Raw genomic sequence first — 115,343 nt, forward strand, 5'->3', positions numbered from 1 at the left:
TGCGGCTGGCCAGCCATTGCAGCATTAGTGGGGTTGCTGGGCATGTTGGTCTGTATTCCGCCAGACAAGCGGTTAATCACTTGTTAGCCCGTTATGCTGGCTTGATTTCACCCTGAATGCGTACCGACAATCAGCGGAACCCCGCCTCCGGGTGGAGGAAAAACACCTTAAGGAACATCCTCGTGCACGTGTGAGGATTATCAGAGGATAACAGCATGATGCTGTCTCATCGTATTGTCATTGTTGATGATGAACGCTCAGTGCGTAGCGGACTGAGCAATTTACTGCATTCTGATGGGTATACCACCCGGGCGTATGCGTCTGGCGAAGAGCTGCTCTGCGATGACACTGCGCTTGATGACGTCGACATGCTGATCCTCGATATCCGCTTAAAAGGAATGAGTGGTTTTGAACTTTTTGCAGAGTTGAAGAAAAAATCGGCTTTGCCCCCGGTGATCTTCATCTCGGCCGATCAAGAAGAAAACATGCAGTGGTATGCCATCGCGCTCGGCGCATTAACCTTTTTGCGCAAACCGATTGATGTTGATACGCTCCTGACACTGATTCGTAGCGAGTTATCTCAACGGGAAGCACGCTGATGAGTATCATTTCTGTCATTCCATCCGAGAACGACGATGAGGGCATTACGCTCTCAGACGATGCCAAACTCACTTTGCTGACGCAAGATGGTTGCATTGCCTGGTATATTGGCACGCCTTCTGTCGGAGAGATGTTTATCCTGGCGACAGCTGCCAGCGATGAGGTGGCATTTCAGAGCACGCAGTTGTTAAAAAATGAGTTCGCTCTTTCTACCCAACTTTCCTCACTATGGGCGGTAAAACCCTCTAGCCACTCACGCTATCATGGCCGCTATTCGCTGATTTATCCGGTTTTTCCCTTCAGAACGTTGGCACAAATCATAGGTACGCCCACCGAAAAAATCAGTGATTACCTGCGAAAAGCCATCCAGCTTTGCCTTCCTTTGAGTGAATTGCACCATCAGGGCATCGTGCATGGCGATATTAAACCCGGCAATCTGTTCCTCAATGATCAAGGCTCTTACCGAATTGGTGGATTTGGCCTGGCCTCCACGGCGGCTCACTCACTGTTGAAGAATACCTTTCGTGCCTCTGGCGGTACGCTAGCCTACATGTCGCCGGAACATACCGGACGCACGCCCAATCCGGTAAATAGCCTCAGCGATCTCTACAGCCTTGGCATTGTGTTGTATGAAATGCTGACCGGCAAGTTGCCCTTCGGCTCTCCCGATGCAGGGCAGGCGGAATGGATTCACCATCATATTGCGACGGCACCGCGCCCACCGGAGTGTGTCAGAGCCGATGTGCCACCGATGTTGTCCGCTATTTTGCTGCGGCTGATGACGAAATCACCGGCGAACGGTTATCAAACTATTGACGGGCTTATCGCGGATCTTCGCCGCTGCCAGGCGACGTTAACGGCCGAAAATGAGATTGCGCTGTTTACGCCTGGCTTACAGGAGCGTTTCACGACGAATTTTCGTGCTGAAACGCTCTTTACCAGCCATCCGCAAGCGCGACTATTGATTCATGCGTTGGAGGATGTGCATCGCAGTTCGACGCAAACGTTGGTGATGATCAGCGGTGCACCGGGCTCAGGAAAGTCTTCGCTTATCGCGACCGCACTCAAAAAATTGCAGGACAAACACATCCTGTTGACGGTAAGCAAAGCCGATCAGCATTCACCGGTTGTGCCTTACTCGGTGTTAGCGTCGGCATTTCGTAGGGTGACGTTATATCTGCTTGGTTTATCCGCAGCGGATGTTAAAGCGTGGCAAGCGCGGCTTTTACATTACCTTGATGATTACGTTGCTTTGGCGGTAGAGCTGGTGCCTGAATTAAAACAACTGCTCAATATCAGTGCGCCGGTTGTTTTAGAGATGGACACGCTGGATGCGCGTGAACGCTTTAATCAAATGGCTTGTCGCCTACTCAACGCATTTGCCACGCCCGGCAGGCCGCTAGTGATGTTGATCGATGATATTCACTGGGCAGATCATGCCAGCTTGCAGTTGCTGGAAACGTTGATTGTGCGCAACGAAAATCTTCCTTTCATGCTGGTTGTTACACACAGAGATGCAGAATCGATGCCTTGCCCGTTGATTGCAGGCTTTCTTACCCGCATACGAGCATCAGCCGCGCGCGTCATGGACATTACGCCTGAACCCCTTTCTGTGAAAGCGGTGTCGCGCTGGCTCGCTGGCGCACTGCATACCCGAGCGAGTAGCACCTTTGAGCTGGCTCAACTTATCCATGAAAAAACGCACGGCAATCCGCTGTTTATTCGGGAGTTTTTCAGGCAGGCGGTAGAGGATGGGCTGGTTTTTTACAGTAAAGACCCACTGAAATGGCACTATGATCAAACAGCCCTGAAAGCTCGCCAGTACACAGATAATGTCGCGAGTATTGTGGTAAAGCAGCTCGAAAGGATGCCGGAGTCGGCGCGCCAGCTTTTAGGATGCCTTGCCTGTTTAGGCAGTAACGGCGATCTCGCTTTGATCAGTCAAATTCTTGGCATAAGTGTGCTAAAGGTTCAGGAACGGCTTGCGCCTGCCGTTACCGCAAAATTTATCACGCTCACCTTCGATGAATATGCTTTTAGCCACAATCGCGTTCACGATGCCGCATTTTCACTGATTAGCTTTAAACAAAAGCTTCGCCTACATCAACAAGCTGCCTGCCTGTTAGCGGAGTCTGCCAGGCGGGCTGAAGGCAACGAGACCTTGTTCCGTGCCGTGCATCACATTACGTTGATGTGTGACGTTCCGCTGACGTCAATGCAGAGTAAAAATTATTATCAACTTAGCTTTATGGCGGCTCAACAAGCAAAGCGAGCAGGGGATTACACCTCGGCATTACGTTATTTGCAGACGGCACACACACTGAATGGCCAACTTACTCAACGCAATGATTTTGCCATAAGCCTGGAGCAGGCAGATTGCAAATTCCTGCAAGGGAATCTCAGCGAGGCTCAGCAGCTTTGCACGCAGTTGTTAAGTATGCCGGGCAATCTGACCGAAAAATCTGCCGCTGCCTGCTTGTCAGCTGAGATTCATATGCGCCAGTCAGACAACTATTTAGCCTTAGAAACGGCGCTTGCCTGGCTCGCGGTATTTGGTTTGCATTTCAATCGTTATCCTGATGATGCTGAATGTCACACGGCCTGGCATTCGCTTAAAACCCGGTTAGGTGACGACCCCGAAGCGATATTAGGTTCGCTGCCTTTGATCACGGATCGTGAGAAAGAGTCGGTATTGAATTTGATGGCCAGCACCATCTTTGCCTCTTCCTATGATTGTCCGCAGCTGCACCTGTTGTTGGTGTGTAAGATGCTGGAAATGACGCTGGACCATGGATTAACGGGCGCTTCAGCATTTGGATTGGCATGGTTTAGCGTGCTGATTTCGGATCGCTACAAAGCGTATCACTTTGGTTATCAATGCGGTCTACTGGCTACACAACTGGCGGAACAGCATGATTTTACCCGCTATAAAGCCCGGACGCTGTTACCCCTCGATCAAGTGGGGATTTGGACGCAACCTTTGTCGTTCGCTATTGATTGCGCAAAGCAAAGTTTTAATGTGGCTGTTGCGCATGGCGATCGTTCCTTTGCCTGCCTCGCGTTGCGCCATCAGATCATGAATTATCTGACGCGCGGCGATCATCTGGAATCCGTCCTGACCTCAATTGAACGTGGTCTGGCCTTTACCCAAAAATCCTATTATCCAGATGTTGAAAACGTTCTGTTAATGCAGAAGTACTTTGTGATGCATTTACGCAACGGAACGGGGCACACATTCACCGGTTTTGATTGGTATCCTGAAACGTTAATTGGCAGTGAGCCGGGGCTCATGTCCGGGCCGAAAGCGATGGTGCAATTTTGGTCCTGGATCTATCGCGGGATGACCCATTTTTATGCCAGTGAATATTCAGACGCTTTGCGCTATTTCGATCTCGCAACACAGCTCATCAGTGCGGTGCCGGGATATATTTATCTGATGGATCTGCATTTCTACAGTGCGCTTTCTCATACCTTGTCAATGCGTCACGAATCAAACAATCCTTCAAGTTACCGTGCAGCGAAAAGCCATCTTAACGTCATTTCTGAATGGGTAGCGCTCAACCCGGCGCTGTTTGCAGATAAAGAAGCGTTAATCAAAGCGGAACTGGCAAGGCTTGCCGGCGAATTAGGGCCTGCTCTGGCGCAGTATGAATCGGCGATTGCGCTTTCTCGCCAAGCTGGTTTTACCCACATTAATGCGTTGGCCAATGAGTTGGCAGGTCACTGCGCCCGAAGTTTTAAATTAGATATCGCCGCAGATGCCTATTTTAAAGGTGCGATGAGCGGTTGGGAAAACTGGGGAGCGATTGCCAAAGTTCGTCTGCTTGAGCAGAGCCATCCGCATCTGACCACGCAGGGGCAAAGTAGTGCATTTGCGACCATTCCTTTTGCTCAGGATGAATCGATCCAGGATCTTGAAAGTGTGGTTACGGCGGTTCGGGCTTTAACCGAAGAGATTAATCTGGATCGGTTGATTCATATTCTACTGAGGATATTGCTTGAACGTTCAGGTGCGCAACGCTGCCATTTAATTCGCGTGCTGGATGGCAATATTCCGCAAACAGAAGCGTGGGCAGAAGCGACAGCGGATGGCGTTCGAGTAAAAATAGCGAGAGAAAGACCCGCAGCGACAGATTTACCGCTTTCAGTGCTCTCTGCTGTGATTCGAACAGGGCAGGAGATTCGCACGGGCAAGCCTGAAGATTTCAGCCCGTTTAGTCAGGATCCGTATCTTGTTGCCTCCGGCGCGGCTGTTTTGTGTGTGCCCATGTTTAAACAGGCCAATATGGTTGGGGTGCTCTATCTGGAAAATCGCCTGATGCCCGATGTCTTTACCGCAGAGCATTCACACATTGTAAAAACCCTCAGCGCGCAGGCTGCTGTTTCATTGGAAACTGCACGGTTGTATGCCGAACTGCTGGAAGAAAACATTCACAGACGTCGCGTTGAGAAACAGCTGCGAGATAGTCAGACTTCATTGATGTTGGGAGAAAAAATCAGCCATACCGGCACATGGAGCTGGGAAATTGAACAGGACATGATGATCGTATCGAATGAATATGGCCGAATTCTTGGCCTACCTGAAAATCAGGATCGATTGTCTATGGCCGATTTCCTGACCCGTGTTCACGCTGATGATTTTGAATGTATCAATGAACTCGTCAATGTCAGCGTTCGAAAAGGGATCACTATGCAGGCGGAGTTTCGCGTAATAAGACCTGATGGTGAATGTCGCTATATCAAGGGGATAGGGCAACCGGTGGATAACTGGCCGGAGGTTAAAGAATACTTTGGCACCATTGCAGACATTACGCTTCAGCGCAGAGCGGAAGATGCGGTGCGCATCGCACAAGCTGATTTGGCCCGCGTTTCTCGTGCCACAACGGTAGGCCAGCTAACATCCTCAATTGCCCACGAAATTAATCAGCCGTTGATGTCAATTGTGGCAAATGCAGGCGCAAGTCTCCGTTGGTTGAAGCGTGAACCGCTGAATCTGGAAAATGCCTGCCTGAGTCTGGATGAGATTATCGATGAAGGTAAACGTGCGGGTGAAATTATTCGTGGTTTGCAGTCGTTGACGCGGAACCACGATTCCGCCTATGCACCGGCTAATTTGCATCTTATCGCGAAAGATATTTTGTCGCTGTCACGCATGGAACTTGAAAGCAAAAGGGTTTCGCTGGAGTTGCAGCTAAGGGCAAACCAGGCGGAGATATTTTGCGATCGGATTCAAATTCAGCAGGTCTTACTGAATTTAGTCATCAACGCTATCGAGGCCATGTCGTCAGTAGACGATCGGACCCGAACACTGACACTTTCAACCTTTAATCCTACACCTGAGACGATTCGCTTCGAGGTGCTTGATAACGGAACCGGTCTGACACAAGAGGTTCATAAGCGTATTTTTGATTCGTTTTATACGACTAAAAAAGAGGGGATGGGAATGGGGTTGACCATCAGCAAAAGCATTATCAAAAAGCATTGTGGCGAGCTGGAAGCTGAAAATCGTCCTCTCTTCGGCAGCGTCTTCTGGTTTACGTTACCCACCGAGCAGTGAAGATCGTGTGCCCGCCAGGGCACAGTTTTGCGTTACGAGCCCTACGCCACCTAAAATTACGAAGGCGTCGGCTCCTTTATCGACGCCGGTTATTCAGGATATTGAGTCGTTCTGCTGTTCTGACTAAATCAGAGAGAGAACGCGCATTCATTTTATCCATCACTCGACGTTTATGAACCTTTGCCGTGATCTCACTAATGCCCATCTCTGCGGCGATCTGTTTGTTAAGAAGCCCGCTTATCGCGAGCATCATGACCTCGCTTTCACGTGGCGTCAGCGTCTGATGCCGTGATGTCATCTCTAACTTCTCCTGAGATGAGGTCATATTTTCCTCAGAAATACGCAGCGCTTCCGCCACGGCTTCAAGGATGCGATCGGGATCAACAGGTTTAGTCAAAAATTCATACGCGCCCGTTTTCATCGCTTTTACCGTCACAGGAATGGTACCAAAACCCGTCAGGAATATGGTAGGAATGGAATAGCCCCGCGCATTTAAGGTTTTGACCACATCAAAACCGTCAGCGCCAGGCATATTAATATCCAAAACCAGGCAACAGGGCGTGGGATTAATGTTATAGGCCAAAAATTCCTGCGGTGAGGAAAAAGGAATAACGTCATAATTCACTGAGCTAAGCAGATTATTGAGCGCAGAGATTACGGATGGGTCATCATCAACTACATACACTATGTGATTCATAATTGGTCTCATTTAAAACCTGAAATTCACTGATGTTTAAAGTAGTGCGTAGATTTAATATACCGTTAAAAGGATGTTTTTCCACACGTGGTGTCTACAAGCCGCCAGCATTTCCACGATATTATCATAATAGTAATCATTATCATCCTTTAATGCATGACTTAACGATAAATATCTAACCTATTGAGTTGGCTGTATTAATTACATACAGCGCATGTGGTGAGAACATGAGCAAGTGTTGAAATAAGCATCATAAATAGCCATTAATTACATAACATGTGCGTTTATGCTCTTTTTCATTGAATAAGGGTGAGCGTTTCTCGAAAGATAAAAATGTTTAAATTTATTCGCGCATGTTTTTCATTGCCAAATTTACTATTGAGCAGATAAGGGCATGACAGAATGCGTTAACTTAAAAGACAATATTCTTTATGAAATGTAATAATCATTATTATATCCTGCCGTTACAGGTAACTTATTACAACAAATCATCAAAATTAGAGGTTAATCGCTATTCTTTAACACCGTGCGCTTTTAATTTAAACAGTTTAGCAGGGTGATTTTCTAAGCTGATGTGGTTATTTCTCAACACTATTTCAATATAGCGCGCCAATTTGATGCAACGATTGACGCTATTTCGCACTATTTGGTGAGATGACCTCCATGAGTCTACTCTTTAGTGCTGACCTTCTCACATCATCCCTCGAAAGCCAGCGGGCTTCAGCAAAAGCGGGCAATAAACTCGTTTTGCTGCAAATTTTATGCGCCATACACATTGAGAGAATCGTAAATCTGACGGCGTAAAAATTTTCGCCGCAGATTTGAGGAATTAACATGCATAGCGAAAATGAAAACAGTCAGGCAAGAAAAGTGCTCATCATCGGTGGAAGCCGGGGTATCGGTGAAGCGATAGTTCGCCGCTTCGCTGAACAGGGCGATCGCGTTACTTTTACCTATGCCAGTTCCGAAGAGAAGGCACAGACGATAGCTCAGCAAACGCAAAGTCAGGCAATCAAGCTTGATGTATCTGATCGTGATGCGCTGATAGAGACTGTAGCCGAAGCAGGCGCGCTGGATGTTCTTGTGTTTAATGCAGGCTTATTAAGTGCTGGCGATCCGCTTGAGACGGCTGCTGATGAGATTGAAAAATTATTCATCGTTAATATACACGCTCCCTATTTTGCCGCCGTCGAAGCGGCGAGAGAGATGAATAAAGGTGGCCGAATTATCATTATCGGTTCTGTTAATGCCGATCGGATACCGATGAAAGGGCTCACAGCTTACGGCACCAGCAAGGCTGCATTACAAGGTGTAGCCAAAGGGCTGGCAAGAGATTTTGGCGATCGCGAAATAACGGTCAATGTGATCCAACCCGGCCCAACTGATACTGATATGAATCCGGCCGAAGGGCCAATGAATGAAACGATGCACAGCTTTATGGCGATCAAAAGACATGCTCATGCCAGCGAAGTTGCAGGCATGGTGTATTGGGTTGCCGGACCGGAAGCGAGCATGGTGACAGGAGCTGCACTGACCATTGACGGGGGCTTTGGTGCATAAAGATTTAACCAGCGGCATCTAAATTTTGTCACATGTGATTTAGATGCTTGCTTAACCCATTTGCCAATTATTTTTTTCTCAACCACAGTAGATTTTCAGCATCACATCTCCGCTTCACACTTGCCCACATTCTCGGCGACACATGTCACATTATCCTTGATGTAATCCAACACAACATAGAAATTTTATGCGATGCCTAAGGCTACCAGGTCCAAAAAGCCCACTCCGTTACCCTGTAGCAATATAGGTGCGCATAATCAACATTATGTTAAATAGAATAACGAGGAACCTCGCCAACCTTGGGTTTACACGCGCACTATTCCCTTCAGATTAATTCTTCTGGCTGGCTTACACGCCATAACGGTAAACCAGCGCTATGTCAGTATTTTTCTCTATCACTTCACGTCACCGAGCGGCAGTTTCAGGCCGCATCAAAAATGACATACAGTTTACGCATCTGTGTTTCGATAACCCACGTGCCTTGGGTATTTTCTTCAAAGAAAAAAGAATCTCCTGGTTTGAACGTCAAGGTAGCTTCGCCGTCTGGCGTAAATGAGCCCTCGCCGCTCAGGAAGTGCATGATTTCTGCTTGCTTGACTGAGCGTCGATAGCTTCCGGCTGTACATTCAAAAATACCGGTATCAACATTCTCTTTGCCGGGAATGATTTTTTGCAGCCCGGATAGCTGAATAGTCGGTGTATCAGGCAAGCCCTCAACGTTTCCCCAGGGTTCTAACTTTTCAATGGACGCAGGCTGATCGATCTTTTGCACTTTCATTTTTTTGCTTCCTTAAACGCAGGCTTTATTATTGTGACGTTTTGCTAAAAATTGGCCAATTTTCAGCGTGTTGCCTTATTTTAAGGATGAGATAAAACAGCTTGATGGCGTTTTCAGTCGGCAATTACTATTTTTGCGCACAAAACATCGAGTATTTAACAGAAACTTTTGTGAGCAGGAATTATCAATTAAGCGATGGCGTATCACCCCTGAGAATCTAGCGGGCATGCTCATCAGGTTTAGCGTTGATATCATCCGTTCTTCGCTGTAAATTCGTTCAATCCATATCAAAGAGGCTTTGTTCAGGATTTGTTATTCCCGGACATCCCAATCTGGCTTATACCCTTATTTTTTGTGTTTTTGATGGTTATTTTATCGATTTATGAAATTGTAAAGTCCAAACGTTAGCATTATCTAAATCAAGCGCGTTCATTCATGGGCTTATAACCCAGCGCAGTGAAATAATCAGTTATGGCAGAAACTCTTCCTTGTTGATCAACCATTGCTATCCAGGTGTCTGGACGAATCAGATAAACGGCATTTTCAGCGAAACCTTTGTCCGCATATTCCTGTTTCCAGACCATGTTATGCAGCGGAATCGCATGATCCTCACACCAACCGACAAGTTCTTTTGTCGCTGTGCCTAAAATATGTATCTGCCAGGTCATTTCTCTGAGCGGCACATAATTGTCATATCCTTCAGGCGCGAGCCACGGCAGTCGATCACCTCCCCTGATTTTGCCTGCATCTCCCTTACTCAGTGGGCTGTGGTGATACTCCAGCATGGTTTGTGAAATGATTCTGAAAAGCGCGCTTCGGGTGCTACCAAAGCTGTAAATCAGGCTGGCAAACAGAGGAAGAACATGCATTTTAAATTGTGTGGCAAAGCTCCCTTCTTTGGTCATCAGCGTAAACATACGATCAGTAGTAGAGACAAGTTTGCGAGCAAACGAGAGACGTTCCAGTGCATAACTCTCTAGCAGGCTTTCAGGCGCGTGAGTTCGTATAACCGCAGCCAGTTTCCAGGCAAGATTTATCGCATCCAGGATGCCGGTATTCATTCCCTGCCCGCCCGCTGGACTGTGCACATGGGCTGCATCGCCCAATAAAAAAACATGGCCTTTACTGAATTGTTCTGCCACCCGGTGGTGAACCCGGTACGTTGAAAACCAATTTACGCTTTTTACAGTGGCTTTAAGATTGTGCAACGCATGATGACTAACATCCTCAAACGTGAGCGGTTTGTTATCCATGATTTTGTCCGCGCGCACTGTCCCAATTAATCGACGCTTACCCGACTTGCCGTAAGCCAGCACAGCAACAAAATCATCGCTGTCCAGCGCAACATGTACCTCATTTGCGGGTTCTAGCCCGGTTAACTCAACATCTGCAACATAGAATATTTTATTATAGGTTCCGCCCGGAAACCCAATACCTAACTGATGACGAACGGTTGATCCCGCACCGTCACAGCCGGCCAAAAATTGTGTTTCACACATTTCCTCTCTGCCATCTGGCAACTTTAACCAAGCGGTAATTTTTTCCCCATCGTCATCCATTTTTACGAGTTCAGTTTCTCGTTCAACGTCTATTCCAAGCGCGGTAAGTTGATCAATGAGCAATCTTTCATGCTCATCCTGCGGATAAACAAGAATGAACGGGTAAGGTGTAACATCTCTGCCTGCATCGCCGAATGAGAGGCATGCCCTTCTCACTCCTTTTGCCCACAAATTGATAGAAGGATTCTGATGACCGGCGTTAACGACCTTTTCGCTTAAACCTGCTTGCTCATAAAGCTCGAGCGTCCGGGCCTGAACGGCCATGGCACGAGATGAATCTCCGGGGCCCGCGCTTTTATCAATAATACGTACTTTAACCTTCTGTTTAGTCAACCAGATGGCCAGCACTAAGCCAGTAGGCCCGGCCCCGATAATGAGTACCTCGCACATAATTAGCCTCGATGATAATGAATGACTCACAAATCATTCACGGTGACCCACGTTATCCTGTCAAGGTTGAAGCACTACTCCTGATATTCGGCATCACGAAATTATTCTCGTCTAGATAGAGAGATGTATTAGAGAGCGGGTTTTCGAGCAGCGAGAGTACTGTTTTAGCGTTGCGATGATTGTTCTGAATAGCGTGGACAGGAATATTCTTCAACGAGTGAGTTTATTGAATAAGGCACCCTATTTTTTAAAATAGTCATATTGAATGATGTAACTAAGTAAAGTAACAGATTGCATTATGCCTGGTTTAATGGCTCCCTTAGGTTAAGTCTTGACCAATCATCATCCTGTGACCATCCGGTGTCGCTACGGTAAATTCCCGCATCCCATGTGATTTGTTTTCTGGGGCCGCTACCAGAATCGCGCCATGACGTAGAAATTCTTCATAAAGCGCATCGGCATCATCCACATAGAGATAGGCAAAATAGTTATGATCGCCGGTATCAGCGGGTGAAAGAGCATTGGGTGAATGGCCCAACATGATACGGACACTTCCCCTACTCGCCTGTTGCCATCCCAATCCTTCTGGCCACGTTAAATGAAATCCCAGAACGTCGCGGAAATACGCTGCGCTTTTAGTCAGATCAGGCACTGCAAGCACAAATGCGCTCGAATGTAGATGGGCAATAATATCAGTCACGCTGGCATCCTTATTGAAAAATTAACGCATCGTATTAACCCAAGACCTGCTGCCCTGCACTTTTTTCCAGCCGGTACACATCAATCATGGAAAAAAGAACCAAGACAGAAATACCTATGAATGCCAGATTAATATCAACGTGAGCAGGTGTGTGATGGTTATTCCACACCATTGATATACGCAGAAACAGTGCTGAAAGTGCAATACCCGCACTCATACTAAACTGGAAAAAAATACTGAAAATAACGGATGCATCACTCATTTTGTCCTGTGGCACATCGGCAAATCCCAGACTGTTATAGCAACTGAACTGCAATGAACGCGTCAGTCCGCCGATAAATAGAATAACGGCAATAGCGTAATAGCTCAGTGATGGGCTTAATAACAGGCAACTTAAAATAGCCAGCAGGCTGATCACCCCATTCCACATCAGAATGCGTCTGAAACCCCATCGTTTCATTAACCAGGTCGTAGCGGGTTTCATTGCTAAATTGCCAGCGAATACCCACAACACCATAGAGCCAGCCTGAACCGCGCTCCAGCCAAAACTGAGTTGGAACAGCAGCGGTAACAAAAATGGAATGGCATTAATGGAGGCGCGAAAGAGTGAGCCTCCTACTACTGCACTTCTGAAGGTCTGAATCGTCAGTGTTGAAAAAGGCAGCAGCGGACGGGGATGAACGAAGCTATGGCGAAACGTTAAAATACTGAAAATGAGACCGCCCGCAATAAGCATACATCCACTGTCGATTTCACCATGCCCCATCAGCTCCAGACCGGTAATCATCATTACAAATGCGGACGCGGTAAAAATGAAGCCTTTAATATCGAAGGCTCTGATCACCTTTTCTCGGGTTTGCGGAACCAAGAAAAATGAGGCGATCAGCGCCAGAACACCCAGCGGAATATTGAGCCAAAAAATCCACGACCAATGGCTGTAGGTGACGATTACGCCGCCCAACGGCGGCCCTAACACCGGCGCGATCAAGCCAGGCCAGGAGATAAAGGCGATCGTTTTAACCATATCTTTTTTTGCCGTCATCCCTAACACCACCATACGCCCTACAGGCACCATCAATGCGCCGCCAATCCCCTGTAATATGCGGCTGAAAGCAAACATCGGCAGGCTCTTACTCATGCCGCACATCACAGAGGCGAGAGTAAAAATCAGAATGGCGCCCACGAAGACACTTCGCGCGCCGATTCGACCGGCCAACCACCCACTTATCGGAATAAAGATCGCTACCGCAAGCAGATACGCGCTAATACCGATATTCAGTTCTACGGGACTAACAACAAACTCTCTCGCCATCTGCGGAATTGCTGTCGCGATAACCGTCGCATCCAGGTTCTCCATAAAAAAAGTAACAGCCACTAAAAGTGCCAGCCAGAGCGTGCTTTTTGAGAGCGAGTTGCTGTGCGGATGACTGTGACTCATAAAGATAAATTCCTTATAAAATTAAAGCATTAAGCAATTTTATTCTGGCTATTGATAGCAAGCGATTCGTTATCGCGCGAGAAACATAGCGTAGCTATCCATAACCTCAGTAATCCCCGTTTTAGAAGGAACCTTTTAATCTTCTCTCAGTAGCTGGAAGTTTTGAAGCAAATCACAATAATCATGGAGATTCCTAATAAAAGGCATATTGATGAGGTGGATTACTCAGGCACCTTGTCCCGATGTGGGTCGCCGCATTAAAAACAAACTGCCGTTGAAATCGCATTCCGCTGAATTTAAAGGGATAAGTGATAAAAACTGCCATCTGCTGCATGAGTAACTTTTAGCACTAAATCTTTGCGAAATTAAACCGATAACAGCTGCATCATGTGCCCTTCCTCAGGATATCGAGATGTCGCTTAAAAAATCCTCATTACTTGTTTTACTCACTCTTTTTATAGTGTTTTTTACCAGCATGAGCGCCAATTTCTGGCTGCTCAACCGAAGTAACCAATCACTTGATGCCGTTAATAAAGAGATTCGCGTCGTACTTTCAATTATTGATCCAATAAACCACAGCCGTACGTTGCGTGTACGGCTGATGGAATATATGAAAACATTGGAAACCAGCCAAAATCTGCAATCAAAAGATACGTTGGATGCTGCGAAAAGCGTCATAGCTAAAGCGGATATGGCTTTTCAAGCTTATTTAAATGCGCCTAAACTTCCCGGCGAAAATGCGGTGGCTGATGCTTACCGTAAAACCTATTTGGCTTACCGTGAACAAGGTATCCAACCCCTGCTTGACGCCGCTGAAGCGAATAATCAACAACGCTTTAACGAGCAAATTGCCACTGTTGCCCGTCTGGATCGGCAATATGAAATTGAACTCGATCAGGTGCTGGCGCAGCATGAAGCCTATGCGAAAGCGCTCAACCAAGATGCGCAAAGCCATTTCAGCTTTGGCATGGGCGCAATTATCGCCTTTGGCTTGCTGTTCCTGGTGGTGATTATCGCTGTACTGTTTTTTATAAAGCACTATGTTTTGAACCCTTTGAACAACGCAAAAGCACATTGTGGACAGATAGCCGAAGGGATTTTAAACACGCCAGTACCGGTAAAAGTGGGCTCACGCAGTGAGATTCAGGATTTGATGACGACCATGGAACAGATGCGTCTTTCATTAACAGACATTATCAGCCGGGTTCGTCACTCGACTCAGACTGTTTCTCATGCGTCACAAGAGATTGCCGCTGGGAATATCGATCTGGCCTCGCGTACCGAACAACAGGCCGCAGCGCTGACGCAAACAGCCGCGAGTATGGAAGAACTGGGCGCAACGGTAAAACAGAATACTGAAAACGTTCAGGAAGCGAGCCGTCTGACCAGTGAAGCAGTGAAAAATGCGAGAACCGGCGAGAAAGTGTCGCAAGAAGTGATCGTCACCATGGGAATGATCAACAGCAGCTCGAAAAAGATCGAAGACATTATTGGCGTGATAAACAGCATCGCTTTCCAGACTAATATTCTCGCGCTCAACGCAGCAGTAGAAGCGGCGCGAGCCGGAGAACAAGGTCGAGGCTTTGCTGTCGTTGCGGGTGAAGTGCGTAATCTTGCCCAACGCAGTGCGGTGGCCGCTAAAGAAATCGAAACGCTCATTGCGGAATCCGTGGTAAATATCAAAGCAGGCTCGAATCAAGTTTCACGTACCGGTGAAGCGATCAGCGCCATTATCGCCTCAGTCAATCAGGTTGATGTTTTGATGGATCATATTTCCACTGCTTCTGATGAACAGAGTCGGGGCATTAATCAGATCGAACAGGCCGTTATTGAAATGGAAAGTGTGACCCAGCAGAACTCAGCCTTGGTGCATGAATCCGCAGCCGCTTCTTCTTCTCTCGAAGAGCAAGTGCATTATCTGACACATTCTGTGTCGGCTTTCAGGCTCTCTGCTGACTAAAGCAGAGAAAAAGCACCAGAACCCCAAGCCGTTTAACGCTTGGGGTGACTTACTTTATTTTAAGCTCATACACGACACACGGCTGATCGTAGTGTTCTTCAATACCCACATATGTCATTCCCAACCGTTGCATCACCTTGTGTGAAGCCAGATTTTCTGGATGGGCGACGGCGACCAGATGCGCTGCGTTAAAACGTTCCACAGCAAAGTGGATAATCGCTTTGGCTGCTTCTGTTGCATAGCCTTTACCCTGTTGCTCTTTTCTTAAACGCCAGCCAAGTTCCAGAGGTGCGCCATCCAAATTGGCAAGGTGTTGCAGGCAAGCAGCCCCGATAACCTCTGCGGTTTCCTTTTCAATGATTGCCCACCATGAATATCCACGTTGCCGCCAGCGCAATTGTACGCGCTCGATAGATGCAACGGTTTGCTCATGTGTTTTGATGGTGCCATCGCCGATGTAGCGCATGATCTCGACATCGCTGTCCATGGCCCGCAGCCCATCAATATGTTTTAACTCATAGGGTTCTAAACGTAATCTTGCTGACTCAATAGTGAGGTTCATATTCACTCATGGTTATAAGTAGAAAGTCGCGCCAGAGATTTTGTATAACACAGCACAGAATTAAGCGCATAAGTTCATGCCTGTGGCTGTTATGTTAATGCGAGGAAGCAGTTCAGCTATGTGATTAAAAACAGGATGACCGCGACGTAACGACGGAGGGAATAGCGGTTCTGTTGTCATTGTACCGGTGGCCCCATTGAGGATCGTTTAAAAGCGCGACGCTAAATGCCTAACCTATTGACTTAAATTCAGATGATAAGAGAATGTTTCTTTTAGAACGACTACCAGAAAAAACTGGAGTTTATTATCGTCTGTTCTCGCCGTTATTCCCTTGTAACTCACATCAAAAAGCGAAGTGCGTTGGTCGCCTTTGCCCTTTTAGTTGTCAGTTGCTCCTCGGAGCCGCCTAAATCATTGGTCACTCCGCTGACTCCAGTGACAAAACAGCCACTGCCGAGCCAGCCTGAGCAGCAACACCAACCGGTACGCGGTGTTTGGCTCGCCACCGTTTCCCGTCTGGACTGGCCGCCGGTTTCATCCGTTAATCTAAGCAATGCAGAAAATCGCGTTAAACAGCAGCAGAATGCGCTGACACAAAAGCTGGATAAACTAAAAAGTCTGGGCATCAATACGGTATTTTTTCAGGTAAAACCCGATGGCACGGCCCTGTGGTCATCAAGGATTTTGCCTTGGTCAGATATGCTGACAGGCAAAATTGGTGAAGATCCGGGCTACGATCCGCTGCAGTTTATGCTGGATGAAGCGCACAAGCGCGGGATGAAAGTACATGCCTGGTTTAATCCCTACCGCGTCTCCGTGAACACCAAGCCTTCTACTGTTACCGAATTAAACCGGACATTGACGCTGCATCCTGCCAGCGTCTTCGTACTTCATCGCGACTGGATCCGTACAGCCAGCGATCGCTTTGTGCTCGATCCCGGCATTCCAGAGGCGCGAGATTGGATCACCAGCATTGTGGCTGAAGTGGTCGCGCGTTATCCGGTCGACGGTGTGCAGTTCGATGATTACTTCTATGCCGAAACCCCGGGTTCCACTCTCAATGACAGCCAGACCTATAAACGATATGGTCAGGGATTCGCGTCCAAAGCAGACTGGCGGCGGCACAATACACAGACTCTGATTGAGCAGGTTTCTCATACCATTAAGCAGCTTAATCCCAATGTTGAATTTGGCGTCAGCCCCGCTGGCGTGTGGCGTAATCTTTCACACGATCCTGCCGGTTCCGACACGCGTGGCGCAGCAGCTTATGATGAAGCCTACGCCGATACCCGCCGCTGGGTACAGCAAGGTTTGCTGGACTACATTGCTCCGCAGTTGTATTGGCCCTTTTCACGTCAGGCGGCCCGTTATGATGTGCTGGCCAAATGGTGGGCAGAAGTGGTGAAACCCACCAACACCCGCCTCTATATTGGTATCGCACTCTATAAAGTGGGGGAACCCTCAAAAAATGAACCTGACTGGACGATAAAAGGCGGCGTGCCGGAGCTTAAAAATCAGATCGATTTGAATGAGTCTGTGCCGCAAATCAATGGCACCATTCTGTTCAGAGAAAATTATCTCAACCAACCTCAGACCCAGGATGCGGTGCACTACCTTAAAAACCGTTGGGGAAGCTGAGCTGAACCGCCATAAGTGCCATAGACCGTTTCGGTCAGTAAAAAGGCCGCAACAGATAACGTTGCGGCCTTTTGAAGGGGAAAACCGTCAAGCAATAAAGCCTCACCGGCTTTTTTAGAAAGTGGCGTTTACGCCCACATTCCATGTCACCTGGTGATAATCGCTGTTGCCGCCCACCGTTGAAACGCCAGCAAATGCATTCACTTTTTCACCGAGCGGCACGTTCGCGCCCACCGCGACATCCAGCCAGTTCTTGTCACGTGCCTCCACCGTCCGTGCAAATGAGGTGCTGGTCGATTGCAATCCTGCTGTTACCGTAGAATCGGTGTCACCAAATTGGTGGTTGTAACTGACCTGCGCCCATGGATTTATCAGCCACTCTTTACTGTCGATGCGCCAGCCGAGTGATCCAATCTGTGAATGGGTAGTTTGATCGGAATAACGCATAGACGTGCTGTTATTGCTCTGCTCACGATAACCGCCCACGCGACCATAATCCAACGCGTAACTGGCGACAGGACCGGTGGTGATGTGTGTACCCAGCGGCAGATCCCAACCGGTTTGCACACGCATACCCAACAATTTTCCGCCTGTGTTACCTTGCTCGGTTCGGCTAGCAGGACCGATTTTGATATCACGCTCTATGTCATCAAAATCGAGATCGGCATAATGAAGATCCGCGTTGATCCAGCCTTGTTCAAGCAAGGTCAATTGACTGTATAGCGCCACCAAATTGCCGCGTAAGCGATAATCAAAGTTAGACGAAGGTTCCTGTCGCTGGTTGGTATTGGAGAACAGCACACCTGTTTGCCAGTTGTCGGTGAGCTGATAACCAATACCCAGCGTCAGGTTAGCGGTATTGGCATCACCATCCGACCAGGCATCACCTTGATAATCGACATGTTGCCCGGCGTAACCGCCGAATACGGTAAATTCCCCGGCATCTGCAGGTTTATGGCGCTGCTGCTGTAAATGCCCATCAAGCGTGTTGTGCATGTCACGCGCCATCATCAGCGGTGACTGGGACAGCGCAGCGACTTGGGCTGGCGCATCAAGAATCGACTGAATGTAGTCGGCGATCATGGCATGCACTGCGGGGCTGGGATGAAGACGATCAGCGAACAGATAATCCTGAGCAGATGAGAAGCCTGGTGTAGAGGATGCACATTCATCTGCCGACGTGCCTACCGGACACGCCATGCCGATGGTGTTAGTCAATCCATATTGACCGGGACTGGCGATAACTTCATTGAGCAAGCCGGCAATATCAACCCGTACGATATTGCCCTTGATTGCAGCAAGGCCACTCTCTTCCTGCTGATTAAATTGCGTTGATAATGTGGTAGCCAACTCACTCAGCTCCTGCCAGGCATTGTAAAGTTGCTCCGCCAATGCATCACGCACCGCTGGCACGTCAGACACTTGCGCCGCAGCCTGAGTAAAAGCATTTTGCACCGCCTGATTACGTGATGCGGTGTCGGTAGTAGAGACGCTGTCCAGCGACTGGAATGCAGCAACCATTGCCGCATCAGAGACCGGGCCGAGCACTCTGAGCACCGTCTGAATCATAAAGGGCGTTTCACCCAGCTGCGGCGTGGTGGGCACAATCACCGCACCCGCACCGGCATCCAGCAAAGTCTTCACCTGCGAAGCGGCTGCGGCTGCACTGGTATCAATGGTTTCGATCGCTGTTAACGGATTAGTCACCGCAGCCGCTATGTCGTTGGCACCCACCCAATGAATATAAAGCCCGTTGCTGTCAGCCCTGCCGCCGGTTGATCGCAGATACGCGGCCAACTGATCTTGGGTATTTAACGCGGGATCAAGGGCTGGGATTGCCACCGCGCCGCCCTGCGCATAGTTACTGCCGCCCAATGTCGAACGCTGCAAATTTTGTCCCAATCGCTCGGCTAAAACTTCGTCATAAATAGGATATTGCCCCCCATCGTAAGTGAAGCGGCCAATGTTACCGCCGTCACTGAGACTGTCGCCAAAAACGGTGAGATTATCCCACGCCATGGCGGGAAATGACGCTAGCGAGGCGCTTAACGTGGCGAGGGCAGCAAAAGAAAGCGCGAATCTATTGTTTTTCATCATCAGCTCCGGATGAAGTGCCAGACAAAACCCGACTGGCGGCAAGAGTGTTCGTCTTGCGCGTATAAAAGCAGCAACGCAAGTCAGAGGTAAACGCCACATCAGAGATGTGCGCCAAATCAAAGAAATAACAAGGACGATAAAAACGTAGTCAGGAAAAATCCGCTTTACCAGTTTGGCAAGGGAATTTGACTTAAAAACAGTTTAGAAGAAGGGATGAATAACAAGGAATGCGGATGTGATTACATTGATCTGTGCAGCAAAGTAAACTCACCTTTGCTCAGTAAAACTTGGATTTGTCAGGGATTAACCCACTGAGAGTCCACAAGTGCGCCGCTGTTGTCATAAGTAAAAAACGCTCTCTGATTCTGTTCTTTGTGTAGCTGATACCAATCCAACGAGCTGGCGCGCACGATTAACACGCCAAAATTCGCCTTTCCTTCGGCTTCCTCAGCAGCGCTGATCGCTTTAATGTCATCACATGTTCGCTCGCCTCCGGGAGGCCCACCCGCGTAGGTTTTCTGTGTATGGGCGGGCAATCTGCTCCATGTCGCTTGAGCCACATCGCTTTCAGCATCATAGGGCTCTACCTTTCCCTGAAGGCGCAGTTGCAGTCGCATTTGAGCGCAATATCCCAATACCGTGACGTGCGGATTGGCTGCAATCTCCTGCCATTTCAGACTCCGCGTATCGGTATGAAATTCCATAACCCGCATCAGTTTGTCAGCACGTCGCAAGACTATCGTTCGTGCCTGCGGTTTGCCTTGTTCATCGACTGAACAAAAAGTAAGGTAGCGAAAAGCGGATTCCGGCTCGCTCACGGCTTGTTCAAGCTCTGCCCAGGCAGCAGCATCAATCTCGTTGAGTATTATTGGCATCATCATGCTCCTGTTAGTCGTACAGGCCGGCTGAAGCCCGAATTATAGACGCCAAAAGGAATAAAGGTGGGCGACGCCCCTTACGCAGCGGGTTTCAACCTTAGCGCTATCACAATCAACACCATGACGCCCGCGCTCATGATTAACCAGGCGCTAGAGAGTGAAGCGACACTGTCACGTATGAGTCCGGCGATTAAGGGCATCAGGGCGGCAATCAAATAGCCACCTCCTTGCACCCGTGACAATAATTTCCCCGCCTCAGTCGGCGTTCGAGCATGATCAAGCGTCACAATCAGCGAGAGTGGAAACAGTGCGCCAATGCCCACACCCAGCAGCAGCGTTGATGCAATCGGCATGGTACCAGGGGAAAAGACCAGACACAGCAACCCCACCAGCAACAGGAGCAGAACGACGATCAGCGGAGCACGGCGATCGGGAAAACGATGAATCAGCGCAGAGACGGCAAAACCCGCCGCGACTTCGGTTAACGTTAGCCAGGCCAGCATGTAACCGCTGCTGCGTGCGCTCCACCCCGCCTGAATATAGAATGGCGGCAACCAAGCCAAGACCAGCGTATACGCGCCTGTTCCAATGCCGAAGAACAGCATTAACAATGCAGTTCGGGATGACGATAAGGCAACATCTGCATGCGATGTTTTTTCCAATGGGCGATGTTTAATTTGGGTCAGCCAAATAACCAAAGCGAGAAGCGCCAGAAAACCGGCCATGGCAAGCGTAGGCTGTAGCCCCAATCGCGAAAAAACCGGCTCGGCGCTGGCAGCAGACAGCGCGGCACCCGCCATAATACCGGTGGTAAACAGCGACATTAAGGTACCCGCTGATTGCGCATACTCTTTTTTAATTAGTGCGGGCATTAAAGCCTGTATCACACCCACGCCGGCTCCACCCGCTAACGCAGTACACATCAATGTTGTCACAGATGAATCCCATCCCCGCAGCGAACAGGCGATAGTCAAAACCGTCAATCCAGCAGCGATACCCCGCACAGCGCCCACTTTAATTAATAGCCAGGGTCCACTCAGCGCTGCCAGCCCCATCATTGCAACCGGCAAGGTAGTAAGCAGACTAAATCCAGTGGCTGATAAGCCTGTTTCGCGCTGCAACACCGGAAACAACGGACCGATGGAGGCGAGAATAGGACGAAGATTCAACCCGACAAGAAAAGCGATAAATGCGAATATTATGGGCAATGGTACGACATGTTTCACAATGGACTCCTTTAGAACGGTTTTTGCTTTAGCAAATAAGCGCCACCAACATTTATCTTAACGTTAAGATAAATAATCATCTTGTGTAAGATGCACCGCACAACGCGACAAAATAGCCACACTGTTTAGGGGCGAATAATGCACGACCATATCGACTTCGTTATCGGCCAATGGGATAACGCCATGCCGGAACTGGATGTCTCTTCGATGAAAGTTTTTGGCAGAATGCTGCGGCTTATGAAACATGTAGGAAAAGCGCGGGCTCAAGCGCTGGAGCCGTTTGGGTTTCGTGAGGGTGAATTTGATGTGCTTGCCACTTTGCGCCGTGCCGGTGCGCCTTATTGCCTCTCGCCAACGCAGCTGTATAAATCGCTGCTGGTCACTTCAGGCGCAATGACGCATCGCCTGAGCCGGCTGGAGCAGGAGGGATTGATTGAGCGCATTGAGGATCCGCAGGATAAACGCAGCACATTGGTGGGACTGACCACGCAAGGCCAACAGCGGATTGAGCAAGCGCTGGTCGTTCACACCGCCACGCAAGCGGCGATATTGGCAACCTTATCTGCAGCTCAGCGAGAAGCGCTGGAAACGCAGTTAAGAGCGCTACTGCTTACCTTTCCCGGCGAATCTGTAGAGTAATTGACGTAGAGGGCTGCCAGGCAGATTCGCTATCGTCACAGAAAACAATCTGTAATAAGCTGGCTTTTTAGCGACTCAACTATAAGAAAATTATGGCAGCACCCTCAACAGAACAAGACATGCGTAGCCGGATTATTCAGGCTGCTCAGGATGTCATCATTGATCATGGTGTTGTGGGAGCGACCGCCCGTAAAATTTCATCACATGCCGGGATATCACCTGGTACGTTGACCTACCATTTTCAAACAGTGGATGAAATTCTTGAGGCCGCTTTCACGCGCCTGGCTGAGCACGTTTCCGTAAATTTCCGACAGCGGCTTGAATCGGCAGCTGATGTAAGCGAAGCAATAGAGGCCGTTTTGGACCTTATCTGTGGTGAAATCGTGGCTGCACCACGCAATATGCTGCTGAGTTTCGAACTCTATGCCTACGCGTCACGTAATCATAAAATTCGTCAGATATGCCGTAACTGGCTACGCAGAAGCAGAGACGCATTATCTTTGCATTTCGATATTCAAATCGCCATGACGATCGACGCGCTGATTGAAGGTTTTACCGCCCATCGGCACTTGGGCGAAGAGATGCTAAGTCGCGATGAATTGCGAAGTATCCTGCAAAAGTTAACCTCTGACTGACTTCTTTAAAAGAAACCCTCGACATTCAGGGAACAGTGTCGTGTATATTATCTGCTCTCGTACAGTTGTACGACAACCAGAAAATTCAATCCTTGCCGATCAGCATCATCGTGTAAGGCAGAAAACAGGTAAGCGAGGAACGATGAAAGCAAATGTGATTAACCCTGTTACGCAGGTTGAAGATGGTCTGCTTTATGACGCAAACCATGACGCTGAGATCATCTTGAAAAGAAAAAAAGCCAAGGAAGCCTGTTTCAATTTCAATAACTTAAATCCGGTAAAAGAAACTGAAAAACGTCAAATTCTGACGGAATTATTGGGCAGTCATGGCAAAAGCCTCACGATAGAATCCCCTTTCCATTGCGATTACGGGAGCAATATTTATCTGGGGGAAAACTTTTATGCTAATCATAATTTGGTGATTCTTGATGGCGCAGAGGTGATCATTGGGGACAATGTTTTTATCGCTCCAAATGTCGGTATTTATACTGCGGGACATCCCCTCGATCCAAAGAGGCGAGCTGAAGGTCTGGAATTTGTACTACCGATAAAGATTGGCAATAACGTTTGGATTGGTGGCGGTGTGACGATTACGCCAGGCGTGACAATCGGAGATAACACCGTGATTGGTGCGGGAAGCATGGTTAACCGTGATATTCCGTCAGATGTTATCGCCGTGGGTAATCCATGCAAAGTGATTCGCACGCGTTCAGAGGAAGATAGCCAGCGTGAAGATTTTCATCGCCGATAAGCTTCATCCAGTGAATCAAAGGGCAACGGGATTGCCCTTTTTTATGCGTTAAAGATTGAGTCAAGGCGCAAAGAGAGCAAAGAAAGATGTAGTGCTCTGAAGGCCCAAATCGATTACCCACGCGTTTAGATAGGTGCCTTACTTTTTGTCCAGCGACCACGTCGCGCTACTGACATCGACTTTCACCGGCAACAAACCGATTTGGGTAAATTTATCTGCCAGCGCCTGCTGTTCTTTGAACACTTCTGGCGTCATACGTTGCGCGCCATACGGCATTCTGGCTAACGCTTTCTGCCAAATAGGCTGAGGAAGTCCGGTTGATGTTGAAAGAATTTTCGCCGCTTCTTCCTGATGACTGTTTGCCCAGTGACTCAAGGAGCCTAACTCATCAATTACTTGCTTTGCCGTCTCTGGATAGGTATCCGCAAATTTGCGGCTAGCCAGATAGAATGTGTAGTGCGGAACCAATCCTTCGGCATTTTTCACCAAACGGGCTTTAGCGTTGCTTTCGACTTCCGCATAGTAAGGATCCCAAATCACCCAGGCATCCACAGCACCGCGTTGAAAGGCGGCGCGTGCATCTGCAGGTGGCAAATAGACCGGCGTAATATCTTTATAGCTCAGCCCAGCATTTTCTAGCGCAGTGACCAGAAGGTAGTTAACGTCAGAACCTTTATTCAGCGCCACGCGTTTGCCTTTCAGATCAGCAACCGTTTTGATGGCGGAATCAGCAGGAACCACAATCGCCTCGGTTTTAGGGTTAGCCGGTGAATGCGCAAGGTAAACAAGATCGGCTTTCGCTGCCTGTGCAAAGGTTGGTGGCGCATCGCCAGTTGCGGCCAGATCAATGCTGCCAATATTTAATCCTTCCAACATTTGCGGCCCGGCTGGAAATTCAACCCAGCGCACACCAATCCCCTGTTTCTTAAATTCACTTTCCAGCGTGCCACGGTATTTCAGCAGGGCAAAAATATTCGCTTTTTGAAAGCCAATATTAACGGTTTTTGGTTTCTCTTCTGCCTGTGCGTTACAAGCCATTCCCGCTTGTGCGGCAATAATCAGCGCGCTAAGTAATAGTTTTTTCATGTCTCTTTCCTGAGTGGTGTTGTAATCAGCGCAACATAACAAACGCAAGGTGAACGGCTTAGCGACTAAAAATTCTATGCTTAGTTAAAAAACGTCATTGCTGCCAAACGGCATCGCGCACCTTAATGGCATGATTAAGCAGTCCTAACGCATAAAAGCGATCCGCAATCCGCTGTTGCTCGCGAATCATGGCAAGATTCATGTGCTGCGTCTGATGACTGCGGCGTGCCAGGGCATGCGTCAGCGAATCAGTGCAAATACCTAACTCAGTAGAGAGCAACGCAGCGGCCTCCGGTCTGTGCGCGTCTATATAGCGCCCGGTCTGCTCCAGGGCAGACATGAGTGTCTGAAGCAGATCGCGGGAATGCGCTGCAAATTCACGACCCGCAAGATAAAACTGATAGTTATTAACCCGCCCTACGCCGTCAGCGATCACGCGCAAGTGCCCCTCTTTCTCCGCATCGCTAAGCAAGGGATCCCACATCATCCAGGCATCAATGGCATGACTGTCACTGGGTGTCAGAGGATACTTTGGCGGCGCATAAACAATACGCACATCGTCCTGCGCTAAACCGGCTTCATCAAGCAGTTGCAGTAACAGAAAATGGACGTTTGAGCCTTTAGTCACGGCAATACGTTTGCCTTTAAGATCCGCTATATGCTGGATCGGACTCTGCTTTGCTACCAGCAACGCTACGCTTTGCGGCGCAGCAGGTTCCCAGGCAACGTAAACCATTGCATCGTTATTCGCCTGAGCAAACAGAGGCGGCACCTCGCCGGTGGTACAAAAATCAATTTCTTTGTTACCCAGTGCGTGTAACAGCTGGGGTCCAGCAGGAAATTCGCTCCATAACACGCTCACGCCCTGATCGACGAGTTGCGCTTCCAGTGACTGACGCGCTTTGAGAAAACCGAGATTACCGAATTTCTGATAACCGATACGCAATTCTCTTTCTCGTTGTGGCCGTGAAGAATGGGCTGGGCTAGCGTGCCGGCCCAGGCTGCGACGCGGTTTAATCAGCCCAAGATGCCCAAGATGGGTACGCAAAGTATTACGTGAGATCCCCAGCAGCGTGGCCGCCTGTAGTTGATTTCCCTGGCTCAGCTCAACAGCATTTCTCACCAGAGATTCAATAACGCGGGGATAAAGCGGGCTAAGGCTTTCCAGCAGTTGCGTACGTAGGAAACGGTCAAGATCGCCGTCATCCTCGGGTTGATCGTGAACCGTGATAGCGCCCAGCCGCAGTTGCTGCGAGGTAATTAACGCTTCTTTACTGAGTAACACCGCATTGTGCAGCGTATTTTCCAGCTCACGAATATTGCCGGGCCACGGATAAGCCTTGAGGGTTGCCATGGCCTCATCGCTTAGCCGACATTGAGGACGGCCCAGACGGCGGGCATAAAGCTGCAAAAAATGCCCGGCCAGCAGGGGAATATCTTCACACCGCTGACGCAGCGGCGGCAACGTCACGCTGGCGACATTGAGCCGGTAATAGAGATCCTCACGAAACCGGCGTTCGCGTATCGCCACGGCTAAATCTCTATTGGTTGCCGCAATCACTCTGACATTAACCTTCACTGCGCGGGAAGAACCTACGCGCGTAATCTCTCGCTCCTGTAAAACACGGAGCAGCTTGACCTGTAACGGCAAGCTTAATTCACCGATCTCATCAAGCAAAAGCGTGCCACCGTCAGCCGCTTCAAACCAGCCTTGATGTCGATCCATTGCGCCGGTAAACGCCCCTTTTTCATGGCCAAAGAGTTCTGATTCCGCCAGGCTCTCGGTCAGCGCTCCGCAATTAACCGCTAAAAACGGATGCTGGCATCGCTGACTATGATGATGGAGGTAGCGCGCCATGACTTCTTTACCCGTTCCGGTTTCCCCAATGATCAATACGGTTGCGTCAGTGGGAGCCAACTGGTCGAGCACGCTTTTGACAGCCAATGAGGCAGGATCGATCAAATCAGGGCTGGGGAGCTGCATGGAATGTTCCCGAAAAAGATGAAGAACTTGAAGATATCGTGAGTCGAGCGCTGAAACGAGAGGCCGAATAGCCGCGAAAGTTGCAAATGCAACAGCGTACACACCACTGCTGTTGCATTTGCAACACATAAGATTTTGAATCGAAAAATTTACTTACTGAATTTTAAAGAAAAAATAGCGCACCTACCTTGGCATGTTTCCTGCAATCGCTTTTATAACCAAATGTTCAGTCTCTTTGTATTAAATTTAGATAACGTTATAAAGGAATCAGCTAATGAGCGAAGCGAATCAGGAAAACATTAAACTCTTTTGGTTTTTACCCACTCATGGCGATGGTCGCTATCTGGGTACCACACAAGGTGGCAGAGCCGTTGATCTCCCTTATTTACAACAAGTTGCGTTAGCCGCCGATAACCTGGGTTATTATGGTGTGCTGATCCCTACCGGTAAAAGCTGCGAGGATTCCTGGCTGGTGGCATCTGCGCTGGCCCCCATTACCAAAAAACTGCGCTATCTGGTGGCGGTACGTCCCGGTTTACAACCGCCCAGCCTTGCCGCCCGAATGGCTGCCACGCTGGACCGCCTTTCCGAAGGTCGCCTGCTGATCAACGTTGTCACCGGCGGCGATCCGGTAGAAAACAAAGGAGACGGTATTTTCCTCAATCACGAGCAGCGTTATCACGTTACCAAAGAGTTTCTGGAGGTCTATTCACGCTTATTGCAAGGTGAGAAAGTCGATTTCAACGGTGAGCACATCCGCGTTGAAGGCGCTGAAATCTTATTCCCGCCGGTACAGGAAAATGGCCCACCGCTCTATTTTGGCGGCTCCTCTGAAGAAGCCATTGACGTCGCGGCTAATCAGATCGATACCTACCTTACCTGGGGCGAGCCGGTTGCACAGGTGGCAGAAAAACTGGCAGTGGTTCGCAAACGGGCAGAGGAAAAAGGCCGCACGCTCTCTTATGGCATTCGCCTTCACGTTATTGTGCGTGAAACAGAAGAGGAAGCCTGGGCAGCAGCCAATCGGCTGATTGCACATCTGGATGAAGAAACCATTGCAGCTGCCCAGAAAATTTTTGCGCGCATGGATTCCACCGGGCAAGCACGGATGAGCGCACTTCACAGCGGCTCACGTGAGGGATTAGTGATTGGTCCGAACTTGTGGGCTGGTGTGGGCCTGGTGCGCGGTGGTGCTGGAACGGCGCTGGTGGGCAGCCCGCAGCAGGTCGCCGACCGCATTCGTGAATATCAGGCGCTGGGTATCGAAAACTTTATATTCTCCGGTTATCCGCATTTGGAAGAAGCACACCGTTTTGCCGAACTGGTGATGCCATTATTGCCGCTGGCCGCTAACGCCGAGAAAAAGCAGCGTACTGTTAATACCGGACCTTTCGGCGAAACGATTGGTGGCGATCGCCGTCCGAGTAAGTAAGTCAGCTAATCAACAAGAGAGCCCGCGTATGTCTGAAAAGCACATTGTCATCATTGGTGGCGGATTTAGCGGCACGGCGCTGGCTATTCACCTGGCGCGTTACGGTCAGGCAGGTTTAAAGGTCTCGGTAATTGAGCCGCGACCTCAGCTGGCACAGGGTGTGGCTTACAGCACAGAAGATCCTGCACACCGTATTAATGTGCCCGCCTCGCGGATGCAACTTGCCGGCGATGAAGAAGGCGCTTTTGATCGCTGGTTCCGCTCATCACCTGACTTTCAGGTCGATACCGATGCCTTGTGGCATGATGGCACTGTCTATCCGCAGCGCGGGCAGTTTGCCCGCTGGGTAAATGAACAGTTCCGGCAGCAGAAGCAGTATTCCGCGGTAGAACTGACCCATATTCATGACCGTGCGGTTTCATTCCATGCTGGCGTAGTGAGCACAGCTTCTGGCGCTAAGGTACAAGCCGATGTTGTAGTGCTGGCAATCAGTCATCCGCCGCCTGCCTTACCTGCAATACTCACGTCGTTACGCGGTCACGTCGGGCTGATTGCCGATCCGTGGCAGCCTAATGCCTTGGCAAAAGTGGGCGCTGATGATCAGGTCGCGATCATCGGTTCAGGCTTAACCATGTCAGATATGGTCGCTTCGCTGCATCGCAAGGGACATCGCGGAAAAATCACCGTGTTTTCCCGTCGTGGTCAATTACCTCGCCCTAACCTAAGCGGCAACTATGAGAACCGCGAGTTAAATTACCTTCAACCACAACAGGCTACTGCTCGGGGCTGGCTGCGACGCATTCGTCAAGAAGTCACAGACGCTGCCGCTGAAAATCTGCCCTGGCAAGGGGTGCTGGATGATATTCGCCGTCATGGTCAGCAAATCTGGCAAACACTGTCGTTAACGGAGCAGCGTCGCTTTTTGCGGCATCTGCGCCCGTGGTGGGATGTTCATCGTTACCGAATTGCGCCACAAGTGAGTACCGTGTTGTCTCAACTGCAGGCCAGCGGTCAGCTAACGGTTATGGCTGCTCGCCTGCTTGCGGCAGACGCAGCCGAAGACAGCCTCCAGCTGACGCTTCAGCCGCGAGGTTCATCACCTGAGCTCTACCGGGTCGATAGAGTCATTGTGACCACCGGGCCCGCACATGGCGCCCTGCTTAACAGCGACGCGTTATTACACCAGCTTGCTACAGAAGGCGTAATCCAGGCCGATCCGCTGGCGCTGGGTATCAATGTCAATGCGCTGTCACAAACCCTGAATGCACAAGGTCTGGCTAATCCCCATCTTTATGTCGTCGGGCCAGCCGCCCGCGGCCGTTTTGGTGAATTGATGGGCTTGCCGCAAGTTGCTGAACATGCTGAGTCGGTGGCGAGACAGTTACTGAGCATCGCACCCTCCTCTTCTACGCATGCGAGCTCACACGAGCGCATTGACTAGAAATTGCTGGAAAGGGATCACGGCTGAACGGGTAGAGTGAACAGCCCTGATTTTTTAACGATGATTAAGGCGGCGCGATAGCCTATCGCCACAAAATTGCAGCAGCGTCACTAACGCCACCAGCACCACAATCACCGTGACCATCACCTGCATATCGAAGCGTTGATAACCATAACGATAAGCCAAATCCCCCAATCCTCCCGCACCGATTGCCCCCGCCATGGCCGATGCATTGATCATAGTAACCAAAGTAATGGTGAAGCCACTTACAATGCCAGGCCGCGCTTCCGGTAGCAAGACATGCCAGATGATATGCCAGCGATGGAAACCCATCGCCTGGGCCGCTTCGGTCAATCCTTTGTCCACTTCACGCAGGCTGACCTCAGCGATTCGCGCAAAAAATGGCGTCGAAGCCAGGGTTAACGGCACCACCGCCGCCCATACGCCGTAGGTCGTGCCCACGACCCAGCGCGTAAAGGGAATCAGCGCCACCATTAAAATCAGAAACGGAATGGAGCGGAATAGATTAACGACCCAACCCAAGATCCTGTTCACCATCGGGCTGGGAAACAAATCGCCGCGTCCGCTGACCACCAGAATCACCGCCATTGGCAAGCCCAATAACAGCGCCATCAACGAGGAAACTCCGACCATTAATAACGTGTCCAGCAAACCATTCCACAGACGATCAATAGCCAGTGACATAACCTAATACCTCCAGCCGATCGGCAAGGTTTGCCAGTTGCAACGCTGCCGACTTCGCCTCATGTTGTGCATCCAACAGTAGCAGCATTTGCCCAGTTGGTTTGTTTTCTACCCATTCAATGGCGCTGTAAATCAGCGTGATTTCACCCGTTGCCTGCGCACCTAAAGCCCCCAGATTAGGCTGCGCACCTTCTCCGGTATAGCGCAAACGCAGTAGCAAACGGGAGTCGGCACCTTGCCGCTGCGCATTCAGCAGCGGCACAATATTTTCTGGTAGCGCCTGATGATTAGGGTTGAGTAATTGCCGAGTAGTTTCTTGCTGCGGATCGCTGTAAACCTGCCAAACCGGCCCACGTTCAATAATTTCACCTTTATCGATGACCGCCACTTTGTGGCAGAGATCATGTACGACATCCATTTCATGGGTGATCAACACGATGGTGATATGACGCTGTTGATTGATCTTTTTTAGCAGTGCCAAAATGGCGCGCGTGGTTTCTGGATCAAGGGCTGACGTCGCTTCATCACAAAGCAGGAGTTCGGGATCGTGTACCAGCGCCCGCGCAATACCAACGCGCTGTTTTTGTCCGCCTGAAAGCTGGGATGGCCACGCATGCTGCCGTTCTTCCAGCCCGACCAGCGCCAGCAGTTCATCTACTTTGCGCTCGCGTTCTGCTGCGGGGATACCCGCCACCTTCATCGGCAGTGAAATGTTCTGACGCACCGTTTTTGCTGAGAGCAAATTGAAATGCTGAAAAATCATGCCGGTGCGACGTCGCCACTCCACTAGCTGTCGCTCGCTGAGCGCGCTGATGTCGATACCATCAATCACCACCTGGCCTGCAGTCAGATTTTCCAGCCGGTTCAGACAGCGGATCAGGGTCGATTTGCCTGCACCGCTGCGGCCAATGATGCCAAAAATCTCACCACGCTGGACCTTCAAGCTGATGTTATGCAGTGCATCACTTTGCTGGCCCGCATATCGTTTGCTTAAAGCCTCAATATGGACGTGAACCTTGCCGTTGGCTTCCCCCCTTGGCACATGCAGCGCATCGCGCTCACCGGGCAATGTCAGGCTAACCATAATTACTGGCTCCAACCCGGCTGGTAGAGTTTGCCATAGAAGCTATCGAGTTTGGCCCGTACTACTGGAGAGTGCTGATAGATATCGACAAATTTTTTCAGACGCGGATCGTCCTGATGACCGTCACGAACAACGAACTGAATGACATATTCGGGGTGTTCAAGGCCATCAAACAGCAGCGCTTTTTCCGGGTCGATGGTTTTCGCCAGGCGTAAATAGTGCGGATAGCCTTGGGCTAAATCCACTTCATCCAGCGAACGTGAAAGCTGTACTGCTTCAACTTCGATGATCTTCAGATCTTTGGGATTACTGGCGATATCCTCCACGGTCGACTTCAGTCCAGCGCCCGGTTTCAAGGTTATCAGACCCGCTTTTTGTAACAACAACAGCCCACGCGCGCCGTTGATCGGGTCATTGGCGATAGCGACGGTTCCACCTTGTGGGATCTGATCAATAGCTGTGTGCTTTTTGGAATAAAGCCCAACGTTGTTGATGATGGCGGGTGCGTAAGGCACCAGATGGAATCCACCTTCCTGGTTGGCATTTTCCAGGAATGGCTTGTGCTGAAACAGGTTAACGTCAATATCCCCGTTTTCCACGCTGACGTTAGGCGCAGTCCAGTCGGTAAACTCCACCAACTCCACATTTAGTCCCTGTTTTTTCGCTTCCTCAACGGTGGTTTCCAATGGCGGTGCGAACGCAGCTGTGGTGCCCACTTTCAGCGGCCCGGAATAGTCAGCCGCTGATGCCGCGGCGCAGAGTGTTAACAGCGTCACGCCAAGCGCTGCCGCCAATTTTTGAGAATATTTCATCGCCTTTCCTTGAGGTTAATTGAATCAATTAAAATGGGCTGCTTGTCGCCAGCGTGCCGCCGGATGACGGTCAGGCAAACGGTCCTGTTGCTGAAAGATTTTTTTGCGTAATGAACCGGGTTGATAGGCAGTTTTGTAGCGACCGCGCTGCTGAAGTTCCGGCACCACCAGATCGATAAAATCGCTGTAACTCTGCGGATTGAGAATGTGAGTCAGGTTGAAGCCGTCAATATCGCCTTCATCTATCCATTGCAACAGCGCGTCGGCCACCTGAGCCGGATCGCCAATGATTAAGGGATAGCGGCTGCCCATCGCATGCTGCTCCAACAACCGACGTCGCGTCCAGCCGCTGTAAGCTTTGCTCACCGACTCAATCGCGCGGGTATCACCGGTTTCAATCGGTGCATCTAAATCGAACGCGGCTAGATCGACGCCGATCGAGCTAGAGAAATGGGCAATACCCGCTTCCGGGCTGGCATATTCGAGATAACTGCGATATTTCTCCTGCGCTTCGCGTTCCGTCGGTGCCACAATCACGCCGACGCCCATAAAAATACGCAAATCATCAGCGTGACGCCCCGCGTCCATCGCAGCCTGACGCAGCCGTTGCGTCTGCTGACGCATGGCGTCAGGTGAACGGGCATTGACGAAAGTACATTCAGCATGGCGAGCAGCAAACTGGATGCCGCGTGCAGAGGTTCCGGCCTGAAACAGCAATGGCGTGCGCTGCGGTGACGGGCTGCTGAGGTGATAACCCTCAACCTGATAGAATTCACCCTGATGGTTAATTAGATGAATTTTGTCGGCATCGGCATACAGCCGGCGCTGGCGATCGACCACCAACGCATCATCGTGCCAGCTGCCTTCCCATAACTGATAAGTGACATCCAGAAACTCGTCAGCCTGATCGTAGCGTCGATCATGGGCCAACTGTTGTTTGTTGCCCATTGCACGGGCGGCGCTGTCCAGATAACCCGTGACGATATTCCAGCCAATACGCCCTTGGGTCAGATGATCCAGCGTCGACAGGCGACGCGCGAACGGATACGGTGCTTCGTAACTGAGATTGGCGGTAACGCCAAAACCGAGATGCTGCGTTACGCCAGCCATTGCCGACACCAGCATCAGCGGATCGTTAACCGGTAACTGAATCGACTCGCGCGCGGTGAGATCGATGCCCTGCTGATAAACGTCATACACGCCAAGAATGTCAGCGATAAAAATCCCGTCAAACAGCCCGCGTTCCAGCAGACGTGCCAAATCGGCCCAGTAACTCAGAGAATTAAATTCCACTGAACGATCCTGGGGATGCGTCCACATACCGTGATGAATATGGCCGACACAGTTCATCGTGAAAGCATTAAGTAAAATCTGCTTTTGACTCATATCGTGCCTCGGCGCGGCGGCAATACGCCATTAAGCAGATGATTGCCAATCGCCGGATATTTCCAGCGCACCGGATCGTGCAACGTATGGGTGCGGGCGTTGCGCCAGTGGCGGTCGAAGTTGTATTCACGCAGGCTGGAGCGAGAACCGGAAAGCTCAAACAATAAATTGCTCGCCTCCAGTGAAACCTCCGTGGTCCAGGCACGGGCTTTCGCCACCTCGACAGATGCCCAGGCGACCGTTTCCGCATTAGGCTGTTGTTGTGCGACATCTATGGCGACGCCTGCCTCTTCGATTAACGCGTCGCCTGCAGCGAGTCGTGCCGCCAGCCGACCGGTGCGGTCAAGGGTAAGCGGGTCTTCGCTCGCGTGATCAACCCCGCTGTCTGGCCAGGGTCGGGCGCGATGACGCAGGAAATCGAGCATGTCCCTGAACGCCGCACGTGCAATGCCCTGATCGATAGCCGCATGCAGGATTTGTGCAAGTGGCCCAACGGTGGTGGGCCGTTCGAATGCGCTCTGAAACGGCACCACATCCTCAGCGGCAACGGAGACATTCTCAAATAGGACGCTGCCGCTGCCGGTCGTGCGCTGGCCAAAGCCGCTCCAGTCATCAATCACCGTGATGCCAGGCTGATGCCGTGGCACAAAGACCAGTTGCTCTTTTCCCTCTGCGTCTTTTGCCGCTGTAGGAATGCGATCGGCAAACAGCGCACCGGTGGCGTAGAACTTGCTGCCGTTAAGGCGAAGATCGAGAATCTGCGTGCTACGCTGATGCGCTGCGGGTGAACTGAACTCTGCCAACGCATTGCCCAGATGCACACCCGCCAGCACTTCGGCGTAAAGTCGTTGTTGCTGCGCCTGGCTGCCGTTAATGCGTAACACTTCCAACGCGTAAAAATGGTTTTGCGGTACCTGACCTATCGCCGCATCGGCTTCGCTGATTATTGCAATAACCGCAGCCAGCGTAGCGGTGGAAACAGCAATGCCGCCGTATTGCTTCGGCACGGTGATCGCGCCTAATCCTGATGCGAAAAGCTGCTGTAATTCTTTATGAGGTAACAGACGTTCGCGGTCACGCTCTGAGGCTCCGCTGCGAAACTGCTGTGCCAGCTGGTGCGCCACATCCAACGCCTGTTGCGCATTTTTGATGTGGGTCGCGGGCTGTTTTGGCTGAACCTGTGTCATCGCTGTTCCTTAAATCCAGGCGTGGCGCGTTGGGTAGACCGCGTTGAGGTAATAGTGACCAATAGCATGTGTTTTCCAACGCACCGGATCGTGCAAGGTGTGGGTGCGCGCATTGCGCCAATGGCGATCCAATCCATGACGTAGCAACGTGGCGCGGCTGCCGCCCCACTCCAGCAATTTTTCACTGGCGCGTAGGGCGACGTCGGTGGTCAAGACTTTGGCCTCGGCGACCGCAATGGAGGCACGCGCACTGTTTTCAACACTGAGCGCCAGCGGATCGATGTTATCGAGTACGTTAGCCGCACGCTTAAGTAACGCATTGGCGGCACTCAGCTCGGTGCTAATGCGTCCGATATCGGCAAGAAGGTAAGGATCATCCGCATTGCGTTCGACATTGGCATCCACCCAAGGACGTGAACTACTGCGCACAAATTCCAGCGCATCATCCAGTGCGCCTTGCGCGATGCCTGCATCGATGGCTGCCTGAATTAGCTGAGATACCGCACCGCGCAGCGTCGGTTTTTCCGCTGATGGCAAAGGGATGATCAACGCGGGATCGACCGCAACCTGCTCCAGCCGCACCGTACCGCTGGCGGTGGTGCGCTGACCGATGCCAGACCAGTCATCGATGATCTGTACCCCTTCGGCGGGCAATGGAATAAAAGCCATTGTCGGCAGGCCGTTATCCTGGAGCGCGGTGGTGACCAGAATGTCGGCGAACAGTGCGCCGGTTGAATAGAATTTCTCGCCGGTTAACCGCAAACCTTGTTCGGTGCTCAGCAGTCGAGCCTGAACATCGCGGGTATGTCGGGTGTTCTTTTCCGGGCCGCCGTTGCCGAGCCGTTTGCCACTCACCACCGCTTGCAACAGTTTCTGCTGCTGCGCTGCGCTGCCTTCACCCAGAATGAACTGAATTAACCCAAAGTGGTTTTGCGGAATCTGTCCAAGCGACGGATCGCTGGCAGAAATCAGGCGAAACACCTCAGCCAGGGTTTGATAACTCAGCCCGCCGCCGCCAAAAGCGCGCGGTACGCTGATACTACCTAAACCAATCTGGGTGAACTGATCGAGCAGTTCACGTGGATAAATCCGTTGCTGATCGCGCGCTACTGCACCGACTTTCGCCTTTTCGGCCAAAGAACGTGCTGCCTGAATCGCCTTGTCATCCTCGGTCAGCACAGCCGCCTGGATTGCTTCGGGGAAATCGAAAGGGTTTGTCATGGTTTTTCCAGTTAATAAACGGAAAGTCAGGGGCGGACCGCTCTTAATCCAGCGTGTTAGTTGAAATAATTAAGTGACAGGGATAATAGTCAGTTCATTTAAGGCAAGTAAATAGCGCGGGTTGTTACAAATATGGGAAACGTAATTCACTTTTTAGCTATAGCGTGAGCGCACTGAATCAATGTAAACCCTGACAAGGCATCATCAATGATTTATAAGATAAATTGCAGCGCGCGTTAATTCTTAATTTAATAGAATGAATAGTTTTTCTTTTTACGTTACGCACGGCCATTGCTTTAGCATTTAATACCACTAAAAACAGTAAGCGCTGCATTATTTATAACTGCACAGGCAAGGCTATTATATTAATTGAATTTCTCAGCGTGCAGAAACGCCTATTGATCGCAGAGAGAATTATCCGGTGTCACATGAAGCGACATATTATTCCCGAATAGGGATTAAAGGAGGATGTAACAGCAAGGCGCAGAGTGATATTCCCTTAAGCGTGATGAGTAAAACCCTGTAAAGCACACTCCATTGCGAAAATTGCCGGATGATTCAGGCGAAAAAACTTAAGGCTATTACGGATCCTTTTACTCAAAAAAACGCCTTAACCCATTGAGTGAAGGGAATATTTATTCCGTCATGATAAAAAGAGATTTACAATGAGGACATAATACGGCTTGCCCACGATCTCGTTTAGTTGAAGACTGCTTAGAAAATTTCTTACACACCGGGCACTGAGAATTAACTTCATGCTGCTGTAAGTTATCAAATATTCGATTTAGCCATGTCATGATAAATTCCTCTTTGAGGTTTATTTAGCCTAACACAATCGAATTTAGTTAACTTTTATATTTACGTCCTTTCCAATTAAACTCGCTAACATCAACAGAATGTTCACTATTTACTTTTGAACACCCGCCGCTCATTCATGACCGGCAGGCAGATTGATAGAGAATGTGGAATCAAATATTAGTACTCAGATTCCTCGCCTGGCAGAGGAATCGAGAGTTCCATACCTTCGGCACCTGCATAAAATATAATAAGATCAGTGGGTTCATTGGTTGTATAGCCGCGATGAGCAATATCGATGGACTCATTAAAGGCTTCTCCTGCACTGAAGGTTTTTGTCTCACCGGTGAATTTATCCTCAACGGTAAGCGAACCCGAAACGACGAAGGCGGTATTAGGGATAGGGTGCGTATGCCACGGCAACTCAGAATGAGCCGGAATGGTCATTTTCATTAGTGTAATCTCAGGTTTTCCCGTCGGGTAGTTTTCAATCCCCTGTCCGTTCCACGCTTTACCGCTATTTAATAACGTTTCGCTTGTCACCGTTTTTCCTGAATCACTGCTCATATCACTATTACCCCTTAAAATTAATCCGCTGACAAACCAGCTATTCATAATGAATTTAAGTAGCTAATTATAGACGCAAATTTTTAAAATATTTTACAACATATTAATAAGGTTGGTTTTTCGTTTAGAGCAAGGGATTGCCAACCCTATTAACGAGGGTTATGACGAAAGGGCCAGCCAATAAATCACCGCGCAGTTTCACTCAAGATCTCACTGGCATCACAGTAAACCGGAGACATCTCAATTTATCTATAACGATAACATCCGCTATTAAAACCAGGTATGTTAAATCCAGTTGGCAGCGTAATGCCTCATTCAAAATCACTTTCTTTCAACAATGTTATGAGATTACTTTTACAGGGAGAGTCCATGGCTAATTATTGTTGTTTTAAAAAACAGGGCAAGCTTATTGCTCTTGAAGCAAATAAATGCAGCCATGAAAAAGCTGAGCGAGATTGTTGTGATCAACCTTGTAATGATATTGAAGCCCGCGATGCTGCTGAGGCCCTGCTGAAATTTTCAATCTTACTTCATGTAAATGAAGCGGTTAAGCCTGCATATGCTAAAGAGACAGTTTTTCATTCAGCGTTGAAGTTATTTTTTAAACGGCAAAACCTCAATAAACCCTTCTGAGCAGGCCAAATGGTATTTCAGCATGCCATCATCAATTTACTGTGGAACGAATTTCACCTTGCGCATGAGTGAAATGAGAAAGGATGACGCGAAAAATCATTTCAGCCCAAAAGAAAGCGTCAACTGCACTTGCGTTGATTAAAGAGTATTCGTAGAGATTGAAGGCAACACTGTCACTGCCTTAATAGTTGAAAGTATTGAGTAGTGAAAATCAGAGGCAAGCGTAGCGTTAATCAGGCTCTTTTTTGACGCTAAAAAGAGCCTGTCAAAGTTTATGCGTGATCCAGTGAATCACGATGCTGCTGGCACTTAACCAGAATATGATTTTGAAAAGTGGTTGGCATACGATTTCGCACCACCGAAGAGGACCCAATATTGTTCTCAGACTCGTAATCATCACGGGTGATTTTGAGTGTGGCACTGTTTGTAAAGGATCCCGAAGGAGAGGCACTCCGCTGTTGCACATCGAACACGTTAACCACAAAGGTGTCATCATCGATTCTGATCACATCATAACGAACCAAGCGGCTATCTGTGTTGCTGTTTATATAGTGTGTTTCAACTTCAGAGAAAATCATCATCACATCCTTCGTGTTTTACAGCGGGTAATGCTGAAGCATGGATAATATGGAAACGGGCAAGCGATGTCATTGCCCGTTGTGCGATTATTGTTTATCCAGCATGAGGAGATGAGCTAAAAGAAGGCGTGCTTAAATGAGGTCGCGAGAGGGATCATCGCCTATCCTGAACCATTTCCAGACGGCGCAAACGACGCTCGCAAAGCAGTGAATAAATACCGCCGACTGCGACCAGAAAAGCGCCCGCAATCGTCGCTTCCTCTGGCAAATTACCCAGAAACAAGAACCCAATAATCACTGACCAAAGCAACGTGGTGTAATCGAAAGGCGCCAGCAAAGAAGCATCTGCATAGCGAAGGCTTAATGTCAGTAATATTTGGGTGATACCGCCAAACAGCCCGCAGCCGACCAGTAATAAAATTTCACGTCCTTCTGGTATTTTCCAGCCTGCAATCACTGTGACAAGTGAAGTTAATCCCGTCATGACGGTAAACCAAAAGGCGATCGCGCCGGCCTTTTCTGACCGATTCAACGAGCGGATTTGAATCAAAGCCCCGGCGGTAAAGAGGGCCGCCAGCAGCGCCAGAAACACGCCGGTAGAAGAACCGACATTCAAGGCGTTATCTGTCAGTGAAAGGTGCCCGGAAAGCATGATAACGATACCGCTAAATCCCGCCACCACTGCCAGCCAGCGGTGAGCGCGCACCTTTTCTCGTAATATTAGTGCTGCAAGCAGAACCGTAAACAGCGGGGCCGCGTAATTGATTGCGGTGGCATCGGTAAGCGAAATGTAGAGCAGCGCTAAATAGCTTAAATACATGCTGCAGGTTCCGGCAAGTCCGCGGATAAAGTGTCCCCGCACATTGGCGGTTTTAATCCCTTCTCGCACGCTGCCCTGCACCTTCAGCCAGAGTATTAATGGCAGCATCGCAAAGCAGGAGCGAAAAAATATCACCTCGCCTACCGGGATCGTTCCATCCAGCGCTTTTACACAGGCAAGCATCAGCGTTGAACTGAGCGCAGCCATAATTTTCATTGATATACCGGTTGCAGCACTCATTCAGCATGGGATCCAAAGCGGGTTTAAAGCAGATTTACACTGCCTTTTGTCATCAAAAGCCTATCAGAATCTGTCAGTCACCCTGCGCTGAAGTTGAAGGGTTAATCAGCAGATAGTTTTGTTTCAAACCGATGGCCATTCGCGCCGCGCCATTGATAACCCTCTCTAAGCGCAATAAAAAAGGCACCAAACGGTGCCTTTGATATTTTAACGGCTCAAAATGACCAGCGAACACCGGCGTTATAACGCCAGCCTTTAGCGCCATTTCCGTCAATCTCTTTACGGTAATCCGCCTCGGCATAGAACGACACATCACGCTTCAACGATGCCGAGCCGCCAATGCCTACATCCCACATCTGCCCGAACTTTCCGCTGTCAAAGTTTTGATTGATGTCGCTGCCGGTTGAACCGATGTTCACTTTCGCCGTTCCGCCCCAGCCGTGAAAATAGTTCGCGCGAAGGTACGGCGTATAGAGACGCTGGCTGTCGTCCTGCCAGGTGCGAGCGAGACGTGCGCCCAGTCGGCCAATGGTTTGATCATAATCATCATAGGAAACGCGGGTGCGATCGCTGTCGGTAAAGTTTTCCATGTTTAAACGCAGCCAGGTTAGCTGAGCCTGCGGTTCGAATCGTACACCGTGAGCAAACTCAAACGGATAGCCCGATTCCAGCGACGCGGCCCAACCCTTGCCTTTTGGCGACGCCACCTCTTTATGCCGCGCGATATCCGTTTCGCCGCGATACCAGCTCCATGCCAGCGAACCATCAACATAGAAACCGCTGTCACGTTGCCAGGTTCCATATAAAGCCAGGCTGTCGCTGTCGAAAGAGGTTGAGCTATAGCCATCAGCAGCATGTGGACGAATACGTGTGTTACCGCGCGTATAGGCGATGCCGCCGCGCAGGCTATCTTGTGCGCCATCTAACCTCAACAGGTTGCCGCCGAGCTGCACGGCACTGTAATCGAGGTCAAAATCATAACCGTAATCACTGAATCCACGGTTGCTTTGGTATTCCAGGTTTGAGCCGATATAGCGGATAAACATTTCACCGCCCAGTGCATCCGGATTGTTTTGCTGATAGCGCAGCTCCCCAAGCCGTTTATGCAGATCGTCGGTTATAGCGAGTGTGTAATACGCCAAACCAACCGGGGCTGAGATGTAAGAAGGCACCTGCGGCGTGACAGCCGGACGCGCTGCCACCTTACCACTACCCGCTTGTGGCTGGCAGAGCGAGCCATCTTCACAGACAAAAGTATTGGCGAGGCGATAATCCCAGAACGCGTTACCGCTGCCGCTGACTTCTCGCTGGCTGGCGTCGCTGCTGCCCGGCGCGAAACTATACACACTGTATTGCCACGGTCCCGATGCGACATAGCCCTGCTTTAAGGCAAAACTCGTGCGACTGGCGCTACCTGAAACCTGTGCCAGTGAAATACCCTCCGTTGCAGTGATTGTGCTGTCGCCGTTGGTATCCGCCACCGTGCCGCCAATAAGCGTATCGTCGATAAACGTGGTGCCGCTGACGTTACCATTAACACGCAACGCATCACTTTGCGTGTTAAACGAGTTGAGCCGCAGGCTACCGCCGTTTGAGACTAATTCGCCATCAAGGGTCAAAGTGTTATTGGCGACGTTAGCGCCGTTGGTTAAATCCAGCGTACCGGCGTTATTCACCACCAAAGAATCATCGGTTGCGCCCTGCAACAGTGGATTAACCCCGTCACCTACAAACAGCGTTGAGCCGCTGTCGATATTGATGGTGCTGTGTGCCAGCTTAATGTTGTCTGTTAACGTCCATTGCGTGTTGTAGAAATTTAAGGTGCTCCAACCTGCACCAAGATTGGTGCCTTTGCTCAGGTCGTCATTGGAGAACGAACCACCGCGCGCAGTAATCTCACTTAAATTAAGCGTGCTGCCCGCGCCGCCCTGAGTCGTGATATGGCGTGTGTCTGCCAGGCTGACCTTTTCTATAGTGGCGGAATTATTCGTGCCGTTGCCCATCGTCAAGCTGCCGTTGATCGTGCCGCCGGTCAGGATCAGGGAATCACGCCCATTACCCGTATCCACATCGCCCAGTACCTTACCGTCCAGAAGTGCAATGAGATCATCCGTCGCGCCGCCGGCGATGACCACGGTTTCGGGATTGGGTGCAGTGATGATGCCTTCATTGATGAATACCGTTTCACCTCCACGCAGGTCGATGATCGGAGAACGCAAACTCAAAGAGGAGATTGAGCCCTGATTGATCACTTCGCTGGCAGTACGGGTGACAATCGCCGAGCCGCCATTAGCGGCCTGAATGTCAATCGAGCCTTGTGTCACCACCCTGCCGCTGGTGTTAGCCTGCACGCCGGTTCCCTCGCCGGGAACAACGATGGAATAGCCTTGCCCAATCAGCAAATCATTGCTGGTGGTGGAACCGTCCTCATTAGCAAACAGATAACCGGTGCCGCCGCTGCCTACGTTAATTAACGCGCTGCCGTCAGGATCGAAGGAGGTTGCCGAGCGAATAGCGGCACCGCGTCCACTTTCCAGCCGAACGTTTTGCAGAAAAATCGAGGCGGTTTCCGCGCGGTTGTTAATCGCACTTCCGCTGCCGTAGGCTCCAAGGATAATGTCATTGGCTTCAAATCGCTGCGCGCCGCTGTCAAGCAACAAACCGTCAGCGCTGCCGTTGGCGCTCAGCGTGCTGCTGCCTTGCCCATCGCCGTAGATTTTTAACTCTGCGCCACTGCCAACCCGCAGCGCAGCGATGCCGTCATCAACCCGTAATTCGCTGTCTATGGGCACGTATTGACCATAACCGCTGCTGACATCAACGCCGATACCTGAAGCCACATGCACGCTGCCGCGGTTGATAAAGTTACCGCCATCGTGAACCCGAGCGCCGGTGCTGTCAGGCCCGGTCAAATTGACCCGTCCTTGATACTGGTTGAATAATCTTGCAGCGTTGCTGACCTCAAAAGCGGTGATAGTTTCACCGCCTCCCACAATGTCAGAGGCCGCATAAACGGTTGATTCATTGCCGACGCTCACCACAGCAGTGCTGTTGCGGCCATTAAGCGTGATGGGATTAGTGACAACGCCTTCCGCGTTATCGCTAACGCGCACGGCCGTTGCACCATTGCCGGTCACAGTAAACACGTCGGTGCCAAAGATGTTTGTGCCTAAGCCGGAAGCGACGATCCCCATGCTATTGGCTCCGCTTAACGTGACATTCGCGGCGCTGAAGGTTGAGAAGAAGGCCCCCGCGCTGATGCGATAAAGCGTGGATCCTTCAGTACTGACGTCCGTTGTGCCGCCGCCGCTGAACAACCTGGAACCGATATCCATGGCTTGATACGCAGTTTGGTTGGGACTGTGGAATACCACACGACTGTCGGGTCCAAGGTTGAGCGTTGCACCTAACACAGCTTCAGCCCCTATCACATCATCACCGTACAGGTTAATGATCCCGTTCTGATTAATGCGTGATAGTGGGTAATACGCTACTGCGCCGTAGGTTGGCGACACCAGGATGCTCTCTCCCGCACTCACGTTTAGCGTTCCGCTGTTATTGATCACAGAGGGCGTAACGCCGTCACCGTCTAACGGATAGTTATAGGCATAAAGCCCGGTACCACCGCGCGTGACACTGATGTCGCCGCTGTTCGTCACGGTTGCGCCAGAGTACGCTTCAATACCGTAGGTTCCCTGACCAGCAAAAGTGATGTTACCGGTATTGACCAGTTGTGCCTGGTTCCATGCCTGTAGGCCGGTTTGCCAGTCAGCGCTACCCTGTATATCGGCATGGTTCACCAGCAAGGTATTAGCAACCGGCGGTGCATCGGGATCGCTGTATTCGCCGAGCAGATTACGTGTTTTGCCGTCTACTGCTGCCGCTCTTGCTGTTTCCCCCACCATATTAAATGTGGTGTTCGCGTCAATAGTGCCTTGAGCGCCGCCTTCTACCAGCACGCCAGTTGCGATCTGACCAATATTGAATGTCGCGCCGTTAGTGTTAATTGTCGTGCCTTTGCCGCTGCCCATTACGCCAATTGCCGAAAAGTCGTCGGGCGTGAGTGTCAGGCTGTGACCATCAAAATCTGCGCCATCCTGGTAGCGGAAAAGAACGGAAGACCAGCCAGGCGTAGTAAAGCTGCTGTTGGCGGGCAAATTGATTTTGGCGTCTGGACCGAGGGCATAGAAGGTGATCTGATATTGACCGCTGCTCTGTTGAGGCAAAGCGTTTGACGTTACGTTGACGGTGGCATCGCCTTCGGCGCGAATGCCAATGACCGAGTCGCCATTAAGGTTGATCGGCCCGCTAAGATCCGCTTTAGCCTGGCCGCCCGGTTCCCCTTTTACCCAAACGGCGGTATCGAAAGTGCCGTCATAGACATTAACGTGGGCGTTGACGTTTATCGTGCCGGTAGAGAACGCGCTGGCGCGGTTGCCCTCGCTGGCAATGACTTTAATTGCTGTGGTGCTGTCACCGTTGACGTTGATGGTGCCGGTATTACCCACCCGCCCGCTGCTGCCGGAATCGACCACCAGCATGCCGACGTTCTCGGCTGGCTGAGACTCTGCGCGCCCGTTGAGGTCAATCACACCATTATTGAGCGCCAGCGCGTCAGGCCCGAATCTAACGCGCATGCCGACGGCATTCTGTACCTTAGAACCCACCACGATACGACCATTATTGATAGCGCTGGCATTCAGAATTTGATCAATGCCGATCACACCGTCGTTCAGATACACCTCGACATCTTGTGTTGCGTCTGTTTTACGGTTCTGCGGGGTGCGGCCAATATACAGGGTGCCATCCTCTGCATTGATAAAACTCCCTTCACCGCTGAAACTCACCCCTGTCGCACTGCTGCCGTTACCAACATTAGCCACGCCAACATTGATATTACCGTGGTTAATGGCATGGCCGTTGCCGAGCCAAATCGCCGAACTGCCTCCCGATACGGGCGCATCACTAAGGGCAAAGTTGATTACGCCATTATTGGTAAACTGGCTGCCATAAGAGGACGCGACAACTTTTCCGATATAGCCCAGCGTGCGGTTATCCACCCCTTCGCCGTTGGCATTATTGAAGAAGCCACCGTTGATCACCCCATTATTAACCCCTGTGCTGCCGTTGATCAGCTCCAGCGCCTTGCTTTCTGACTGTACCGGTCCGCTGCTGGCAAGTTTTCCATTAATTATCGCGCGCGCCCCGTTGCTGGCGCGCATCACTGCGGTGCTGTTGTTTTTGACTTCAAGGGTTTTACCGCGATTGATTTTCACACTGGCATTCGGGCCATCGGCGCTCAGCACCACCTGATCACCTAAAGGCTGTGCGACTTCATCATCAAGGTTATTGGTGCTCATGCGGTAAACCACGCTGCCTTCGCGCAGTGCATAGGCTTTACTGAATTCGGGATTGTAATCTTCCGCCCTGAGATTGGCGCTTCTGAGTTGCAAAACCAGCCAGTCATTATAATTTCTTAGTTCGGTGCTGTTAGTGACATTGAAGGCATTCACCGCGCCATCTTTGGTGGTTACGGTAAAAGCACCGCCATAATCCACCACGTTACCCACGTTATAAGCGAGCCGATCGCCACTGTAAGGCGGGGTTGCCGCGGTAAACGTGATGCGGTTATTTGCGTCCCAGTTCAGGTGTCCCCGCTTCTTAGCGGTAAAGAGTTCGCTCTGCTTAGCCGCCATCGACCAACGATTGGTGCTGGCGCTGCTCGCGGCGCCTTGCTTGCCAATAGCGATATTAAGTGTGCCATTGCTTACGGCGGCGACCCGCGCATTAATATATTGGCCATCTTTCACATCGTAATAATCAGGGACCTGCGCAGCGCCACTCACGCTAAGCAGATCGTTAAACGCAAACGTATCGTACACATCATAATATGTTGAGGTATGCGCTTCGAAATCGGGGATGCGGACAGTGAAATTTTGCAGTCCCAAATCGAGCCGTTTTTCACCGATCAGATTGTCGTTAATAATGCGGCCCGTGTTTTGCAATTCACCCAGCGTGATGCGAGTTGCACCACTTACGCCCGGCGTAAACTGCGGTAAACCGCTTAGGGTTTGTGTCGTGCCGTTACACAGGCAATAGACACCAGCCTTATTATCGTTAAATTCAGGGGTATAAGGTTTGAGTAATGCAGCAGAAGCATTGAGTATCGGAAATAACAGACCTTGCGCAGCAACAAGGCTCAAAAACAGAGGATTTAATTTAAACACAATGTTTTCCTCATCAGAGAAAAGACAAAGCCTGCTTAACGTTAGGCGTTATATTTCAGGCGGAGTTTATGAATAAATTGTTTTGGAAATGATAACGTTTGAAATAGGATGAAATGAATCACAGCACTTTGTTGCACTAACGTCCAGCAGGACTTAACAATCGGCAGGCTGTAGAAAAATGATTTAGAAAAATAGTTAAAAAAATAAATAGGGTTTATTGGACCTAATTGAACCGATTTAGCCAAGGTAATTCAAACGGATGATTTTGAATTAACGGCCTGTGATAATTAAAAATATCGCATGAAAATTCACGCAAGGATTATTAAGGTTATAAAAGCGTTTTTTGTAAAGAAGAATAAGTCTAAGGACAATTTTTCTACTGAGGAAAATTTTATATCCACTAAGCGCATTTATATTGTCCTTAATAGGAACTATCGCAATTCCAACTTATAAAAATACCCCTCTTTTTATTAATTGTTGCCTTTTTACGGATTGTGTTTACCTGATAGAGATAACATCCATTAAAGCCGATTGATGGAAAGTTGTTCATCGCCCTAATCCACTTCAAGCGATGAACCTGTGTTGCGTTTTAGTCAGAGTATTTTCACAAGCCCAATGGCCTTCTCAATCACCATCAAAATAGCCACGGCGACCACAATGAAAATCACTGAAATAGCGTTGACCGTAGGATCAAAGGTTTGATCGACATAGTTAAACACCCGCACCGGTATTGTGATGGTATCCGGCGCGCTCAGAAACAGACTTACCGACACTTCGCCAAATGATGTCACGCCCGCAAATACCGCGCCGGCAACCATACCAGGCTTAATCAGCGGCAAGGTGACGTGCTGAAAGGTATACCAGCGTCCTGCGCCGAGACTCATCGAGACCGCTTCCAGCCGCCTATCCATTGCGGCCAGACTGACGCTAACGGTACGCACCACATAAGGCAGCGCAACCACGATATGCCCGATCACTAAGCCACTGATCATACCCGCGATACCGGCAGCTGTAAGGACATACAGTAAGGCGATACCCAACACCACTTGCGGGATCATCAAGGGTGACAAAATGAAAGCCTGTAACGCTTCGCGATAGCGAAATTCAAGACGCGCCAGTGCCCACGCGGCAAAAGTTCCAAGCATGACCGTTATCGGTGTGACCACCACCAATAAGATCACGCTAATGATCAGCGAGTCGCGCCAGCTCTCATCGTCCAGCAAGGCATAAAACCAGCGCAGCGAGATGCCCTGCGGCGGAAACTGCGGATAGGCTTCAGGGCTAAAGGCTGAAAGCACAATCACCAGCACCGGCAACGCTAAAAAGAGATACACCAGAATGCCCGCAAACGAAGCCAGAATTTGGCTCAGCCGTAACATCAGGTTGCGATCACGGCCCATAATTTTTCTTCTCCCAGCGCTTCAAAAACAGGCCCGTAACACCTGCCACCGCCAGCGTCATAACCAGCAACGTCAGCGACAAAGCGGCCGCCAAGGGTAAGTTGGCAATCTGCATTGCCTGCTGATAGATGGCGATTGGCAACAGCGGTTGCAGACGTCCTCCGATTAACAACGGCGTGATATAACTACCGGCAGCGAGCGAAAACACAATGATAAAACCGGTTAACATTCCGGGCAGCGTTAAAGGCAAAATTACCCGCCGAAATGTTTGAGCCGGTGTAGCGCCCAGGCTCATGGCGGCCAACCGCAGTGACGGCGCTATGTCGCTTAACGACGTAATTAAAGGCAATACGGCAAAAGGCAGCATCACTTGCACGTAGGCGATCACCACTGCATTCATATTCCACAACAAACTCAGCGGTTGGGGTATTAAGCCAGTAAACAGTAAAAAGCCGTTAATCAGCCCATTTTGTGCGAGCAACACAATCCAGGCGAACGTGCGGATCACCACGCTGGTTAATAGGGGGGAAATCAAAATCACATACAACACTGTTCGCAATCCGCGCTGCTTGAGTGAAACCAACAGCCAGGCCGCAGGCCATGCCAGCAGCACGGTAATCACGGCCGTGAGTAACGACACCCATAACGTTGTCCAAAGCGCGTAGCGATATTGCGGTTCGCTAAATACGATCAGGTACTGCGCAAAGCTGTATCCTGGCAACGGATTAAGCAGGCTGTCGACATTGGTCAGGCTTTGATCGAACAGCAGCAGCAGCGGTACCAGCAAAAACAGCAGTAGAAACACCAGGCACGGCGTCAGCATGAGCCACGGGAAAGCATTAAGCTTCAGGGTTTCTTTTAGGTTGCTCATGGCTGTATCGCTTGGTCAGGCAGCACAATTACATCTTCCTCACGCCAGTGAAGATGCAGTGTATCCCCCACCGCAGGCAGGTTTTTAAAACCCGCTTCAGCAGGCTGCACGCTGAGTACACCGCCGCCAGGAAGCTCGCACAGCAGACGTAATGTTGAACCGGCGAAGCGAGCTTCTTTGATGATCGCACGCGAGCTGTTAACGGCCGATTCACCCGGCGACGAGGAAAGGCGTATACGTTCCGGCCTGACGATCAATAACGACGTATGTGGATGAAAAAGCGCAGCCGACAGTTGCAGCGGCTCAGCGTTTGCGCGGAAATGCGCCAGGGCAATATAGCGACCTGTAACAGGGTCGGGCGTAACGTGAAACAGGTTAGCCTGACCCACAAACTCAGCGACAAACCGGTTCTTCGGCAAGCGATAAAGCTCCGGCGGCGTGCCAACCTGCTGTAGCTGCCCTTGCCCCAAAATGCCGATGCGATCGGACAAGGTTAGCGCCTCTTCCTGATCATGGGTGACTAAAACCGTGGTGATGCCGACGCGTTTTTGCAGGGCGCGCAACTCGTCCTGCATCGCCTTGCGCAAGCGGGCATCGAGGTTTGATAAAGGTTCATCGAGCAGTAACACCTGCGGTTTTATCGCCAGCGCACGGGCAATAGCGACGCGCTGCTGTTGACCACCCGATAACTGATGCGGCCTGCGTGTTCCTAACCCTTCAAGCCGAACCTGCTTCAATGCGTCATCCACCCGCTGGCGCTGCTCGGCGCGCGGCACTTTACGCACCTTGAGTCCGAACGCGACATTCTCCTCAACGCTAAGATGAGGAAACAGCGCGTAGTTCTGAAACACCATGCCAATGTTGCGTCGATAAGGCGGTAGACCGGTCACGTCCTGACCGCCAATGAATACTCTGCCTTTATTGGGTGCTAAGAATCCAGCGATGATATTCAACAGCGTTGTTTTGCCACAGCCGCTAGGGCCCAGCAGAGAAAAGAATTCACCCTGTTCAATATTGATACTCACCCCGTCCAGCGCGCGGTGTTGCTCAAACTGACGCTCGACCGCTTCGATGATCACTGAACTCATTTTGCCGCTCCCAGCGACTGGCTCCAGCGGCGCGTCCAGTCAGCCAACTGCGGTGTAGCGCTGCGATAGTCGATCCAGATCAGCTTGCTATAAGCCTCTTCGCCCACTTTCACCTGACTTTTCAGTACATCACTGTACTGCACCTCTTTATTGGTCATACCGTAAAGCGATTTGTCTGAGAACGCTTTTTGCACCTCAGCGCTGGACAACGCGTTTACCACTTTATAAGCATTAGCCAGATTCGGTGCGCCTTTTGGGATCACCCAGTTTGCCGCACCAACCACTGGACCATCGGAAGGATAAACGAAGTCAACTTTCATGCCCTGCTGTTTCAGCGCGAATACGCGGCCATCCCAATAGGGCACAATCCACACGTCACCTCGCTCCAATAGCGTTTGAATTGCGCCTGGGCTATCCGGGAAAGCGACAGCGTTACCGCGTAACGTTGCTAACTTAGCAAACGCGTTGTCTACATCTGCTGGTTTAGCCAGTTCTCCGCCTAACGCATGCACCAGCCCGGCAAAAAATTGCAGGCCCGCTGCGTAAGTGGGTGAAGAGATCGCAACGTGCCCTTTGTATTCTGGGTTCCACAAATCCAGCCAGCTTTTCGGCGGGGTTTTCACCAGATCAGTCCGATACGCCAGTCCTAACTGACCCAGACTGAATGCTGCCGCGTAGGTTTTATTGTCGGTGACAAAACGTGACTGTACGGTTTGATAAAGCTTACCCAAGTTAGGAATATCTGCTGCCTCAAGAGGCTGCAATAAACCTGCTGCTTGTGCACGCTGCACCGTATCAGGCTGAAAAACCACAATATCATAAGGTGAGCGGCGACCTTTCGCAGCCCGTAATTTAGCGAACCACTCGGCATCTGCACCGGGCACCACGGTGAGTTTGATATGGTTATCTTTAGCAAACTGCTCCAGCCCAGACGCACGGATGTTCTTTTCCCAGTCGCCGCCATACACGCCTACTACCACCGAATCAGTGGCTTCTGGCGTAGCTGCTGCCTGCGCAGTGGAACTGATGGCGAGGCCGATTAAAGCGGAAAGCACGATCTTTTTAATTTTTATGGCAGACATGAGCCATCTCCTGGCGGTTAAGGGTTAAGGGGTGAAAGTTGCTGTTCCAGCGCGGCGACGGCGTGGACAAAACAGTGCCGCGCAATTGCGATGTTGTTATTGGTTTCAAGCGGAAAACAAGGGGGTAAATGAGCCAGTGCCTCAGCAAAAGCAGAGTGTCGATAACGCTGCCGCTCGGCAGGTGAGCGGGAATAGAGCAAGTGATTTAATCGACTGAGCACCGCCGGTTCGAACACCGTTAGCCAGTTATCACGCGCCACACCACGCGAGGATGGCGTAGCGCGTTCAGCCTGACGTAATGCCGCTGTCGCCGCCTCGTCAAGGCCTTCGGGGGTAATCGCCACGCCATATTGCTCAGCTGCTGCAGCCACCGTCAGCAACGCATTCTCCACATCCTGTTTCACAGCCACAGGATCGCGTTGAAAAGGATCACCCCAACCGCCTCCGCCCGGCGTTTGCAGCAACACTTCGTCGCCTTTCTTGACGCTTAACAGGTCTATTTTTCCCAGTATCTGACCGCCGTTAAGGTGCGGATCGAGCGTTAGCCGCGTGGGTTTGCCTGGCATTCCACCGTTCACGCCCCAAGGCTGAAAAAGCATTCGCTCCATGCCGCGCGCCAGCAGCGTAGTGTCATCCTGCAAAATACGCACGTGAATCTGCTGCCCCATGCCGCCGCGCCATTGACCTGCGCCTGCGGAATCTTCGCGTAAGGCATATTGCAGAATCTGGATCTGCGTTTCGGCCTCCACCATTTCGACCGGATTGTTTGCCAGGTTAGAAATACTGTTATCGCGGCCATCAATGCCATCCCGGCCATAGCGTCCGCCACCGCCGCCAACCATCGGCTCCATCACCTGCACGTTCAGCTCTTTGCCGTTGCCTCCACTTTCAGCCACCACAAACGGAATAATAGTGCCGCCGCTGGCGGCTGGCATGACTTGCGGTAAAGCCTGTCCTAACAGGCCATTCAGCAGATCGTTGACGCGCACTGCCGTGGCGTGTCTGACACCCACCGCAGCGGGATAAAGCGGATTTACCAGCGAACCAACGGGTGCGTAGAGCGAAATCGGTTCGAGCAGCCCGGCATTAAGCGGAATGGTTTTGTCCAGGGTGCAGATCAAGGCCAGAATACGCAGCGTGAGCCAGGCGTGCGGTTCACCGTGGCTGGGAATGTTCAGGGCGACAGCCACCTGCGCATCACTGCCGGAGAAGTCCAGATGCACGTGACCATCATCAAAGGTTGCGCTCAGCGCCAGCCGCACCGGCAAGCCACTGCCCGCCGCATCATCCAGAAAATCTTCAAACTGGTAGCAACCATCCGGGATGCGGCGCAGCACCTGACGCGCCCTTGCTGCCGCATACGTCTGCAAATCTCGCTGTGCCTGGACCACCGTTGGCGTGCCATGTTGAGCAACAATTTTTTCCAGCCGCTGGCGTCCCGCGCTCAGCGCCGCAAGCATGGCCTGAATATCGCCAGCGTTGGCTTCCGGTGTGCGGCTGTTGGCAGCCAGAATATTCACCACATCCTGATTCAGCTTGCCTGCACGCACCAGTTTCACCGGCGGGATTTGCAGTCCTTCCTGAAAAATATCGCTGTTAGTGGGCGATATACTGCTGGGTACTCTGCCGCCGACGTCTGAGGCGTGTAAAAAAGCCCAGCCCCAGGCGACGATTTCACCCTCAACAAACCAGGGTTCCAGCACTTGCAGATCGGGCAAATGCGTTGCTAAACCGCGTGATCGCCACGGATCGTTGGTGAGGATCACATCGCCCGGCTCTGGCTCAGTTATTGCCTGAAGAGTGGTGAGCGCATTTAACCCGACAAAGCCAGAAACGCCGATGCCTCGCGGATAGGCGAAAAATTTACCCTGTGGATCAGCGACCGCACAGCAGAAATCAGCGGTCTCTTTAACGTACAGTGTGCGGCCCGTTCGCTGCAGGATGTGACACATCTCTTCGGTCAGCGCCGTGAGTTTCTGATTCAAAATCTCAAGCGTAATCGCATCCAACTTCATCGTGTTTCCCCTTGCGGCTGACGGCTGATGATCAAATTACCCGCCTTATCCAGTTGCCCTGACCAGCCGGGTAAAATCAACGTAGTGGTATCGTCTTGTTCAACAATTGCCGGCCCTGCAAGAACGTGGTCGAACTGAATCTGTGACCGTGACCACACCTCAGCGGAGAGCCAGTTTTGATGGAGAAACAGTGGGCGCTGAAGGCGTGATTCACTCGCGGGTGCAGGAACAAACGCATTCTCTGACGGGCGCGGCAATGAAGCCGTTAATGAAAGACGCAGCGTGGTTAATTCAATCCCGACGGCCGCATTATTAAAGCCGTAACGTTGTTGATGAAGCTGTTGGAAAGCCTGTATCAAACCTTCCAGCTGGATATTTTCTGGCTCCGCCAGGCTAACGCTGAGTTCATAAGCCTGACCGCTGTAGCGCATATCTGCTTCTACCATGCAGCGCGATGTATGACTCAGCGTTGCGGCTTGCTCCTGGAACCATTGCTGGGCCAGCTGATTGAGTTCGGCAATCGTACTGCTTAAGGTGCTAAAGGTTTCTTGATTAACAAACACACGCAGGCTGCGAACAAAATCTCTGCGAATATCCGCCGTAATAGCGCCTTGTGCGCAAAATGTCCCTGGACGCAGCGGAACGACAAGGCGATCAATACCGGCTTCACTGGCGAAGAAATTAGCGTGTGTGGGGCCTGCACCACCAAACGGAATAAGTGTTAACGCATCCGCTGAAACGCCACGATGCGCCAACGCTTTATTCAACGACGTCGCCATTTGCGTGGTCGCTACCGCCAACGCGCCGCTGGCAACGCGCTCTGCAGCATGGTCACCTTCAAGCCCCAACTGCCCGGCTAGGTTTGCCAGCGCCTGATGCGCCGCCGCAAAATCCAGCGGAAGAGTGCCAGCCAGCAGGGCGTCTGGCGCTAAAATGCCGCACACCAGATAGCAATCGGTAAGGGTGGGAACATTGCCACCGCGATTGTAAGCAACCGGCCCGGGATCAGCGCCTGCGCTCTCTGGGCCGACTTTCAAAATGCCATAATCGTCCACGTGAATAATCGATCCGCCCCCTGCGCCTAGCGCGGAGACACCCACCACCGGCAATATCAGTGGCATGCCGCCAATATCAGTACGATTGACGCGCTCTACTTCGCCGTCGGCCGAAACGGAGATATCGCTGCTGGTGCCGCCCATGTCAAATGTGACAAAGCCGCCGCTTTCGGTGCTTTTTGCTAAATACGCTGCGGCGATAACGCCTGACGCGGGACCGGATAATAAGGTATCAACCGGACGTTCACGGGCCGCATCCAGTGGCAAAACGCCGCCATTTGATGCGGTGATCAATAGCGGAGCATCTATCGTTTGCCGTTCAAGCAAATTGCTTAAACGGCTAAAGTAGCGCTGCATCAAGGGTTGGATATAGGCGTTCAGCCCAGCCACCAGGGTGCGTTCGTACTCGCGGATCTCAGGCCACAATTGTGCAGATGAAAGCACCGGAATAGCAGCGAAGTAGCGACTCAGTTGTTCGGCAAGTTCGCCTTCAGCTCGTGGATTGGTATAACCATTGATAGTGACCAGCGCGACGGCACTGACGTTTAAAGCATGAATGCGCTGCGCCAGCGCGTTCAATTCACTTTCTTCAGGCCACTGCAATACCTTGCCCTGTGGACTGAAACGCGCCGAGATTTCCAGTATGCGCTGACGAGGCAAAAATGGCGGTTCTCGATCGGCATGAAAATCAAAAGAAGAAGGCATGCGGGCGCGAGCTATCTCCAGCACATCGCGAAAGCCTTGGCTGATCACCAGCGCGACGCGGGCACCGCGACGCTGAATGATGGCGTTCAGACCCAGCGTAGTGCCATGCAGCACTAAAGTGAGCGCGCTGGCCGGCAATCCACTTTTTGCCAGTAAAGCCATTAACCCCTCACTGACCGCCAAAGCAGGATCTGAAGGTGTACTGGGCTCCTTGTGGAAGAGCGTGTTCTGACGCTGAGGATCAAATAAGACAAAATCGGTAAATGTCCCGCCTACATCTATTCCCACGGTTACCCCGGCATCGGGCCTGTTATTCACCTTATGACTCCTGAATCACTGGCAACTTACTAAAATCGCAGACGAAAAGTGCTGCTAATTTCCTTTGCTTTCAGCCATAAGACGAGTAACAAAAATCACTATCCTTTGCCGTAATTCGCATTAAGCCTTGCGCGCTATTGGCGCTAAATGGCTATAGATGGGAAAAATCGGTCTAACTCTTCGCATCGTGATGCTTTATTTTGGCTTTAACGCAAAGGAGAAATGAGATGTCGACATCGCTAAGCCCAGAGGAAAATGCCCTACTGCCTGCTATTGAGGCGTGGATCTCGTCCCATCGTGAACAGCTGATCGCTGAGTTGGCAGAATGGATTGCCGTGCCCAGCATTAGCCGAGCTGACCTGGCTGTACCGGGCGCGCCGTTTGGTCCGGCATGTGCCGAAATACTGGAAAAAGTGTTATCGCAGGCCACTGCGGCGGGGTTCCACACTGAAAATCATCAAGGCTATGCGGGATCAGTGGTTTATGGCGAGTACCCGCAGGACATTGGCGTAATCAGCCACTTGGATGTCGTACCGCCCGGTGATAACTGGACTTATCCTCCCTTCACGCTGTCCCGCCATCACGACTTTTTAATTGGACGTGGCGTCGCAGATAACAAAGGCCCGGCAATTCTGGACCTTTATCTGCTTAAGCTGATACGTGATTTGGCGATTCCGCTGCATCACAACCTACGCATCGTTTACGGCTTAGCAGAAGAGACCACTATGGCGGATCTGGCCTGGTTCGCGCAGAACGGTCCGGTTCCTGACGTCTCGATTGTGACCGATGGTAAGTTTCCGGTGAACAATGCACAAAAGGGTCAGCTAACGCTGAGTCTCCATGTTCCCGATGCCGGTTTACTTGCCGCTATACAGGCTGGAACGGCCAGCAACAGCGTGCCGGAATTCGCCCAGATCCTACTTCCTTCGGCAAAAGTAGTGAATACCGATCAGCTTACTGGCTTAGCGGCTGGCAATGTGACAGGGGTCGAGACAGAGAAGGGGCTTGTACTGCAGGCGCGCGGAAATGGTGGGCACGCCGCGTTTCCTGATGGCACGCTTAATGCCGTACGTGTCTTGCTGGCCGCGTTGCTACAGCTGGATCTGCTGAGTGACACTGAGACGGTGTTGGCAAACCAGCTAGACCGACTGTTTGGTTCACCTTATGGTGAATCCGCAGGTATTGGGTTGGAGGATAATCATTCCGGCAAACTCACGCTCAACGCGGGTATCTGGACAAATGCGGCGCCCAATGTGCTGAGCATAACCTGCGATATACGTTATCCCGTTTCCTTTCGCGGCGAGCAGATTCTGGAAAGATTTAAACAGCATCTTAGCGCTTCGGATGTGCAACTTAATCCTCAATGGCGTGATGTGCCGCCTTTCTTTTTACCCGAAGAGAACGAGATTATTCAGCTGCTGCAACAGAGCTGGAACGACATCACCAGACGTGAGGATCGGCCCTATTCCATGGGCGGCGTCACACATTCCAAGGTGTTGCCCAATGCGATTACCTTTGGGCCCGGCTACATTCGCACCGCAGAAAATACCCCTGACTTTCTACCACAAGGACACGGCCTGCCGCACGGTGCTGATGAGGCTACGCATCTGCCCTCGCTGCTGGCAGCGTTACCACATTATGTTATTGCTCTGATTCGGCTGGATCAGCATTTATATCAAAAGCGGACTAACCGCTGATAACAACGCTGGTGTGGCGTTGATAACAAGCCAGAAAAAAATAGATGGGGTGCTGGAAAGATTTCAGTAAGCCCCCGTCACCCTTTTACCGCCTCGGGAAAAACCTCCACCAGCCAGGCGATAAACACCCGTAGACGATGTGTCACATGGCGGTTTTGCGGATAAACAACGTGGAAAGGATAAACCGGAGGCCGCCATTCATGCAGTATTTCCACCAGCGATCCCTGTTTCAGCTCCTGCTTTATTGAATAAGTGAAGGTTTGAATAATGCCCATTCCGGCAATCGCCGCCGCCAAATGCGCATTGCTTTCATTCACGCCAATGCGATGATCGGGTTTAATTTCTTTTTTCTCGCCGTCCCTTTGAAATCTAAAAGGAAAGGCTCTGCCCGTTAACGGAGAAAGGTAGCTGATCAGCTTATGGCCATTGCTGAGTTCTTCGGGATAGGCGGGGATACCGAACATTTTTAAGTATTCCGGCGTGGTGCAGGTAATCAGGCTTGCATTACCAATATGCCGCGCAATCAGCGATGAATCGTCGAGGGGGCCACCACGAATCACACAATCGATATTGCCACTGATCAAATCCACGGGGCGATCGGCAACGCCCAAATCAAGGCGAATATCAGGATAGCGTGAAAGGAAGTCCGGCAGCGCCGGAATCAACACGTCGCGAGCCGTTGATCCCCCCACATGAATATGTAAGTGCCCGTGCGGTTTGTTGCGAGACACGATAAATGACGTATCGATATCTTCCAGATCGATAAGAATACGCGAGGCTTTCTCGTAATATTCACGCCCTTCCGGCGTGGTCATGACGCGTCGGGTAGTGCGCTGCAACAGACGAACACCCAGATGCGCCTCAAGAGACTTCACTAATTTGCTTAAGGTGGCATTCGGCATGTTGAGTGAATCTGCCGCGCGCGTGAAGTTTCCGGTTTCTACTACCCGCGTAAAAGCCCGAATGGCCATCAACTGATCCAACTGCCGCTCTCCTCAATTCGCCAGAATGATTATCCACCGCTGTGAATAGTCATTTTCATTTTTGCTAATTTTTCCGCAATGTCTTCGACGCTACATTACTTACAGGGCCTGTTTAGCAAACCATTTAATAAGTAAATGGCTTCAAAAACAGGCAGGTAAATCAACTTATCGGAAGGAGTATGTAATGAGCAAGCAATTGTCTGGAAAGATCGCGCTGATTACCGGCGGTACGTCTGGGATTGGACTGGCAGCCGCCCAAGAGCTGGCTGCACAGGGTGCGCAGGTTTATATCACTGGACGCCGTCAACAAGAACTGGATGCGGCGGTTGCCACACTCGGCTCCACTGCTGTGGGCGTTCGTGCCGATGCGTCATCGTTGACGGAGCTGGATGCGGTTTACGCGTTAATCGCTAAACAATCTGGACGACTGGATATCTTGTTTGCTAACGCAGGCGGTGGCGACATGATGCCGCTGGGCGCGATTACCGAAGAACATTTTGACCGCATTTTTGCAACCAATGTGCGAGGCGTTTTATTTACCGTGCAGAAAGCCCTGCCGCTGCTGGTTGATGGTGCCTCTGTGATTCTGACTGGCTCCACCGTCTCCATTAAGGGGACAGAAAACTTCAGTGTCTACAGCGCCAGCAAAGCCGCCGTAAGGAATTTTGCGCGATCATGGTCGCTGGATTTGAAAAATCGTGGGATACGCGTCAACGTGGTCAGCCCTGGGCCAGTACGCACGAACGGCTTGGGTGGATTGGTTCCCGAAGAACACCGTCAGGGACTTTTTGACAGCCTGGCAGCACAGGTTCCATTGGGCCGGCTGGGTGAACCTGAGGAGATCGCTAAAGTGGTCGCGTTCCTGGCATCCGATGCGGCAAGCTTTGTGAATGGCATTGAGTTGTTTGTTGATGGGGGAATGGCTCAGGTTTAAGGGAGTGGTTTATTGACTCTTGAGTTGATCGATAGGATAAAACGTCACCCTCTTTGGCGTTTTATCCTTTATTTGTCCTGTGCGATCTTTACCCCATAACCCCCCCGAGAATCCCCCTGCATTGACACAATCAAACGCGTTCGCACGCCGTCGCGAATAAGGTTTAGCCGCCGTAACGTATCTTACCCGTGAAGTGTTGAATGGCAGGAAATATTAACTACCGCAACACGTGGAACGATCGCGCCTGATAACGGCAGGCCTTAGAATGCGAAGACAAAAAAGGCCGCCCATTGGGCAGCCCGTTTTGGCACGTCCTTGTACGACCATGTTTATTTGATTAGCTCAGCCGAAACATAGGCACCGTTATCAACGCGCGCGCCGGTGATTTTGTATGACGCGCCTGCTTTATGTGCCTGAGCCGCAATTTTGGCTTCAGCACTGTCCAGAGTGGAAGCTGAAGCGGTAACACTTTGTGCGAAGCTGCCGAAAGAAACCAGTATCAGAGCGGTAACTGCAACAGTAGTTTTGATGGATTTCATGGTCATTTCCTCAGTGAAGTTTGTTTGTTTGAGGCGTCCTGCCTCGATGTGAACAATCATAGAGCTGAGGAGAGCGGATTAAAAGCTGAGCTATTTGCTCAAATAAATCAAAAATATTGAATATGTTTCGAGGCCTCCGAAAAGGCTGTTTTACAAGAACAGATTGATACGTTGCACAGCCTTAGCCAAAAGCGTGTTTAAAACTTAATGTCAGAAACCGTTTGGCCATCAGCAAGTTGCCTTCAAGCCGGTGTCAAGACGCTCCCCTTTCTAGCTTCGCGGCTAAAGCTGCCAGTGGAAATGCCGATAAATCGTACTCATCCAACCACTGTATCAAGCGACTATGTTAACGATAAATCATAACCAAACCGCTGCATTGTCGAACAAAGGACGTTTGAGCACCGGCTCTGTGCTGGAAAGAACCATTGAAAGATTGTCATCAGGGTTGCGAATAAACAGCGCAAAAGATGATGCTGCAGGACAAGCCATCTCCAACCGCATGACGGCAAACATCAACGCTGATAGCGCCGTAGCGCGAGGTCTTAATGACGCGATTAGCTACTCACAAACCGCTGAAGGCAGCCTGAGTACCATCGGTGACTTGCTGATTCGGGCTAAAACGCTGTCGATTCAGGCTGCCAACGGCACGTTGTCTGATGCTGACCGCATAAGTGTAAATAATGAATATCAGCAAATTCTTGCCGGTATAAATGACATCGCCGATCAGACGGAAATTTTTGGTCAGTATCCCTTAGCCACTAATAACCCGGAATTGCCGCCGGCTCTGCTGGGTGATGTAGCACCTATCAAAACCCAATTTCCCGTATCGGGTAAAAGCTATTCGTTTACTTCCGGCATTATCTCGCTGGCGTATATCCCTGCGGGATCGACAAATATAAAAATCAGCATCGATTCGCTGGGTCAGGACGATGATCTCCAGTTATTTACGCGAGACGGCAAGCATCTGGTTGGCACGCCGATCAACGGCAGCGATCCCGATTTTACCTGGGTAAGTAAGGGAATAACGGATGACGCAACCGCGACATCACGTCTGCTTACCAGCAGCAACGGCTTCGCCAGCGGGGCAACCTACGACGATTCGCAGCTGACTGAAGGTGGTGCAACGTGGGCATTGGCGGGCAGCAATTCGCTTAGCTATAACGGAATGACCATTAGCTACAGCGGTGATGGCGATCGTTATGAAGATGCAACCACCGGCAATTTCAACGATGGCGTCAATGGCAGTAACCGTCAGGAACGCATCAGCATTAATACCGTCACGGAAGATCTGATTGTGGTGGTAGTCGGCAATGGTTCTTTTAACAGCAATCTTACCTGGGGATTACTGCCAGAACCCACATCGACGCCCGCCGTTGCGCCAAAGCAGAGCCGGCCTTTAGACGTCGTGACCAGCGCAAACTTTGGTCAGCCGGTGCAGTCAGACAGGATTGCGGCTACGCCATCGGATACGAAAACCTTGGGACTGAACAACACCACGTTGCTGAGCGAAGGTGACATTTCCATTACCATGACAGCATTAGATGCAGCGCTAGAAAAAGTCAGCCAATACCGTTCAAGCTATGGCGCTAAGATCAATCGCTACGAATCGAATAAATCCGTGCTGACACAACAAGGGATCGACACAGAATCAGCCCGGAGCCGAATTCAGGACGCAGACTATGCCCAAGAAGCGAGTCTTTTAGCGCGAACGCAAATATTGCAGCAGGGACAAAATGCTGTCTCGAAAATAGCGAACAAAACGTCCGAACTCGTTCTTGATCTGTTGCGCGATCAATAACGGCTTTAGGTTCAACGTCCCCGGTTTTCATCTCCGCTTTAGCGCAACCACGCTTGATTATTCGCAGGTTATTTCACTCGGGGCCATGGAGGGCCACTGCCATAAAAGGCCAAACACGACAGCCTTTAAATACGCCTTTTTATGAACATTGACGCGCCATAATAATCTCCATACCAATTTGCTGGCCGTAAGAGAGTTCAAGCGTATTTCCATCCGGGTCATTAAAAAATGCCCAGTAGCCTACTGGCGGCAATGATTGCTGAGCTGCCCGCCGCAAAATCCCTTCCTGTTCAGCCAGTTTGACTTTGGCATCAATCTCTTCCTGGCTGCGACACGCCACACCAATATGACCAAATGGCCCGAGCGGCGTATCCACGCTGACCTGAGACTGAACCAAGACCAACGCAAACGGACGCGTTAAGTCTGAAAGCCAGGCGACTTTCTGTGCCTCAGCTATGCCTGGCTCGCGCTGATGAATCACCTGCATATCGGCATAGCGCTGGTAAAAATCGATACTTTTTTGCAGATCTCTCACCTGTAATGCCACATGGCTAAATCCGATATCGTTCGCTGACATATCCCTGCTCCTTGAAATCGCTGGAAGCTGAGGATGTCACAAGCAGTAATTAACAGTTGATCGCAGGTGCTTAACTGCTGCGCGGTTATGTCATGACGAAGCACACTGTGAGTTTGCTCACCCTTTTGACCCCTTTGCGCAAATAAAAGGTAAAGGCTATCAAATCCGTAGATCAATACAGGTAGGAGTTATCAATCTGCCGCTATATCTTGTTACGAAACCGAAACGGAGAATAACAATGAGTTCGACAGAAGATACACACAACACGTTAGCTGCAGGTAAATGCCCCTTCCATCAAAGTACGCCAGATCAAAGCGCGGGCGCGGGCACGGCGAGCCGTGACTGGTGGCCAAAGCAGCTGCGGGTAGACCTGTTAAATCAACACTCCAATCTCTCTAATCCATTGGGCGAAACATTCAATTATCGTGAAGCGTTCAGCCAACTCGACTATTTCGCCCTGAAAGGCGATATCAAGGCATTATTGACCGACTCACAGCCCTGGTGGCCTGCGGATTGGGGCAGCTATATTGGCCTTTTCATCCGCATGGCATGGCACAGTGCAGGTACTTATCGCGCCGTTGATGGTCGTGGCGGTTCCGGTCGCGGTCAGCAGCGCTTTGCACCCTTAAACTCCTGGCCAGATAACGTCAGCCTGGATAAAGCGCGTCGCCTGTTGTGGCCAGTTAAGCAGAAATATGGTCAGAAAATTTCCTGGGCTGACCTCTATATTCTGGCGGGCAACGTGGCGCTGGAAAACGCCGATTTCCGCACCTTTGGCTTTGGTGCCGGACGTGAAGATGTCTGGGAACCGGATCAGGATGTGAACTGGGGTGATGAAAAAACCTGGCTCGAACATCGTCATCCTGAATCTCTGGCGCAGGCTCCGTTAGGTGCGACCGAGATGGGCTTGATTTACGTTAACCCGGAAGGCCCAAATAACAGCGGCAATCCCGCTTCGGCAGCGCCAGCGATTCGCGCCACTTTCGGTAACATGGGTATGAACGACGAAGAGATCGTTGCGCTGATCGCGGGTGGCCACACGCTGGGTAAAACCCATGGTGCAGCCGCAGCCAGCCATGTTGGTGACGATCCTGAAGCCGCGCCGATTGAAGCTCAAGGCTTGGGTTGGGTCAATAGCCATGGCAGCGGTGTAGGTGCAGATGCTATTACATCGGGTCTGGAAGTTGCGTGGACGCAAACGCCAACGCAATGGAGCAACTACTTCTTTGAGAACCTGTTCAAGTATGAGTGGGTACAGACACGCAGCCCAGCTGGCGCTATTCAGTTTGAAGCCGTGGATGCCGATGAAATCATTCCTGATCCTTTCAATTCAGAGAAGAAACGCAAGCCAACCATGCTGGTAACAGACCTGACGCTGCGCTTCGATCCTGAGTTTGAAAAGATTTCGCGTCGTTTCCTGAACGATCCGCAGGCGTTTAATGAGTCGTTTGCGCGTGCCTGGTACAAGCTGACCCACAGAGATATGGGGCCAAAAGCGCGTTACATCGGGCCGGAAGTGCCAAAAGAAGATCTGATTTGGCAGGATCCGCTGCCGCAGGCAGTTCATACGCCAAACGCTGAAGATATTGCGCGTTTGAAAACAGACATTGCTAATGCGGGCCTTTCGGTCGGTGAACTGGTCTCTGTTGCCTGGGCCTCTGCTTCAACCTTCCGTGGCGGCGACAAGCGCGGCGGTGCGAATGGTGCCCGCCTGGCGCTGGCTCCACAAAGAGAATGGGAAGTGAATGCGCACGTTGCACATGCCCTTTCGGTGTTGGAATCAATCCAGCAAGCTTCAGGCAAAGCATCACTGGCTGACGTCATTGTGCTGGCCGGTGTTGTGGGTGTTGAGCAGGCTGCGGCAGCCGCTGATGTTAATATCAGCGTGCCTTTCACGGCCGGTCGTGTTGATGCTCGTCAGGATCAAACAGATGTAGATTCATTTAATCTGATGAAGCCGGCTGCTGATGGTTTCCGTAACTATCGTGGTGTATTGAATGGCACCTCAACTGAGGCGCTGTTGATTGATAAAGCGCAGCAGTTGACGCTGACAACCACGGAATTGACGGCGCTGGTGGGCGGTCTGCGTGCTATCGGCACCAATTTTGATGGCAGCCAGCATGGCGTGTTTACTGGCCGTTCCGGCGTGCTCAGCAATGACTTCTTTGTCAATCTGCTGGATATGCGTACCGAGTGGAAAGCGACCGACGTCACTTCGGAACTGTTTACGGGACGCGATCGTGTTAGCGGCGAAGAGAAATTCACCGCAACGCGTGCTGACCTGGTATTCGGTTCCAATGCCATCCTGCGCTCAGTGGCAGAAGTCTATGCCAGCAGCGATGCTAAAGAGAAGTTCGTTAAAGACTTCGTCGCCGCCTGGACGAAAGTGATGAATCTGGATCGCTTCGACCTGCTTTAAGAATCAAGCCCGGGAAAGGAAATCTCTCTTTCCCGGGCTTTTTCTTTAATAGCAATGTGATAAGGCCGCTTTACCACTGCGCTATATTCTAAAAATCATCCTGTTAAAGGGAATGACTTATGCTGATTAACCTACAAAATCACGTTAACGCAACTACACAGAATAAAAATAAAACGTGCCACAAGCGTGATACAACAACCAGAGTGTTGTGCTCAAACAGTCAGGCACATATCCAGGTAATGAACCTCAAAAAAATGGGGCTTTCACTTCAGGCTATTGCGGCTATTACTGGCTTCTCGGAAAAAGAGATCATTCATTTTCGCTAAAATACCTGATGGTGTTGAGTGAAAATATCTCTCTCGTTGTCGATTATTTACTGACTGACATTTCGAACGCTAACACAATAATAGCGTTTTACACCGTTGGCACTTTACTCCTGTAAAGGATGACGTGCGCACTTTTATTCAAACAACAGCTTAGATAATGGGCAGCAGATATACCACGAAAAAGCCTCTGTTTATACAATAAAAAAGGCGAGACACGCTTTCTGTCTCGCCTTTTTAATCACGGTTAATCAAAGAGTAAATGCCTTATTGATTAACTGCTTCGTGCCTCTTTCTGCACGGCATTGGGCTTACGATGCGCCAGTGGATAAAGCATGCTGGTAATCACTAAACCAATAATCCATGAAATATTGGCGCCGGGAACCAACTTCGCATAAGGACCGGAGAAAAAGGCATTCTCTACAAAAGGCACCTGCACAATAATCCCGCAAAAATAAACCACCAATGCTTGCGTATTCACTAAGCCGTAGCGTCCACCATCAGCACGAAAAATAGACGGAATATGATAATGCTGCTTATTAACATAATAGAAGTCGATCAGGTTAATTACGCTCCACGGAATTAATACTGAAATCAGCGCCAGAATAACGTTAATAAAGAGTGCCACGAAGTTATCTGAAGCACCCAACGCCACCAGCACACCGCCAATTAACAGCGAGGCAGAAAAGATCATGCGCACGGATGCGCCGGGGGACCATTTGGGGCGAAAGGTTTGCACTGCAGTTATCAGCGAAAGCACCGCGCCATATAAATTCATGGAGTTGTGGCAGATGATATTAATCAGAAACAGCACCATTAAAACCGGCCCTAACCAGCCAGTAGCATGGCGTACAGACATCATGGCATCGCTGGTTGGCGCAATATTCACCGCCATCATGCCAAACACAAACGCCAGAATAGTCCCGCCGCACGCGCCTAAGTAGGTGGCGATGAAGGGCTTCGCAATGCCAACATTGGCTGGCAGGTAACGTGAGTAATCTGAGGTATAGGGTGAAAAGCTAATCTGCCAAACCGCACCAATACAGAAGGTGCCGAACCAGCCCGCCGCACTGATACTGCCGCGTTCCCAGAAATCAGCTGGCAAGGGTTGCAACATCATCAATATCAGACCGACAATCAGCGCCGCGCCCATTACCCAGGCACCAATTTTGTTTATCTTATGAATAAAATGGTATCCCACCATGCCGATAAAGGTTGCCAAAATGGCACCAATAATTGTCGCGAGAGTAACCGGAATCGTCGGAATGACGTTATTAATCACCTTGCCAGAGAGTGATATATTTGAGATGAAAAAACCCAAATATATCACTGTCGTGAAACATATCATTAACAGCGAGCCGTAACGTCCAAACTGCGCCCGGCTTTGTACCATCTGGGGAATGCCGACTTTCGGGCCCTGAGCGGATGTCAGCGCCAGAAACAAACCGCCGAACATATGACCCGCGATAATCGCCGTTAATGCTGCAATAACATTAAGATGAAACGTTTCTGTTGCAATAGCACCACTGACAATCGCCAGGGGCGCGATGTTAGTACAAAACCAAAGCGTAAACAGGCTACGGGGTTTACCATGACGTTCCGATTCAGGTACATAATCTACTGATTTATCCTCAATAAGATTATTTTGGAGTGATTGAGTATTCACCGTATCCTCGAACTATAAAAATGAATTAGCGCGTAAAATAACAAAAAACGCACTCAAAAAAAACGCGCAGTTATTCTGACAGAATTATTTGTCTTTTTTATCCTGCAAAGCCTTGTGATATATCCGCTTAAAAAAAGCACTATTACGGCTTTTATTTTCTGCCGCTTGCGCTTAATAACAGACGTAAAATCAGCTTTATATAGAAATAATCCTTAGAAGCAGGATTGTTTAATCGGTGAATAACTGACCGCATTATTACACCGATTGGCAAGAAGGAGATTCGCCTTATATCGCCGGCACAAAATCGTCTCAGTCAGGCTAAACGTAGCCCATCATCCTCAACAGCGACTGCGCACGGTTCATCGCCTCAGCGCGATGCGTGACCCCCAGTTTCTGATACAAATTACGAATATGGGTTTTGATCGTTGTCGCCGCCACCGCCAGTTCTCCGGCAATCTGATCGTTGCTATAACCCGAATAAATCAGCCCCAATACCTGCCATTCACGCTGGGTTAAGGGGCTGGTGCGAATCAATTCAGGCACGTCAGGATGATTGAGCAAACGGCTGATAAAGCTTTCATCAAAATGGGCGAATTTGTGACGATGATATTTATTAATTTCCAGCAGGATCCGACGGGCACGATGACTATCAAGCTCATTGAGGGTGTTTAGCTGAATCAGCTGACGCAGCTGCTGCGCCATCATTTCCCCTTCAATGACAAAATGGCTGATAAAACCGGTGCTGCGCGCGAGCTGAAGCGCCTCAATCAGCGTACGCTGAGCTTCAACTTTTCGATCGGTTTGCCAATAGATCTGGTTCATCAACAGCAGGTTGCGGTTCATGTCACTCATCAGCCGCAGCGCACGTGCGTTGTCATTCAGCTCTTCAAGCACCACTTCGGCCTGGTTCATATCCCCCAGCAGAATCTGCGCACGCGCAATATTGCGCCACTGTCCTTGCAAGAAATGGTTGTTGGCAAAGGCGGGCTTTGGCGTTTGCCGCATCCAGCTAGCGGCGCTTTGTTCATCGCCCGTCATCTGCCAGTAGATCACGCGTACTTTGTCAGCGTTAGCGATCCAGTCGCTGTGCCAGCTGCCGTTGTTAAGCAAATTCTCAAGTCGATTAAGGTAGCTGCGTGCATTATCCAGATTACCGCGCGCTAAAGAGCATTGAACCAACAGGCCAAGGCATTGGATTTGCTGCTGCGGCTGATAACCGGTTAACACCTTGATGCCTTCGCGCGCGGCGTGCTCCGCCTCATCAAGCCGTCCCCACGCCCAGAGCAATTGTGCACGAATGCGCAGCAAAAATTCATGTAACGGGAACTGAGCCAGATGCTGTTCGCTCACCAGTACAAAGGCCCTTTCCTGGGTTTCATAAGCCGCTTGCAAAAATCCTTGAGCAAAGAGGATTTCGCTTTGCTGGATTAGACTCCAAAGCGCGTAATGCCAGGCTTCATCGCGGCGCGCCATCTGTTCCGTTTGGCGCATCAGCTTAAGTGAATTCACCAGATCGCCTTTGCAGTGCATCACTTCACCGTGCACAGATGTCGCCACAATGCGACTGTAGTGGCGCGTAGCCGGCAGGGTTTCAAGCGCCACTCTCGCCAGGCGCTCGGCTTCATCCGTATCGCCATCATTGATTGCAACCTGCGCGCGCAGCGCGTTAAATTCGCCGCGCAGCGCTTCATCAATTTCGCAGCTGGAGGCGTGTTCGAAGCGTGCCAGCAAGCTGTTTACTTCAGAAAAACGGTGCTGGCTCTGCATCAACCAGGCTTGCAGCAGCAGCAGCTTCGGGTTCTCTAGCGTCATCTCCCACGGCAGCGCCTTGAGTGAGGTTTCAAGTAGCGCCAGTTCGCTCTGATTGAACAACGTCCAGGCGTGTTCCAATAACACGTCGCGCAGCATGCTGGCATCGCCAGAAGCCAGCGCATGATGAATCGCTTCACCGGGAAAGCCTTGCGCCATCCAGCTTTCCGCCGCCGCACGATGTATCGCAGGCAGTTCGGCAGCCAGTTCCCATTCGCAACGCTGACGCAGAAAACTGCCGAACAGCGGATGATAGCTAAACCAACTGCCGGAATCGTCCATCCGTTGTAAAAACAGCCCCTGACGCTCAATCTCTTCCAGCCGCATCTGGCCATTCTCTTCGCGAGTCACACACGCGATAAGCACATCGTTCATTGAACGCAGCAAGGCGCTTTTTAACAAGAAGTTACGTGTAGGCAGATCGACATTATCCAGCACCTCTTCAACCAGATAATCGGCGAGATGGCTGGCATTAATTCCTGAAAGACGGCGCGCCGAGTGCTGCGCTGAACTCGCGCCCTGGCGGGCAGATAGTGCAATAAGCTGTAAAGCTGTGGCCCAGCCCGCGACGTCATCGCACAAGCGACCGCTCTCTTCGGTTTCCAGCGGTGAGGGCAACCGACAATCAAAAAACTGTTTCGCTTCCTGATGGGTAAACGCCAACTGCTGGCTGCCCAATTCAATTAACTGCTCGCGCACGCGCAGATTGGCAATGCCAAGCTGTGGCAGATTACGTGACAGCAAAATTAACGTGAGATTTTCTGGCTGATGACGCAAGAAGAAACGCATCGCGTCATGGATCGCACTGTTCGTGATGAGATGGTAATCATCGACGATCAGCCACAGCGGCTGTTGCCACTCCGCCAGCTCAATAAACAGCTGCGAAAACAACGCATTGAGATTGACATACTGCCGCTTCTGAGCAAGGGCCTCGCTGCGTGGACAGCCGCCATTGCTTGCCTGCTGTAAAGCGGCAATCAAATAATCGGCAAAGCGTTCTGCCTGATTATCGCCCTCGTCCAGTGAATACCAGCCGAGATGCGTTTTGCCGGCTGCCCATTGTGATACGAGTGTCGTTTTACCATAGCCTGCCGGGCTGGTGACTAACACCAGACGATAGTTACCGGCTGCCGTGAGTTTTTGTAGTAGGCGTTCACGTATCACGGTGCTTTCGAGGCGCACGGGCCGACTCAGTTTTGAGGGTATTAACATTGGCGTATACAACTCCAGGAAGGATTAACGCATCATTTTTTTACGCTTCGTAATTAATCCTCACACGTTCAAACATTCGAGTACTGAATGCAAGCAGACCGATTAACTGATCTTTACAAAAGTGGGGTTAATCACACTCCTGCGCCGGTTTCAGATTAGCCTTAGCTTTCTCCACCCTGCTCATCCTCCCTGCGTAATTCTGAGGAGGAGGAGGATGGGTACAAGCTGGACGGGCAAACTGGTACGCATTCTGACCTACCGCTCTGACAGGACAACCTAGCCATGACACAGCATCAATTTGATCCCTCCAGCTTCACGAATGCCCTGACACGTCAGTGGCAACGCTTTGGTTTACGCGATGCCCGCGAAATGACGCGCACGCAATGGTGGCAAGCCCTTAGCGGCGCGCTCGCAGAGAGTGTGGCGGAACAACCTGCCGTAACAGCGCCAACGTCTGCCCCGCAGCGCCACGTAAATTACCTTTCGATGGAGTTTCTGATTGGGCGTTTGACCGGCAATAATCTGCTGAACCTCGGCTGGTATAACGGGGTGAATGACGTCCTTTCCACTTTTGATGTCACGCTCAGCGATATTCTGGAACGTGAAACCGATCCCGCCTTGGGTAACGGCGGCCTGGGCCGACTTGCCGCCTGTTTCCTCGACTCAATGGCAACCGTAGGCCAACCCGCCATCGGCTATGGGCTTAACTATCAATACGGCCTGTTTCGCCAACGCTTTGTTGACGGCGCACAGCATGAATCACCCGATGACTGGCAGCGCGATCGCTACCCTTGGTTCAACCACAACGCTGCGCTGAATGTTCAGGTGGGTTTGGGTGGCAAGATCATCAAGGAGAATGGCGAATCACGCTGGCAACCTGCGTATCAACTGTTAGGTGAAGCCTGGGATCTGCCGGTTGTTGGCTATCAAAACGGTGTCACCCAGCCGCTGCGTCTTTGGCAGGCAAAACATGCTCAGCCTTTTGACCTTAGCCGTTTCAACGACGGCGATTTTCTGCGGGCCGAACAGCAAGGCATTGATGCAGAGAAACTGACCAAGGTGCTTTACCCTAATGACAATCATCAGGCCGGCAAGAAATTGCGTCTGATGCAGCAATATTTTCAGTGCGCCTGTACGTTGGTGGATATTTTGCGCCGCCACCATCAGGCAGGACGCACCATTGAAACGCTACCCGACTATGAAGTGATTCAACTCAATGACACACATCCAACTTTAGCGATTCCTGAACTGCTGCGCCTGCTGCTTGATGAACATCAACTGAGCTGGGATCAAGCGTTGAAAATCACCCAGCGCACCTTCGCCTATACCAATCATACCTTAATGCCAGAAGCGCTAGAGTGCTGGGATGTACGCATGGTGCGCAGCCTGTTGCCGCGCCACATGATGATCATCAATACGCTCAATGCGCAGTTAAAACAGCAAGTTGACGCTCAATGGCCAGGCGATGAGGCAAAATGGGCCAAGCTGGCGCTGGTACATAACAACCAGTTGCGTATGGCGAATCTTTGCGTCACCGGCGGTTTTGCGGTGAATGGCGTAGCTGCGTTGCACTCTAAACTGGTGGTACAGGATCTCTTCCCGGAATACCACCAGCTTTGGCCACAGAAGTTTCACAACGTCACCAATGGCATTACGCCGCGTCGTTGGATCAATCAGTGCAATCCTGCGCTCTCGGCGCTTATCGACAAAACGCTGCAGAAACCGTGGATCAACGATCTTGATGCGCTGAAAGCGCTGGAGAATTACGCCGACGATGCGGCGTTCCGCGCTGAATACCGCGCGATTAAGCAGCAAAATAAAGAAGAACTGGCGCGTTGGATAGCCGCACGTACCAGCATTCATGTTGATCCCAATGCCATGTTCGATGTCCAGATCAAACGCCTGCATGAATACAAGCGCCAGCATCTGACACTGCTGCATATTATTGCGCTGTGGCAAACCATCGTCAGCGATCCGCAGGCTAACCGGGTTCCTCGCGTGGTGTTGTTTGGTGCGAAAGCGGCACCGGGCTACTATCTGGCTAAAAATATCATCTATGCCATCAATAAAGTGGCGGAGACGGTTAACAACGATCCACGCGTTGGCGACCGCCTGAAAGTGGTATTTATCCCCGATTACAACGTTTCGGTGGCTGAGCGACTGATCCCTGCCGCCGATCTTTCCGAGCAAATTTCAACGGCCGGTAAAGAAGCGTCAGGCACCGGCAATATGAAGCTGGCCTTAAACGGCGCCTTGACTATCGGTACGCTGGACGGCGCAAACGTTGAGATTGCCGAACAGGTCGGCAGCGACAATATCTTTATCTTTGGTCACACCGTAGAACAAGTCAGTGCGCTGAAGGCAGCGGGCTATGCACCGCAGACGTGGCGCAAAAAAGACAAACAGCTTGATCAGGTGCTAAAGGCGCTAGAGAACGGCACCTTCAGCAACGGCGATACCGAAGCGTTTGAGTCGCTGTTGCACAGCATCGGCCCCAAAGGCGGCGATCCTTATCTGGTACTGGCTGATTTCCGTGCGTATCTGGAGGCACAAGCCCAGGCAGAAGCGCTCTGGAGCGATCAAGATGCCTGGACGCGTGCGGCGATTCTTAACACCGCACGCTGTGGCATGTTCAGTTCCGATCGCGCTATCCGCGATTATCAGCATCGTATCTGGCAGGCATCACGCTGAGGATCGCTATGAAACCGAAAAACCATCTTGATGGCTTTGCTGAGGCCGTTATTGCGAGCGAGTTCATTAATGCACATGGCCAGCCGCAGGCGATCCCACTGGTGACCCGCCAGCGTTTGCTGGCGATGATGCAGCCGCCAACAGCGCCAGCGACCTCGCTTCCTCCGGTCACGATTTTCCGCGACGGTGAGCCGCTGATTCTGCACCCGATCATCGATTCAGAGGCGCAGTGGCAATTAGTGAGCGAAGCAGGCGAGCATTGGTCTGGTCGTTGTCATGGGAATCAGCCGCTCCGTTTGCCCGCGCTGTCCATGGGATATCACGAATTTACCTTGATACAAAAAGATGAGACCCGACGCTGCCGTATTATTGTGACACCGTCACGCTGTTATGAGCCGCCCGCGCTGGTGGCTGGCAAGTCGTTGTGGGGCGCTTGCGTTCAGCTCTACACGCTGCGCTCAGATGATAACTGGGGCATTGGCGACTTTGGTGATCTGCAACGGATGTTGCAAGAATTGGCCCCGCGCGGTGGGGCCTTTATCGGCCTCAACCCAATTCACGCTCTTTTTCCGGCAGATCCTGAAAGCGCCAGCCCTTATAGCCCTTCGTCGCGACGCTGGCTCAACTTGCTCTATATCGACGTGGCAGCATTGCCCGATTTCCAACAATCACCGCAAGCGCAAGCGTGGTGGTTGTCAGCGGCTACGCAGCAGGCACTCACCGCAGCGCGTGAATGTCAGGACGTCGACTATACCGCTGTGACACAGTTGAAACTGGCTGCGTTGCGTTTGGCGTGGCAGCAATTCAAACTGCGCGCGCTTAACGACGATAACGTGAAAGCCTTTGCGGCATTCATCGACGAAGGCGGTGAAAGCCTGCGGCATCAAGCCTTGTTTGATGCGTTGCACGCCAAACAACGTGCAGAAAATCCTGCAAGCGGAGACTGGCCAACCTGGCCTGAGGCGTTACAGCATCCCGATAATCCCGCGGTACGCGCTTACGCGCAACAGCACGCCGACGAGGTGCGCTTTTATCTCTGGCTACAGTGGCTGGCGGCTCAGCAATTCGCGGCGTGCTGGCAGGTTTGTCAGCAGCAGGCGATGCCGATCGGGCTTTACCGTGATTTAGCGGTTGGCGTCGCGCAAGGCGGAGCAGAAACATGGAGCGAACGTGATCTCTACTGCCTTCAGGCGAGCGTTGGCGCACCACCTGACATTCTCGGACCGCTGGGTCAGAATTGGGGTTTACCCCCGATGGATCCGCAGATCATGCGGGCACGCGCCTTTGACCCTTGGATTGCGCTGCTGCGCGCTAATATGCGCGACTGTGGAGCGTTGCGTATCGATCATGTGATGGCGCTGCTGCGATTGTGGTGGATCCCCGTAGGACAAAGCGCTGCGCATGGCGCTTACGTCAATTACCCCATCGACGATTTGCTGGCTATCCTTGCGCTGGAAAGCCAACGCCATCAATGCATGGTGATTGGTGAAGATCTCGGCACGGTGCCCGAAGCCATCGTCGAAAAGCTGCGTGATGGTGGTGTGTACTCCTACAAGGTGCTCTATTTTGAGCAGGCGAATGAGCAAAGTTTTCGTGCGCCAGCAAACTGGCCACGCCAGGCAATGGCTGTCGCCACCACACACGATCTGCCCACACTGCGCGGTTGGTGGCAAAGCGACGATTTAACCTTAGGTAATCAACTGGGGCTTTATCCCGATAAACTGATCCTGGCGGGGCTTTATCAGCAACGGCTGGCCGCTAAGCAGGCGTTATTACACAGCCTGCATCGCACCGGGAGCCTGCCAAAACGCGCCGGGCGTCAGGCGCAGCGCACCTTAATGGGTAAATCCCTGAATCGTGCTATGCAGCGTTATCTGGCTGACAGCAACAGCGCATTGCTGGGATTGCAGCCCGAAGACTGGCTGGATATGGCCGCACCGGTCAACGTTCCCGGCACGTGTAACGAATATCCTAACTGGCGGCGCAAGCTAAGCGCATCGCTGGAACAGATATTCAGTGATCCAGAGATCACCACGTTGCTGCGCGATCTCGATGGTCGCCGACGTCAAAAATAAAACACAAAAAAACCTCACTGCTTAGCGGTGAGGTTTTTTCAATGCAGTGAAATAGGTTTTAAAAAGGGTGCGCCGAAGCGCACCAGATGGAGCAAATTCAGCCTTGTCGGGGTAACTTCACCCCTTGCCTTTTACACTGCTGATAAAAACTTTGCGCGCAGAGGTTGAACCTAAACGTTCCGCCTCATCCAGCAGCTTCAGCGCTTTATCAATGTTGCCGCTGTCGACGGCCTGTTTAATACTCTGATTAAAATAACCTTCAGTATCATTCATGATCGGTTCACGCTTAGCCGCAGGTGTTGGCGCGGGCGCAGCGGTATACGCCGCAGGCGCGACCGCTGGCGAGTTGCCGACCGTTACCGGTCCCGGACCCGATGAGCCAAACAGCGGCCCAACCAAAATGGATGAACCTGCACTGGTTTTCACTTTGAGCTTGAGCGTCCCTTCGCGGCTATGGTGAGCAATCGGATCGGGAATATCAGGCACCGCATTTCCCGTTCCTTTCGCGTAGGCTTTAGCGGGATCGATCATCGTAGTGGTTTGGGTTAGATCTTTTTCGGTAGTGAAAACCAGCAAATAGATTTTTTGCTGACCCAGCGCAGGCGTCAGCTTCATCACGCCTTCCAGTCGATCGGCGGACATGACGCCCGGCTGCTGATAGGTAAAGAAGCGGCTGGGAAACCACGCAGCGGGCCGCATGTTCTCATCCAGTACCAACACGTTAGGCGCAAAGACCTGATTCTTCTCTACTTCACTTGTCAACGTCAGGGTCAGTTCGCCGATATTGGCGGGCAGGCTGTATGCCGCAACCGGGCCGGCCAACTCCGCGTCATTCAAGCGCTGGCCGCTGTTCGCAAGCGTTGTGATTTGCGTGCGTGAAGGATCAACAGGTTGCCAGGTCAGTGACTGGATACTTTGAGCAGAGAGCGTGGGTGCAGCAGAGAGATCCTGCGGCACCAGATTGATATCAGCGTGAGCCGTGAAGCTTTGTCCCGCCAGGAGCGCAGCGCTCAGGCAGAACGCGACCAGCGTTTTTGTCATTTTCATTATGGTTACCTCAAAAAGACTGTCAGGCAGCGGCGTTAGCCAGGCAATAGCGTGCCGCGACCAAATTGACATAGCAGAGGCGAAAAGCGGCGCTTATCGCTGCCTTTCGCCTCTTTTTAGCGTGAAATCTCTTACCACCAAATTTCCATCTGCGCGCCGAATGACCACTCATCGTTGTCGCCACGGCTGCTGGTCAGCAAACCGTTACCGGTGCTGTCAGCCGAGGCAAATGAGGTCAGATCGCCTGCAGAGTCTTTGCTGTAGCCCCACTTCTCATCCCATTTTGCGTAGGTTGCAAACAGGCGCAGTGCAGGACGTGACCAAATGCTGTCACCCGCCTGCCACTGTTGAGCCAGCGTGACTTTGTATTGGCCGTTGCGTTCGCTGACTTCCTGCGACTTCACATTGTCGTAGCCCAGTTCCAGCAAGGTGCTCATGATTGGCGTCCATTTGTACATTGGGCGCACACCCACGGTGTACCACTCGGTTCCGCGATTGTTGTCGAGATCGGTGTTCTGATACATGGCGACGTACATCAGATCCCAGCGGTCAGCCAGGGTGATCGCCCCGTGATCGAGGATGCGATACATGTTGCCGTTGTTGTTGATGTTAGTGCCCTGCGGCAAGCCTTTGCCTTGAGAGGTCAGCGCATCCGTAGCGTACTGCAGCACGAATTTGTTATAGCCCTTCATCATGCTTTGGGTATGTTCAGCCGTGAACATCCAACCATCTTTCGACGCACCGTCTTCCAGTCGATAACCGTCACGGGCGTTTGCGCGACCGTAATCAACACCTAACTCAAGCACGCCATCTGGGTTGGTTTCCAGTCCGGCCAGACGCATATCAAACACGTCATTCGCGGTGCTGGTGGCATAATCACGAATCTGATCGTTAGAGAATGTATAGGAACCGCCCGCTTCGGATGAACGCGTAGCAGCAAACGAGAGCTTACCGAAGCCTAAATCAACATCTTCCAGGCCGGCACCGGGACCTGAAATATCCCAGTAGTAGAAGTCGATCATGTGAACGTCATGACGCTGATAGAAACGCTTACCGGCCCAGATGGTTGAACCCGGCAACGCTTCGATCAGGTTTTTACCCTTCACATTAGCTTCACGGAAGGCGGGAGACGTCGCTTCCCAGTCGTTTTGCTGAGAAACGGAATAGGCAACGTTGGTATCGAAGTAGAAGCTTTTATCGCCCTCTTTCCATACTTCTTGCCCCAGTTTCAGTTCAGCATAGGTTTCACACTCGTTGCCCAGACGATATTTACTTTGTGCACCGGTCGCCTGAAAACATTGTTGTTCACCACCGCTGCCCGTCCAGCCGATGCCGGAACGCGCGTAGCCGGTAAAATCTACCGCCATCGTTGGTGCAGAGAGCGTACCCACCGCGACGGCAACAGCGATGGGAAGTTTGCGCAGAGTTAACATTTTCTATCTCCTGAGGTCATTGCTTTTCTTGTTTTGGGGGTTACACACCAAGCTCTTGATGCAGCCTGCGACAGGCGCTTCCATCTTCACGGAACAAGTGGCAGCGCTCCGGCGGCAGGCCGATACCTAATGTGGCGCCCTCTTCTACCAGCACGACGTCCTCCTGGCGGTAAACCAGGTTTTGACGAATGGCGGGAATTTGGATGTGGATTTGCGTTTCATGCCCCAGTTGCTCGACCACCTGAACTTCACCTTCAAGGGTGACGTCAGCGATATCGCTGGGAAGCAGATGTTCTGGACGTATGCCTAACGACATGTTGCTGCCAACCTGCACGCCTGCGCTGTCAACCGGCAGCCAGACCAACTGCTGATTGGGCAACCTGACCTGCACCTGATCAATCGCGGTGGCGGTGACTTTGACGGGCAAGAAATTCATTTTTGGCGAGCCGATAAAACCGGCCACAAAGCGGTTGGCGGGATAGTGATACAGCTCAAGGGGCTTGCCGATTTGCGCCACTACGCCGGCGTCCAGTACCACGATCTTGTCAGCCAGCGTCATCGCTTCGGTCTGATCGTGTGTGACGTAAATCATGGTGCGCTTCAGGCGCTTATGCAGACGTGATATCTCAATGCGCATTTGCACACGCAGCGCTGCATCGAGGTTGGAAAGAGGTTCATCCAGCAGAAACACGCGCGGTTCAGCCACCAGCGTTCGGCCAATGGCGACGCGCTGACGTTGCCCGCCGGAAAGGGCTTTAGGGCGGCGATCCAGCAGATGTGCCAATTGCAGCACTTCCGCCACCTGATTAACGCGCTGGTGAATCTCAGCTTTCTTCATACCCGCCAGCTTCAAGCCGAATGACATGTTCTCCTCCACCGAAAGGTGGGGATAAAGCGCATAAGATTGAAACACCATGCCAATGCCGCGCTCTGCTGGCGGCACCTCATTCATTCGTTTATTACCGATCAGCAGCTCACCGCTGGTGATGGTTTCCAGCCCTGCAATCATGCGCAGCAGCGTTGATTTTCCACAGCCAGAAGGACCGACAAAAACCACGAACTCTCCTTCGCGAATATCGAGATCAATATTCTTCGATACCACCGTCTCGCCCCAGGCTTTGGTGACATTGCGTAACGCGACGCTCGCCATGATGCTTTTCCTCTCAGCTTGCTTATCCTTGCCCACCCACTTGGCAGACAGACCCCGGCGACCACTATGGGCAAGGAAACAACCGGCAACATCCTCCATAACAGGTGTGAAGACTGGGGGAGGAGTCGGGAGGAGGAGAAAGCGGGCACGTCACCGTTGTTCAAGGGAATGAAGCCATTTTTGTGATCACAGCCGCAGACCGAAGGTGAGTTTTTTGTGCGCCTGACCGGTATAACGGGTTCGTTTTGCTAAGCCGATCACAGCTTGGTTGGCGAAGGCGTAGAGCGTAGGAGGATGAGAAGTCTAAGCAGATAAACACAATGTAGCGGGTAGAGCATTTACCGCTTCCGCTAAAAGGATAGAGTTATGATGATGAAAACCGGCACCCGAATCCTGGCACTTTCAGCCCTTACGGCCGCACTCTTCTCGGCTTCCGCCGCGGCAAAAATAGAAGAGGGAAAATTGGTTATCTGGATCAATGGCGACAAAGGTTATAACGGACTCGCCGAGGTCGGCAAAAAGTTTGAAAAAGAGACCGGTATTCAGGTGACGGTTGAACATCCTGACAAGATGGAAGAGAAGTATTCGCAGGTTGCCGCCACGGGTGATGGCCCAGACATCATTTTTTGGGCGCACGACCGCTTTGGTGGCTATGCACAATCTGGCCTGCTGGCAGACGTTTCTCCCGATAGCGCTTTTCAGGAGAAGATTTTCCCCTTCACCTGGGATGCCGTTCGCTTTAACGGCAAACTGATTGGCTATCCGATCTCCGTAGAAGCGCTGTCGCTTATCTACAACAAAGACCTGTTGCCAACGCCGCCAAAAACCTGGGAAGAGATTGCGGGCATCGACAAGAAAATGCGTGAAAAAGGCAAAAGCGCCATCATGTTTAACCTGCAAGAGCCCTACTTTACCTGGCCGCTGCTGGCTGCAGGCGGCGCTTACGCCTACAAACCCACTGATGGCGGTTATAACGTGAAAGATATCGGTGTTGATAATGCCGGTGCCAAAGCGGGTATGCAGTTCCTGGTTGATCAGGTGAAGGCAAAAACGTTGAATGCGGATACCGATTACTCTATTGCTGAAGCAGCCTTTAACAAGGGCGAAACCGCGATGACCATTAACGGTCCGTGGGCGTGGAGCAACATTGATAAAAGCGGCATCAATTATGGCGTGACGCTGCTGCCATCGTTAAAAGGCAAACCATCAAAAACATTCGTCGGCGTGCTGAGTGCCGGTATCAATGCTGCGAGTCCTAACAAAGAGTTGGCGAAAGAGTTTCTTGAAAACTATTTGCTGACCGATACGGGTCTCGAAACCGTCAATAAAGATAAGCCGCTGGGCGCAGTCGCGCTGAAGTCCTATCAGGAAAAACTGGAGAAAGATCCTCGCATCGCCGCCACCATGAACAACGCGCGCAGCGGTGACATCATGCCAAACATTCCCCAAATGGCCGCCTTCTGGTACGCCATGCGCACCGCCACACTTAATGCGTTCAGCGGCAGGCAAACCGTTGATGCAGCGCTAAAAGATGCCCAAGCGCGTCTGAACAAGTAATCCTCTCCTGGAGCCGGAATTGTCCGGCTCATTACCGCTGTTAAGGAAAACCGAATCATGTCAGGAAAACCGAAAGCGAGGCGGCACAGCGCAGTGCTGAAGGGCTTACTCGTCGGGATCTGCTGTCTGCTGGTCGGCTATCTGCTGATTTTAATGTATGCCCAAGGCGAATATCTGTTTGCGCTGCTTACGCTGATTGTCAGTGGACTCGGCATCTGGATTTTTTCCAATCGCCGCGCCTATGCATGGCGCTATGTTTATCCGGGCATTGCCGGGATGGCGCTGTTTGTGCTTTTTCCCTTGGCGTGTACCGTCGCTATCGCATTTACCAACTACAGCAGCACCAACCAGCTTACTTTTGAGCGCGCGCAGCAGGTGCTGTTGAGTCGTCAGTATCAGGCCGGTAACGCGGTAAATTTTTCACTGTTCCCTTCCGGGGATCGCTGGCTACTGGTGCTGACAGACGGCGAAAATGGTCAAACGTTTGTTTCTCCACCTTTCACTTTTGGTGAAAAGCAGCAGTTAAAAATGACCATCGCGACGCCGCCTACGGGTGAACGCGCAACGCTGCGTACCATTACCGGTAATCGACAAGCGTTGAGCCAGATCAGCGCTGAACTGCCCGATGGTCGGCAGCTCGTCATGAGTTCGCTGCGCCAATTCTCAGGCACGCGACCGCTGTATGTAGAAAGCAGTAACGGCGATTTAAAAAACCAGCAGAGCGGCACTGTTTATCGCCCTAACGCTGAGAGCGGCTTTTATCAGGTGTTAAATGCCGATGGCAGCTGGGGCAGTGAGAAATTGAGTCCCGGTTATACCATCAACACCGGCTGGCAAAATTTTCTGCGCGTCTTCACTGACGAAGGCATTCAAAAACCCTTCCTCGCCATATTCGCCTGGACGCTGATCTTCTCGTTGCTGACAGTGGTTCTCACCGTCGCGGTTGGCATGGTTCTGGCTTGCGTGGTGCAATGGGAGGCGTTGAAAGGCAAAGCTATCTATCGCGTCATGCTGATTTTGCCTTACGCCGTGCCGGCGTTTATCTCCATCTTGATTTTCAAAGGCTTATTCAACCAAAGCTTCGGTGAAATCAACGTGATGCTCGACGCCCTGTTTGGCTTCAAACCGGCCTGGTTCAGCGATCCTACGCTGGCACGCGCCATGCTGATTTTGGTGAATACCTGGCTCGGCTATCCCTACATGATGATTTTGTGTATGGGACTGTTAAAAGCGATCCCGGACGATCTGTATGAAGCTTCCGCGATGGACGGAGCGGGACCGATGCAAAACTTCTTTCTTATTACCTTACCGTTGCTGATTAAACCGCTGACACCGCTGATCATCGCCAGCTTCGCGTTTAATTTTAATAACTTTGTGCTGGTGCAGTTGTTGACCAACGGCAGCCCCGATCGCCTCGGCACCACCACACCAGCGGGCTATACCGATTTGCTGGTGAACTACACCTGGCGTATCGCCTTTGAAGGCGGCGGCGGGCAGGACTTTGGTTTGGCTGCCGCTATCGCGACGCTGATCTTCCTGCTGGTGGGTGCGCTTGCGGTGATAAACCTGAAAGCAGCACGCTTAAAATTTGATTAAGGAGCAGTTATGGCAATGGTTCAACCTAAATCGCAGCTGCTGCGTCTGCTGCTAACGCATCTGCTGCTGCTGACCTTCATCGCCGCGATTCTGTTTCCGCTGATGATGGTGATTGCGATCTCGTTGCGTGCCGGTAATTTTGCGACAGGCAGCCTGATCCCGGATCAAATCTCGTGGGAACACTGGAAGCTGGCATTGGGCTTTAGCGTGGAGCACGCTGATGGACGCGTCACACCGCCGCCCTTTCCGGTGCTGCTCTGGCTTTGGAATTCAATAAAAATTGCTGCTATTAGCGCAATTGGCATTGTGGCTCTTTCGACCACCTGCGCTTACGCCTTTGCTCGAATGCGTTTTACCGGCCGCGCCAGCTTGTTAAAAGGGATGCTGATTTTTCAGATGTTCCCCGCCGTACTGTCGCTGGTGGCTATTTATGCACTGTTTGATCGCTTAGGACAGTATCTGCCCTTTATCGGTTTAAACACCCATGGCGGGGTGATCTTCGCCTACCTTGGCGGCATCGCTCTGCATGTCTGGACCATCAAAGGCTATTTTGAAACCATTGATGGATCGCTTGAAGAAGCGGCCGCCTTAGACGGTGCCACGCCGTGGCAGGCGTTCCGTTTGGTATTGCTGCCGCTTTCCGTGCCGATTTTAGCGGTGGTGTTTATTCTGGCGTTTATTGCCGCCGTGACTGAAGTGCCGGTTGCCTCGCTATTGCTGCGCGACGTCAACAGCTACACCCTGGCGGTGGGGATGCAACAATATCTCAACCCGCAAAACTATTTATGGGGCGACTTTGCCGCAGCTGCGGTGCTCTCCGCCATTCCGATCACACTGGTTTTCTTGCTGGCTCAACGCTGGCTGGTAAGCGGCCTCACTGCAGGCGGTGTGAAAGGCTAACGATCATCATTGTGTTATTGCCACTGCTTCCTCAATGCTCTCTGTGATTGAGGTCTTCGGCGGCCTTCGGGCCGCCTCTTTTTTTCAACCCTTCGGCTTTTATTCCCACATAAATCACGTCGCGCGCTCTGCTGCCAGCTGCGTCAGCCAGGATATCATCGCTTCGCTGCCAGGTTGATTCAGTGTTCGTTGCGGCCAGGCGAGCATATAAGGTTTGCTGAGCGGCAGGCTCATCTCGTCAATGATCACCAGATCCCCTCGCGATAGCTCAGCTGAAATTAATCGCCGCTGTCCTAATAAAACGCCCGCACCCGCGACTGCCGCATCAATGGCCAGCGACGTCAGGTTAAAGCTGAAAGCGGGCTGCGGCGAAGGTTCAGGCACGCCTCTGGCCTGAAACCAGCTGCGCCAGTCAGGCAAGAATCGTCCTTCGTTTCCCCAATCGAGGTGAATTAAAGGGGCTTGCTTGAGTAAAACCGCCTGCGGATAGCGCGTTAATAACAGCGGGCTGGCAACAGGAATGACCTCATCAGTAAACAGCCATTGCCTGTCCAGTTGCGGATAGCGATCCTCGCCAAAGCAGATAACAAAATCAGCAGGCGTGGCGGTGAAATCCACTGGTGCATGGGTGCCATGCAGACAAAGGTCAACCGTTGGGCAATGTTCACGCCACTGAGATAACTGCGGCATGATCCACTTTGACGCCAAGGCAGGCAGCGCATAGAGCGTAAGTTTCGGCGTGGCGGCTGCATGTCGAATGTTCTGCTGTCCAAGGTGCAAAATATCAAAGGCTTCGGTGACGTAGCGCAGATATTCTTTACCGGTTTCAGTGAGCATGACGCCGCTTTGCGTCCGTACAAACAGCGTGCTGCCGAGTTGCTCCTCAAGCTGTCGAATTTGCTGGCTAACGGCTGCGGGCGTCAGCGCCAGTTGTGCCGCTGCTTTTGCCAAACTTCCTAGCTCGGCGGCCACTTTAAAGGCGTGAATAACACTAATTTTGGGTAAACGCGATGTGTGCATAGGCATTAAGTTATCCTTATCAAAGCGTTAAATTTTTATCGTTATTCGGCATTGGCTTAGCGGGCTACAGTAAGTTGAAACCTGCCAACCAAGAGAATTGCACCCATGCCTGGATCACTTGTACGTTTGGACCTGCATCCTTTGGATGACATCGAATGGCGTCGTTCCTGCCGCGAGCAGCTCAACACGCAAGGTGCGCTGGTACTGCGCAACTTTTTGCAGCCTGAGGTGCTGGCGGCAATCAAGGCGGAAGGCGATGCACAGCGCCATCTGGCTTACCATACTGCCAGCAAACATAACGTTTTTCTGATGCAACCCGATGCCGATTTCAGCGCCGACCATCCTCGAAATCGTGACGTGATCAGCACCAAAGGGTGTATCACTGATGATGTCATCGCGGCCGATTCACCGTTACGTCAGCTCTATAACAATGACACGTTTAAGGCTTTCCTCTGCGATGTGCTGGGTGAAGCTGCGCTTTATCCTTACGCCGATCCTTTATCATCCATCAATCTTCATTACGCCCCGCACGGCCAGGAATTGGGGTGGCACTTTGATAATTCATCGTTTGCCATCACGCTGCTGGTACAAAAACCCCGTGGAGGCGGCATTTTTCAATACGTGAAGGATCTTCGAAATGCCGACGCGGGTGAGATGAATTTTAACGGCGTTGCGGCGGTACTGGATGAACGCCAGGCCGTTGATGACCTGGCGATTGAAGCGGGTGATTTGGTGCTGTTTCGTGGCCGTAATTCGCTGCATCGCGTAACACCAACTGAAGGCGACATCACCCGCATGCTTGCCGTCCTGGCTTATAACACGCAACCTGACATTGCCCTGTCAGAAACCGCTCGTATGACCTTTTACGGGCGACTTTAAGCGGTGGGTGCGCCGGTTAAGGCACGCCAACCTCGACGGAAAATTTGCTGCGTACGAAACGCCACTAATGCCTGCCAGTCATCATCGGCAGGCCAAAATCCTTCAACCAGATCGCGCTTAATGTCACGGCCTTGCGGGCTGTCTGGGTTTCCATACAGATGCAGCCAGTGATCCTCACGTACCCGCCGATGCATATCCTCGCCTGAATACGTACCGCATTCAATAACCAGTGGAAGCATTCGCGTTTGCGGCAGCGATGTCAGCAAATATTGTGACAGGTAGCCTGTCGCGGTAGCCGTAACGCCAGTGACACTGTCACTATCCTTGCCGGTGAGCAGCAGCGTCAGCCATTCTCCATAGATCTCTGCCCCCCAGCTGTGCGCAGCAACGCGCTGTTCGGCAATTGAAAGCAGCATCGGGTGTCCCCAAGCGCCCGCCCCGGTGTGAAGATCAAAGCTGAGGAGGGTTTTGGCTTCGCTAAGGTGCGTTGCAATAATCTTTTGCATCGTCAAACAGGACCAACTTGGCCGTTCGCCGCCATAAAAGAACCCGGTCGGTTCGCTGTATTGTCCCGCCTCTACCACCGGTTTCACGGCAGACCAGCCAACGGTTTCCAGCGCGGCTGCCAGTTGCCGGTCAGCACTGGCTCGCTCGCCGTGATAAATGCTGTGCCATTGCCCATATTGGGCATTTACAGGTGCGGGTTGACTGAAGTCGATAAAGTTTCGGTTCAAATCAATATTGTCTTCATTTACCCGCCGCAAATGCGCTGCACCCCACGGATTCAGCAGATGAATAAATACCAGCGCGGTATCAGCTTGCAGGGTCGCAACATCCAGTGCATCAAGCCAGCCGATTTGGCTGTCTGAACCGTAATAACCTTCAACACCGTGTGTACCAGAAATGATCAACATCACGCGGCTGGCCTGTGCACTGCCAATTAGCGCAACATCAGTATAGAGCGTTTCATTGTTGGGGCCAGAAAGTGGATGTGGATACGAAGTAAGCGTGCCACTTTTACGTTCTACCGCAGCGATAAAACGCGCCCGCTGCACACTGTATTGAGGTAATTCACGTTGTGCCATCGTCGTTAATCCAGTGGGTAGACATCAAAATTGAAGTATTTTTTTGCTAACTGATCGTAGGTTCCGTTTTTATGCAGCTCCGCCAACGCCTGATTGATCAATTGCTGATTTGCGGTGTCACCTTTGCGTAATGCAATGCCGACACCATCACCAAAGATCTTGTTATCAATGATGGTGGCTTTAATGGCGTAATCTTTACCTTCCGCTTTGCTCAAAAAACCCTGCTCAGCCGATACCGCATTGGTCAGGCTTCCATCAAGACGTCCTGCAATCAGGTCGGGATAGACCTCCATCTGATTAGCATAAGAGACCACTTTTACGCCTTCAGGTGCCCACTTGGTTAACGCGTAGGTTTCCTGGATCGTACCTTGAGCGACACCAATGCTTTTGCCGCGTAAGGTGCTGATATCGACAGTGAGTTTGCTGGCTGAAGGTGCAAGTAATGCGCTTGGCGTGTTGTAGAGCATGTCGGTGAACAGGACCTGCTGGCGGCGTTTGTCCGTCATCGACATCGCCGAGAGAATGGCATCAAACTTTTTCGCCTGCAGTGCCGGGATGGTGCCGTCAAAGCCCATTTGAACCCATTCGCACTTCACCTTGGCCTGCTTACACAGGGCATTACCCAGATCGATATCGAAACCTTGCAATGAGCCATCGGATGCTTTTGATTCAAACGGCGGAAACGTGGGATCTACGCCAAAGCGTAAGGTTTGCTGTGCAGATGCCGCACAGCTGAACGCAGCAAGTGAAAGCATTAACAGGGCGGACAGGCTCTTGTTCATCATTAACTCCGGGCAGGTGAAGTTGGAAAAAGCACAACGAGTTAATAGCATGGTGCTGTGCACTCCACCAGAGAATATGAGGCTTAAGGTCAGAGTAAATTATTATGAAAGAGAAGGAGTTAAGTAAATTTAACGGTGGGATGAAGCTGCGGTTGATGCTAAATGTCCTGTTTTGATTTTTGATTCTATGCTGAACATATTCATTACCTTGTCATTTCGGTGTAAACGACACAAAGGCGGAGATAGATATGAAGTTTGATCACTTACGTATTGCCAGACCGGTCAGCGAATTAGAGAGAAGTTCTGGCATGTATTGCAGAGGGCTTGGCCTAAAAAAAGTGGGCGAATTCAGCGATCATGACGGTTTCAGCGGATGCATGTTGGGCCGCGATGATTTGTCCTGGCATCTGGAATTTACGGTATGTCATAGCCACCCTATTCTTCCTTCACCTTCACAGGAGGATCTACTGGTACTTTATATCCCCGATAAAATCGACTGGCACAACGCTTGCGCCAGAATGGACGATGCGGGCTTTTCCCGATTGGGATCGTTCAATCCTTACTGGAACAATAACGGCGTGACCTTTGTGGACATTGATGGTTATCGCGTTGTGCTGCATAACGCAGCATGGGGTTCGCCTTAAGCGGTTTTAAGGCATGATTAACATGGCTTAACCTACTTAATAGTTTTTTCTCACTTTTCTGCCCTACTGCTTATGTCAAAGGCATTAGCAGTCAGCCGAGCCGTCGGGCCGATTAACACTGAGCATCGGGCTATACGAAGCACAACGGCCCGGTCTGGCAGGACGCCAGCAACGTTAACTCTCTGCCGGCGTCTTCGGTGCGCCTGGGCACGCTGAACAGTAATCCGGCATTCTGAGAGCAATACACGTCGTTGTCAGGCGTTTTTACCCGCTGGTTTATGATCTTCAAGATAGAAAATAAGATAGATTCCCGGTGAGTTTTCGACTTCTAACGAGGTATAGGTGTAACGAGAAATACTGCCTTTATCATCAATGATCGCTTTATTACCGGCACCAATGCGGCTTACATCGTGGAAATCCCACATTTCACGAAATTCATCACTTTTCTCAATCAGCTCTGTGATTATCGACTCGAAGTTTTCCGTAAAGCGCTCTGCGACTTGATAGGCTCTGAAAGCCGCAATGGTGTGTCTGGCGGCCTTTTCCCATTCAAAAATCTTTTTACGGTACGCATCGCTAAGGAACATCAGTTTCAGTGAATTTCTCTCGGCAGGCGCAATTAAAGACCAGTCAAAAATCTGGGTTGCCGCTGCGCGGTTCCAGTAAAGGATATCCATGTTCGCACGCCGGACAAAGGCAGGGTGCGGATGAAGGGCATCCACCATAGCGATCACTTCAGGTGAAAGTTCAGCGTTATCCTCATTAGATGCCCCGCCACCGAAGACAATGGCATTGAGGTATTGCTGTTCAATCATCGTCAGTTGAAGCACTTTACCAATACGCTTGAGAGCCGCAGGCGAAATGCTGATATCTCTTCCCTGTTCAAGCCATGTATACCAACTGACGCTCACTGCCGCCAGCTGTGCGACTTCCTCTCTTCGCAACCCGTCAACACGTCGATTCTGCGCGCTGAACCCGAAATCAGCCGGATTCAATTTCGCCCGGTGTCTGACGAGAAAATTTTTGATATCTGCGTTTCTTGACATGCTCACTCCTGGGTATGACCTGAAGTCATAGGATAACCCGCCCTCTTTTTCGCCAGGCATACAGCTTTTATGATGCCGCAAACTTTGCTGATAAGTCCCGTTTTCAACACGCTAAATTCGTTTTTTATCAATGCCGTTAGACAATCTACTGGAAAATAAAATGAGTACGAGCAGCACCAGCAGTATTAAAACCATGCTTACTGGCCTTCTGACACTGGTCACTGTGATGGGAATTGGGCGATTTTCTCTAACACCGCAAATCCCGGTGATGATGAATGATGGTTATCTGACACTTTCGAGTGCGGGGATCCTGGCTGCCATGAATTACATCGGTTATTTGGCGGGAGCGATTCATGTCAGTCGTATTAAGCACAGCCATGCGCAATATCTAAAGGCGGGTATCATGGCGACGGTGCTGGTTACGCTACTTTCTGGCACCACCGGTTCGTTTGCGATTCAGTGCTTGTTCCGCCTGATTGCCGGTGTCGGTGGCGCATGGGCGCTGATCATCGTGACCTCATGGACGCAAATGACGCTGGCTGGCAATAATGCACCTCGCCTCTCTGCCGCGGTATTCACCGGCCCCGGCGTGGGTATCATGTTATCCGGGATATTGGCCTGGTTGATGGCAACGTATCATTTTCACTCCTCCGCCTCTTGGTATGTCTATGGTGCGGTCGCGCTGATCGTGAGCTTACTTATTAGCCGGAATCTTCCCGCTGAATTTGGTCCCGCTAAATCGCAGGTCGCGCGTCATGAACCCATCAGTGCCGATTTGAAAAAGTTGGTGGTGATCTACGCTCTGGCCGGCTTTGGTTACATTTTGCCAGCAACGTTTTTGTCTCAGATGGCGCACAGCGCCTTTCCTGACGGCAATCAGGCGGCCTTTTTCTGGCCGCTGTTTGGCTTGTCTGCGGTTGCAGGCGTTGCGCTGATTATTCTTTTTTCAGCGCGATATAATACGCAAGTCAGTTTAGCGACAGCGATGATTTTGCAGGGACTGGGCGTGGCCGCAGCGGTTGTCGTGCATAACGCGGCGGGCTTGCTGATTTCAACAATTTTGACCGGATTGGGATTTCTGTCGATTATGCAGCTGACGATGCGCTTTGCGCGTGAAATATCATCAGGATCTGTGGCCAAAACCGTCGGAATTTTAACCTCGGGCTACGCCACCGGGCAGCTGGTCGGCCCGTTGGTTTCATCAGCAAGCGTTGCGCTCTTTGGTTCTTTAAACGAGGCGATTGTACTTGCGGCGCTTTGCCTGATTGCGGGCGGATGTAGCGTGATGTTGCTGATCAGGAATCCTCAGCCGCTCGCAGCGCAGGGTCAGCGCTAAGGGTCTGTGTTAAAAAAAGAAGCCGCTGTTCACATTCGCGAGCGGCGGCTTTGTTATCTGTTCTGTCATCGGTTAAGGGTTCAGGCCATTTTCTGTGAAACGTGCAGCGCCGCAGCATCATTGGCTTTAGCGACGGCATGGGCCAGATTGCTGTCGAGGCTCAACGCCTGACACAACACGCCCATAAAGCAGTCTCCCGCACCGTGCGTGCTCACTAAAGTAATCTTTTTGGCTGGCAAACTGTGGCTGGCTTGCCCCGCCTCAATAAAGGCCACGCCATGTTCACCCGCAGTAACCACCACGCTGGAAAAACGCGTAGCGAGCGTTTCCGCTGCGAGCACGGCTGAAGCCAAATCATGCACGGTCACATTGCTCATATCACGCGCTTCAATGGCATTCACCACCAGCAGATCAATGCAGCCCTCAAGCTCAGGTGTGAGTAAGCGTGCAGGTGCCGCGTTAATGCAAACCGGGATATTGCGCTGCTTTGCTGCACGTGCAGCGTGTAAGTTGACCGCTTCGGGAACCTCATTTTGCAGCACCAACATCGTTACATCTTGCCAAAAGGCCTCGTTGTCGAAGGTTTCTGCCGCGATGTGCTGATTGGCATTCGACACGACGACCGCGCCGTAATCACCTTCGGCGTCGGTTATCGCCACGCTCATGCCTGAAGGAATATCGTTAATCACGGCGACAGCATCGGTGTTAACGCCCGCCTGCCGTAATACATTGAGCAAATATTTTCCCTGCTCATCTGCACCGACCGCACCCGCAAAAGCGACGTCTGCTCCTGCTCTGGCGGCAGATACCGCCTGATTCCCACCTTTACCGCCAAACTTATAGCGGCAAGCGCTGCCCATTACGGTTTCGCCTTTCTCCGGGCGATGATGGGCATCCAGCATAATGTCGTAATGCAGGCTGCCGGTGACAACAATTTTACTCATGGTTAGAATTCCCGAAGGTCCTGAACCGCATGCTGTGTTTTCATCAGGTTTCTCTCCGCTCGCTTGAGATCTTTTTTAGCGATGGCCACAAACAGTGCATCCAGAATATTAAGCTGGGCAATGCGTGACGCGGCATTTTCACCTAACAGATGCGATCCCTGAGAGGTTGAATTGAGCACGACATGCGCGTGGCGCGCAATGGGCGACTCGGCGTAATTGGTTAAGGCAATCACTTTGGCACCATTACGCATGGCCAGTTTCACGGGATCATTTACCGCGCGCGTGGCACCTGAGTGACTAATGGCGATGACAACATCATCGTCAGATAACACGGCAGCGGACATCAACATAATATGGGCGTCATCGTAGGCCGTCGATTTAATGCCAATCTTAAGCATCTTATGCGATAAATCTCGGGCTACCGTGGCAGAACCGCCCACGGCATATAAATCGATGTGACGCGCTTTAAATATAATATCCGCCGCACGGTTGAATTCAGAAATATCAAGAATCGACATGGTTTCTTCGATTGCCTGAATAGATGTTCTGAATACTTTTGCCAGCAATTGCTCCGAAGAATCATCAGGCTCAATTTCAGCATGCAATCCTGCCACTTCAGATTCGTTGTAATAAACCAAACTGCTTCTGAAGTTTCTAAAACCGGTGAAGTTAAGTTTTTTAGTAATCTTAACAATCATCGCTTCCGAGACATTATTTTCCTGCGCGATCTCTTTTAAAGATGTTTGCTCAGTAATGTCAGTTCGGGCAGTAATTGCCTCAACCACTCGTCGTTCTAAGGGCGTGAGTTGGGGCAAACGCATACGGATTTGAGCACCAATGGCTCGCGGATCTTGCTTCATTATTTGCCTCGGGTCGCTCGGTCAATCAACATCGCTATGATAATAATAAGGCCAGTCGCGAGCAATTGGTAAAAGGCCTGAATATTTAGCAGAGTCAATCCATTACGTAACGCACCCAAAATAATGACGCCGATGATGGTGCCAAACACACTGCCTTTGCCGCCCATCAAAGATGCGCCACCAATGGCCGCAGCGGCAATCGCATCCAATTCCCATAAATTACCAATCGTTGGTTCGGCTGCGCCTAAACGTCCAATTAGAATCAGCGAGGCCAACGAAGCCAGCACGCCAGAGATAATATACACCGTGACTTTGGTGCGTTTAACCGGCACACCCGCAACACGCGCCGCTTCTTCATTGCCACCAATTGCCAGAATATATTCACCCAGCGGGGTTTTGTTCATCACGGTCCACAGCACCAGCGCAATCACCGCAACAATCACAATCGGCGTCGGCACACCCAACAGCGTACTGTTGATAATGCTACGAAATTCCATCGGAATGCCGAAAATCGGGCTGCCGCCGGTATAAATCAAGGCGATAGCACGGAACAGCGACAAGCCGCCTAATGTTACGATAAAAGGCTGCAAACCGGCGTAAGCGATCAGTGTGCCGCTAAAGATCCCGCAGATTGCACCAATTCCCAAGGTGGCCATAACGGCCAGCGGCACTGGCACGCCTGCTACCATCAAGGTTGCGCCTAATACGGCAGAAAGTGCCGCCGTTGGCCCGACGGATAAGTCGATTCCGCCCGAAATAATCACCAGCGTCATGCCCAATGCAATTAAGGCGTTGATCGAGGATTGTTGTAAAATATTGAGCAAGTTTGGCACCGTAAAAAATACCGGTGACAAAAATGAGAACGTAACAATAATAATTAATAATCCAATCAAGGTACCGGCATCGCGCACATTAAACTTAAACAGCGACGATGAGTGCGGAACAGCCCGGTTATTTGTTTGTGTCATCATGTTCATGGCCTTTAAATAAATGCAGGTGAAAAACTCAGGCAGTTTGGTCTACATCTTTAATCGCAAAACGGGCAATGTTATCTTCCGTTATTGCATCACCCTGTAATTCTTTCGTGATTTTCCCTTCTCTCATCACCAGAACGCGGTCAGAAATACGGATGATTTCGGTCATTTCCGAGGAAACAACAACTATCGCCTTACCCGCTTTCGCCAGCTTCTCAATCAGGTTATAGATTTCGGACTTGGCACCAATATCAATTCCCCGGGTGGGTTCATCAAATAAAAAGACTTTTGCATCGGCGGCGACCCACCGTCCAATAATCACTTTTTGCTGGTTGCCGCCACTGAGCGTACCGATGGTTTTTTCAATATCCATAGGACGCAGTTTCAGATCATTCATGACCTCATGCGCCACACGGTTCAGTTTGCTTTTATTAATCAGGCCCGCCAGCGTGAAATTACCCATTGACGGTAACGCCATATTCATTTTTACGGCGCGCTCTTTGATGATGCCCTCTTTCTTACGATCTTCCGGTACTAATCCAATACCCGCTTTGATGGCGGCACTGACGTTGTGATTGCGCACCGCATTGCCATTCACCAGCACGCTGCCGCTGCTGCGCTTATCAATGCCGGCGATCAGCTTCAACAGTTCGGTACGGCCTGCGCCCACTAAACCGGCAATGCCAAGCACTTCACCCGCTTTAACGCTGAAGTTGGCCGACAAAACATCATGGCCGCGTGCCAGGTTCTCAACGCGCAACACTTCCTGATCGGTCACGTAGGAGTTGTGATCGAGCCTCTCAATCTTGCGTCCCACCATTTTGGCGACAATGCTCTCTTCATCTTCATCGCAAATATTCACCACGCCAACCTGCTTGCCATCACGCATGATGGTAGCGCGATCGCAGACTTTGAAAATCTCGTTCATCTTATGCGAGACGTAAATCAGCGACACGCCCATCGCTTTTAAATCGGCAATCAGCTCCGCCAGGCGATCAAACTCACGGGGTGTCAGGCTCGATGTCGGTTCATCCATCGCGATGATTTTGGCGTCATCCAGCATAGCGCGGGCAATTTCTACGATCTGCTGCTGCGATACCTTGAGATTTTTGATTGGCTCGTTGGGATCGATGCTCGGATCCAACTGCTTCAAAATCAGTTTGGCGCGCGCCAGCTGCGCTTTTTTATCAACCCATAAACCTTTTGCTTTGGTCAACGGGCGGCCAAGAAACATATTCTGGGCAACAGAGAGTTCTGGAACATGCTGTAACTCCTGATGAATCATGGCGATGCCAGCATGACGGGCGCTGAGTGGATTCTTCATTTGTACCGTTTGGCCGTTAACGCTGATCTCGCCACCGTCAGCCGCACGAACGCCAGAAAGAATATTCAGCAGCGTTGATTTCCCCGCGCCGTTTTCACCAATCAGTGCATGCACTTCACCGGGCTTTACAGAAAAATCCACATTTTGTAAAGCAGCAGCACTGCCATAGGTTTTGGTAATGCCGCGCATCATTAAGCGATACTGTTCCATACCCTCTCCGCCTGACTTATTGCTGGGCCAGAAGCTGGCGCAACGTGTTGTTATCTTTGGTCGAAAACGCCTCAACATTCTCTTTGGTGATCAGCGCCTGAGGCGTAGAGACAACGCGAGAGATTTTCTGACCGTTGATCAGACGAATCATGACGTCCATTGCCACTTCACCCGTTAATACCGGGAAGCTGTCGACGGTGCCGGTTAGCTCACCGTGTTTGATGGATGCATAGGCGTCTGAGATACCATCGGTACCAAATACCGCAACCTGCTCAGATTTGCTCAACGAACGCACGGCTTCCACTACGCCAAGCGCCATGGTGTCGTTGTTTGCGTAAAAACCAATCAGATCAGGATGCTGCTGCAAAATGGTGGACGCGGCGTTGTAAGCCTGCTCACGACTCCAGTTGGCGGGGACGCTGGCAACAATGTTGAATTTGCCATTAGCTTGTAGCGTTTCTTTGAAACCGCCGGTGCGCTGGCCAGCCGCATACACGCCCGGCTGCCCTTCAATCACCGCCACTTTGCCGCCTTGCGGATGGTGTTGAATAAACCACTTGGCCACGCGAACGCCGTTGTCTTTTTGCACGTTACCGACGTAGTGCTGTGCATTTGGCATCACGGCATCGTTGACGTTTATCACCGGAATATTTTTACTTTTGGCCGTTTCCAGAGCGGGTTCGAGGTTGATGTCTGTTTGCGGCGAAACCAGCAATCCATTGAAGCCCTGAGAAATCAGCGTTTCCGCAATGGATAACTGTCCCATCTGATCGTCTTCATTCGCGGCCGCCTGATACGCCACGGTAAATCCCTGTTTTTTGGCTTCGTTCTGATAACCCTGACCCAGCGAGCGCCAATATTCATTGGTCAGCGTTTTTGATACGCCACCAATTTTCAATGCCTTATCTGCTTTCGGCAGCGCGCCATATTTGCTTTCAAGTTGCGACCAGTCTGTGCGATCCGGTTCGGTGTCTGATTTTAAGGGTGCCAACTCAGCAGCATAAACTGTTGAGCAGAGCAGTGATGAGGCAAGTACAGAGAGTAATAATTTCTTCATTTTTCAGCCTTTTAGTCTCAGCATGTGGGGTACAACTTTTCTCTTTATGACGAGCAGAGCATGTTTATTTGGCGAACATAATGTCATTAACGATCTGTTGCGAGGCGACGGCATCCTGACGGCTGATAGCGTCTAGCAGCGCCGGGTTATCGTGCAGTTTTTCACACAGCTTCAGCAAATGAAGCACTGTGGTGATATTGGTTTCCGCTTCACGGATTGGATCCAGACCGCTGGCATCCGGGAAGGTGTCAAAGTAGTAAGCGCCTTTATAACCATCGCGCTGCATCTGCCAGAGGAATTCCAGCGTGGCGCGTGGATTTACAGAACCCGCCATCAGGCCATCATCACGTTTGCCCCAGCCATCGTTGAGATCCAGGCCTAACAGTCGTGAACGACGGGCAACCATCGCAGCGGCATAAGCAGGGATTTCATTAGCGAACAGCACGTGGGCGAAATCCAGGGTAATACCGAGGTTCGGGCAGCCCGCTTCTTCCACCGCCAGCAAACAGGTGGTGGCATTCGGGAAGATACTGTAGGCGCGCGGCTCGTTGGGTTTGTATTCGATACTGACATCAACATCTGGCGCATATTCAGCGATTTCACGTACTGCGCTGACCGCGTCTTCCCAGATTTTTTTGTAATCCGCCTGGAAGCAGTAGTCGAAACCATCTTGCCCCATCCACAAGGTCATTAGCGTTGAGCCAAATTCACGTCCCGCATCAATGCCACGCTTGGTCAGTTCAATCGCTTCACGACGAATTGCCGGGTTCGGGTTAGTGAATGCACCAATTTTGAACTGCGGCGCATCCCAGCGCATCTGCATGCCATTCACTGCCAGGCCTGCATCTTCGATTGCCTGTCGCATGGTTTTGATATCGGTGGTCATATGTTGCGGATAATTCAGGTCGAGATGTGTTAATCCTTTGACCTTACCGGCGCGAGCAATCATCTGCAGGACTGATGGCTTTCCCTGTAGGTCTGGCCAGTAAAGGTTTGCTCCAGAGGCAAACGAGTTAAGGCGTGTAGCAAATTTCAGTTCCGACATAAGGATTAACCCTTCAAAATTAGATTGTGATGTACTTTCCAAGTTCACGATATCTCGTGAAGTTATATAAAATCTACCTTTACCCAAATAATAAGCAAGCGTAATTATGTGCAGGTGTTGTTTTTTGGGATGTGCTTCACAAAGCGTGCAAGAGCAGCAGAAGCCCCGTTATTTCTGGCACACGAAAAGCGCAGCGGTACATGACCGACCTTTTTTTAACCCAGTGCAGTTAGCTGCGCGATTATTTTATGGAGGGTTTTCAGTCGATTTACTTCACAAACTTGCACCAAGTTGTTGAGCAGCGATCTCTTTTGAAAAATTATTCGCGGCCAAAAGGGGTGAAGCATGATAATGGCGGACGCTTGCGGCACGCCGGACTCATCCGTGCGTTCTGCAACACTTACTCTCTCAAGGAACTGGAGTGATATATGTCCACATTGCGTTTACTGTTATCGGAATCGAATGATCCCTGGTTCAACCTGGCCGTTGAAGAGTGCATATTCCGCCAGATGCCCGCGACGCAACGGGTTCTGTTTTTATGGCGAAATGCAGATACCGTGGTGATTGGTCGCGCGCAAAATCCGTGGAAAGAGTGCAACACCCGACGAATGGCGGAGGACAATATCAAACTAGCGCGTCGCAGCAGCGGCGGGGGCGCGGTGTTTCACGATTTGGGTAACTGCTGTTTTACTTTTATGGCGGGCAAGCCGGAGTACGATAAAAGCGTTTCTACCGCCATCATTTTGCGTGCTTTGACAACGCTGGGTGTGCCTGCGGAAGCCTCTGGTCGTAACGATTTAGTGGTTAACACACTGGATGGGATGCGTAAAATTTCAGGTTCTGCCTATCGTGAAACCCCCGATCGCGGTTTTCACCATGGCACAATTTTGATGAATGCCGATCTTTCGCGCCTGGCGGATTACCTTAATCCTGATATCAAAAAATTACAGGCCAAAGGCATCACTTCTGTGCGCTCTCGCGTAGCGAACCTTGAGGAGTTGGCGCCCGGCATCAGTTATGAACAGATCTGTTCCTCCATCATTGATGCCTATTTTGAACATTTTGGTGAGCAATGCGCACCCGAATATATTTCACCCGATGCATTGCCTGACTTGCCTGGTTTTGAACAGCAGTTCGCCAAACAAAGCAGCTGGGAATGGAATTTTGGCAACGCCCCGAACTTTTCTCATTTGTTAGATACGCGTTTTAGCTGGGGCGGCGTGGAAATTCACTTTGATGTGGAACGTGGGGTTGTCAGTCGGTGCCAGATATTTTCCGATAGCCTCAATCCTACGCCGCTTGAAACGCTGGCGGTGCGGCTACAAGGCGTGATGTATCGTCGAGACGCTTTATCCGAACAGATGCTGCAATTAAAAGCTGAGTTTCCTGAACAACACAATGAACTTGATCAGCTGGAAGCGTGGCTAATTGAAAGTGTGAGTTAAAACCTTACTCTTCACTGTTAGTATGTTTAAAAACAATAACATGCAGTGTTTTTGGAACGCAATGCTATGCGATTTATCAAAGGATTCTAAAAAATAGCTTCCCTTATAAACATAAAAAACCGGCCCTGAGGCCGGTTGTCTGTTTAACGCAGAATCCACTTTTGCAGGATGTAGATATAAAAAAGCCCTGTCCTATTGGACAGGGCCTGATACAAAAGATGACTTAAACAGAGACACCGTGCTGTGATGCCAGTGCTGACAAGCCACCCGCAAAACCTTGACCAACCGCTTTGAATTTCCACTCACCGTTGTGGCGATAGAGTTCGCCAAACACCATTGCCGTTTCAGTGCTGGCGTCTTCAGAGAGGTCATAACGCGCGATTTCGGCATTGTTGTCTTCGTTAACAATGCGGATATAGGCATTGGAGACCATACCGAAGTTCTGCTTACGCGTTTCTGCATCATAAATAGTGACGGCAAAAACCGCTTTCTTCACTTCTGCAGGGACGTTGTTCAGTGCAATTTTAACCTGCTCATCATCGCCTTCGCCTTCACCGGTGCGGTTGTCGCCTTGGTGCGCAACTGAGCCATCTGGGCTGGTCGCGTTGTTGAAGAACACGAAGTGTTGATCGGACAGTACTTTACCGTCATCACCGACCAGAAATACTGATGCATCGAGGTCGAATGCCTGTCCGTCAGTCACACGAGCATCCCAGCCAAGACCCGCGATCGCTTTGGTCATGGTTGGGGCTTCTTTGGACAGGTTAACGTTACCGCCTTTCGAGAGATTCACTGCCATTGTGTTATTCCTCTTTGCTTTTCACTTAGGCCCGGAGTCACTCTCCGGGCAGGATTTAACTGCTTAAAACACCCTAATGTTAGGATGCGTTAATACCATATTGAGCACAGACAGAAGCCAGACCACCGGCATAACCTTGGCCTACCGCGCGGAACTTCCAGTCACCGTTGTGGCGGTAAAGCTCACCAAACAGCATTGCGGTTTCGGTGCTCGCATCTTCAGACAGGTCATAGCGTGCGGCTTCAACGTTGGTGTCGTTATTGACCAAACGGATGAAGGCGTTAGCAACCTGACCAAAAGATTGACGGCGCGTGGTGGCGTCATGGATGGTCACAACAAACACGACTTTGGTCACTTCAGCCGGGACTTTATTCAGTTCGATGATCAGTGATTCGTCATCGCCGTCACCTTCACCGGTACGGTTGTCGCCGGTGTGGGTCACTGAGCCGTCAGAAGAACGTAAGTTGTTATAGAAAATGAAGTCCTGATCGCCGCGGACTTTGCCCGCATCAGTTAACAGGAATGCGGAAGCATCAAGGTCGAAATCCTGACCATCAGTGGAACGGGTATCCCAGCCGAGGCCGATTTTCACGTTTTTCAGTGAAGGATCGACTTTTGCCAGAGAGACGTTTCCGCCTTTAGAGAGAGTCACTGCCATGTTGTTTTCCTCATCAATTCATTGTGCATACTGCGTATGCTTCTGTTAGAGGCGCGACTTACTCGCGCCCTTCTTCTTTCTCTTCTTCTTTTCCTGGGAAAAGCAGACTTGCAATGATACCCAACGCCAGTACGCCCATGACGACATACAGACTGGCGGTTGCGCCGATCGAATAGCCGTGATGGAAGAAGTGTTCCGTTGCATTCAAGCCCAGTTTCACTGCGATAAAGAACAGCAGAACAATAACGGCTTTTTCCAAATGCACCAGATACTGCTTCAGGCCTTCAAGCACGAAGTACAGGGTACGAAGCCCCAGAATGGCGAACATCATCGCACTGTAAACAATCAGTGGCTCACGGCTTACCGCGATCACCGCCGGTACCGAGTCGAAAGCAAACATAACATCTGAAAGTTCAACGACAGCCAGACACAACAGCATTGGTGTTGCATAGCGGGCTGCTTTGGCCACACGACCTATTTGAACATCTGCGTTCTCAGGTTTTGCCAGCTCTTCATCCACTTCCTTCTGGCTTATGACAAACGCATTGCCTTTGAGTTTCGGCCAGATAGGATAAAAACGTTTCACCATACGGTAGGCGAGGTGCTGAGAGTAATCTTCGATCTCATCATCGTTACCGCCACCTTTAAGCATCATTACTGCTGTCCAGCCTACAATGATGGCAAACACAACTTCCACCCACGGGCCTAACGCCAGCAGACCGGTACCGATGGCAACGAACACGCCACGGAAGACGATTGCACCGATGATGCCCCAATAAAGCACGCGATGGCGGTAGCGATCGGGGATAGCAAACCAGGAGAAGATAGCCATCATCACGAACAGGTTATCAACGGACAGCACCTTCTCAAGGGCGTAACCGGTAACAAACAGGCTAGCGACTTCGGGGCCGTGATGAATGTACAGGAAGCCCGCAAAGGCCAGCGCCATAAATATCCAGAAAACAGACCATGCGGCCGCGCTTTTCAATGAGATTGGCTTGTCATGACGGTGCATGAACAGGTCAATAAAAATGGCACCGACAGACAACAGCAGGAATACTGCTACCGTCTCAATCGGAAAGCCAATGTGGGTGGATTGCATGCATTTAACTCCAGGGATTGAAAATCAGTAACCGTTACAGACCAAATTCGCTGGTCTTGAAGCCCAGGGCTTCAATGATTTCGCGCGCGTTGGTTTTTTCGGTTTCATCAAAGTCGCCATCGCTTTTAGCCACAGCAATGCCCACGCGGACAGCAAGTTGCGCCTGCTCGGGCTTGTTTTTTAACGCAAGGATGTACTTCATGGTTTCGCCTTTGCCAATTTCGATATCGAAACTGAAAGAGGTAACCAGCTTGTTGAAAAAGTCGATGACTTCCGTGGTATCGAAGATGCTCAGCTCTGGCGACTCACGCAGGAAACCGATCATTTTCTGTTTTTCTTCCGGGCTGACGCCGTCGCTTGCTATCGCAATTCGGGCACATACGGCTACCGTACCTTCAAGAAAAGCGCGGTTCTTATAGCGGCCAACCTGCTTGGTCAGTTCGGCGCGGCCAGAGTTAAAACTCTCTTTCAGCTTGTTGAAAAAGCTCATTAAAATACCCTCTTAGTTACTTAGAGCCTGACTTCCAGCGGAATCCCCAGCCGAAAGCCTGATCCATATCCTGATGACCACCAAAATAGCGATTGATGCGTTCAACGCGGATTGCACCGGATTCGTTGACCAGGCGCGCAATGGCGCACATGGTTTGGCGATTATTGCCTTCGGTCAGCAACGTCTCGATAGGTGGCTGGCCAGGCACATGCATCGTGACGATGCCATCTGTGTTTTCCCAGCTTGGTACACCTTCAAAAATAAAGGCGAACACCAACACCTCACGCACGTTTTTCCACTCAGCGCCGTTGATGTGGATCCATTCCCCGTCGCTGACAGCACCGGTGCGATCGTCACCCTGCAATTTTACATAGGGCGAACCGTCTAAATTGCCAAAGTTATTACCCAGCGCCTGAATAATGGTGCGCTGCCCATCAGCAAGTTCAACATAGGCGGCAAGATCGAGATCGATGCCTTTATTGTTATTGAACACGCCGCTGAAAAAGCCTTTTTTGCTGGGCTCGCTGGAGCGTTTATTCCAGTTCAGGTTGATGCGGATCAGACCGTAATCATCTTTCTTTTTCAGGCTGATGGCGGGCTTTTCTTTAGTCAGGCTGACTTTGCTCAGATTCACCGCTGGTGCTGGCGCTGGCGTAGGAGCCTGAGCCGGTGATGCCTCATCAGCCACATCAATACCAAAGTGCTCAGCAAGCGGTTGCAGACCTCCGTTGAAGCCTTGCGAAACGAAGCGGAATTTCCATTCGTTGTTACGGCGATAAAGCTCACCCAAAATCAATGCGGCTTCGCTACGTCCCGCAACATCGACGTCGCAGGTCAGCAAGACATTGCCGACTGATTCGACCTGAATCGTGAGACGCTGAAGTTGTGCGACAGTTTTACCTGCCTCACACGTCACCGTAAAAGCGACTTTTTGCACGTCCTGACGCAGCTGGGGCACGTTCACCGTGAACATGGTTTCGTTACCAGAAGAGGAGAGACGAATGGTTTTATCGTCATTCTCACGCTGGCCATAAAAAACCATATCCGCATCACCGCGTACTTTTCCGTTTTCGTGAAGTCGGAATGATGAAACATCGACCGGTATGCCGGAAGAGACACGAACCACCAGCGATTGATTAGGAACGGGGGCATTGCCCCCTGGCGTCAGGTTCATTAGCAACCTACCGCGGCTTTGATGTCGGGGATCATGTCGTTAATGGTGCTGCCACGGGAGATGTTTCCGTGTGCAGTGAAATTCCACTCTCCGCCGCTGCGGCGTAGAGACGCGATCACTACGGCTGTATGTGAGCCTTGCTCAGCCAGTTTGTAGCGGGCAAGTTCTTTACCTTGCTGATCGACCACGCGACAGAATGCATTATCAACATCTTTGAAGGTCTGACCGGTAAAGCTGTTAACGGTCAATACCAGATGTTCAACGTTAGACGGCAAGCGAGAGAGATCCGCGCTGATGACTTCGTCATCGCCATCGCCTTCACCGGTGCGGTTGTCACCACTGTGGCGGATGGAACCCTCTTTTGAACTCAGTTGGCGAAACCAGACGGTGTCCAGAACGTTACCAGCGCTGTCGAGAAGAATGCAGCTTGCGTCAAGATCGATGCTTGAGCTGTTTCCACCCAGAAGCCCACCCAGAAATCCCTTTTTCTTGGCAGGATCCCAGCCGAGGCCGAACTGAATTTGGGAAATTGCGCTGCTGGATTTAGCCAGCGAAATCGTCTGATTCTTACTTAAAGATACCATCATATCTCCTTACTGATTGGTGTTTTGCTGCAGTAAAAAAAGGCGATCATTTTGAAAGCCCGGCAATCATAACATGAGATTTTTCCCTACAACATAAAAATCATCGTATGATATTGTAAAGTTATTATTTACATGTTTTTAAAGACAAATAATCAAAATTACCGTTTTGAATTACAAAAAATACTATACCAAAACAGAGCCTGTTCAAATTATAGTCAATAATATCATGTTATGATTGAATTATTTTAAGCGGGTGCTTACACTGCATTTTCTCGTCCTCCGGCAAACTTTTCAGGGCTCAAAAAAAATGGTCAAAACCAAATCCGTATGGTTTATGGAAGGCGTGTCTTCGCAAAAAGATATCTTGAATGCAGTGAGTGAAATGCGTGCGGCAGGTGGATATAACTTTGTCACGGTAGCTTCGCATCGATCTCACCGCCCGGAAATACTCTCTGAAGCTGACCATGCTTACATTGAGCCAGAGAATCCCGACGCGCTGATCCCGTTCATGAAAGCGGTGATCGAGAAACACAACGTTGTTGCCATTCATGCGGGCAAACGCGGCGCGCTGTATGAAGGGTTGCGACAGGAAATCGAAGCGTTGGGCGTGCGTTTAATCACCGGTGCTAGTCATCCAGCAACCTTTTTACTGGCCGATGATAAAGCTGCGTTCAGTGAGCAGATGCTTGCGCAAGGCCTTGCTGCTGTGCCTTCAGAGGTTGTCGCGTCATCTGAAGAAGTTTTGGCAGCCCTTTCCCGTTTGGAACACGCGGGTAAGCTTCCCTGTATTAAACCCGTAAGGGGTATATACGGCATGGGGTTCTGGATCCTTAAGAAAACCGCGCCAATTATGCAGATTTTAAATCACCCGGATTCACGCATCGTTCATCCTTCGGTCTTGATCAATACGTTGAAAATGGCCGAAGCCGCAGGTGAAAGCCTGCCGAAGCAAATCGTTATGCCTTTCCTCTCTTCACCCGAATGTTCAGTGGACATGCTGGTTGAGAAGGGAAACGTACTTTTGGCCGTATCACGCAGTAAAAGTGGATCGGTTCAGACGCTGGAAAACAGCGGCGCGGCTTTTGACCTTGCTTGCCACTGCGCGCGGACCATGAAAGCAGATGGCCTTATCAATGTTCAGACGCGAACCAATGACAGCGGTGAACCTGTCTTGCTTGAGGCTAACCTGCGCCCTTCAGGGGGAATTGGCTTCACGCTGCATTCTGGGGTGAATCTTCCCGGTATTTTTGCGTTACGTCAGCTCGATCTTATCAATGAGCACGACATTGCTGTTCACGCAGCCCGCTTCACCCGCGTTCAGGTCACACCGACCCATGCTGTTAAGCCGATTCCGGCCTGCACGGTCAACATCATTCATGAGATTTCGGCGAAAACTGAGAGCGTATAATAATGACTAATAATCCTCCCCAAACCGCTGGCTTTGAAATGGCTGGCGGCACGCTGTCTGTTGTCACCCATGACACACTTCCGCTCACGTCACTCTTTGGCGTAGCGGAGCGTAAAAACCCTAAGCGGGCCTTTCTCTTTGTAAGCAAAGTGCTGGGTCGTCATATCCCAATTGCCCCTGCGACCATGCGCCAAACCTATTGCCAGTTAGCCGCACAGATTCCGCAGGATTTACCCGAGCCAGTGCTCTTTATTGGGATGGCTGAAACCGCGGTTGGCCTTGCCGCAGGCGTTTTCCAGGAAGCCAAAAAGCAACTGGCTCAACCGGTCTTTCTTACCAGCACGCGCCACCCAGTGTCAGGTGAACTGCTTTGTGAATTCAAAGAGAATCACAGCCACGCAACGGATCACCTGATCTATCAACCAGAAGATGCTGAACTGCGCAGCCGGGCGCTTAACGCCCGAACACTGGTGCTTGTTGATGACGAAGCGACAACCGGTAACACCTTCCTCAACCTTTTGCAGGCCTTGCGTGAAGCGGGCCTTGATGAAGTTGAGCGGGTGGTGACGGTGACGATAACCGACTGGAGCAACGGTGACATTGCGAACCGTAGCCCTTTGCCCGTCGATGAAGTCGCCTTGGTTAAAGGTCGCTGGAGTTGGACCCCGCGCCCTGACGCGCCTGTTCCGGTCATGCCTTCTGTCAATGTCACCGCATCAGGTACTTCTCGCCTTTCTCCGTATCAGGATTGGGGCCGTCTCGGTATGGATGAAACCGAATGCCGTATTGGTACCCATATTGTGGCTGAACCAGGTGAAAAAGTGCTGGTGTTGGGATCGGGTGAGTTTGTCTGGCAACCCTTTCTGCTGGCAGAGAGACTTGAGCAGCAGGGTTCAGATGTCCGCTTCAGTTCGCTAACGCGTTCTCCGATTGCAACAGGAATGGCTATCGAGTCCGTGATCGTCTTCAGTGATAATTATGGGCTTGGCATTCCTAATTACGTCTACAACGTGGCTCATCAAAAATTTGATCGCATTATTGTCTGTGTTGAAACCCCGGCTGAAACGGTTTGCCCTGCGCTGCTTAAGCAGCTCGCAAACGTTGCACCACACGTTGAGGTGCTGACTTATGAATAAGCCTGTGAATCTGCCGGTTGTACTTTGCGATCTGGATGACACGCTGTTTCAAACGCTGCGTAAAATGAAAGATGAAACACATCAGGAGCCGGTTCGCGTAGGGGCATTTGATCGACAAATGGAGCCGCGAAGCTTCATGTCGCAAGAGCAAGCGATGCTGGTGGATTGGATGATGGCCACCGCTGAATTGATCCCGGTTACTGCTCGCGGAACAGAGGAGACAAGCCGCGTTGCGGTGCCGTTTACCTCCTGGAAAGTCATGACTCACGGTGCGGTGATCACCCGCCCGGATGGCAGCCTCGATCCTGAATGGGCTGCGCACGTGCTGAGCAATCTTGGGCCTTTACAGAAACGTTTGATCAATTACCGCCAGCAAATCAGCGATGCACTTGAGCAGAGTGGCATTGATGCCTGGTGTCGCATGAATCATGAATATGACGGCACGTCGGTCTATTTCGTGATGAAACATCGCGACAGCACCCGCATTGAAGAGCTTTACCGATTTAACCAGCAGATGATGGCAGTACTGGATACCTCCGATTTCTATATTCACCAGAACGGCAACAATGTTGCCTGGCTTCCGCTTTGTATCCAAAAAGGATTAGCGGTGGACTGGCTGTTGAAAAAACTGCGTAGCGATCGTGGCGCTTTCCCAGTGATGGGGCTGGGAGACAGCTTGAGTGATTACACCTTCATGAAGCATTGTCACTGGTTCGGCATGCCATCGCGTAGCCAGTTTTCCGAAGCCATTCAACAAAAGCTGTTTTAGGAGAAGTGGGCATGACAATTCAAAAAGAAAGCCACTTTAGCGGCTCATACTCTCCTTCAGACATTGAATTTCTTTTGACGCCAGTTGAGATTGAAATGACACCGGTTGAGGAGAAGGAGCTACTGATCCAGTCTGGACAGAAACACTACTCCGATATGTTGAGCCAGGAACCTGCGCCAACAGAGCAGCATCTGGAACTTTTTCATAAAGCGCTTGATATCGAAGGGCCACGTTTGGCCCGCGAAGTTGTGATGCTGGCGAAAGGGCTCGCTACTGAATTGCGCGATAAAGCCATTGTGCTGGTTAGCCTGGTTCGCGCTGGCGTGCCACTTGGTGTGATGCTACAGCGTGCGCTGCAGGATATGGGTGTTGAATCGCACCATTATGGCATCAGTATCATCCGCGACCGGGGTATCGACACTGAAGCACTCAATTACATTGAACGCCGACATGGTGCGGAAAACATCGTGTTTGTTGATGGCTGGACCGGTAAAGGCGCGATCACGGGTCAGCTGATTCAAAGCCTTGCAGGTCGTCCGGATTACCCTGAAAGCCCAAGGCTGGTGGTTTTGGCTGATCCGGCCGGTTGTGCCTGGCTTGCTGCATCAGACGATGACTGGTTAATTCCGTTCGGCATTATGGGTGCGCCCGTATCGGGTTTGGTTTCCCGTTCGATTTGGACTGAGCAGGGTTATCACGGCTGCGTTCACTGCGATCATTTAAAAGAATTTGAATGCAGTGTGATGCTGGTAGATGCGGTGGACGCATGGCGTCGCCGGATCAATGTTGCCGAAATCAAACCCGCCTCTCCCCTCGTCACACAACAGGCAGAACAGCGGAAACGGAGCCAGCAAGTGGTTGCAAATCTTGCCGCGCAATTTGAAATAAGCTCGATTAATCGCATTAAACCCGGCATCGCTGAAGCGACGCGCGCCGTTCTCAGACGTGTCCCCGATTATGTCTTGGTGAGACATAAATCTGATCCTGATGTTTCTCTGCTGGTCTATCTTGCTGAGAAAAAAGGGATTGAAATCATGGAAGTCGGCGACGCGCTCGATCAATACAGGGCTGTGACTATTATCAAAAAGGTGGCCTGAGATGAAAACAGCTCTTTCACCCTACATGCTGGGTGCCACGCTTTATATGCCAGCGACTCGCACAGATCTGGCTGATATCATCCTCAACGATAAAATTCCTGAGCTGCGCTCGCTGGTCGTCTGTCTTGAAGATGCCGTGAGCGATTCAGAAGTTGAGTATGCGTTACAGAATTTACACCAGCTTTTGGCTGAATTAGCCTGCACCGCGTCAGAACCACAAGAACAGAGGCGTCCGCTGGTTTTTATTCGCCCACGTAATGAAACAATGGCCGCAAAGCTGATCAGCGATCACTCGCTTGAAGGCATCGACGGGTTTGTTTTACCGAAGTTTACCTTGGCTAATTTATCCTGCTGGTGGGACATCATCTCCGGTACTGATCTGCATATGATGCCTACCTTAGAAACACAGGATGTGTTTGATGTGAATGCCATGACAGCGCTGGCAAACGAACTCACAAAGCACGCTTGTCGTGCCCGCATCATTGCATTACGAATTGGCGGTAACGATCTTATGAGTGTTATCTCATTGCGCCATCCGCGAAATATGACACTTTACGATGGCCCGATGGGATATGTAGTGAAAATGCTGGTAGCCGTCTTTGCGTCACGTGGATTTGCTTTGACCGCCCCCGTCTGTGAGCAAATAGACAATGTTGAGTTACTGCAACGTGAGCTCACACTTGATATTGCGCATGGGCTGGTGGGTAAAACTGCCATCCACCCTACCCATTTAGATGTTATTCACCGCGCGCTTGAGGTTCAACCTGACGAGTATGAAGACGCGTTACGTATCCTCAACTCTACCCAAGCGGTGTTTAAGTCTCAGGGAGCGATGTGCGAACCTGCCACCCATCGCAGCTGGGCTGTCAATGTGCTGGAGCGGTCAAAATATTGCGGCATCGCTAAGCAGTTTAATAATGTCCTTTACGCCTCACGCCAGTAAACCGTGAGCGTCTTTTGAGAAATGGTGTGAAATGTCCCTGAGCGCAAAACAATACAGACAATTTAAGCTGATTGTCTTATTGCATACCGGAAAGCCAGTAGGTAAGGAGACGCTTATCAAGGAACTGGATTGTTCCGAACCCACTTTTAACCGCGATTTGCGGAATTTACGGGATGAATATAAAGCTGAAGTACGCTTCCTGAAGAGCACTAACAAGTATCAACTCACCACACCGGGCGACATTACCCCAAAAGTGGTGCGTTATACGCGTGAAGCGCTGGCTGTTTATGAGAAATCGGCCCCTATTGGTAGCACCTCTTCTGTCATTTTGGACAAAGAGGCCAAGAAGCCCGTTTCATTATCTTTGCGTTTGTCCGTGATACGCAAAATAGAATCTTATGGCAATAAAGAAGGCATGAATCGTAGCCAAGTGGTGGAGTGGTTGGTAGATAATTACCTTGCCCGCTGCCTCGGTGCGGCGAAAACCAAGAAATAAACGGGTCCATTCAATACAATAAACGGCTTTAGGGCCGTTTATTTTTTTATAAATAGTTTTTCTCGCTCTTAATTACTGTCGCTAAATATAAATCACTCACTGTGGCTCATTCTGTATTCACCTCACTTTACGGTGATGACGATTTCTCTCCAGCGAAAGAGTAGAAGAGTTACCCTCTTATATCCTCAATCATTCGAATTGCAGAGAGGCGCTAAGCGGCTAAATTCCGGGCGCTTACCGTGGTCAGTGAAAATAGTGAACAAGTGAAGCTTGAGGTATGACGGGTCTCTATCATTAATGATCAAGATAGAGATAATGCATCCAGCTGGTCATGCGCAGCAAAACCTTTCGCATCACGGAAACATGACTAAAGTGATCAGAATAAACAGCTACTTGTGCAAATATTCCATCGGGGAGCGCGTCTACATCATGGTTTGGATCTAATTCAATCACCGTCAGGACCCCGTCAGAGCCGGGCACGATATTCAACGATTGCAGCACGCCCTGAGCTTGATAAGTGCCGCCCGGCACCACCGGTAAAACGCTAATAAGCTTGCCGGAAAAAACCTGACCCGGTAATGCATTAAAAACAACTTCAGCTTCATCGCCTGTCTTTAAACGCAGCAGCGAATTTTGCCTGAACTGCGCAATGATCAGCCGTTTTTGCTCCGGTATAAAAATCATTACCGGACGCAGAGGAAGCGCTGCCGCATAGGTTCCAGGCCGAATCAATACCTGTGTGACATAGCCGTCACTCGGGGCGCGAACCACTGTTTGTTCCAAATTATATTGCGCTTCGGTCAGCTGGGCCCGCAGGCTGACAATTTGCGATTGCTCGCCATTGACCACGCTCTCCAGCTGACTTTTAATCTGCCCCTGCTCCGCTACTGAGCCTTTTACTAAGGCATCCTGCGCTAAGAAATCCTGCCGGGCATTATCAATATCTCTTTCAGAAAAAGGGTTTACCTTGGCCTTACTTCCCGCCACATAGCGCTGGTAATCTTTGAATAAGCGGTCTCTTTCAGCCGAAACGTGTGAAGTATTCGCGATGGCTTCTTCTAGCTGGCCTTTTAACGCCTGTATGTTATGAACAGCTGTCATCAGATCGGCCTTGAGCCTGTCGACTCTGGCCTGAAAACGGGTTCGATCTAAACTAAACAGCATTTCGCCTTTGCTGATTCGCACATTTTGTTTATCAGTGACTTGCGTAACGATCCCTGTCACCTGAGGTGTGACAGGTATAGCAATTACCGCCTTTTGCGCCAACGCGGTGTAAGGATGGTTATAATTCATCAACAAGATCAGTGCGCTAACCAGAAAAACACCCCCTAATGCGGCAGTGGGTATTGTCCATTTATTTACCGGGATTTTGAATATTTTGAAGACAGCCCAGGCGAAAGCAACATAGGTGAGGATAATGAGTAAATCCATAGGGTTACTCCCGCGGACGCGCCTTGATACCGCTTAATTTGTGCTCCAGTTCCGCCACCCGCTGCTGCAGTTGTTCCAGTGACGCCTCTTGTTTTTGCATTCCCCAGCCACGATCCGCCCGATAAAGAGTGGCCCAAATCCACAAAAAGGGCCAAATGACATGCAAGGTAAACAAGCTAACCCAGCCCGCAACGTGAATAGCATCGGCATGGGGATGATTACGCGATTTAGCAATCAGGTAGGGAATATCATGAAGAATGATAATTCCATAAAAGATGATCAGAAAAACAACCACCAGAACGCCTAGCGCAAAGTAGTTAAGAAACATACCCGCCTCGAATAAAATACTTAGTTACTTAAATGTAGCCGTTATTTATTTACAAAATACGCCTATCGAGAAATGCCCACTCAATACAGCCCCGACAAATTAAATTATTTTCAGTTAAGCAATGAAGCTACGCCCGACTCTTTAACTTCATGTGAATAAAATTAAACCCTGTACCGATTAAACGAGACAAACCTCTTAATTAAGCATAACGTTCATTCATGCAAATGCGTTTTTATGGTTAAAAATGACATGAGGAGACATAAGGAAAATTTACGTTTATTGACCGGCTTATCTTTTAATTTTTCAGCCCAATTTTGATATTTATCATAAACCTGTTATCAGCAATCGTCTGGCTTCCGGCAGAGATTAACTATAATGACAGAGTTAAAATAGATGCAGAAGAAAGCCGCACCTCATCTAAAGTAAATTCAACTATTGCAACTCATTAATTTATTTGCGTTTCATTTAGTCATCTTTGCGGAATATTTATTTATCGCTGTAATCATGTCTCTAAAAAAGCAGCCTTAAGGAGGCGTGTCTTGAAGGCAAATAGTGATGGCATTGCCAAAATTGATAAAATAAAACGCTGGTCACCGGTCTGGATTATCCCCGGCGTGACCTTATTGATTGGCGGATGGATTTTATATTATCACTACAGCCGTCAAGGGCCGGAAGTCACGCTGATCACAGCGAATGCTGAAGGAATAGAAGAGGGAAAAACCACGATCAAGAGTCGCAGCATCAACATCGGTTTGGTTGAAAGCGCAGTATTGAGTGAGGATCTTCATCACGTTGAAATCAAAGCGCGTCTGCAAACCGGTATGGAAAGATTGTTGCACGGCAATAGCGTATTTTGGGTGGTAAAACCGCAAGTGGGACGCGGCGGCGTGACAGGTCTCGGGACGTTATTATCCGGCGCCTATATTGAATTACAGCCGGGTTCCAGCGGCGCACAGCCAACGCAATACACCTTATTAGATTCCCCTCCGCTGGCACCCGCTAACGCCAAAGGCATTCATATCACCCTCGACAGCAAAAAAGCGGGACAGCTCAATCCAGGCGATCCGGTGTTATTTCGCGGCTATCGCGTAGGCGCAGTTGAAACCAGTGCCTTTGATACCGATAAGCGCCTTATGAATTATCAGTTATTTATCTATTCACCTTATGACGCGCTGGTGACAACTAACGCCCGCTTTTGGAAAGACAGCGGTGTGGCCGTAGAAATGTCTGCTTCTGGGATGCGCGTAGAAATGGGATCGCTGACCACCCTGCTCAGCGGTGGCGTAAGCTTTGACGTGCCGGAGGGCTGGCAACCCGGTGCAGCGGCAGAGAATAAAGCGGAATTCCATCTGTTTGACGATCAGCGCAGCATTCAGGACTCCCTTTATACCGAACACATCGATTTCCTGATGTTCTTTACCGATTCAGTGCGCGGTCTGCAAGCGGGCGCACCGGTGGAGTTTCGCGGCATTCGCCTTGGTACCGTGGCTCAGGTACCCTTCTTTTTGCCGGGCGTGACGCAAGATCTTCACACCAATTATCAGGTTCCGGTGCTGATCAGCATCGAACCGGATCGTTTTATCAAAGGTATGGGCAAGAATTTCAATCTTGAACAACGACTTCATGAGGGCAAAAAACGCGGCCTGCGTGCCACGCTAAAAACAGGGAATTTGATCTCCGGCGCGCTTTATATCGATTTAGACTTCTATGAAAATGCGACGCCTTATAAAGGCCCTGTTGAAGTTGCCGGATATGAGATCATTCCCACCACCAATAGCGGGCTGAATCAGATTCAACAAAAACTGGTTGCCACGTTAGATAAAATTAACGGCTTGCAACTCAACCCGGTGCTGGCTGAGGCAACAGGTACCTTGAAAGAGAGCCAGCGCACACTGCGCGAGCTGCAAACATCACTGAAGCATGTCAATCAGTTCACTGCTAGCCCGGCCATGAAAACCTTGCCTGAAGAGATGCAGCAAACGCTGCGTGAATTGGGACGTAGCATGAAAGGATTACAACAAGGTTCCCCTGCCTATGACAAGTTAGTCGGCGATATGCAGCGCCTGGATCAGGTACTACGGGAATTACAACCGGTACTGAAAAAGCTCAACAGCAAAAGTAATGCGCTGGTGTTTGAAGCTGAACGCGATCAAGATCCGCAGCCAAAAAGAGCCAAATAACAGGCGACGCGTCAGCGCTATGAATCACGCCGCCTTTTATAATTGAAAGGCGGCGTGAAAGACTGTGTACGTTAATAACGCGATAAAATATTCACCTTTACCACATCAGTGGTGAAGCATTTCATCAACAACCTGTTTATTCATTAACTGGTAAGGATAGTAAGTAGGCCAACTTTCCATCTCTTTCAGCAGGGCCTCTTGAGATCTGTTGCCAATGAAAATATGGTAGTGCGCGGACTTGCGTGGAGCGATGGTGTGATCGCTGAACTGCACATACTTAGGCGCTTTACTGTTGGGCTCTTTACACTCAAATAAATAGCGAACGCCTTTATTGCCCGATGCATAAGTGAGGATTTTGTAACCGGCACTGTCATATTTGCATGAACTGACCTTATCGCCTTGATGAAACTCTATTACGCCGTTTTCAATACCAATGGTATCAATATCTGTCGCGTATCCTTTACGGTAATACTCTTTTATCTCTTCAAATGTTTTACGTGTATCTTTTTCCGCTTTTTTTCTGAAGACAGGATCCAGCTCGCCACTCTGCAATAAAGGATAAACAGACTGCCAAATGCCATCCCAGTCTGTCAGGCTTCTCTCTTTCACGCTTTCGTTACTAAAAATCCCTTCAGACGCTTTTTGCTCAGCTTCAGTCAACGGTTTACCGTGTGAATGATGCGCATGAGCGAAAACCTGACTGCTTAAAACAAGCGTACCCAGAGCCAATACAAGTTTACCCAAGCTATGTGCCAAAACGTAATCCTCAGTGAGCAACATGAAATGTAATGTTATATTATTACATTTGACGCATCAACTGAAGTTTCATTGCTGACTCAGCAAAATCGCAACGTGTTGAGCTAAGTAATAAGCTCATTCAAAAACAAGGATATCGGAGGAAGTGCTGACAATAATAAAGCAGCAAGTCAGCGCACAAAGCTGCGGCTAAACTTGCAGCGCGTGAAGCGATAAAAACGGGAGAGTTTTACACCCCCTTTTTTATCCACTCGATGGCGTAATCAAGAATCTGTTGTTGAGCGCGGTTTTGCGAGAAACTCCGTTTTTTTTCGATCATCTTCAAGATGCTGTCAGAAGCAACCAGCTCTTTTCTTTCAATGAGTTCCAAAACGGCTTCTCCAATAACGCCAGTAAGAAGTGCGTTTGTAGACATTATCTTTTCCTGGTTAAGGATGAAAAAGGGTAAAAAGTTTAACACCTAAACTTAGCAACTCGTGTGACCTCTGACCACGTAGAACTGTCCGAATCGTGATAATGAGTGTGGAGGCTTGATGAATGCAGGATTGTGCTGCAAACCCGGCGTAAACATAAACCGGGCTTCTGGCGACTTCAGCGGGTAAAGAGGGGCGGAATTTCAATAAGCTGCTTATCCGTGGCACCGGCATCAATAATCTTGAATATCGCGTCTAACATGGCCGGTACATCTTGCCGCACCATTTCGATGTCATACCCTAATAGGGCGACGAAAGGATCCCAGTCAAAGCAGCCCATCGCCAGCTGTTTTTCACCGGTATAGCCTGACATCAGCATCCATCGCATTACCCCTTCCAGCGAAATAGTGGAGTTAACAAACAAGCCTGCAATAGGACGTTCGCCCTGCCCGACATACTCTTTAAGTGCCTGTTCTGATTTTTCTGGCGCATAGCCGCAGGCCAGAAGTCTCGATTCAGCCACCTCTAAACCCCGTTCTTTGTGGGCATCCGTAAATCCGCGCAAACGTTCAAGGGTGTTGTGATCGGTCCGCCGCCCCCCCACAAACACCAGCGACTGCGCCGAACCGAGACGCCTCTCACAGCTTTTAAAAATACGATGCGTCAGCTCTTTTGCGCCGCCATAGTTATCTGAAATCACTGAGGGCGCGTGTCTGCCGGGAAGATCCAGATTAAGCGTTGGCACGCCAGCCTGGGCACAAATATCGGTGATTTTGTCGGGATCGGTTGCGCCGGTCGAGATCATCCAATCCACCTGATAAGAGAGCATGGCGCTTGCGGCTTCGACTTCCAGCGCAGGTTCTCGTTGGGTGCAAGTGATGATGGGAAAAAGCCCGCGTTCGCGCGCCATGGACTCAAAGCGCTCAACAATCGATCCGAAATAGCGGTTGTCGTATTTAGGCACAATCATGCCGATAATTTTCGACTTTTTACTGCGTAACAGGCTGGCGGGTTTGTTTAGTGCATAGCCCTGCTCTTCGGCAATGCGGGTAATTTTTTCCGCCAGCTTTGCGCTGATACGGCGTTTCTTCCAGCTGCCGTTGAGCACAGAACTGACCGCGCTGGCAGATGCGCCGGTCAGTTCAGCCAGGTCGTAGATCGTCGTTTTCTTGACTTGTTTGCGTTGAATCACAAATCCCAATCTCTGTTTTTTAGTTAGCTTGACACTAATTTTCAATAGTGACAATCATGCTCCATCGATTGAGCAAATGTAATGTCGATGTGAATTAAATGTGATTTAAATGGCAAATAAACGTTATGGAAAAAGTCATAGCGGGAGAAGCCTGTCGCAGTTAACAGACCCCTGATGTCCCGTAGCCGCTTTCTCCTTCGCGTTTTTCAGTCGCGAATGTCATGCCGACACGCACTGAAATGCTTTCCCGTCTAATCGAGGAGAAGAGAAATGCGTTATCGCAATATTCTGGTGGCTTCGGCTGCCGCGTTGGTTTGTGTTGCTGGTGCTGCCCAGGCAGCGGAGTCGGCGACAGTGGCTTTTCTGATGCCCGATCAGGCATCTACACGTTATGAACAGCATGATTACCCCGGATTCAAAGCGGAAATGGCGAAACTCTGCGCCGAGTGCAAAGTGATTTATCAAAACGCCAACGCCAGCGCCTCTTTGCAGCAACAGCAATTCAACTCGGTGATTGCGCAAGGTGCGAAAGTCATTGTACTGGATCCTGTGGATTCCTCGGCGGCGGCAGGTCTTTTAGAAATCGCCCATTCGCAGGACGTTAAAGTTGTCGCTTACGATCGTCCCATCCCGGGCAAAGCGGCTGATTTCTATATTTCTTTCGACAACGAAGGCATTGGTTACGCCATTTCTAAATCACTGGTCGATCACCTAAAAGCATCGGGGGTCAAAGCCGGTGCAGGCGTTCTGCAGATCAACGGTTCACCCACGGATGCCGCTGCAGGATTGATTCGGGACGGTGTGCATCGCGGGCTGAAAGAGTCTGGCTACAAAACGCTGGCTGAGTTTGATACGCCTGAATGGGCACCGCCGAAAGCACAGGAGTGGGCTTCCGGCCAGGTCACTCGTTTCAGCGATCAAATCAAAGGTGTGGTTGCGGCTAATGATGGTACAGGCGGCGGTGCGATAGCCGCATTCAAAGCCGCTGGCGTCACGCCGATCCCGCCCGTCACCGGCAATGATGCCACTATTGCCGCGCTGCAACTGATCATCGCAGGCGATCAATACAACACCATTTCCAAACCCTCAGAAGTGGTAGCGGCCGCAGCGGCTAACGTCGCGGTGGCCTTGATTCAAGGCAAAACACCCAAAGCGGGCACCACCTTGTACAACACACCTTCGCAACTCTTCGTGCCCGCAGTGATTACGGCCAAAAACATCAAAGCCGAAATCTTCGACAAGAAGATCCAAACGCCAGCGCAAGTCTGTACCGGTGAATATGCCGCAGACTGCAAAAAGCTGGGTATTCAGTAAGTCAGCAAGTCGTCCGTAGCGGACGCTTACGGACCTCTTTTTCATCGAATCAGGGTCACGCCATGTTGAATGAAAATGACACTCTGCCCGATAAGGGGCAGCCAATACTGAAGCTCAGTAAAGTCTCGAAAAACTTTGGCGCGGTTTCTGCACTGACAGATATCGATCTGGCGATCTTCGCAGGCGAAGTGGTGGCGCTGGTGGGTGATAACGGCGCGGGGAAATCGACGCTGGTGAAAATCCTTGCGGGTGTGCACCAGCCCACTTCCGGTACGGTGGAATTTGAAGGCAAGCCGGTGAATCTCGACAGTCCCGGCAAAGCGTTGGAATACGGTATCGCCACCGTGTTTCAGGATCTGGCACTGTGTGAAAACCTTGATGTGGTTGCCAATCTGTTTTTAGGCCATGAGATTTCCGCCTGGCAGTTAGACGAAGTCTCGATGGAAGTACGCGCCTGGACACTGTTAAACGAGTTGGCGGCTCGGATCCCTTCAGTGCGCCAACCTGTGGCGTCATTATCAGGCGGTCAACGTCAAACGGTCGCCATTGCCCGATCGCTGCTGTTAAACCCGAAAATCGTCATGCTTGATGAACCCACCGCGGCACTTGGCGTAGCCCAGACGGCTGAAGTGCTGAACCTGATAGAACGCGTGCGGGCCCGCGGGCTAGGCGTCATTATTATCAGCCACAACATGGAAGATGTGCGGGCAGTTGCAGACAGAATCGTTGTGCTTCGTCTGGGTCGTAATACCGGCATTTTCACTCCCGATGCGTCAAACCAGGAATTGGTCGCGGCCATCACCGGTGCCACGGAAAATGCCGTGTCACGCCGGGTCGAGAGAAGATCGCATCAAAGCCAGCCTGGAGATCTGTAAATCCATGAACACCATTATCAAAAAAAGGCGCGCCGCTCTCGATCGTAGCGATGAACGCGTGCATCACGATGAAAGCCTGTCCGGTGTTTTCCACTCCTTCGTTGATCGAATAAAAACCGGTGATTTGGGCATGTTGCCGGTGGTGCTCGGCCTGATTTTAATCTCTACCGTGTTCAGCATTCTTAATCCGGTTTACCTGGCTCCCAACAACCTGGTCAACTTGCTGTTCGACTGCGCAACCATTGGTTTTATTTCGCTGGGTATTGTCTGCGTACTGATGCTGGGAGAAATCGATCTTTCTGTTGGATCGATGAGCGGGCTCTCTTCCGCCATCATCGGGGTATTGTGGGTTAATCTTGGCTGGCCGATAGCCGGTGCGATTGCCGTAGCGCTGGTGATGGGTGCAGTGGTTGGGATGATCTATGCGCAACTTTATAACCGCCTTGGTATGCCGAGTTTTGTCGCGACGCTTGCCGGTCTACTGGCCTTGCTGGGGATGCAACTCTACATCCTTGGCCCCTCAGGCAGTATCAACCTGCCCTATATCTCCCCGCTGGTACGTTTTGGCCAGGTGATGGTAATGCCTGACTGGTTCGCCTATCTGGTGGCAGTGCTGCCTGGCGTAGCCATGGTGATTCAGGGCCTGAGAACCCGTAACCGTCGTGAGAAGGTTGATCTCTCATCTGAACCCATGGGTGCGCTGTTCATTCGCGCCATCCTGTTAACATTGGTTTTCGAATTTGC

91 protein-coding genes (1 of these 91 running past the window's edge) are annotated in these 115,343 nt (G+C 50.8%); 34 read left to right on the forward strand and 57 right to left on the reverse strand.

Translation table 11 applies throughout. The features are described 5' to 3' along the window. The first annotated feature begins 215 nt into the window (after positions 1 to 215). A complete protein-coding gene (locus MUG06_RS15265) occupies positions 216 to 599 on the forward strand; it encodes a response regulator (protein ID WP_215848392.1) in 384 nt (127 codons plus the stop codon). Beyond that, positions 599 to 6,157: an AAA family ATPase gene (locus MUG06_RS15270; RefSeq protein ID WP_243079104.1), complete on the forward strand. Its 5,559-nt coding sequence runs from the start codon at positions 599 to 601 to the stop codon at positions 6,155 to 6,157. Before MUG06_RS15265 ends, MUG06_RS15270 begins: the two co-directional genes overlap by 1 nt. A 76-nt stretch (positions 6,158 to 6,233) precedes the next feature. Here MUG06_RS15270 and MUG06_RS15275 read toward each other — a convergent pair whose 3' ends face one another. Then, positions 6,234 to 6,854, reverse strand: coding sequence for a response regulator (locus MUG06_RS15275; RefSeq protein ID WP_243079105.1), 621 nt, complete (start codon positions 6,852 to 6,854; stop codon positions 6,234 to 6,236). Positions 6,855 to 7,688: 834 nt separating this feature from the next. Between MUG06_RS15275 and bdcA the strand changes: the two genes are divergently transcribed. Next, positions 7,689 to 8,414 carry an SDR family oxidoreductase gene (bdcA, locus tag MUG06_RS15280; protein WP_243079106.1) on the forward strand — a complete coding sequence of 242 codons (726 nt, stop codon included), beginning with the start codon at positions 7,689 to 7,691 and terminating at the stop codon, positions 8,412 to 8,414. Positions 8,415 to 8,835: 421 nt separating this feature from the next. On the opposite strand, the gene MUG06_RS15285 is transcribed toward bdcA, so the two are convergent. From MUG06_RS15285 to MUG06_RS15300, 4 genes are all read right to left on the reverse strand, one after another. Further along, positions 8,836 to 9,192, reverse strand: coding sequence for a cupin domain-containing protein (locus MUG06_RS15285; protein WP_243079107.1), 357 nt, complete (start codon positions 9,190 to 9,192; stop codon positions 8,836 to 8,838). 419 nt (positions 9,193 to 9,611) lie between these two features. Further along, positions 9,612 to 11,141, reverse strand: a complete 1,530-nt coding sequence (locus MUG06_RS15290) for an FAD-dependent monooxygenase (RefSeq protein ID WP_243079108.1) — start codon at positions 11,139 to 11,141, stop codon at positions 9,612 to 9,614. 319 nt (positions 11,142 to 11,460) lie between these two features. Beyond that, complete coding sequence (locus MUG06_RS15295; protein WP_243079109.1) at positions 11,461 to 11,841, reverse strand: VOC family protein; 381 nt, start codon at positions 11,839 to 11,841, stop codon at positions 11,461 to 11,463. Positions 11,842 to 11,875: 34 nt separating this feature from the next. Continuing rightward, positions 11,876 to 13,279, reverse strand: a complete 1,404-nt coding sequence (locus MUG06_RS15300) for an MFS transporter (protein ID WP_243079110.1) — start codon at positions 13,277 to 13,279, stop codon at positions 11,876 to 11,878. Between the two features lie 412 nt (positions 13,280 to 13,691). On the opposite strand from MUG06_RS15300, the gene MUG06_RS15305 reads away from it, so the two are divergent. Further along, positions 13,692 to 15,239 (forward strand): methyl-accepting chemotaxis protein, encoded by a 1,548-nt coding sequence (locus MUG06_RS15305; protein WP_243079111.1) that lies wholly within the window; start codon positions 13,692 to 13,694, stop codon positions 15,237 to 15,239. A gap of 49 nt (positions 15,240 to 15,288) precedes the next feature. Here MUG06_RS15305 and MUG06_RS15310 read toward each other — a convergent pair whose 3' ends face one another. Beyond that, positions 15,289 to 15,801 carry a GNAT family N-acetyltransferase gene (locus tag MUG06_RS15310; protein ID WP_215848384.1) on the reverse strand — a complete coding sequence of 171 codons (513 nt, stop codon included), beginning with the start codon at positions 15,799 to 15,801 and terminating at the stop codon, positions 15,289 to 15,291. Positions 15,802 to 16,143: 342 nt separating this feature from the next. Between MUG06_RS15310 and MUG06_RS15315 the strand changes: the two genes are divergently transcribed. Continuing rightward, positions 16,144 to 17,439: a glycoside hydrolase family 10 protein gene (locus tag MUG06_RS15315; RefSeq protein WP_243079421.1), complete on the forward strand. Its 1,296-nt coding sequence runs from the start codon at positions 16,144 to 16,146 to the stop codon at positions 17,437 to 17,439. A gap of 114 nt (positions 17,440 to 17,553) precedes the next feature. Here MUG06_RS15315 and MUG06_RS15320 read toward each other — a convergent pair whose 3' ends face one another. From MUG06_RS15320 to MUG06_RS15330, 3 genes are all read right to left on the reverse strand, one after another. Further along, positions 17,554 to 19,533, reverse strand: a complete 1,980-nt coding sequence (locus MUG06_RS15320; protein WP_243079112.1) for an autotransporter domain-containing protein — start codon at positions 19,531 to 19,533, stop codon at positions 17,554 to 17,556. A 299-nt stretch (positions 19,534 to 19,832) separates the two neighbouring features. Further along, complete coding sequence (locus MUG06_RS15325; RefSeq protein WP_347568899.1) at positions 19,833 to 20,414, reverse strand: pyridoxamine 5'-phosphate oxidase family protein; 582 nt, start codon at positions 20,412 to 20,414, stop codon at positions 19,833 to 19,835. 77 nt (positions 20,415 to 20,491) lie between these two features. Further along, entirely contained in the window at positions 20,492 to 21,640 is a 1,149-nt protein-coding gene (locus MUG06_RS15330) for an MFS transporter (protein WP_243079113.1), read from the reverse strand. Positions 21,641 to 21,778: 138 nt separating this feature from the next. Here MUG06_RS15330 and MUG06_RS15335 point away from each other — a divergent pair, with 138 nt between their 5' ends. The 3 genes from MUG06_RS15335 (at position 21,779) to MUG06_RS15345 (ending at position 23,665) form a co-directional block, all read left to right on the forward strand. Beyond that, positions 21,779 to 22,279: a MarR family transcriptional regulator gene (locus MUG06_RS15335; protein ID WP_243079114.1), complete on the forward strand. Its 501-nt coding sequence runs from the start codon at positions 21,779 to 21,781 to the stop codon at positions 22,277 to 22,279. A 92-nt stretch (positions 22,280 to 22,371) separates the two neighbouring features. Beyond that, complete coding sequence (locus MUG06_RS15340) at positions 22,372 to 22,914, forward strand: TetR family transcriptional regulator (RefSeq protein ID WP_243079115.1); 543 nt, start codon at positions 22,372 to 22,374, stop codon at positions 22,912 to 22,914. Between the two features lie 40 nt (positions 22,915 to 22,954). Further along, complete coding sequence (locus MUG06_RS15345; RefSeq protein WP_332627027.1) at positions 22,955 to 23,665, forward strand: sugar O-acetyltransferase; 711 nt, start codon at positions 22,955 to 22,957, stop codon at positions 23,663 to 23,665. Between the two features lie 138 nt (positions 23,666 to 23,803). On the opposite strand, the gene MUG06_RS15350 is transcribed toward MUG06_RS15345, so the two are convergent. Together MUG06_RS15350 and MUG06_RS15355 are read right to left on the reverse strand one after the other, a co-directional pair. Further along, positions 23,804 to 24,751, reverse strand: a complete 948-nt coding sequence (locus tag MUG06_RS15350; protein WP_279234026.1) for a sulfonate ABC transporter substrate-binding protein — start codon at positions 24,749 to 24,751, stop codon at positions 23,804 to 23,806. A 94-nt stretch (positions 24,752 to 24,845) separates the two neighbouring features. Further along, positions 24,846 to 26,735 (reverse strand): sigma-54-dependent Fis family transcriptional regulator, encoded by a 1,890-nt coding sequence (locus tag MUG06_RS15355; protein WP_243079116.1) that lies wholly within the window; start codon positions 26,733 to 26,735, stop codon positions 24,846 to 24,848. Positions 26,736 to 27,009: 274 nt separating this feature from the next. Between MUG06_RS15355 and ssuD the strand changes: the two genes are divergently transcribed. Together ssuD and MUG06_RS15365 are read left to right on the forward strand one after the other, a co-directional pair. Continuing rightward, on the forward strand, positions 27,010 to 28,167 hold the full coding sequence (ssuD, locus tag MUG06_RS15360) for an FMNH2-dependent alkanesulfonate monooxygenase (RefSeq protein ID WP_215848377.1): 1,158 nt from the start codon (positions 27,010 to 27,012) through the stop codon (positions 28,165 to 28,167). A gap of 28 nt (positions 28,168 to 28,195) precedes the next feature. Continuing rightward, positions 28,196 to 29,608, forward strand: coding sequence for an FAD-dependent oxidoreductase (locus MUG06_RS15365; protein WP_243079117.1), 1,413 nt, complete (start codon positions 28,196 to 28,198; stop codon positions 29,606 to 29,608). A 54-nt stretch (positions 29,609 to 29,662) separates the two neighbouring features. On the opposite strand, the gene MUG06_RS15370 is transcribed toward MUG06_RS15365, so the two are convergent. The 8 genes from MUG06_RS15370 to MUG06_RS15405 form a co-directional block, all read right to left on the reverse strand. Beyond that, positions 29,663 to 30,313: a methionine ABC transporter permease gene (locus tag MUG06_RS15370; protein WP_243079118.1), complete on the reverse strand. Its 651-nt coding sequence runs from the start codon at positions 30,311 to 30,313 to the stop codon at positions 29,663 to 29,665. Then, positions 30,297 to 31,397 carry an ATP-binding cassette domain-containing protein gene (locus MUG06_RS15375; protein ID WP_243079119.1) on the reverse strand — a complete coding sequence of 367 codons (1,101 nt, stop codon included), beginning with the start codon at positions 31,395 to 31,397 and terminating at the stop codon, positions 30,297 to 30,299. The genes MUG06_RS15370 and MUG06_RS15375 overlap by 17 nt, the downstream gene beginning before the upstream one ends. 2 nt (positions 31,398 to 31,399) lie before the next feature. After that, a complete protein-coding gene (locus MUG06_RS15380) occupies positions 31,400 to 32,209 on the reverse strand; it encodes a MetQ/NlpA family ABC transporter substrate-binding protein (RefSeq protein WP_243079120.1) in 810 nt (269 codons plus the stop codon). 24 nt (positions 32,210 to 32,233) lie between these two features. Further along, a complete protein-coding gene (locus tag MUG06_RS15385; protein WP_243079121.1) occupies positions 32,234 to 33,595 on the reverse strand; it encodes an LLM class flavin-dependent oxidoreductase in 1,362 nt (453 codons plus the stop codon). Further along, positions 33,592 to 34,782: an SfnB family sulfur acquisition oxidoreductase gene (locus MUG06_RS15390; RefSeq protein ID WP_243079122.1), complete on the reverse strand. Its 1,191-nt coding sequence runs from the start codon at positions 34,780 to 34,782 to the stop codon at positions 33,592 to 33,594. The genes MUG06_RS15385 and MUG06_RS15390 overlap by 4 nt, the downstream gene beginning before the upstream one ends. A gap of 9 nt (positions 34,783 to 34,791) precedes the next feature. Beyond that, complete coding sequence (locus tag MUG06_RS15395) at positions 34,792 to 36,003, reverse strand: SfnB family sulfur acquisition oxidoreductase (protein WP_243079123.1); 1,212 nt, start codon at positions 36,001 to 36,003, stop codon at positions 34,792 to 34,794. A 635-nt stretch (positions 36,004 to 36,638) separates the two neighbouring features. After that, positions 36,639 to 36,800, reverse strand: coding sequence for a YnfU family zinc-binding protein (locus MUG06_RS15400; RefSeq protein ID WP_215848693.1), 162 nt, complete (start codon positions 36,798 to 36,800; stop codon positions 36,639 to 36,641). A gap of 178 nt (positions 36,801 to 36,978) precedes the next feature. Then, positions 36,979 to 37,365, reverse strand: coding sequence for a cupin domain-containing protein (locus MUG06_RS15405; protein ID WP_243079124.1), 387 nt, complete (start codon positions 37,363 to 37,365; stop codon positions 36,979 to 36,981). A gap of 369 nt (positions 37,366 to 37,734) precedes the next feature. Here MUG06_RS15405 and MUG06_RS15410 point away from each other — a divergent pair, with 369 nt between their 5' ends. Then, positions 37,735 to 37,998, forward strand: coding sequence for a hypothetical protein (locus tag MUG06_RS15410; protein ID WP_243079125.1), 264 nt, complete (start codon positions 37,735 to 37,737; stop codon positions 37,996 to 37,998). 272 nt (positions 37,999 to 38,270) lie between these two features. Here the strand turns inward: MUG06_RS15410 and MUG06_RS15415 are convergent, their stop codons facing one another. From MUG06_RS15415 to MUG06_RS15455, 9 genes are all read right to left on the reverse strand, one after another. Further along, positions 38,271 to 38,579 carry a hypothetical protein gene (locus MUG06_RS15415; protein ID WP_215848690.1) on the reverse strand — a complete coding sequence of 103 codons (309 nt, stop codon included), beginning with the start codon at positions 38,577 to 38,579 and terminating at the stop codon, positions 38,271 to 38,273. A gap of 151 nt (positions 38,580 to 38,730) precedes the next feature. After that, the gene (locus tag MUG06_RS15420; RefSeq protein WP_243079126.1) at positions 38,731 to 39,636 is read right to left on the reverse strand and encodes a DMT family transporter; all 906 of its coding nucleotides are present in this window, start codon (positions 39,634 to 39,636) and stop codon (positions 38,731 to 38,733) included. 215 nt (positions 39,637 to 39,851) lie between these two features. After that, positions 39,852 to 45,863: an autotransporter outer membrane beta-barrel domain-containing protein gene (locus MUG06_RS15425; protein ID WP_243079127.1), complete on the reverse strand. Its 6,012-nt coding sequence runs from the start codon at positions 45,861 to 45,863 to the stop codon at positions 39,852 to 39,854. Between the two features lie 593 nt (positions 45,864 to 46,456). Then, entirely contained in the window at positions 46,457 to 47,263 is an 807-nt protein-coding gene (locus tag MUG06_RS15430) for an ABC transporter permease (protein ID WP_243079128.1), read from the reverse strand. Further along, complete coding sequence (locus MUG06_RS15435; protein WP_243079129.1) at positions 47,253 to 48,134, reverse strand: ABC transporter permease; 882 nt, start codon at positions 48,132 to 48,134, stop codon at positions 47,253 to 47,255. The genes MUG06_RS15430 and MUG06_RS15435 overlap by 11 nt, the downstream gene beginning before the upstream one ends. Further along, positions 48,131 to 49,222 (reverse strand): ABC transporter ATP-binding protein, encoded by a 1,092-nt coding sequence (locus MUG06_RS15440; protein ID WP_243079130.1) that lies wholly within the window; start codon positions 49,220 to 49,222, stop codon positions 48,131 to 48,133. The genes MUG06_RS15435 and MUG06_RS15440 overlap by 4 nt, the downstream gene beginning before the upstream one ends. After that, a complete protein-coding gene (locus MUG06_RS15445) occupies positions 49,219 to 50,304 on the reverse strand; it encodes an ABC transporter substrate-binding protein (protein ID WP_243079131.1) in 1,086 nt (361 codons plus the stop codon). Before MUG06_RS15445 ends, MUG06_RS15440 begins: the two co-directional genes overlap by 4 nt. Before the next feature lie 17 nt (positions 50,305 to 50,321). Continuing rightward, on the reverse strand, positions 50,322 to 52,319 hold the full coding sequence (locus MUG06_RS15450; protein ID WP_243079132.1) for a hydantoinase B/oxoprolinase family protein: 1,998 nt from the start codon (positions 52,317 to 52,319) through the stop codon (positions 50,322 to 50,324). After that, positions 52,316 to 54,397, reverse strand: a complete 2,082-nt coding sequence (locus MUG06_RS15455; protein ID WP_243079133.1) for a hydantoinase/oxoprolinase family protein — start codon at positions 54,395 to 54,397, stop codon at positions 52,316 to 52,318. Before MUG06_RS15455 ends, MUG06_RS15450 begins: the two co-directional genes overlap by 4 nt. 227 nt (positions 54,398 to 54,624) lie before the next feature. Between MUG06_RS15455 and MUG06_RS15460 the strand changes: the two genes are divergently transcribed. Continuing rightward, entirely contained in the window at positions 54,625 to 56,094 is a 1,470-nt protein-coding gene (locus MUG06_RS15460; RefSeq protein ID WP_243079134.1) for a Sapep family Mn(2+)-dependent dipeptidase, read from the forward strand. Between the two features lie 77 nt (positions 56,095 to 56,171). On the opposite strand, the gene MUG06_RS15465 is transcribed toward MUG06_RS15460, so the two are convergent. Next, positions 56,172 to 57,077: a LysR family transcriptional regulator gene (locus tag MUG06_RS15465; protein ID WP_243079135.1), complete on the reverse strand. Its 906-nt coding sequence runs from the start codon at positions 57,075 to 57,077 to the stop codon at positions 56,172 to 56,174. Positions 57,078 to 57,261: 184 nt separating this feature from the next. Between MUG06_RS15465 and MUG06_RS15470 the strand changes: the two genes are divergently transcribed. Continuing rightward, entirely contained in the window at positions 57,262 to 58,011 is a 750-nt protein-coding gene (locus tag MUG06_RS15470) for an SDR family oxidoreductase (RefSeq protein WP_243079136.1), read from the forward strand. A gap of 329 nt (positions 58,012 to 58,340) precedes the next feature. On the opposite strand, the gene MUG06_RS15475 is transcribed toward MUG06_RS15470, so the two are convergent. Continuing rightward, positions 58,341 to 58,550 (reverse strand): DUF1471 domain-containing protein, encoded by a 210-nt coding sequence (locus MUG06_RS15475; protein ID WP_215848722.1) that lies wholly within the window; start codon positions 58,548 to 58,550, stop codon positions 58,341 to 58,343. 343 nt (positions 58,551 to 58,893) lie between these two features. On the opposite strand from MUG06_RS15475, the gene MUG06_RS15480 reads away from it, so the two are divergent. Continuing rightward, positions 58,894 to 60,348 (forward strand): flagellin, encoded by a 1,455-nt coding sequence (locus tag MUG06_RS15480; protein WP_243079137.1) that lies wholly within the window; start codon positions 58,894 to 58,896, stop codon positions 60,346 to 60,348. A gap of 139 nt (positions 60,349 to 60,487) precedes the next feature. Here MUG06_RS15480 and MUG06_RS15485 read toward each other — a convergent pair whose 3' ends face one another. Further along, entirely contained in the window at positions 60,488 to 60,925 is a 438-nt protein-coding gene (locus MUG06_RS15485) for a VOC family protein (protein ID WP_243079138.1), read from the reverse strand. Between the two features lie 238 nt (positions 60,926 to 61,163). On the opposite strand from MUG06_RS15485, the gene katG reads away from it, so the two are divergent. Next, positions 61,164 to 63,344: a catalase/peroxidase HPI gene (katG, locus tag MUG06_RS15490; protein ID WP_243079139.1), complete on the forward strand. Its 2,181-nt coding sequence runs from the start codon at positions 61,164 to 61,166 to the stop codon at positions 63,342 to 63,344. Positions 63,345 to 63,941: 597 nt separating this feature from the next. On the opposite strand, the gene MUG06_RS15495 is transcribed toward katG, so the two are convergent. Next, positions 63,942 to 65,333 carry a cytosine permease gene (locus MUG06_RS15495; protein ID WP_215848686.1) on the reverse strand — a complete coding sequence of 464 codons (1,392 nt, stop codon included), beginning with the start codon at positions 65,331 to 65,333 and terminating at the stop codon, positions 63,942 to 63,944. A gap of 318 nt (positions 65,334 to 65,651) precedes the next feature. Then, positions 65,652 to 68,354, reverse strand: coding sequence for an HTH-type transcriptional regulator MalT (gene malT / locus MUG06_RS15500; protein ID WP_243079140.1), 2,703 nt, complete (start codon positions 68,352 to 68,354; stop codon positions 65,652 to 65,654). A 282-nt stretch (positions 68,355 to 68,636) separates the two neighbouring features. On the opposite strand from malT, the gene malP reads away from it, so the two are divergent. Together malP and malQ are read left to right on the forward strand one after the other, a co-directional pair. Next, on the forward strand, positions 68,637 to 71,045 hold the full coding sequence (malP, locus tag MUG06_RS15505) for a maltodextrin phosphorylase (protein WP_243079141.1): 2,409 nt from the start codon (positions 68,637 to 68,639) through the stop codon (positions 71,043 to 71,045). Positions 71,046 to 71,053: 8 nt separating this feature from the next. Next, positions 71,054 to 73,120 (forward strand): 4-alpha-glucanotransferase, encoded by a 2,067-nt coding sequence (gene malQ, locus MUG06_RS15510; protein ID WP_243079142.1) that lies wholly within the window; start codon positions 71,054 to 71,056, stop codon positions 73,118 to 73,120. Between the two features lie 117 nt (positions 73,121 to 73,237). Here malQ and malM read toward each other — a convergent pair whose 3' ends face one another. The 3 genes from malM to malK all read right to left on the reverse strand — a co-directional run bounded on the left by malM (position 73,238) and on the right by malK (position 76,750). Beyond that, positions 73,238 to 74,167, reverse strand: a complete 930-nt coding sequence (gene malM, locus MUG06_RS15515; protein ID WP_243079143.1) for a maltose operon protein MalM — start codon at positions 74,165 to 74,167, stop codon at positions 73,238 to 73,240. A 131-nt stretch (positions 74,168 to 74,298) separates the two neighbouring features. Beyond that, a complete protein-coding gene (locus tag MUG06_RS15520; RefSeq protein ID WP_243079144.1) occupies positions 74,299 to 75,600 on the reverse strand; it encodes a maltoporin in 1,302 nt (433 codons plus the stop codon). Positions 75,601 to 75,640: 40 nt separating this feature from the next. After that, entirely contained in the window at positions 75,641 to 76,750 is a 1,110-nt protein-coding gene (gene malK / locus MUG06_RS15525; RefSeq protein ID WP_215848682.1) for a maltose/maltodextrin ABC transporter ATP-binding protein MalK, read from the reverse strand. A 366-nt stretch (positions 76,751 to 77,116) separates the two neighbouring features. Here malK and malE point away from each other — a divergent pair, with 366 nt between their 5' ends. The 3 genes from malE to malG are packed head-to-tail and all read left to right on the forward strand — an operon-like array spanning position 77,117 to position 80,803. Next, positions 77,117 to 78,307: a maltose/maltodextrin ABC transporter substrate-binding protein MalE gene (gene malE / locus MUG06_RS15530; RefSeq protein ID WP_243079145.1), complete on the forward strand. Its 1,191-nt coding sequence runs from the start codon at positions 77,117 to 77,119 to the stop codon at positions 78,305 to 78,307. Positions 78,308 to 78,364: 57 nt separating this feature from the next. Continuing rightward, the gene (gene malF / locus MUG06_RS15535) at positions 78,365 to 79,903 is read left to right on the forward strand and encodes a maltose ABC transporter permease MalF (RefSeq protein WP_243079146.1); all 1,539 of its coding nucleotides are present in this window, start codon (positions 78,365 to 78,367) and stop codon (positions 79,901 to 79,903) included. Positions 79,904 to 79,912: 9 nt separating this feature from the next. Then, positions 79,913 to 80,803: a maltose ABC transporter permease MalG gene (malG, locus tag MUG06_RS15540; protein ID WP_215848680.1), complete on the forward strand. Its 891-nt coding sequence runs from the start codon at positions 79,913 to 79,915 to the stop codon at positions 80,801 to 80,803. A gap of 114 nt (positions 80,804 to 80,917) precedes the next feature. Here the strand turns inward: malG and MUG06_RS15545 are convergent, their stop codons facing one another. Further along, complete coding sequence (locus MUG06_RS15545; protein ID WP_243079147.1) at positions 80,918 to 81,829, reverse strand: LysR substrate-binding domain-containing protein; 912 nt, start codon at positions 81,827 to 81,829, stop codon at positions 80,918 to 80,920. 99 nt (positions 81,830 to 81,928) lie between these two features. On the opposite strand from MUG06_RS15545, the gene MUG06_RS15550 reads away from it, so the two are divergent. Then, positions 81,929 to 82,702 carry a 2OG-Fe(II) oxygenase gene (locus tag MUG06_RS15550; RefSeq protein ID WP_243079148.1) on the forward strand — a complete coding sequence of 258 codons (774 nt, stop codon included), beginning with the start codon at positions 81,929 to 81,931 and terminating at the stop codon, positions 82,700 to 82,702. Here the strand turns inward: MUG06_RS15550 and MUG06_RS15555 are convergent. Both MUG06_RS15555 and MUG06_RS15560 read right to left on the reverse strand, forming a co-directional pair. Further along, positions 82,699 to 83,787: a DUF2817 domain-containing protein gene (locus MUG06_RS15555; protein ID WP_243079149.1), complete on the reverse strand. Its 1,089-nt coding sequence runs from the start codon at positions 83,785 to 83,787 to the stop codon at positions 82,699 to 82,701. The genes MUG06_RS15550 and MUG06_RS15555 overlap by 4 nt on opposite strands. Positions 83,788 to 83,792: 5 nt before the next feature. Then, complete coding sequence (locus tag MUG06_RS15560) at positions 83,793 to 84,569, reverse strand: ABC transporter substrate-binding protein (RefSeq protein ID WP_243079425.1); 777 nt, start codon at positions 84,567 to 84,569, stop codon at positions 83,793 to 83,795. 248 nt (positions 84,570 to 84,817) lie between these two features. Between MUG06_RS15560 and MUG06_RS15565 the strand changes: the two genes are divergently transcribed. Continuing rightward, positions 84,818 to 85,213, forward strand: a complete 396-nt coding sequence (locus tag MUG06_RS15565; protein WP_243079150.1) for a VOC family protein — start codon at positions 84,818 to 84,820, stop codon at positions 85,211 to 85,213. A gap of 254 nt (positions 85,214 to 85,467) precedes the next feature. Here MUG06_RS15565 and MUG06_RS15570 read toward each other — a convergent pair whose 3' ends face one another. Further along, positions 85,468 to 86,319: a helix-turn-helix transcriptional regulator gene (locus MUG06_RS15570; protein ID WP_243079151.1), complete on the reverse strand. Its 852-nt coding sequence runs from the start codon at positions 86,317 to 86,319 to the stop codon at positions 85,468 to 85,470. A 100-nt stretch (positions 86,320 to 86,419) separates the two neighbouring features. On the opposite strand from MUG06_RS15570, the gene MUG06_RS15575 reads away from it, so the two are divergent. Then, a complete protein-coding gene (locus MUG06_RS15575; RefSeq protein WP_243079152.1) occupies positions 86,420 to 87,595 on the forward strand; it encodes a YbfB/YjiJ family MFS transporter in 1,176 nt (391 codons plus the stop codon). 80 nt (positions 87,596 to 87,675) lie between these two features. Here MUG06_RS15575 and MUG06_RS15580 read toward each other — a convergent pair whose 3' ends face one another. The 6 genes from MUG06_RS15580 to MUG06_RS15605 all read right to left on the reverse strand — a co-directional run bounded on the left by MUG06_RS15580 (position 87,676) and on the right by MUG06_RS15605 (position 94,009). After that, entirely contained in the window at positions 87,676 to 88,539 is an 864-nt protein-coding gene (locus MUG06_RS15580) for a PfkB family carbohydrate kinase (RefSeq protein WP_243079153.1), read from the reverse strand. A 2-nt stretch (positions 88,540 to 88,541) separates the two neighbouring features. Continuing rightward, entirely contained in the window at positions 88,542 to 89,399 is an 858-nt protein-coding gene (locus tag MUG06_RS15585; RefSeq protein WP_215848674.1) for a MurR/RpiR family transcriptional regulator, read from the reverse strand. Beyond that, positions 89,399 to 90,370 carry a ribose ABC transporter permease gene (locus MUG06_RS15590; RefSeq protein ID WP_243079154.1) on the reverse strand — a complete coding sequence of 324 codons (972 nt, stop codon included), beginning with the start codon at positions 90,368 to 90,370 and terminating at the stop codon, positions 89,399 to 89,401. Before MUG06_RS15590 ends, MUG06_RS15585 begins: the two co-directional genes overlap by 1 nt. A gap of 34 nt (positions 90,371 to 90,404) precedes the next feature. Beyond that, entirely contained in the window at positions 90,405 to 91,907 is a 1,503-nt protein-coding gene (locus MUG06_RS15595) for a sugar ABC transporter ATP-binding protein (protein WP_243079155.1), read from the reverse strand. Between the two features lie 16 nt (positions 91,908 to 91,923). Next, the gene (locus tag MUG06_RS15600; protein WP_243079156.1) at positions 91,924 to 92,964 is read right to left on the reverse strand and encodes a substrate-binding domain-containing protein; all 1,041 of its coding nucleotides are present in this window, start codon (positions 92,962 to 92,964) and stop codon (positions 91,924 to 91,926) included. 64 nt (positions 92,965 to 93,028) lie between these two features. Then, positions 93,029 to 94,009 carry a TIM barrel protein gene (locus tag MUG06_RS15605; RefSeq protein WP_243079157.1) on the reverse strand — a complete coding sequence of 327 codons (981 nt, stop codon included), beginning with the start codon at positions 94,007 to 94,009 and terminating at the stop codon, positions 93,029 to 93,031. 428 nt (positions 94,010 to 94,437) lie between these two features. Between MUG06_RS15605 and MUG06_RS15610 the strand changes: the two genes are divergently transcribed. Beyond that, positions 94,438 to 95,454 carry a lipoate--protein ligase A gene (locus tag MUG06_RS15610; RefSeq protein ID WP_243079158.1) on the forward strand — a complete coding sequence of 339 codons (1,017 nt, stop codon included), beginning with the start codon at positions 94,438 to 94,440 and terminating at the stop codon, positions 95,452 to 95,454. Positions 95,455 to 95,677: 223 nt separating this feature from the next. On the opposite strand, the gene MUG06_RS15615 is transcribed toward MUG06_RS15610, so the two are convergent. The 6 genes from MUG06_RS15615 to MUG06_RS15640 all read right to left on the reverse strand — a co-directional run bounded on the left by MUG06_RS15615 (position 95,678) and on the right by MUG06_RS15640 (position 100,261). Further along, positions 95,678 to 96,253: a TerD family protein gene (locus MUG06_RS15615; RefSeq protein ID WP_215848669.1), complete on the reverse strand. Its 576-nt coding sequence runs from the start codon at positions 96,251 to 96,253 to the stop codon at positions 95,678 to 95,680. Positions 96,254 to 96,332: 79 nt separating this feature from the next. Beyond that, positions 96,333 to 96,911: a TerD family protein gene (locus tag MUG06_RS15620; protein WP_215848668.1), complete on the reverse strand. Its 579-nt coding sequence runs from the start codon at positions 96,909 to 96,911 to the stop codon at positions 96,333 to 96,335. Between the two features lie 58 nt (positions 96,912 to 96,969). Next, complete coding sequence (locus MUG06_RS15625) at positions 96,970 to 98,013, reverse strand: TerC/Alx family metal homeostasis membrane protein (protein ID WP_215848667.1); 1,044 nt, start codon at positions 98,011 to 98,013, stop codon at positions 96,970 to 96,972. 34 nt (positions 98,014 to 98,047) lie between these two features. Continuing rightward, the gene (locus MUG06_RS15630; protein WP_243079159.1) at positions 98,048 to 98,503 is read right to left on the reverse strand and encodes a tellurite resistance TerB family protein; all 456 of its coding nucleotides are present in this window, start codon (positions 98,501 to 98,503) and stop codon (positions 98,048 to 98,050) included. A gap of 16 nt (positions 98,504 to 98,519) precedes the next feature. After that, entirely contained in the window at positions 98,520 to 99,677 is a 1,158-nt protein-coding gene (locus tag MUG06_RS15635) for a TerD family protein (RefSeq protein ID WP_243079160.1), read from the reverse strand. Beyond that, positions 99,677 to 100,261 carry a TerD family protein gene (locus MUG06_RS15640; protein WP_243079426.1) on the reverse strand — a complete coding sequence of 195 codons (585 nt, stop codon included), beginning with the start codon at positions 100,259 to 100,261 and terminating at the stop codon, positions 99,677 to 99,679. Before MUG06_RS15640 ends, MUG06_RS15635 begins: the two co-directional genes overlap by 1 nt. A gap of 307 nt (positions 100,262 to 100,568) precedes the next feature. Here MUG06_RS15640 and MUG06_RS15645 point away from each other — a divergent pair, with 307 nt between their 5' ends. The 6 genes from MUG06_RS15645 to MUG06_RS15670 are packed head-to-tail and all read left to right on the forward strand — an operon-like array spanning position 100,569 to position 106,110. After that, positions 100,569 to 101,669, forward strand: coding sequence for an ATP-grasp domain-containing protein (locus MUG06_RS15645; RefSeq protein ID WP_243079161.1), 1,101 nt, complete (start codon positions 100,569 to 100,571; stop codon positions 101,667 to 101,669). A 2-nt stretch (positions 101,670 to 101,671) separates the two neighbouring features. Then, on the forward strand, positions 101,672 to 102,805 hold the full coding sequence (locus MUG06_RS15650; protein ID WP_243079162.1) for a phosphoribosyltransferase domain-containing protein: 1,134 nt from the start codon (positions 101,672 to 101,674) through the stop codon (positions 102,803 to 102,805). A gap of 4 nt (positions 102,806 to 102,809) precedes the next feature. Further along, complete coding sequence (locus MUG06_RS15655) at positions 102,810 to 103,574, forward strand: hypothetical protein (RefSeq protein ID WP_243079427.1); 765 nt, start codon at positions 102,810 to 102,812, stop codon at positions 103,572 to 103,574. A 17-nt stretch (positions 103,575 to 103,591) separates the two neighbouring features. Next, entirely contained in the window at positions 103,592 to 104,671 is a 1,080-nt protein-coding gene (locus MUG06_RS15660; RefSeq protein ID WP_243079428.1) for a cysteine protease StiP family protein, read from the forward strand. A gap of 1 nt (position 104,672) precedes the next feature. Continuing rightward, positions 104,673 to 105,614 carry an HpcH/HpaI aldolase/citrate lyase family protein gene (locus MUG06_RS15665; RefSeq protein ID WP_243079163.1) on the forward strand — a complete coding sequence of 314 codons (942 nt, stop codon included), beginning with the start codon at positions 104,673 to 104,675 and terminating at the stop codon, positions 105,612 to 105,614. 31 nt (positions 105,615 to 105,645) lie between these two features. Further along, complete coding sequence (locus tag MUG06_RS15670; RefSeq protein ID WP_243079164.1) at positions 105,646 to 106,110, forward strand: tellurium resistance protein TerW; 465 nt, start codon at positions 105,646 to 105,648, stop codon at positions 106,108 to 106,110. A 294-nt stretch (positions 106,111 to 106,404) separates the two neighbouring features. On the opposite strand, the gene MUG06_RS15675 is transcribed toward MUG06_RS15670, so the two are convergent. Together MUG06_RS15675 and MUG06_RS15680 are read right to left on the reverse strand one after the other, a co-directional pair. Then, positions 106,405 to 107,541: an HlyD family secretion protein gene (locus tag MUG06_RS15675; protein ID WP_243079165.1), complete on the reverse strand. Its 1,137-nt coding sequence runs from the start codon at positions 107,539 to 107,541 to the stop codon at positions 106,405 to 106,407. 4 nt (positions 107,542 to 107,545) lie between these two features. Continuing rightward, complete coding sequence (locus tag MUG06_RS15680; RefSeq protein ID WP_215848660.1) at positions 107,546 to 107,869, reverse strand: DUF3302 domain-containing protein; 324 nt, start codon at positions 107,867 to 107,869, stop codon at positions 107,546 to 107,548. 539 nt (positions 107,870 to 108,408) lie between these two features. Between MUG06_RS15680 and pqiB the strand changes: the two genes are divergently transcribed. Further along, the gene (pqiB, locus tag MUG06_RS15685; RefSeq protein ID WP_243079166.1) at positions 108,409 to 110,049 is read left to right on the forward strand and encodes an intermembrane transport protein PqiB; all 1,641 of its coding nucleotides are present in this window, start codon (positions 108,409 to 108,411) and stop codon (positions 110,047 to 110,049) included. Between the two features lie 105 nt (positions 110,050 to 110,154). Here pqiB and zinT read toward each other — a convergent pair whose 3' ends face one another. From zinT to MUG06_RS15700, 3 genes are all read right to left on the reverse strand, one after another. Then, complete coding sequence (gene zinT, locus MUG06_RS15690; protein WP_243079167.1) at positions 110,155 to 110,805, reverse strand: metal-binding protein ZinT; 651 nt, start codon at positions 110,803 to 110,805, stop codon at positions 110,155 to 110,157. A gap of 229 nt (positions 110,806 to 111,034) precedes the next feature. Beyond that, the gene (locus MUG06_RS15695) at positions 111,035 to 111,220 is read right to left on the reverse strand and encodes a hypothetical protein (protein ID WP_243079168.1); all 186 of its coding nucleotides are present in this window, start codon (positions 111,218 to 111,220) and stop codon (positions 111,035 to 111,037) included. Between the two features lie 176 nt (positions 111,221 to 111,396). After that, positions 111,397 to 112,410 carry a substrate-binding domain-containing protein gene (locus MUG06_RS15700; protein ID WP_243079169.1) on the reverse strand — a complete coding sequence of 338 codons (1,014 nt, stop codon included), beginning with the start codon at positions 112,408 to 112,410 and terminating at the stop codon, positions 111,397 to 111,399. Positions 112,411 to 112,680: 270 nt separating this feature from the next. Between MUG06_RS15700 and MUG06_RS15705 the strand changes: the two genes are divergently transcribed. The 3 genes from MUG06_RS15705 to MUG06_RS15715 all read left to right on the forward strand — a co-directional run. Next, positions 112,681 to 113,724, forward strand: coding sequence for a sugar ABC transporter substrate-binding protein (locus MUG06_RS15705; protein ID WP_243079170.1), 1,044 nt, complete (start codon positions 112,681 to 112,683; stop codon positions 113,722 to 113,724). A gap of 62 nt (positions 113,725 to 113,786) precedes the next feature. Then, a complete protein-coding gene (locus tag MUG06_RS15710; RefSeq protein ID WP_215848657.1) occupies positions 113,787 to 114,599 on the forward strand; it encodes an ATP-binding cassette domain-containing protein in 813 nt (270 codons plus the stop codon). 4 nt (positions 114,600 to 114,603) lie between these two features. After that, positions 114,604 to 115,343, forward strand: partial view of a sugar ABC transporter permease gene (locus MUG06_RS15715; protein WP_243079171.1) — the 5' portion only. Its footprint extends 511 nt past the window's final position; only the first 740 of its 1,251 coding nucleotides appear in the window; it begins with the start codon at positions 114,604 to 114,606; its stop codon lies off the right edge, out of view.

Source organism: Pantoea sp. MQR6, assembly GCF_022761075.1.
GTDB classification, from domain to species: domain Bacteria; phylum Pseudomonadota; class Gammaproteobacteria; order Enterobacterales; family Enterobacteriaceae; genus Pantoea; species Pantoea phytostimulans.

Coding starts and splice junctions, on each gene's coding strand:
- MUG06_RS15645 (WP_243079161.1), top strand. CDS start 100,569: ATGGTCAAAACCAAATCCGTATGGTTTATGGAAGGCGTGTCTTCGCAA.
- MUG06_RS15570 (WP_243079151.1), bottom strand. CDS start 86,319: ATGCCTGGCGAAAAAGAGGGCGGGTTATCCTATGACTTCAGGTCATAC.
- MUG06_RS15565 (WP_243079150.1), top strand. CDS start 84,818: ATGAAGTTTGATCACTTACGTATTGCCAGACCGGTCAGCGAATTAGAG.
- MUG06_RS15370 (WP_243079118.1), bottom strand. CDS start 30,313: ATGTCACTGGCTATTGATCGTCTGTGGAATGGTTTGCTGGACACGTTA.
- MUG06_RS15270 (WP_243079104.1), top strand. CDS start 599: ATGAGTATCATTTCTGTCATTCCATCCGAGAACGACGATGAGGGCATT.
- MUG06_RS15615 (WP_215848669.1), bottom strand. CDS start 96,253: ATGGCAGTGAATCTCTCGAAAGGCGGTAACGTTAACCTGTCCAAAGAA.
- MUG06_RS15415 (WP_215848690.1), bottom strand. CDS start 38,579: ATGATGATTTTCTCTGAAGTTGAAACACACTATATAAACAGCAACACA.
- MUG06_RS15575 (WP_243079152.1), top strand. CDS start 86,420: ATGAGTACGAGCAGCACCAGCAGTATTAAAACCATGCTTACTGGCCTT.
- MUG06_RS15585 (WP_215848674.1), bottom strand. CDS start 89,399: ATGAAGCAAGATCCGCGAGCCATTGGTGCTCAAATCCGTATGCGTTTG.
- MUG06_RS15705 (WP_243079170.1), top strand. CDS start 112,681: ATGCGTTATCGCAATATTCTGGTGGCTTCGGCTGCCGCGTTGGTTTGT.
- MUG06_RS15555 (WP_243079149.1), bottom strand. CDS start 83,787: ATGGCACAACGTGAATTACCTCAATACAGTGTGCAGCGGGCGCGTTTT.
- malE (WP_243079145.1), top strand. CDS start 77,117: ATGATGATGAAAACCGGCACCCGAATCCTGGCACTTTCAGCCCTTACG.
- MUG06_RS15485 (WP_243079138.1), bottom strand. CDS start 60,925: ATGTCAGCGAACGATATCGGATTTAGCCATGTGGCATTACAGGTGAGA.
- MUG06_RS15340 (WP_243079115.1), top strand. CDS start 22,372: ATGGCAGCACCCTCAACAGAACAAGACATGCGTAGCCGGATTATTCAG.
- MUG06_RS15305 (WP_243079111.1), top strand. CDS start 13,692: ATGTCGCTTAAAAAATCCTCATTACTTGTTTTACTCACTCTTTTTATA.
- MUG06_RS15595 (WP_243079155.1), bottom strand. CDS start 91,907: ATGGAACAGTATCGCTTAATGATGCGCGGCATTACCAAAACCTATGGC.
- MUG06_RS15680 (WP_215848660.1), bottom strand. CDS start 107,869: ATGTTTCTTAACTACTTTGCGCTAGGCGTTCTGGTGGTTGTTTTTCTG.
- MUG06_RS15475 (WP_215848722.1), bottom strand. CDS start 58,550: ATGAAATCCATCAAAACTACTGTTGCAGTTACCGCTCTGATACTGGTT.
- MUG06_RS15290 (WP_243079108.1), bottom strand. CDS start 11,141: ATGTGCGAGGTACTCATTATCGGGGCCGGGCCTACTGGCTTAGTGCTG.
- MUG06_RS15600 (WP_243079156.1), bottom strand. CDS start 92,964: ATGAAGAAATTATTACTCTCTGTACTTGCCTCATCACTGCTCTGCTCA.
- MUG06_RS15395 (WP_243079123.1), bottom strand. CDS start 36,003: ATGACAAACCCTTTCGATTTCCCCGAAGCAATCCAGGCGGCTGTGCTG.
- MUG06_RS15635 (WP_243079160.1), bottom strand. CDS start 99,677: ATGAACCTGACGCCAGGGGGCAATGCCCCCGTTCCTAATCAATCGCTG.
- MUG06_RS15580 (WP_243079153.1), bottom strand. CDS start 88,539: ATGAGTAAAATTGTTGTCACCGGCAGCCTGCATTACGACATTATGCTG.
- MUG06_RS15375 (WP_243079119.1), bottom strand. CDS start 31,397: ATGGTTAGCCTGACATTGCCCGGTGAGCGCGATGCGCTGCATGTGCCA.
- malP (WP_243079141.1), top strand. CDS start 68,637: ATGACACAGCATCAATTTGATCCCTCCAGCTTCACGAATGCCCTGACA.
- katG (WP_243079139.1), top strand. CDS start 61,164: ATGAGTTCGACAGAAGATACACACAACACGTTAGCTGCAGGTAAATGC.
- MUG06_RS15650 (WP_243079162.1), top strand. CDS start 101,672: ATGACTAATAATCCTCCCCAAACCGCTGGCTTTGAAATGGCTGGCGGC.
- MUG06_RS15450 (WP_243079132.1), bottom strand. CDS start 52,319: ATGAAGTTGGATGCGATTACGCTTGAGATTTTGAATCAGAAACTCACG.
- MUG06_RS15710 (WP_215848657.1), top strand. CDS start 113,787: ATGTTGAATGAAAATGACACTCTGCCCGATAAGGGGCAGCCAATACTG.
- malM (WP_243079143.1), bottom strand. CDS start 74,167: ATGAAAATGACAAAAACGCTGGTCGCGTTCTGCCTGAGCGCTGCGCTC.
- ssuD (WP_215848377.1), top strand. CDS start 27,010: ATGAGCGAAGCGAATCAGGAAAACATTAAACTCTTTTGGTTTTTACCC.
- MUG06_RS15285 (WP_243079107.1), bottom strand. CDS start 9,192: ATGAAAGTGCAAAAGATCGATCAGCCTGCGTCCATTGAAAAGTTAGAA.
- MUG06_RS15470 (WP_243079136.1), top strand. CDS start 57,262: ATGAGCAAGCAATTGTCTGGAAAGATCGCGCTGATTACCGGCGGTACG.
- MUG06_RS15440 (WP_243079130.1), bottom strand. CDS start 49,222: ATGAGTTCAGTGATCATCGAAGCGGTCGAGCGTCAGTTTGAGCAACAC.
- MUG06_RS15365 (WP_243079117.1), top strand. CDS start 28,196: ATGTCTGAAAAGCACATTGTCATCATTGGTGGCGGATTTAGCGGCACG.
- MUG06_RS15350 (WP_279234026.1), bottom strand. CDS start 24,751: ATGAAAAAACTATTACTTAGCGCGCTGATTATTGCCGCACAAGCGGGA.
- MUG06_RS15300 (WP_243079110.1), bottom strand. CDS start 13,279: ATGAGTCACAGTCATCCGCACAGCAACTCGCTCTCAAAAAGCACGCTC.
- MUG06_RS15405 (WP_243079124.1), bottom strand. CDS start 37,365: ATGAGCAGTGATTCAGGAAAAACGGTGACAAGCGAAACGTTATTAAAT.
- MUG06_RS15625 (WP_215848667.1), bottom strand. CDS start 98,013: ATGCAATCCACCCACATTGGCTTTCCGATTGAGACGGTAGCAGTATTC.
- MUG06_RS15325 (WP_347568899.1), bottom strand. CDS start 20,414: ATGATGCCAATAATACTCAACGAGATTGATGCTGCTGCCTGGGCAGAG.
- MUG06_RS15545 (WP_243079147.1), bottom strand. CDS start 81,829: ATGCCTATGCACACATCGCGTTTACCCAAAATTAGTGTTATTCACGCC.
- MUG06_RS15400 (WP_215848693.1), bottom strand. CDS start 36,800: ATGACATGGCTAAATCGAATATTTGATAACTTACAGCAGCATGAAGTT.
- MUG06_RS15265 (WP_215848392.1), top strand. CDS start 216: ATGATGCTGTCTCATCGTATTGTCATTGTTGATGATGAACGCTCAGTG.
- malQ (WP_243079142.1), top strand. CDS start 71,054: ATGAAACCGAAAAACCATCTTGATGGCTTTGCTGAGGCCGTTATTGCG.
- MUG06_RS15675 (WP_243079165.1), bottom strand. CDS start 107,541: ATGGATTTACTCATTATCCTCACCTATGTTGCTTTCGCCTGGGCTGTC.
- MUG06_RS15410 (WP_243079125.1), top strand. CDS start 37,735: ATGGCTAATTATTGTTGTTTTAAAAAACAGGGCAAGCTTATTGCTCTT.
- malF (WP_243079146.1), top strand. CDS start 78,365: ATGTCAGGAAAACCGAAAGCGAGGCGGCACAGCGCAGTGCTGAAGGGC.
- MUG06_RS15355 (WP_243079116.1), bottom strand. CDS start 26,735: ATGCAGCTCCCCAGCCCTGATTTGATCGATCCTGCCTCATTGGCTGTC.
- MUG06_RS15390 (WP_243079122.1), bottom strand. CDS start 34,782: ATGACACAGGTTCAGCCAAAACAGCCCGCGACCCACATCAAAAATGCG.
- MUG06_RS15550 (WP_243079148.1), top strand. CDS start 81,929: ATGCCTGGATCACTTGTACGTTTGGACCTGCATCCTTTGGATGACATC.
- MUG06_RS15430 (WP_243079128.1), bottom strand. CDS start 47,263: ATGGGCCGTGATCGCAACCTGATGTTACGGCTGAGCCAAATTCTGGCT.
- MUG06_RS15275 (WP_243079105.1), bottom strand. CDS start 6,854: ATGAATCACATAGTGTATGTAGTTGATGATGACCCATCCGTAATCTCT.
- MUG06_RS15520 (WP_243079144.1), bottom strand. CDS start 75,600: ATGTTAACTCTGCGCAAACTTCCCATCGCTGTTGCCGTCGCGGTGGGT.
- MUG06_RS15620 (WP_215848668.1), bottom strand. CDS start 96,911: ATGGCAGTGACTCTCTCTAAAGGCGGAAACGTCTCTCTGGCAAAAGTC.
- MUG06_RS15420 (WP_243079126.1), bottom strand. CDS start 39,636: ATGAGTGCTGCAACCGGTATATCAATGAAAATTATGGCTGCGCTCAGT.
- bdcA (WP_243079106.1), top strand. CDS start 7,689: ATGCATAGCGAAAATGAAAACAGTCAGGCAAGAAAAGTGCTCATCATC.
- MUG06_RS15630 (WP_243079159.1), bottom strand. CDS start 98,503: ATGAGCTTTTTCAACAAGCTGAAAGAGAGTTTTAACTCTGGCCGCGCC.
- MUG06_RS15670 (WP_243079164.1), top strand. CDS start 105,646: ATGTCCCTGAGCGCAAAACAATACAGACAATTTAAGCTGATTGTCTTA.
- MUG06_RS15380 (WP_243079120.1), bottom strand. CDS start 32,209: ATGAAATATTCTCAAAAATTGGCGGCAGCGCTTGGCGTGACGCTGTTA.
- MUG06_RS15435 (WP_243079129.1), bottom strand. CDS start 48,134: ATGAGCAACCTAAAAGAAACCCTGAAGCTTAATGCTTTCCCGTGGCTC.
- MUG06_RS15385 (WP_243079121.1), bottom strand. CDS start 33,595: ATGAGTCAAAAGCAGATTTTACTTAATGCTTTCACGATGAACTGTGTC.
- malT (WP_243079140.1), bottom strand. CDS start 68,354: ATGTTAATACCCTCAAAACTGAGTCGGCCCGTGCGCCTCGAAAGCACC.
- MUG06_RS15445 (WP_243079131.1), bottom strand. CDS start 50,304: ATGTCTGCCATAAAAATTAAAAAGATCGTGCTTTCCGCTTTAATCGGC.
- MUG06_RS15560 (WP_243079425.1), bottom strand. CDS start 84,569: ATGAACAAGAGCCTGTCCGCCCTGTTAATGCTTTCACTTGCTGCGTTC.
- MUG06_RS15480 (WP_243079137.1), top strand. CDS start 58,894: ATGTTAACGATAAATCATAACCAAACCGCTGCATTGTCGAACAAAGGA.
- malK (WP_215848682.1), bottom strand. CDS start 76,750: ATGGCGAGCGTCGCGTTACGCAATGTCACCAAAGCCTGGGGCGAGACG.
- MUG06_RS15320 (WP_243079112.1), bottom strand. CDS start 19,533: ATGAAAAACAATAGATTCGCGCTTTCTTTTGCTGCCCTCGCCACGTTA.
- MUG06_RS15665 (WP_243079163.1), top strand. CDS start 104,673: ATGAAAACAGCTCTTTCACCCTACATGCTGGGTGCCACGCTTTATATG.
- MUG06_RS15310 (WP_215848384.1), bottom strand. CDS start 15,801: ATGAACCTCACTATTGAGTCAGCAAGATTACGTTTAGAACCCTATGAG.
- malG (WP_215848680.1), top strand. CDS start 79,913: ATGGCAATGGTTCAACCTAAATCGCAGCTGCTGCGTCTGCTGCTAACG.
- MUG06_RS15695 (WP_243079168.1), bottom strand. CDS start 111,220: ATGTCTACAAACGCACTTCTTACTGGCGTTATTGGAGAAGCCGTTTTG.
- MUG06_RS15460 (WP_243079134.1), top strand. CDS start 54,625: ATGTCGACATCGCTAAGCCCAGAGGAAAATGCCCTACTGCCTGCTATT.
- MUG06_RS15590 (WP_243079154.1), bottom strand. CDS start 90,370: ATGATGACACAAACAAATAACCGGGCTGTTCCGCACTCATCGTCGCTG.
- MUG06_RS15335 (WP_243079114.1), top strand. CDS start 21,779: ATGCACGACCATATCGACTTCGTTATCGGCCAATGGGATAACGCCATG.
- MUG06_RS15605 (WP_243079157.1), bottom strand. CDS start 94,009: ATGTCGGAACTGAAATTTGCTACACGCCTTAACTCGTTTGCCTCTGGA.
- MUG06_RS15640 (WP_243079426.1), bottom strand. CDS start 100,261: ATGGTATCTTTAAGTAAGAATCAGACGATTTCGCTGGCTAAATCCAGC.
- MUG06_RS15610 (WP_243079158.1), top strand. CDS start 94,438: ATGTCCACATTGCGTTTACTGTTATCGGAATCGAATGATCCCTGGTTC.